General features: G+C 69.7%; 94 protein-coding genes and 4 tRNA genes (1 of these 98 only partly in view). 33 read left to right on the top strand and 65 right to left on the bottom strand.

Translation table 11 applies throughout. The annotated features are described in order from the left end of the window. Positions 1–411: 411 nt before the first annotated feature. From glgB to SPF06_RS17295, 3 genes are all read right to left on the bottom strand, one after another. Positions 412–4134, bottom strand: coding sequence for a 1,4-alpha-glucan branching protein GlgB (glgB, locus tag SPF06_RS17305; protein WP_323280378.1), 3723 nt, complete (start codon positions 4132–4134; stop codon positions 412–414). Next, complete coding sequence (gene treS, locus SPF06_RS17300; RefSeq protein ID WP_323280377.1) at positions 4131–5936, bottom strand: maltose alpha-D-glucosyltransferase; 1806 nt, start codon at positions 5934–5936, stop codon at positions 4131–4133. Before treS ends, glgB begins: the two co-directional genes overlap by 4 nt. Before the next feature lie 111 nt (positions 5937–6047). Further along, a complete protein-coding gene (locus tag SPF06_RS17295; protein ID WP_323280376.1) occupies positions 6048–8075 on the bottom strand; it encodes an alpha-1,4-glucan--maltose-1-phosphate maltosyltransferase in 2028 nt (675 codons plus the stop codon). 201 nt (positions 8076–8276) lie between these two features. On the opposite strand from SPF06_RS17295, the gene glgP reads away from it, so the two are divergent. Continuing rightward, a complete protein-coding gene (gene glgP / locus SPF06_RS17290; RefSeq protein WP_323280375.1) occupies positions 8277–10895 on the top strand; it encodes an alpha-glucan family phosphorylase in 2619 nt (872 codons plus the stop codon). 27 nt (positions 10896–10922) lie between these two features. Here the strand turns inward: glgP and glgX are convergent, their stop codons facing one another. The 8 genes from glgX to SPF06_RS17250 form a co-directional block, all read right to left on the bottom strand. Next, positions 10923–13109 carry a glycogen debranching protein GlgX gene (gene glgX / locus SPF06_RS17285; RefSeq protein ID WP_323280374.1) on the bottom strand — a complete coding sequence of 729 codons (2187 nt, stop codon included), beginning with the start codon at positions 13107–13109 and terminating at the stop codon, positions 10923–10925. Between the two features lie 39 nt (positions 13110–13148). Then, complete coding sequence (locus SPF06_RS17280; protein ID WP_323280373.1) at positions 13149–13985, bottom strand: carbon-nitrogen hydrolase family protein; 837 nt, start codon at positions 13983–13985, stop codon at positions 13149–13151. A 5-nt stretch (positions 13986–13990) separates the two neighbouring features. Further along, the gene (gene rlmB / locus SPF06_RS17275; protein WP_323280372.1) at positions 13991–14989 is read right to left on the bottom strand and encodes a 23S rRNA (guanosine(2251)-2'-O)-methyltransferase RlmB; all 999 of its coding nucleotides are present in this window, start codon (positions 14987–14989) and stop codon (positions 13991–13993) included. Next, positions 14990–16459, bottom strand: a complete 1470-nt coding sequence (gene cysS / locus SPF06_RS17270) for a cysteine--tRNA ligase (protein WP_323280371.1) — start codon at positions 16457–16459, stop codon at positions 14990–14992. A 63-nt stretch (positions 16460–16522) separates the two neighbouring features. Then, entirely contained in the window at positions 16523–16855 is a 333-nt protein-coding gene (locus tag SPF06_RS17265) for a hypothetical protein (RefSeq protein WP_323280370.1), read from the bottom strand. 42 nt (positions 16856–16897) lie between these two features. Then, positions 16898–17380 (bottom strand): 2-C-methyl-D-erythritol 2,4-cyclodiphosphate synthase, encoded by a 483-nt coding sequence (gene ispF / locus SPF06_RS17260; protein ID WP_323280367.1) that lies wholly within the window; start codon positions 17378–17380, stop codon positions 16898–16900. Beyond that, a complete protein-coding gene (ispD, locus tag SPF06_RS17255) occupies positions 17377–18216 on the bottom strand; it encodes a 2-C-methyl-D-erythritol 4-phosphate cytidylyltransferase (RefSeq protein WP_323280365.1) in 840 nt (279 codons plus the stop codon). Before ispD ends, ispF begins: the two co-directional genes overlap by 4 nt. A 309-nt stretch (positions 18217–18525) precedes the next feature. Further along, entirely contained in the window at positions 18526–19008 is a 483-nt protein-coding gene (locus tag SPF06_RS17250) for a CarD family transcriptional regulator (RefSeq protein ID WP_043124850.1), read from the bottom strand. 248 nt (positions 19009–19256) lie between these two features. Here SPF06_RS17250 and SPF06_RS17245 point away from each other — a divergent pair, with 248 nt between their 5' ends. Beyond that, positions 19257–19835, top strand: coding sequence for a hypothetical protein (locus SPF06_RS17245; RefSeq protein ID WP_323280364.1), 579 nt, complete (start codon positions 19257–19259; stop codon positions 19833–19835). Positions 19836–19928: 93 nt separating this feature from the next. On the opposite strand, the gene SPF06_RS17240 is transcribed toward SPF06_RS17245, so the two are convergent. After that, entirely contained in the window at positions 19929–20609 is a 681-nt protein-coding gene (locus SPF06_RS17240; RefSeq protein ID WP_307967155.1) for a winged helix-turn-helix domain-containing protein, read from the bottom strand. Then, positions 20606–21814, bottom strand: a complete 1209-nt coding sequence (locus SPF06_RS17235) for a sensor histidine kinase (RefSeq protein ID WP_323280363.1) — start codon at positions 21812–21814, stop codon at positions 20606–20608. The genes SPF06_RS17240 and SPF06_RS17235 overlap by 4 nt, the downstream gene beginning before the upstream one ends. A 205-nt stretch (positions 21815–22019) precedes the next feature. Here SPF06_RS17235 and phoU point away from each other — a divergent pair, with 205 nt between their 5' ends. Then, positions 22020–22679: a phosphate signaling complex protein PhoU gene (gene phoU / locus SPF06_RS17230; protein ID WP_323280362.1), complete on the top strand. Its 660-nt coding sequence runs from the start codon at positions 22020–22022 to the stop codon at positions 22677–22679. Here the strand turns inward: phoU and SPF06_RS17225 are convergent. The 8 genes from SPF06_RS17225 to SPF06_RS17190 form a co-directional block, all read right to left on the bottom strand. Next, a complete protein-coding gene (locus tag SPF06_RS17225) occupies positions 22642–23415 on the bottom strand; it encodes a phosphoglyceromutase (RefSeq protein WP_323280361.1) in 774 nt (257 codons plus the stop codon). The two genes, phoU and SPF06_RS17225, sit on opposite strands and share 38 nt — an antisense overlap. A 9-nt stretch (positions 23416–23424) precedes the next feature. After that, the gene (locus tag SPF06_RS17220; RefSeq protein WP_323280360.1) at positions 23425–24072 is read right to left on the bottom strand and encodes an ABC transporter ATP-binding protein; all 648 of its coding nucleotides are present in this window, start codon (positions 24070–24072) and stop codon (positions 23425–23427) included. A gap of 10 nt (positions 24073–24082) precedes the next feature. Continuing rightward, positions 24083–26095 (bottom strand): hypothetical protein, encoded by a 2013-nt coding sequence (locus SPF06_RS17215; RefSeq protein WP_323280359.1) that lies wholly within the window; start codon positions 26093–26095, stop codon positions 24083–24085. 82 nt (positions 26096–26177) lie between these two features. Beyond that, positions 26178–26471 carry a lactococcin 972 family bacteriocin gene (locus tag SPF06_RS17210; RefSeq protein WP_323280358.1) on the bottom strand — a complete coding sequence of 98 codons (294 nt, stop codon included), beginning with the start codon at positions 26469–26471 and terminating at the stop codon, positions 26178–26180. A gap of 185 nt (positions 26472–26656) precedes the next feature. Continuing rightward, positions 26657–27451 (bottom strand): hypothetical protein, encoded by a 795-nt coding sequence (locus SPF06_RS17205; protein WP_323280357.1) that lies wholly within the window; start codon positions 27449–27451, stop codon positions 26657–26659. Between the two features lie 191 nt (positions 27452–27642). Continuing rightward, positions 27643–28467 carry a class I SAM-dependent methyltransferase gene (locus tag SPF06_RS17200; protein ID WP_428985787.1) on the bottom strand — a complete coding sequence of 275 codons (825 nt, stop codon included), beginning with the start codon at positions 28465–28467 and terminating at the stop codon, positions 27643–27645. Between the two features lie 10 nt (positions 28468–28477). Beyond that, positions 28478–28786 carry a DUF2516 family protein gene (locus tag SPF06_RS17195; protein ID WP_323280355.1) on the bottom strand — a complete coding sequence of 103 codons (309 nt, stop codon included), beginning with the start codon at positions 28784–28786 and terminating at the stop codon, positions 28478–28480. A gap of 44 nt (positions 28787–28830) precedes the next feature. After that, entirely contained in the window at positions 28831–29994 is a 1164-nt protein-coding gene (locus tag SPF06_RS17190; protein WP_323280354.1) for a trans-sulfuration enzyme family protein, read from the bottom strand. 147 nt (positions 29995–30141) lie between these two features. On the opposite strand from SPF06_RS17190, the gene tmk reads away from it, so the two are divergent. From tmk to SPF06_RS17175, 3 genes are read left to right on the top strand one after another with little or no spacing between them, the layout of a single operon-like run. After that, a complete protein-coding gene (tmk, locus tag SPF06_RS17185; protein WP_323280381.1) occupies positions 30142–30822 on the top strand; it encodes a dTMP kinase in 681 nt (226 codons plus the stop codon). Then, positions 30819–31961: a DNA polymerase III subunit delta' gene (locus SPF06_RS17180; protein WP_323280353.1), complete on the top strand. Its 1143-nt coding sequence runs from the start codon at positions 30819–30821 to the stop codon at positions 31959–31961. The genes tmk and SPF06_RS17180 overlap by 4 nt, the downstream gene beginning before the upstream one ends. 13 nt (positions 31962–31974) lie before the next feature. Next, the gene (locus SPF06_RS17175; protein ID WP_323280352.1) at positions 31975–33573 is read left to right on the top strand and encodes an alpha/beta hydrolase; all 1599 of its coding nucleotides are present in this window, start codon (positions 31975–31977) and stop codon (positions 33571–33573) included. Positions 33574–33631: 58 nt separating this feature from the next. Here SPF06_RS17175 and SPF06_RS17170 read toward each other — a convergent pair whose 3' ends face one another. Then, complete coding sequence (locus SPF06_RS17170; protein ID WP_323280351.1) at positions 33632–34354, bottom strand: HAD family hydrolase; 723 nt, start codon at positions 34352–34354, stop codon at positions 33632–33634. A 249-nt stretch (positions 34355–34603) separates the two neighbouring features. Between SPF06_RS17170 and SPF06_RS17165 the strand changes: the two genes are divergently transcribed. Continuing rightward, positions 34604–34870 carry a hypothetical protein gene (locus SPF06_RS17165; RefSeq protein ID WP_323280350.1) on the top strand — a complete coding sequence of 89 codons (267 nt, stop codon included), beginning with the start codon at positions 34604–34606 and terminating at the stop codon, positions 34868–34870. A gap of 76 nt (positions 34871–34946) precedes the next feature. Continuing rightward, positions 34947–35019, top strand: a tRNA-Thr gene (locus SPF06_RS17160). Between the two features lie 60 nt (positions 35020–35079). On the opposite strand, the gene SPF06_RS17155 is transcribed toward SPF06_RS17160, so the two are convergent. The 4 genes from SPF06_RS17155 to SPF06_RS17140 all read right to left on the bottom strand — a co-directional run bounded on the left by SPF06_RS17155 (position 35080) and on the right by SPF06_RS17140 (position 40188). After that, positions 35080–37242 carry an elongation factor G-like protein EF-G2 gene (locus SPF06_RS17155; RefSeq protein WP_323280349.1) on the bottom strand — a complete coding sequence of 721 codons (2163 nt, stop codon included), beginning with the start codon at positions 37240–37242 and terminating at the stop codon, positions 35080–35082. Between the two features lie 49 nt (positions 37243–37291). Beyond that, positions 37292–37783 carry a DUF2087 domain-containing protein gene (locus tag SPF06_RS17150; RefSeq protein ID WP_323280348.1) on the bottom strand — a complete coding sequence of 164 codons (492 nt, stop codon included), beginning with the start codon at positions 37781–37783 and terminating at the stop codon, positions 37292–37294. Positions 37784–37872: 89 nt separating this feature from the next. Further along, positions 37873–38835 carry a hypothetical protein gene (locus tag SPF06_RS17145; protein ID WP_323280347.1) on the bottom strand — a complete coding sequence of 321 codons (963 nt, stop codon included), beginning with the start codon at positions 38833–38835 and terminating at the stop codon, positions 37873–37875. An 84-nt stretch (positions 38836–38919) separates the two neighbouring features. Next, positions 38920–40188: an HNH endonuclease gene (locus SPF06_RS17140; protein ID WP_323280346.1), complete on the bottom strand. Its 1269-nt coding sequence runs from the start codon at positions 40186–40188 to the stop codon at positions 38920–38922. Here SPF06_RS17140 and SPF06_RS17135 point away from each other — a divergent pair. After that, positions 40162–40452, top strand: a complete 291-nt coding sequence (locus SPF06_RS17135; protein WP_323280345.1) for a hypothetical protein — start codon at positions 40162–40164, stop codon at positions 40450–40452. The genes SPF06_RS17140 and SPF06_RS17135 overlap by 27 nt on opposite strands. 155 nt (positions 40453–40607) lie before the next feature. Next, positions 40608–41486 (top strand): SMP-30/gluconolactonase/LRE family protein, encoded by an 879-nt coding sequence (locus tag SPF06_RS17130; protein WP_323280344.1) that lies wholly within the window; start codon positions 40608–40610, stop codon positions 41484–41486. 127 nt (positions 41487–41613) lie between these two features. Here the strand turns inward: SPF06_RS17130 and SPF06_RS17125 are convergent, their stop codons facing one another. Together SPF06_RS17125 and SPF06_RS17120 are read right to left on the bottom strand one after the other, a co-directional pair. Then, positions 41614–41970, bottom strand: coding sequence for an SPW repeat protein (locus SPF06_RS17125; RefSeq protein ID WP_323280343.1), 357 nt, complete (start codon positions 41968–41970; stop codon positions 41614–41616). A 172-nt stretch (positions 41971–42142) separates the two neighbouring features. Further along, positions 42143–43075: an NAD-dependent epimerase/dehydratase family protein gene (locus tag SPF06_RS17120; RefSeq protein ID WP_323280342.1), complete on the bottom strand. Its 933-nt coding sequence runs from the start codon at positions 43073–43075 to the stop codon at positions 42143–42145. Between the two features lie 132 nt (positions 43076–43207). Here SPF06_RS17120 and SPF06_RS17115 point away from each other — a divergent pair, with 132 nt between their 5' ends. Next, positions 43208–43912, top strand: coding sequence for a TetR/AcrR family transcriptional regulator (locus SPF06_RS17115; RefSeq protein WP_323280341.1), 705 nt, complete (start codon positions 43208–43210; stop codon positions 43910–43912). A gap of 8 nt (positions 43913–43920) precedes the next feature. Next, positions 43921–44112 (top strand): hypothetical protein, encoded by a 192-nt coding sequence (locus SPF06_RS17110; RefSeq protein ID WP_323280340.1) that lies wholly within the window; start codon positions 43921–43923, stop codon positions 44110–44112. Positions 44113–44121: 9 nt separating this feature from the next. Here SPF06_RS17110 and SPF06_RS17105 read toward each other — a convergent pair whose 3' ends face one another. Further along, on the bottom strand, positions 44122–45438 hold the full coding sequence (locus SPF06_RS17105) for an Nramp family divalent metal transporter (protein WP_323280339.1): 1317 nt from the start codon (positions 45436–45438) through the stop codon (positions 44122–44124). Next, positions 45438–46130 carry an ANTAR domain-containing protein gene (locus tag SPF06_RS17100; RefSeq protein WP_323280338.1) on the bottom strand — a complete coding sequence of 231 codons (693 nt, stop codon included), beginning with the start codon at positions 46128–46130 and terminating at the stop codon, positions 45438–45440. The genes SPF06_RS17105 and SPF06_RS17100 overlap by 1 nt, the downstream gene beginning before the upstream one ends. 112 nt (positions 46131–46242) lie before the next feature. Here SPF06_RS17100 and SPF06_RS17095 point away from each other — a divergent pair, with 112 nt between their 5' ends. Then, positions 46243–46569 carry an ArsR/SmtB family transcription factor gene (locus SPF06_RS17095; RefSeq protein WP_323280337.1) on the top strand — a complete coding sequence of 109 codons (327 nt, stop codon included), beginning with the start codon at positions 46243–46245 and terminating at the stop codon, positions 46567–46569. Continuing rightward, positions 46566–47480, top strand: coding sequence for a cation diffusion facilitator family transporter (locus tag SPF06_RS17090; protein ID WP_323280336.1), 915 nt, complete (start codon positions 46566–46568; stop codon positions 47478–47480). Before SPF06_RS17095 ends, SPF06_RS17090 begins: the two co-directional genes overlap by 4 nt. 31 nt (positions 47481–47511) lie before the next feature. On the opposite strand, the gene SPF06_RS17085 is transcribed toward SPF06_RS17090, so the two are convergent. From SPF06_RS17085 to SPF06_RS17045, 8 genes are all read right to left on the bottom strand, one after another. Beyond that, positions 47512–48993: an aminotransferase class I/II-fold pyridoxal phosphate-dependent enzyme gene (locus tag SPF06_RS17085; RefSeq protein ID WP_323280335.1), complete on the bottom strand. Its 1482-nt coding sequence runs from the start codon at positions 48991–48993 to the stop codon at positions 47512–47514. After that, positions 48986–49603, bottom strand: coding sequence for a DUF6328 family protein (locus tag SPF06_RS17080; RefSeq protein ID WP_323280334.1), 618 nt, complete (start codon positions 49601–49603; stop codon positions 48986–48988). The genes SPF06_RS17085 and SPF06_RS17080 overlap by 8 nt, the downstream gene beginning before the upstream one ends. Next, entirely contained in the window at positions 49584–49853 is a 270-nt protein-coding gene (locus SPF06_RS17075) for a Rho termination factor N-terminal domain-containing protein (protein ID WP_323280333.1), read from the bottom strand. The genes SPF06_RS17080 and SPF06_RS17075 overlap by 20 nt, the downstream gene beginning before the upstream one ends. A gap of 36 nt (positions 49854–49889) precedes the next feature. Continuing rightward, positions 49890–50153 carry a hypothetical protein gene (locus SPF06_RS17070; RefSeq protein WP_323280383.1) on the bottom strand — a complete coding sequence of 88 codons (264 nt, stop codon included), beginning with the start codon at positions 50151–50153 and terminating at the stop codon, positions 49890–49892. Between the two features lie 73 nt (positions 50154–50226). Further along, on the bottom strand, positions 50227–50520 hold the full coding sequence (locus SPF06_RS17065) for a hypothetical protein (RefSeq protein WP_323280382.1): 294 nt from the start codon (positions 50518–50520) through the stop codon (positions 50227–50229). A gap of 150 nt (positions 50521–50670) precedes the next feature. After that, on the bottom strand, positions 50671–51240 hold the full coding sequence (locus SPF06_RS17055) for an SIS domain-containing protein (protein WP_323280332.1): 570 nt from the start codon (positions 51238–51240) through the stop codon (positions 50671–50673). Further along, positions 51237–52541: a glycosyltransferase gene (locus tag SPF06_RS17050; protein ID WP_323280331.1), complete on the bottom strand. Its 1305-nt coding sequence runs from the start codon at positions 52539–52541 to the stop codon at positions 51237–51239. Before SPF06_RS17050 ends, SPF06_RS17055 begins: the two co-directional genes overlap by 4 nt. Positions 52542–52589: 48 nt before the next feature. Beyond that, a complete protein-coding gene (locus SPF06_RS17045; protein ID WP_323280330.1) occupies positions 52590–53540 on the bottom strand; it encodes a glycosyltransferase family 9 protein in 951 nt (316 codons plus the stop codon). A 136-nt stretch (positions 53541–53676) separates the two neighbouring features. Between SPF06_RS17045 and SPF06_RS17040 the strand changes: the two genes are divergently transcribed. Genes SPF06_RS17040 through SPF06_RS17025 form a run of 4 tightly spaced genes read left to right on the top strand, consistent with a single transcriptional unit; the run spans position 53677 to position 56301 of the window. Further along, positions 53677–53805, top strand: a complete 129-nt coding sequence (locus SPF06_RS17040) for a hypothetical protein (RefSeq protein WP_323280329.1) — start codon at positions 53677–53679, stop codon at positions 53803–53805. Beyond that, positions 53802–54806 carry a zinc-dependent alcohol dehydrogenase gene (locus tag SPF06_RS17035; RefSeq protein ID WP_323280328.1) on the top strand — a complete coding sequence of 335 codons (1005 nt, stop codon included), beginning with the start codon at positions 53802–53804 and terminating at the stop codon, positions 54804–54806. Before SPF06_RS17040 ends, SPF06_RS17035 begins: the two co-directional genes overlap by 4 nt. Continuing rightward, on the top strand, positions 54794–55183 hold the full coding sequence (locus SPF06_RS17030) for a 6-pyruvoyl trahydropterin synthase family protein (protein WP_323280327.1): 390 nt from the start codon (positions 54794–54796) through the stop codon (positions 55181–55183). The genes SPF06_RS17035 and SPF06_RS17030 overlap by 13 nt, the downstream gene beginning before the upstream one ends. A gap of 5 nt (positions 55184–55188) precedes the next feature. Continuing rightward, positions 55189–56301, top strand: coding sequence for a glycosyltransferase family 4 protein (locus tag SPF06_RS17025; protein WP_323280326.1), 1113 nt, complete (start codon positions 55189–55191; stop codon positions 56299–56301). A gap of 242 nt (positions 56302–56543) precedes the next feature. On the opposite strand, the gene SPF06_RS17020 is transcribed toward SPF06_RS17025, so the two are convergent. Continuing rightward, positions 56544–57317 carry a sigma-70 family RNA polymerase sigma factor gene (locus SPF06_RS17020; protein ID WP_323280325.1) on the bottom strand — a complete coding sequence of 258 codons (774 nt, stop codon included), beginning with the start codon at positions 57315–57317 and terminating at the stop codon, positions 56544–56546. A 34-nt stretch (positions 57318–57351) separates the two neighbouring features. After that, positions 57352–58023, bottom strand: a complete 672-nt coding sequence (locus SPF06_RS17015) for an SDR family oxidoreductase (protein ID WP_323280324.1) — start codon at positions 58021–58023, stop codon at positions 57352–57354. 246 nt (positions 58024–58269) lie between these two features. On the opposite strand from SPF06_RS17015, the gene SPF06_RS17010 reads away from it, so the two are divergent. Continuing rightward, positions 58270–58533 (top strand): GlsB/YeaQ/YmgE family stress response membrane protein, encoded by a 264-nt coding sequence (locus SPF06_RS17010; RefSeq protein WP_323280323.1) that lies wholly within the window; start codon positions 58270–58272, stop codon positions 58531–58533. Between the two features lie 129 nt (positions 58534–58662). On the opposite strand, the gene SPF06_RS17005 is transcribed toward SPF06_RS17010, so the two are convergent. The 4 genes from SPF06_RS17005 to SPF06_RS16990 all read right to left on the bottom strand — a co-directional run bounded on the left by SPF06_RS17005 (position 58663) and on the right by SPF06_RS16990 (position 61008). Continuing rightward, entirely contained in the window at positions 58663–59619 is a 957-nt protein-coding gene (locus SPF06_RS17005; protein WP_323280322.1) for a DNA topoisomerase IB, read from the bottom strand. 68 nt (positions 59620–59687) lie between these two features. Further along, positions 59688–59963: a DUF2795 domain-containing protein gene (locus SPF06_RS17000; protein ID WP_323280321.1), complete on the bottom strand. Its 276-nt coding sequence runs from the start codon at positions 59961–59963 to the stop codon at positions 59688–59690. Next, on the bottom strand, positions 59960–60532 hold the full coding sequence (locus SPF06_RS16995; RefSeq protein ID WP_323280320.1) for a hypothetical protein: 573 nt from the start codon (positions 60530–60532) through the stop codon (positions 59960–59962). The genes SPF06_RS17000 and SPF06_RS16995 overlap by 4 nt, the downstream gene beginning before the upstream one ends. 32 nt (positions 60533–60564) lie before the next feature. Further along, positions 60565–61008 (bottom strand): very short patch repair endonuclease, encoded by a 444-nt coding sequence (locus SPF06_RS16990; protein ID WP_323280319.1) that lies wholly within the window; start codon positions 61006–61008, stop codon positions 60565–60567. A gap of 72 nt (positions 61009–61080) precedes the next feature. Between SPF06_RS16990 and SPF06_RS16985 the strand changes: the two genes are divergently transcribed. Next, on the top strand, positions 61081–62856 hold the full coding sequence (locus tag SPF06_RS16985) for a glycoside hydrolase family 15 protein (RefSeq protein WP_323280318.1): 1776 nt from the start codon (positions 61081–61083) through the stop codon (positions 62854–62856). A gap of 78 nt (positions 62857–62934) precedes the next feature. On the opposite strand, the gene SPF06_RS16980 is transcribed toward SPF06_RS16985, so the two are convergent. From SPF06_RS16980 to SPF06_RS16965, 4 genes are all read right to left on the bottom strand, one after another. Next, entirely contained in the window at positions 62935–63789 is an 855-nt protein-coding gene (locus SPF06_RS16980; protein WP_323280317.1) for an aldo/keto reductase, read from the bottom strand. A gap of 93 nt (positions 63790–63882) precedes the next feature. Then, positions 63883–64335 carry a hypothetical protein gene (locus tag SPF06_RS16975; RefSeq protein ID WP_323280316.1) on the bottom strand — a complete coding sequence of 151 codons (453 nt, stop codon included), beginning with the start codon at positions 64333–64335 and terminating at the stop codon, positions 63883–63885. A gap of 8 nt (positions 64336–64343) precedes the next feature. After that, entirely contained in the window at positions 64344–64970 is a 627-nt protein-coding gene (locus SPF06_RS16970; protein WP_323280315.1) for a bacterial proteasome activator family protein, read from the bottom strand. Between the two features lie 76 nt (positions 64971–65046). Further along, positions 65047–66030 carry an NAD(P)H-quinone oxidoreductase gene (locus SPF06_RS16965; RefSeq protein ID WP_323280314.1) on the bottom strand — a complete coding sequence of 328 codons (984 nt, stop codon included), beginning with the start codon at positions 66028–66030 and terminating at the stop codon, positions 65047–65049. Positions 66031–66118: 88 nt separating this feature from the next. Here SPF06_RS16965 and SPF06_RS16960 point away from each other — a divergent pair. Together SPF06_RS16960 and SPF06_RS16955 are read left to right on the top strand one after the other, a co-directional pair. Next, positions 66119–66206: transfer RNA gene (locus SPF06_RS16960), tRNA-Ser, on the top strand. A gap of 201 nt (positions 66207–66407) precedes the next feature. After that, the gene (locus SPF06_RS16955; protein ID WP_323280313.1) at positions 66408–67217 is read left to right on the top strand and encodes a VOC family protein; all 810 of its coding nucleotides are present in this window, start codon (positions 66408–66410) and stop codon (positions 67215–67217) included. 87 nt (positions 67218–67304) lie between these two features. Here SPF06_RS16955 and SPF06_RS16950 read toward each other — a convergent pair whose 3' ends face one another. After that, positions 67305–69236, bottom strand: coding sequence for an FAD/NAD(P)-binding protein (locus SPF06_RS16950; protein WP_323280312.1), 1932 nt, complete (start codon positions 69234–69236; stop codon positions 67305–67307). A gap of 58 nt (positions 69237–69294) precedes the next feature. Between SPF06_RS16950 and SPF06_RS16945 the strand changes: the two genes are divergently transcribed. Beyond that, positions 69295–71454 (top strand): prolyl oligopeptidase family serine peptidase, encoded by a 2160-nt coding sequence (locus SPF06_RS16945; protein WP_323280311.1) that lies wholly within the window; start codon positions 69295–69297, stop codon positions 71452–71454. 147 nt (positions 71455–71601) lie between these two features. Here the strand turns inward: SPF06_RS16945 and SPF06_RS16940 are convergent. After that, positions 71602–71690: transfer RNA gene (locus SPF06_RS16940), tRNA-Ser, on the bottom strand. A gap of 110 nt (positions 71691–71800) precedes the next feature. Then, on the bottom strand, positions 71801–73957 hold the full coding sequence (locus SPF06_RS16935; protein WP_323280310.1) for a DEAD/DEAH box helicase: 2157 nt from the start codon (positions 73955–73957) through the stop codon (positions 71801–71803). Between the two features lie 169 nt (positions 73958–74126). On the opposite strand from SPF06_RS16935, the gene SPF06_RS16930 reads away from it, so the two are divergent. Next, complete coding sequence (locus SPF06_RS16930) at positions 74127–75806, top strand: thiamine pyrophosphate-dependent enzyme (protein WP_323280380.1); 1680 nt, start codon at positions 74127–74129, stop codon at positions 75804–75806. Positions 75807–75906: 100 nt separating this feature from the next. Here the strand turns inward: SPF06_RS16930 and SPF06_RS16925 are convergent, their stop codons facing one another. Further along, on the bottom strand, positions 75907–76335 hold the full coding sequence (locus SPF06_RS16925) for a VOC family protein (protein WP_323280309.1): 429 nt from the start codon (positions 76333–76335) through the stop codon (positions 75907–75909). A 77-nt stretch (positions 76336–76412) separates the two neighbouring features. Here SPF06_RS16925 and SPF06_RS16920 point away from each other — a divergent pair, with 77 nt between their 5' ends. Both SPF06_RS16920 and SPF06_RS16915 read left to right on the top strand, forming a co-directional pair. Then, positions 76413–77846 (top strand): phosphomannomutase/phosphoglucomutase, encoded by a 1434-nt coding sequence (locus SPF06_RS16920; RefSeq protein ID WP_323280308.1) that lies wholly within the window; start codon positions 76413–76415, stop codon positions 77844–77846. Continuing rightward, positions 77843–78343, top strand: a complete 501-nt coding sequence (locus SPF06_RS16915; protein ID WP_323280307.1) for a hypothetical protein — start codon at positions 77843–77845, stop codon at positions 78341–78343. The genes SPF06_RS16920 and SPF06_RS16915 overlap by 4 nt, the downstream gene beginning before the upstream one ends. Here the strand turns inward: SPF06_RS16915 and SPF06_RS16910 are convergent. Continuing rightward, positions 78333–79235, bottom strand: a complete 903-nt coding sequence (locus tag SPF06_RS16910) for an EamA family transporter (protein WP_323280306.1) — start codon at positions 79233–79235, stop codon at positions 78333–78335. The genes SPF06_RS16915 and SPF06_RS16910 overlap by 11 nt on opposite strands. Positions 79236–79307: 72 nt before the next feature. On the opposite strand from SPF06_RS16910, the gene SPF06_RS16905 reads away from it, so the two are divergent. The 4 genes from SPF06_RS16905 to SPF06_RS16890 all read left to right on the top strand — a co-directional run bounded on the left by SPF06_RS16905 (position 79308) and on the right by SPF06_RS16890 (position 83802). Further along, entirely contained in the window at positions 79308–80201 is an 894-nt protein-coding gene (locus tag SPF06_RS16905) for a LysR family transcriptional regulator (protein ID WP_323280305.1), read from the top strand. A gap of 40 nt (positions 80202–80241) precedes the next feature. Further along, positions 80242–80700, top strand: a complete 459-nt coding sequence (locus tag SPF06_RS16900) for an RrF2 family transcriptional regulator (RefSeq protein ID WP_323280304.1) — start codon at positions 80242–80244, stop codon at positions 80698–80700. Between the two features lie 94 nt (positions 80701–80794). After that, positions 80795–81988 (top strand): globin domain-containing protein, encoded by a 1194-nt coding sequence (locus tag SPF06_RS16895; RefSeq protein WP_323280303.1) that lies wholly within the window; start codon positions 80795–80797, stop codon positions 81986–81988. Between the two features lie 140 nt (positions 81989–82128). Next, positions 82129–83802: an alkaline phosphatase family protein gene (locus SPF06_RS16890; RefSeq protein WP_323280302.1), complete on the top strand. Its 1674-nt coding sequence runs from the start codon at positions 82129–82131 to the stop codon at positions 83800–83802. 58 nt (positions 83803–83860) lie between these two features. On the opposite strand, the gene SPF06_RS16885 is transcribed toward SPF06_RS16890, so the two are convergent. Continuing rightward, positions 83861–84472: an NAD(P)-dependent oxidoreductase gene (locus SPF06_RS16885; protein WP_323280301.1), complete on the bottom strand. Its 612-nt coding sequence runs from the start codon at positions 84470–84472 to the stop codon at positions 83861–83863. 82 nt (positions 84473–84554) lie between these two features. On the opposite strand from SPF06_RS16885, the gene SPF06_RS16880 reads away from it, so the two are divergent. After that, positions 84555–84926 (top strand): winged helix-turn-helix transcriptional regulator, encoded by a 372-nt coding sequence (locus SPF06_RS16880; RefSeq protein WP_323280300.1) that lies wholly within the window; start codon positions 84555–84557, stop codon positions 84924–84926. A 67-nt stretch (positions 84927–84993) separates the two neighbouring features. Here the strand turns inward: SPF06_RS16880 and poxB are convergent, their stop codons facing one another. Further along, the gene (gene poxB, locus SPF06_RS16875; RefSeq protein ID WP_323280299.1) at positions 84994–86718 is read right to left on the bottom strand and encodes a ubiquinone-dependent pyruvate dehydrogenase; all 1725 of its coding nucleotides are present in this window, start codon (positions 86716–86718) and stop codon (positions 84994–84996) included. A gap of 106 nt (positions 86719–86824) precedes the next feature. On the opposite strand from poxB, the gene SPF06_RS16870 reads away from it, so the two are divergent. Continuing rightward, positions 86825–89461, top strand: coding sequence for an ATP-dependent Clp protease ATP-binding subunit (locus SPF06_RS16870; protein ID WP_323280298.1), 2637 nt, complete (start codon positions 86825–86827; stop codon positions 89459–89461). Positions 89462–89601: 140 nt separating this feature from the next. On the opposite strand, the gene lhgO is transcribed toward SPF06_RS16870, so the two are convergent. From lhgO to SPF06_RS16855, 3 genes are all read right to left on the bottom strand, one after another. Continuing rightward, positions 89602–90810, bottom strand: a complete 1209-nt coding sequence (lhgO, locus tag SPF06_RS16865) for an L-2-hydroxyglutarate oxidase (protein WP_323280297.1) — start codon at positions 90808–90810, stop codon at positions 89602–89604. Next, on the bottom strand, positions 90807–93233 hold the full coding sequence (locus tag SPF06_RS16860) for a PEP/pyruvate-binding domain-containing protein (protein ID WP_323280296.1): 2427 nt from the start codon (positions 93231–93233) through the stop codon (positions 90807–90809). Before SPF06_RS16860 ends, lhgO begins: the two co-directional genes overlap by 4 nt. A 187-nt stretch (positions 93234–93420) precedes the next feature. Beyond that, positions 93421–95259 carry a phosphoenolpyruvate carboxykinase (GTP) gene (locus SPF06_RS16855; protein WP_323280295.1) on the bottom strand — a complete coding sequence of 613 codons (1839 nt, stop codon included), beginning with the start codon at positions 95257–95259 and terminating at the stop codon, positions 93421–93423. A 286-nt stretch (positions 95260–95545) separates the two neighbouring features. On the opposite strand from SPF06_RS16855, the gene SPF06_RS16850 reads away from it, so the two are divergent. Next, a tRNA-Arg gene (locus SPF06_RS16850) sits at positions 95546–95619 on the top strand. Positions 95620–95787: 168 nt separating this feature from the next. Here the strand turns inward: SPF06_RS16850 and SPF06_RS16845 are convergent. From SPF06_RS16845 to SPF06_RS16815, 7 genes are all read right to left on the bottom strand, one after another. Beyond that, the gene (locus SPF06_RS16845; RefSeq protein ID WP_323280294.1) at positions 95788–96315 is read right to left on the bottom strand and encodes a variant leucine-rich repeat-containing protein; all 528 of its coding nucleotides are present in this window, start codon (positions 96313–96315) and stop codon (positions 95788–95790) included. Between the two features lie 6 nt (positions 96316–96321). Beyond that, positions 96322–97533, bottom strand: coding sequence for an FHA domain-containing protein (locus SPF06_RS16840; RefSeq protein WP_323280293.1), 1212 nt, complete (start codon positions 97531–97533; stop codon positions 96322–96324). 14 nt (positions 97534–97547) lie between these two features. Then, entirely contained in the window at positions 97548–98156 is a 609-nt protein-coding gene (locus tag SPF06_RS16835) for a hypothetical protein (RefSeq protein WP_323280292.1), read from the bottom strand. A 37-nt stretch (positions 98157–98193) separates the two neighbouring features. Further along, positions 98194–99267, bottom strand: a complete 1074-nt coding sequence (locus SPF06_RS16830; RefSeq protein ID WP_323280291.1) for a WXG100 family type VII secretion target — start codon at positions 99265–99267, stop codon at positions 98194–98196. 52 nt (positions 99268–99319) lie between these two features. Beyond that, positions 99320–99586: a WXG100 family type VII secretion target gene (locus SPF06_RS16825; RefSeq protein ID WP_323280290.1), complete on the bottom strand. Its 267-nt coding sequence runs from the start codon at positions 99584–99586 to the stop codon at positions 99320–99322. Positions 99587–99710: 124 nt separating this feature from the next. Next, positions 99711–104165, bottom strand: coding sequence for a type VII secretion EssC family protein (locus SPF06_RS16820; protein WP_323280289.1), 4455 nt, complete (start codon positions 104163–104165; stop codon positions 99711–99713). Beyond that, positions 104162–104837: the 3' portion of a hypothetical protein gene (locus tag SPF06_RS16815; protein WP_323280288.1), read on the bottom strand. The gene runs 29 nt beyond the window's last position; 676 of the gene's 705 nt are visible here — the last part of the coding sequence; its start codon lies beyond the right edge, outside the window; the stop codon is at positions 104162–104164. Before SPF06_RS16815 ends, SPF06_RS16820 begins: the two co-directional genes overlap by 4 nt.

The raw sequence follows: 104837 nt of genomic DNA, 5'->3' as shown, positions 1-104837 counted from the left end.
CAAAAAAATGGCGTCGATCAAACATGGCACGCTATTGAGTTCTCAAACAACAGGCCCCCCGAGTACATCCACCAGGCAAAACCCGGTATATCTCCCCGAAGCAACTTCTCAACCCTACCCACCCAGTCGGGCGGAGTCAAACCGGCCTGTCGGGCCGATGCGTCCGCACCAGTGAGCATGGGATTCTGTCGCGCCCCTCTCGGTGGCGCGGGATAACACTATACCACCGTCGCCGGACGAGTGCCAACGCCCTCGCAAGCCCGCTTGCCTCGCCTCGCGTACGTCGAAGACCCACCGCAGGAGGAGACCACCTAGGGGAGGGCGAAGGCCCGGAACCACGTGGGTTCCGGGCCTTCTCCAGCACCGGTGCCGGGCCGCCGGGCAGGGCCACTCCTCAGCACAAGCGGGTCGTCACTCCTGCGGCACGGGTTCGAGGTAGACGACTCCGAGCGGCGGGAGGGTGAGGGTCGCGACGGCCGGCTTGTCGTCCCACTCGCGGTCCTCAGCCATGACGAGGCCGCCGTTCGTCACGCCCGAGCCTCCGAATTCCGTCTCGTCCGTGTTGAGCACCTCGCGCCACGCGCCAGCCTGCGGCAGGCCCACGGCGTAGTCGAGATGCGGGTGCCCGGCGAAGTTGGCGAGGCACACGAGCGGTGCACCGTCCTTCGACCACCGCACGAAGGAGAGCACGTTGTGGTCCCCGTCGTCGCCGCGGATCCACTCGAATCCCGCGGGGTCGTTGTCCTGCGTGAACAGGGCGGGAGTCCTGCGGTAGATCGTGTTGAGCTCGGCGATGAGTCGCTGGAGCCCCTTGTGCGGCTCGGTGTCGGCGAGCCACCAGTCGAGTCCGTGCTCCTGGTTCCACTCCCCCTCCTGGCCGAACTCGCAGCCCATGAAGATGAGCTGCTTGCCGGGATGCGCCCACTGGAAGGCATAGAACGCCCGCAGGTTCGCGAGCTGCTTCCACCGATCGCCCGGCATCTTGCGCAGCATCGATCCCTTGCCGTGCACCACCTCGTCATGGCTGATCGGCAGGAGGAAGTTCTCGCTGAACGCGTACATGATCGAGAAGGTGATCTTGTTGTGGTGCCAGCGCCGGTTGACCGGATCCTCTTCCATGTACTGGAGCGAGTCGTGCATCCAGCCCATGTTCCACTTGAGACCGAAGCCGAGGCCGTTCATCGACGTCGGCTTCGTGACGCCGGGGAACGCCGTCGATTCCTCGGCGATCATGACGATCCCGGCGTTGCGCCGGTACGCGGTCGCGTTCGCCTCTTGGAGGAACGAGATCGCCTCGAGGTTCTCGCGGCCGCCGAATTGGTTCGGCCGCCACTGCCCCTCCTCGCGCGAGTAGTCGAGGTAGAGCATCGACGCCACGGCATCGACGCGGAGACCGTCGACGTGGAACTCCTCAAGCCAGTACAGGGCGTTCGCGACAAGGAAGTTGCGCACCTCGGTACGGCCGAAGTTGAAGATGTACGTGCCCCAGTCCGGATGCTCGCCCTGCTGTGGGTCGGCGTGCTCGTAGAGCGCCTCGCCGTCGAAGCGGGCGAGGGCCCATTCGTCCTTCGGGAAGTGGGCAGGAACCCAGTCGACGATCACGCCGATGCCGGCCTGATGGAGCTTGTCGACGAGGTAGCGGAAATCGTCCGGGTGGCCGAAGCGCGAGCTCGGCGCATAGTAGGACGTGACCTGGTAGCCCCACGAGCCGCCGAACGGGTGCTCGGCGACGGGCATGAACTCGACGTGGGTGAAGCCCATCTCGGTGACGTAGTCGACGAGCTCGGTCGCGAGCTCGCGGTAGCTGAGCCCCGGGCGCCACGAGCCCAAGTGCACCTCGTAGACGCTCATGGGCGAGTTGTGCGGATCCTTCGCGGCCCTCGCCGCCATCCACTCCTGGTCCTTGAACGCGTAGCGCGACTCGACGACGCGCGAGGCCGTGCGCGGCGGCACCTCGGTGCCGAACGCCATGGGGTCCGCGCGCTCGACCCAGTGGCCGTGCTTCGTGAGGATCCCGAACTTGTAGCACGCCCCTGCTACAACGCCGGGGATGAAGACCTCCCACACACCCGACGAGCCGAGGCTGCGCATCGCGTGCTCGCGGCCGTCCCAGCCGTTGAAGTCGCCCTTCACCTGCACCGCCTGGGCGCTCGGCGCCCACACCGTGAACGCCGTGCCCTCGACGTCGCCGAGCACCGAGTGGTAGCGCTGCACCCGCGCTCCGAGGGCCTTCCAGAGCTCCTCGTGCCGGCCTTCGCCGATGAGGTACAGATCGAGCTCGCCCACGGTCGGCAGGTAATGGTAGGGATCGTCGGCCTCGACCACGTGTCCCTCGCCGTACTCGATCTCAAGACGATAGTCGGGCACCCCGCCGTCGGACGTTGCGGGAAGCGTCACGACCCACACGCCGTGGGCCTCGTGCCGCATCGGCACCCGACCCTCCGGGGTGACGACGACGGCGCCCGTCGCCAGATGCTTGACGGTACGGATCGTCACCGACCCGTCCTCGGCGAGATGCGCGCCGAGCACGGCGTGCGGTGCATGGAACGCCCCGGCGGCGACGCGGCCCAGAACGTCGTGGGGAACGGGAATCGGGGCGGCGGAATCCGCGAGGCCCCCGGCGTGGGCACCCTGCTGTTCAGTGTGCTCTGTCACGTCATTCTCCTCTCCTGGGCGGCGGAACGCCGCCCCTTCTGCAGGTCCATCTGGCCCCGCGGTCTGGATGGGCTCCCCTTCGGGGACGTAGGCGCCGAGCGCCCTCCGCACAGCCCGGAGCGGAATCTCGGCCCACGCGGGGCGATTCCGCTCTTCGTACGCCACCTCATAGAGGGCCTTGTCGAGCCACAGGGCGGCAAAGAGGGGTCCATCGAGGGGCCCGGCCTGGGGAAGCACGTCGCTGTACCCCTCCCAGAAGGCCCCCGACGCGTCATCGACCCACCCCAACGGGACGCGCGCGGCAGGGACCGTGCGCTCCGCGGCTCCCGCGGCGTAGTCGAACGAACGGAGCATGCCGACGACGTCGCGCAGCGGCAGGTCGGGGCGGCTCCGCTCCGAGACAGGCCGGAGAGGCTCGCCCTCGAAGTCGAGGATCGCGTAGGGACGCTCGGCGTGGCCCGGGAAATGGAGGATCTGTCCGAGATGCAGGTCGCCGTGGACTCGCTGGACGCGCAGCCCCGAGGCCTGGCCCGCGAGGGTCTCGAGGAGGCGTTCGAGCGCCGCGTCGGGTAGCCCGACGCTCTCCCGAACCTCGTCCCAGGCCGCGCGCAGCCTCGATGCGAGCCCGCCCACGAACTCGGCGGCGGCGTCGTCGTCGAGCTCTGCGCTCCCAAGGCTCGCCTCGAGCGCCCCGTGGACGCGCGCCGTCGCGGCGCCGAGCCCACGCGCGTGCGCCGTGAAGTCCTCGCCCTCGGCGGCGGCGTCAAGCGAGAGCTGCCACAGGTCCTGGCCGCCGGGCAGGAATTCATGGACGACGGCGAGCTGGCCGCGCGCGCTTCCCTCGCCGCGGTGGCTCCACGCGCCGTCGACCCAGCCGAGGGTCGCGGGCACGTCTCCCGAGCCGGCGCGCGCGAGGGCGGCGCCGAGCTCGACCTCAGGGTTGAGGCCGTCGGCCGGCTGCCGCAGGACCTTGACCATCGCGGCCCCCGCATCCGAGCGGACGATGATCGAGCTGTTGGACTGTTCGCTTGAGAGCACGGTGCAGGACAGCTGGCCGGCGGGGAGCGTGCCCGCGCCGCTCGTACGCCCCCACGCGGGCCCCGACTTCGCCGGGCCGCCCGAGCCGATGAGGGCGAGGAGCGCGCCGAGGAAGGCAGGATCGTGCACGCCGTCGTAGATCCAGCGCGCCCCGAACGCCGAATGCTCGCTCCGGCCGATGAGCGCGTGCCCGGCGCCTGGGAGGGGCTCCGCGCGATACGTGAGCGGAACGTTGAGCGTGGCCTCGATGCGCCCCGCCCGGACCCGCACGAGGTAGATCTCGACCTCGGCGTGCCCGTCCGGATCCTCGAGCCGCACCCCTCCGGCCCGCGAGAACTCGGCCTGCCGGCCCTTTGCGGGGTACCAGCGCTGCGAGGGGAGCCATCGCTCGAGCAGTTCGGCGATGGGAGGCGTGAGCGTGGCCTCGGCTGCGTCCGTCATTCGATGAGCTCCCCGAGGTGCGGCCTCGGGCCCTCGCCCGGGGTGATGATGGGCATGGCCTGTGTGAAGGGGCTGCTCGGAACGCTTCCCGCGCTCCGGATGCGCAGCCAGTAGTAGCCGTGCGGGCCGAGCGTCACGTGGAACCGCCCGTCCGCCCCGATCTGCGAGAATGGCTCGCCGCCGAAGAGGTCGCGCAGACCGCGCCCCTCATAGCCATTGAGGTCGAGGAAGGCGGCCACGGGGTGGCCGGACAGGTTGAAGACGCACAGGACCGTCTCCTCCTGCTCGCCCGGAACGTCGCCCGCGCGGAGCTCCCGGACGAAGGCGAGGACCTGGTCCGCGTCCGCGTTGATGTTCCGATAGCCCCCGAGCCCGAAGACAGGATGCCCCCGGCGCACCCCCAGGATGTTCCGCGTCCACCGCAGGAGCGATCCGGAATGCGCCATTTCGGCTTCGACGTTGGCCATCGAATAGTGGTAGACGAGCGACTGAATGGTCGGGAGGTAGAGCTTGCCGGGATCGGCGACGGAGAAGCCCGCGTTGCGATCGGGATTCCATTGCATCGGCGTGCGCACGGCGTCGCGGTCCTGGAGCCAGATGTTGTCCCCCATACCGACTTCATCGCCGTAATAGAGGAACGGGCTTCCCGGGAGGGAGAGCAGCAGGGCGTTGATGAGCTCGAGCTCGTGGCGCGAATTGTCGAGAAGCGAGGCGAGGCGGCGGCGAATGCCGATATTCGCTCGCATTCGCGGATCGGACGCGTACCAGCCGAGCATGGCCTCGCGCTCTTCGATCGTCACCATTTCGAGCGTGAGCTCGTCATGGTTGCGCAGGAAGGTGCCCCACTGGGCGCCGCGCGGGATATTCGGCGTATCGATCATCGTGTCGATGATGGGCCTGGCCCGTTGGTCGCGCAGCGCGTAGTAGAGCCGCGGCATGATCGGGAAGTGGAACGCCATGTGGCACTCCGGGGCCTCCTCCGTGCCGAAATACTCCACGACCTCGTGCGGCGGCTGATTCGCCTCGGCGATGATGATGCGGCCCGGATACTTCTGGTCCATCATGGCGCGCAGCTTGACGAGGAACTCGTGGGTCGCCGGGAGATTCTCGCAATTCGTCCCGTCCTCCTCGAAGAGGTAGGGAATCGCGTCGGCCCGGATACCGTCGACGCCCTGGTCGAGCCAGAATTTGAAGACGTCGAAGACGGCCTCGACCACCGCCGGGTTCTCGAAGTTGAGGTCCGGCTGATGGCTGAAGAAGCGGTGCCAGAAGAACTGCCGCCGGATCGGATCGAACGTCCAGTTCGACTCTTCCGTGTCGATGAAGATGATGCGCGCGTCGGTGTATTTCTGATCCGTGTCGCTCCACACGTAGAAATCGCCGTACGGGCCCTCCGGATTCCGCCGGGACTCCTGGAACCAGCGGTGCTGGTCCGAGGTGTGGTTGAGCGGGAGGTCGATGATGATGCGGACGCCACGCGCGTGGGCCTCGGCCACGAGCCGCTGGAAATCGCTGATCGAGCCGAATTCCGGGAGAACCGACTCGTAGTCGGAGACGTCGTAGCCGCCGTCCCGCAGCGGGGACTCGAAGAACGGCGGCAGCCACAGGCAGTCCACGCCCAGCCACTGGAGGTAGTCGAGCTTGTCGATGAGCCCCTGCAGGTCTCCCGAGCCGTCGCCGTTGGCGTCGGCGAAGGCTCGCACAAGAACTTCGTAGAACACGGCCTTCCGATACCAGTAGGGATCGTGCTGGAGGCCTGGCGCGCTCACGAAAGTCTGTTTCGCCTGCTGGCCGAGATTCATCTCCGCGTGCTCCTTCCGACGGCTCTGGCTGACGGGACCGGGCAGTGAGGCTACCGTAACGCCCTCGATCCGATGCGGCTAGCATCGCCGGGCGCTTGCCTCCATTGCGGCCTAGCGGCGCACGTGCAGGATGTGGGCGGGCTCGACGTGGGCATCGAGCCGCACGTAGTTGTCCTCGCCCCATTGCCAGCTCTGGCCCGAAATGAGATCGTCCACGCGGAACTTCCCGTCGGCGTCGAGGAGCCACGGATCGATCTCGAGCGATTCGAGGTCGAGGTGGACGGAGCTCGTGCGCGTGCTGTGCGGGTCGACGTTGACGACGACGATGACCGTATCCTTCGAGCCGTCGTCGAGAACCTTGTGCTTCGAATAGACAACCGTCGCGTCGTCAGTGCTCGAATGCAGCGTGAGGTTCTGCAGGTCGCCGAGTGCGGGGTGGGCGCGACGGATCTCGTTGAGCCGCGTGAGGTACGGCGCGAGGGAGCGGCCCTCGGCCTCGGCCTGGCCCCATTTGCGATCCTTGTACTCGTACTTCTCGTTGTCGATGTACTCCTCGGCGCCCGGACGGGCGACGTGCTCGTACAGCTCGTACCCGGCGTACACGCCCCACGTCGGGGCCGCCGTCGCGGCAAGGACCGCACGGATCTTGAAGGCTGGCCGCCCGCCGAACTGAAGGTATTCGGTGAGGATGTCCGGCGTGTTCACGAAGAGGTTGGGGCGATAGAACGGCGCCCACTCCTTCGAGATCATCGTGAAGAACTCCTCGATCTCGGCGCGCGTGTTCCGCCACGTGAAGTACGTGTACGACTGCTGGAACCCGGCGCGGCCGAGGGCCTTCATCATGGCGGGGCGCGTGAAGGCCTCCGCGAGGAACACGACGTCCGGATCGGTCTCGTTGACCGCACCGATGAGCCACTCCCAGAACCACACGGGCTTCGTGTGCGGGTTGTCGACACGGAAGATCTTGACGCCGTGGTCGATCCACAGGTTGACGATCCGGAGGACCTCCTTGCACAGGCCCTCGGGATCGTTGTCGAAATTGATCGGGTAGATGTCCTGGTACTTCTTCGGCGGGTTTTCGGCGTACGCGATCGAGCCGTCGACGCGGGTCGTGAACCACTCGGGATGCGCCGCGACCCAGGGGTGGTCCGGGGACGCTTGGAGGGCAAGGTCGAGCGCGACCTCGAGGCCGAGCTCGTTCGCCCGCGCGACGAACGCGTCGAAGTCGTCGAACGTCCCAAGGTCGGGGTGGATCGCGTCGTGCCCGCCTTCGGGCGAGCCGATGGCCCACGGCGAGCCGGGATCGCCCGGGCCCGCGTGCAGGGTGTTGTTCGGGCCCTTGCGGAACGCGACGCCGATCGGGTGAATCGGCGGCATGTACAGGACGTCGAAGCCCATCGCCGCCACTGCCGGGAGGCGGTTCATGGCGCTGCGGAACGTGCCCGACGTCCACTGGCCCGTCTCGCGGTCGCGCCACGCGCCCTCCGAGCGCGGGAAGAACTCGTACCACGAGCCGCGGCCAGCCCGGTCCCGTTCGACAAGCAACGGGTACCGCTTCGTCGCCGTCACGAGCTCGAGGATCGGGAGGCGGTCCACCGCGGCGAGGACCTCGGGCGACTCGCCGGCCGCGAGGCGCTCCTCGACGGAGCGGGACGTGTCCGCGAGGGCCTGGGCGGCCGCGCGGAAGGTGGCACGGTCCTCCTCGGGGCGATCGCCGTCGTCGGCCGCCCCGCCCAGGAGCTTGGCACCCTCGGCGAGCATGAGCTCGATGTCGATGCCCGCCGCGATCTTGACGTCCGCATTGTGGTGCCACGTCCCGTAGCGGTCGTGCCACGCCTCGATCGCGAACGACCACTGCCCCGGCTTGCCCGGAGTCAGGACCCCGCTCCAGCGGTCGAGGCCCTGGCCGAGCGGCGCGAGGCGGACGCGCTGCTTCTCGCGGCCGCGCGGGCTGTAGAGGACGGCGGAGACGCCAAGAGCGTCGTGCCCTTCACGCGTCGCAGTCGCGGAGACGACGATTCCCTCCCCCGGAAGGGCCTTCGCCGGGAACAGCCCATCCTCGACCACGGGCGAGACATCCGTGATCGGGAACCGGCCGAAGCGGAGGTTGTCGGGAAGCGCGGGGTCGAGTCCAGGCACAGCGGAGTCCTTTCGCGGCGGTCACGACGCCGCGGCTCACCCGCCGCGGGCCGATTCATGCGCCACGATAGCCCCCGCACCGCTGTAATGCGAAGGACATGACGCGGTGACCCGCGCGTCACCAAGGCGTCCATGCGTCATTCACCCGCTCGTTACCCGAGGGCATGCAGCAACATGGTGGCCTCGGATAGGGTGGCGCTCGTGAAGGCCATCCGTCGGTTCACTGTCCGCACCGTCCTGCCCGAGCCGATTGCCGCGCTGGGGACCCTCGCGACCAACCTGCGCTGGTCGTGGCACCAGCCCACCCGGGAGCTCTTCGAAAGCCTCGATCCCGTGCTGTGGGAGGAGAGCCGCCACGATCCCGTGGGCTTCCTGGGTTCCGTCACGCGCGAGAAGTTTGCGGCACTCGCCGAGGACCCCGACGTCGTCGGGCGCATCGCCGCCGCCAGCGAGGACCTGCGCCGCTACCTCGAGGACCCGCGGTGGTACCAGTCGCTCGGCGAGGACGTGCCGCGCCGCATCGCCTACTTCTCCCCCGAGTTCGGCATCACCGAGGTCCTCCCCCAGTACTCGGGCGGTCTCGGGATCCTCGCGGGCGACCACCTCAAGGCGGCCTCGGACCTCGGCGTGCCGCTCGTCGGCGTCGGGCTTCTCTACCAGTCCGGCTACTTCAAGCAGGCCCTCTCGCGCGACGCCTGGCAGCAGGAGACCTACCCCGTCCTCGACCCGGACGCCCTCCCGCTCACGCTCCTGAAGGAGGAGGACGGCTCGCCCGCCGTCGTCACGCTCCCCCTGCCCAACGGCCGCAAGCTGCACGCACATATCTGGCGCGCCGACGTCGGCCGCGTCCCGCTCCTCCTGCTCGATTCGAACGTGCCCGCGAACGACGACGGCGCGCGCACCATCACGGACCGCCTCTACGGCGGCGGCGGCGACCACCGCCTCCAGCAGGAGCTCCTGCTCGGCATGGGCGGCGTCAAGGCGCTGCGCACATTCGAGCGCCTCACGGGAGGGCCCGCGCCGGAGGTGTTCCACACGAACGAAGGCCACGCGGGCTTCCTCGGGATCGAGCGCATCCAGGAGCTCATGTCCGGCGACGAGCCGCTCAGCTGGGACGAGGCGCTCGTCGCGGGCCGCGCGTCGACTGTGTTCACAACCCACACCCCGGTCGCGGCGGGCATCGACCGCTTCGACGCCGCCCAGATCAGGTACTTCTTCGACGCGGGCCTCGCGCCCGATGTGCCCACGGGCAAGATCCTCGAGCTCGGCCGCGAAAGCTACGACGGCGGGGACCCTGCGGTGTTCAACATGGCCGTCATGGGCCTGCGGCTGGCCCAGCGCGCGAATGGCGTCGCGAAGCTGCACGGCGAGGTCTCGCGCGAGATGTTCGCGGGGCTCTGGCCCGGATTCGACCATTCCGAAGTGCCCATCACGTCGGTCACGAACGGCGTGCACGTGCCGACGTGGGTCGACCCGTCCGTCACGGGGATGGCGGACATCATGGCCCCGGGTTCGGGGGTCGGCGGTCGTTGGGACCTCGTCTTCAACGTGGGCGACGAGGAGATCTGGGCCGTGCGCCGCAGGCTGCGCGAACGCCTGGTCGAGGACGTGCGACGGCGTCTGCGCGCGTCGTGGAAGAAGCGCGGCGCCGCGGACGCCGAGCTGGGCTGGACCGAATCCGTGCTCGACCCGGACGTGCTCACGATCGGCTTCGCGCGGCGCGTGCCCACGTACAAGCGCCTCACGCTCATGCTGCGCGACCCCGCGCGGCTCAAGCAGCTCCTGCTCGACCCCGAGCACCCGATCCAGATCGTCATCGCAGGCAAGTCCCACCCGGCCGACGACGCGGGGAAGAAGATGATCCAGGACCTCGTTCGCTTTACAGACGATCCGGACGTGCGGCACCGGATCGCGTTCCTGCCGAACTACGACATCGCCATGGCCCGTACTCTCTTCCCGGGCTGCGACGTGTGGCTCAACAACCCGCTCCGCCCGCTCGAGGCCTGCGGGACGTCCGGCATGAAGGCCGCGATCAACGGCTCGCTCAACCTCTCGGTGCTCGACGGCTGGTGGGACGAGATGTTCGACGGCTCGAACGGCTGGGCCATCCCGACCGCGAGCGACAAGGCGAGCCCGCACGAGCGCGACGACGTCGAGGCGGCCGCGCTGTACGACCTCATCGAGAACCAGGTCGCGCCGCGCTTCTACGGCTCCTCGGGCAAGGGCGCGGGGGCCGACTCTGCCGGCGCGGCGGGCCCGTCGACCGAGCGTGCCGACGGCGTGCCGACCCACTGGATCTCGATGATCAAGCACACGCTCTCCCACCTAGGCCCGGCCGTCTCGGCCGATCGCATGCTCGGCGACTACGTGCGCGCACTCTACACGCCCGCCGCGAAGTCTGGGCGGGCGGCCCGCGCGGACGGCTTCCGGCAGGCCCGCGAGCTCGCGGCGTGGACGAAGCACGTGCGCACGAACTGGTCGCAGGTGCACGTTGAGCACATCGAGTCGAGCGGGCTCTCGGAGGTCCCGCAGATCGGCGATCACCTGCGCGTCAACGCGTACCTCAACCTCGGCGTGCTCAACCCGGCCGACGTGCTCGTCGAGCTCGGCTACGGGCGGGTCGACGAGAGCGACGACCTCACCGACACGCGGATCGCCGAGCTCGACGCAGTGCAGAACCTCGGCAACGGGCGCTACCTCTACAGCGGGACGGTCACGATCGAGCACTCGGGGCCGTTCGGGTACACCGTGCGCGTACTGCCCAAGCACGAGGCGCTCGCGTCGAAGGCCGAGCTCGGGCTCGTGGTCAACGCGGGGTGAGCCCGCCCCGCAGAAGCGTGCGCTATTTCAGGGCGTCTTGCCGTACGGCGTCTTGAACCGGAGCGGACGCGCCTGCGCGGGGCCCCCAGCCGCCTCCTGGGGCCCCGGCCCCCCATACCGGGCCCGGTAGATCGAGACCGACCACGGCTCGGCGACGTCGGCCTGGCCGCTCGCGAACACCGTCCCGATACGCTGCTCGCCCCGTGGCGCGGTCGAGTAGCGGAGCTCGAACGCGAAATCGTGGTCGAACGCCTCCGGGAACACGAGATCCTCGGCCTCTGCCCCGCCGTTGACCACGACCAGCCCGTCGAGGTAGCCCTCGCGCGAGCCGAGCAGGAACTGGAGCACGCGGTGATGCGGGCTCTGCCACCGATCGGGGTCCATGGGCCGCCCGTCGGCGCCGAACCAGTGGAAGTAGTTGCTCTCCTCGCGTGCGGGGTAGCTCGCGGGCTGCCGCTCGAGGAAGTCGCGCCGGATCCGGATGAGCCAGCGCGTATGGTCGAGCATCTCGCGGCCCGCCGTGTCGAGGTTCCAGTTGAGCCACGTGAGCTCGTTGTCCTGGCAGTACGCGTTGTTGTTGCCCTGCTGCGTGCGGCCGAACTCGTCGCCCGCCGTGATCATCGGGACGCCGAGGGAGACCATGAGCGTCGCCATGACATTCTTCGCCGTCTGGGTGCGGGCCGCGATGATCGACTCGACCTCGGTGCGGCCCTCGAAGCCGTGGTTGTAGGAGCGGTTGTGCGTTGCACCGTCGCGGTTCTGCTCGCCGTTCGCCTCATTGTGCTTGCGGTGGTAGGACGTGAGGTCGGCTAGCGTGAAGCCGTCGTGGGCGGTCACGAAGTTGATCGACGCGATGGCCGTGCGGCCCGAGGCGGCGAAGAGGCCGTGCGAGCCCGAGAGGACGTCGGCGAGCCGCGCCGTCGAGCCGCCGAGCTCGCCCGCATCGATCGCGCCGTGGTCCGAGAGCCAGAAGTCGCGCACGGTGTCGCGGTAGTGGTCGTTCCAGTCAGCCCAGCCCTGCGGGAACCGGCCCGTCTGCCAGCCGCCCATGCCGACGTCCCACGGCTCGGAAATGAGCTTCGCGCGCGAGATCACGGGGTCCGCGGCCGCCGCGACGAGGAAGGGATGGAGGGGCGTGAACTGGTGCTGGGCGTCGCGGCACAGCGTCACGGCGAGGTCGAAGCGGAAGCCGTCGACCTGGAACTCCTCGATCCAGTACCGCAGCGAATCGAGCGCGAACTGCACAACGCGCGGGTTCCCGAAGTCGAGCGTGTTGCCGCAGCCAGTCGTGTCGATGTACCGCCCTTCCGGGTCGGTCCGGTAGTAGAAGCGCTCGCCGAGGCCGCGGAAGCTGAACGTCGGCCCGTCGGGGCCTTCCTCCGCCGTGTGGTTGTAGACGACGTCGAGGATCACCTCGATGCCGGCCGCGTGCAGGAGCTTGATCATGCCCTTGAACTCGTCCTGGACCCCCTGCGCGCCCGCCTCCCGCGCGGCCGCGGTCGCGTAGGCCGGATGCGGGGCGAAGAACGCGGCGGTGTTGTAGCCCCAGTAATTCGTAAGACCGAGGTTCTGGAGGTGCGTCTCATCGAGGTGGAAATGCACCGGGAGCAGTTCGATGGACGTGATGCCGAGCCGATTGAAGTGCTCGATCATGGCGGGGTGGGCCATGCCCGCGTACGTTCCGCGGAGGTCCTCGGGGATGTCCGGATGCCGCATGGTCTGACCGCGGACGTGGGCCTCGTAGAGGATCGTGTCGCGCCAGGGCACGCTCGGCTTCGCGACACCGCCCCAGTCGAAGTGCTCGTGGACGCGCACGCCCATGACCAATTCGCGGTCGTCCCCGGTGGGGTCGGGCAGTTCGACGACGTCGACCGCGCGCGCGTACGGGTCGAGCAGGAGCTCGGCCTCGCCCGGTCCCGGCACCACGCCGTCGCCCGTGGAGCGCGCCGCGAACGCGTACCGGGTGCCCTCGGGCATGCCAGCCACAAGACCGTGGTGGACCCCGTCCGTGTACTCGGGAAGAGGCTCCTTGCGCCATGCCCCCGCGCCGTCGAGGTAGTGCACGTCGACGGCGTCGAGCCCCGGCGCGTACACGGCCAGGTTGACCGTATGGGTCGCCTGCTGCTCGGCGCTGCGGGCAGGAGTCAGCCCGAGCGGGAACGGCTGCGATGGGGTGACCACGAAGGCCAGCGGCATCGTCATGTTGCTGCTCATTAGCGCTAATCCTACGGGCGCGTCATCCCGAGGCTGGGGTCAGCCTGGGATTCCGGACTCAATGAGTCGACGGTTCACGAGCACGGGGAGCGTGCGGCGGGCTTCCTCGACGGCCGCAAGATCGAGGTCCGCGTAGAGGATTTCGGGGCCGTCGCCCGCGCGCTCGACGAGGTTGCCGTAGGGGTCGACGACGGCGCTGCGGCCGATGCCCGTCGGCGCACCCGGGCGGGCCGCGGCTGCCGCCTCTGGTCCAGCGGCCGCGGGGTCCGACTGACCGCATGCGAGCACGTAGCTCGTCGTATCCACGGCGCGGGCACGCACGAGGAGATCCCACTGCTCGGCCTTGCCCGGGCCCGCGCCCCACGATGCGCACACTATCTGGACCTGCGCACCCGCCGCGGCGTTCGCCGTGAACAGCGCGGGGAAGCGCACGTCGTAGCACGTCGCGAGACCGAACGTCACGCCGTCGACCGTGAACCGCACGGCCTCGGTGCCCGGGGTGACCGTGTCCGACTCCTTGAAACCGAAGGCGTCATAGAGGTGGATCTTGTCGTAATGTGCGTCGGTCCCGCGGCCGTGGACGAGGAGCGTGTTGCGCACCGTGGTCGTCGCTGCGCCCTTGTCCCCCGGCGTGAACATGCCGGCCACGACGACGACGCCGGCCTCGTCCGCGGCGGCGCGCACCGCCGTCGCCCATGGACCGTCGAGCGGCTCGGCGATGTCCACGAGAGAATTGCCGAACGCGCGCATGCTCGCCTCGGGGAAGACGACCACCTCGGCACCACGCCCTGCCGCCTCGCGGATCCGTGCGCGGAGGAGCTCGAGGTTGGCCTCGAGGTCGCGGCCGGTCGTGAGCTGGACGAGGGCGACGCGCATCGGGGTCACCTCGTCCCGGCGCGCCGCGTCGAGACCTCGTAGAGCGAGATCGCGACGGCCATGCCCGCGTTGAGCGACTCCATGTGCGAATCGATCGGGATCGAGACGATCTGGTCGCACAGCTCGCGCGTGAGCCGCGAGAGCCCCTTGCCCTCCGAGCCGACGACGACGACGATCGGCTCGGTCGCGAGCGCGAGGCCCGGAAGCTGCACGTCGCCCTCGCCGTCGAGGCCGAGCACGAAGTAGCCCGCGTCCTTGGCCTGCCGGAGCACGGTGTTCAGATTCGCGGCCTTCGCGACCGGGACGCGCACCGCGGCGCCGGCGCTCGTCTTCCAGGCCGCGGCCGTCATGCCGACGCTGCGGCGCTCGGGCACGATGACACCCTGGCCCGAGAACGCCGAGACCGAGCGGATGATCGCGCCGAGGTTGCGGGGGTCCGTGATGCCGTCGAGCGCGACGAAGAGCGGGGTGGCCGCGACATGGCCCTTCTTCCACTTCTCCGACGTCTCTTCGAGGAGCTCGAACGCGTCCGGGTACTCGTACTGCGGGACCTGGAGCGCGAGGCCCTGGTGGATCGCGTCGCCCGTCATGCGGTCGAGCTCGGGCTTCTGGGCCTCCATGAGCGGGATGCCGGCCTCGGCCGCGAGCTTCATGGACTCGCGCACGCGATCATCCATCTCGATGCGCACCGCGACGTAGAGCGCCTTCGCCGGTACGCCCGCGCGGAGCGCCTCGACGACCGAGTTGCGGCCCGTGACCATCTCCTCAATGCCCTTGGGCCGCCCGGTGCCGCGGCCCTCCGCGAGCCGGCCGGCCTGGCCCTGGCGCTTGGCAGCCGAGCGTTCCGCGAGCTCCTTGGCGCGGTGCGCCTTGTGGTAGACGCGGTCCTCGGCCTTGGGTGTGGGCCCCTTGCCCTCGAGGGCCTTGCGGCCGTGGCCGCCCGTGCCGACGCTCGGGCCCTTCTTGTTGGTCTTGCGTGCGCCGGGGCGCCCGTTGGCGGCCATCTATGCTCCCGTTCCGGTCGTGGTGGTCTGTGGTTGGGCGAGGCTCCACGTGGCCCCGTCCGCCGAATCCTCGACTGCGATGCCCGCGGCCGCAAGCCCGTCGCGAATCGCGTCGGCGGCGGCCCAGTCCTTGGCCGCGCGAGCCTCCGCGCGGGCCTCGAGACGCGCCTCGACGAGCGCGCCCAGCGCGCGGAGGGCGGCGTCATCGTGCTCGGGGATGCCGCGGCCCGCGGCGTCGAGGCCGAGGACGGCGGTCATGGCGAGGACCTCGCCGAGCGCGCCGCCCGCCGCGACCAGATCCCCGTCCGCGAGGGCCGTGTTGCCCCGGCGCACCGTCTCGTGGAGGGCGGCGAGCGCCTGCGGGATGTTGAGGTCGTCGTCCATCGCGGCCCCGAACGAAGCCGGCACGAGGCCCATCGAGGCCTCGGGGACCTTCGCCGTCGCCTTCGCGATGAAGCCGTCGATGCGCTCGACGGCGGCCGCGGCCTCCTGGAGGGACGTCGGACGGTAGTCGAGTACCGAGCGGTAGTGAGCCTGGCCGAGGTAGTAGCGGACGACGCGCGGGCTAGCGAGGGCGAGCATCTCCGAGGGCGAGACGACGTTGCCGATGGACTTCGACATCTTCTCGCCCTCATACGTGACCATGCCGTTGTGCATCCAGAAGTTCGCGAAGCCGTCCCCGGCCGCCGCGGACTGGGCTAGCTCGTTCTCGTGGTGCGGGAAGCGCAGGTCGAGGCCGCCGCCGTGGATGTCGAAGCGGGTGCCGAGATACTTCGTGGCCATGGCGGAGCATTCGAGGTGCCAGCCCGGCCGGCCGCGGCCCCACGGGCTCGGCCAGCTCGCCGTCTCGGGCTCGCCCTCCTTGTAGCCCTTCCATAGCGCGAAGTCGCGCGGGTCCCGCTTCCCCCGGGGATCGGCATCCGTCGCCGCCTGCATGTCGTCGATGCTCTGACGGGTCAGCGAGCCGTACGCGGGCCACGAGCGGACGTCGAAGTACACATCGCCGGAACCGTCGGCAGCCGGGTACGCGTGGCCGCGCTCGATGAGCCGGGCGATGAGCTCGTGCATCTCGGTGATGTGGCCCGTCGCGCGGGGCTCGTAGGTGGGTCGCTGGACGCCGAGCGTCTCGTAGGCGTCCTCGAACTCCTGCTCATACCGGTACGCGAGGGCGAACCACTGCTCTCGCGGGATATACGAGTTCTCGGGGACGAAGCCCGGCGCGAATGAATCAGCGCTCTTCGCGAGGATCTTGTCGTCGATGTCCGTGACGTTGCGCACCACGACCGTCTCGTAGCCGCGGTACTGGAGCCAGCGCGTGAGCTGGTCGAAGACGATCGCGGAGCGCACGTGACCCACGTGCGGCGAGCCCTGCACGGTCGCGCCGCAGTAGTACACGGTCGCCTGACCGGGCACGAGCGGAACGAAGTCGCGGACTTCCTGGGTGGCGGAGTCGTAGAAGCGCAGGGTCACGGGATAAGCGTATCGGGGTGGGAGGGGCGGGTGAGCAGCGGCGCGGGTGGGCGGTAGCGAGCTCTAGCCGCCGCAGACCTTGCCGATGCTGTTGAGGGCGTCGCCCAGCTGCTTCTGCTGGTCCGCCCCGGCGACGCCCGTCGCGGAGTCGGCGACCTTCTTCTCGAGGTCCGCCATGGACTGGATGAAGCCGGCGATCGAGGGGTCCACCTTCTTCGCCAGGTCCGCGTAGTGGTCAGCGATCTGCTTGGCCTGCTGGAGCTGGGTTCCCGTCGGCTTGAACGTATCCCCCGTGAGGTACTTGCAGCTGTCCTGGACGTTCATGCGGCCGTCTCCGCCACATGCCGTGAGCAGCATCGTGGCCGCGACGACGGCGGCGAGCAGGCTTCTCTTCATGCGGGATCTCCTAGCGATGGGGCGGAACGGCCTACCAGTCTACTAGATCGGGTAGACCAAGGCTGTTGCGACGGCGGCCACGCCCTCGCGGCGACCCGTGAATCCGAGGTGGTCGCTCGTCGTCGCGGACACGCTTACGGGTGCGCCCGCCGCTTCGGTGAGAACGCGCTGCGCCTCGTCGCGGCGGGGCGCGAACACCGGTCGCTGCGCGATGAACTGAACCGCGATGTTCCCGATCTCGAACCCGGCCGCGCGGACGATCCGTGCAGCTTCCGCGAGCAGGCGCGTCCCCGAGGCTCCTGCATAGTCGGGGCGGTCCGTGCCGAAGTGCGTGCCGAGATCGCCGACTCCGGCCGCGGAGAACAGCGCATCCGCGGCTGCGTGGGCCACGGCGTCCCCGTCCGAGTGGCCCGAGAGTCCGCGCTCGCCCTCCCACAGGAGGCCGGCGAGCCATAGGGGCTGGGGGGCATCGTCGGGCGCGTAGGCGTGCACGTCGACGCCGATTCCGGTGCGGGGGACGATCATCGAATCTCCTCTTGTCGCGCCGCCTGCGTATTCTCCCGCTCGTCGCGGACAAGCGTCTCCGCGAGCTGGAGGTCGAGTGGCGTCGTGATCTTGAACGAACGCGGGTCTCCGGGAACCACGTAGACGGGGAGGCCGAGGGACTCGACGAGCATCGCGTCGTCCGTGACGGCCTCGGCCCGCTCGCTCGGCCAGCCGTCAGCGAGTTCGTGCGCGCGGCGGAGGGCCTCCGCGTCGAAGCCCTGCGGAGTCTGCACGGCCCGCAGCGCCTCGCGGGCCAAGGTTCCGGTGACAACCTCGCCGGCCCGCGCGTCGTCGTCCGTCGTCTTGGCGACGCTCTTGATCGTGTCGACGACCGGTACCGCGGGGATCACCGCCGCGGCGCCCGCTGCCAGCGCGGCGGCAACCCTGCGGAAGACGGCCGACGGCGTGAGGGGCCGGGCGGCGTCGTGCACGAGGACGCGTTCCGTTCCCGGGAGTAGCGCGGCGAGGGCGGCCCGAACCGAGTCGGCGCGGGCGGCGCCGCCGTGGACGACCGTGATCGCGGGCTCGCCGCGGCTTGCCTTGAGGTTCTCCCCGACGGCTCGGCACAGGCCGCTCAGCGCGATATCCCCTTGGGGGACGGCGACGATAATCTGCCGCGCGACGTCCGAGGCGAGCACTCCCCGCAGCGCGTGGCCGAGGAGCGGCTCACCCGCGAGCGGCACGAGCGCCTTGGGGATTCCGTGGCCGAGCCTGGTCCCCGCCCCGGCAGCGACGATGACGACGGCGACGGCGGGCTTCGCCGGTTCGGCTCGCTCGGCGTACTCGGGCGGGGCAACATCGGCGGCGGGAGTCACGGAGCCAGCCTAGCGCCCGGCCGAACTCCCCACCTTCTCCGCCAACCTCCCCACTGTCTGCCTCCCGGCCGTCCCTCGCGTTCTCGCGGGCCGCGGGATCGCGCGGCCCGGTGATCGGGGGTCGGCCGCGACGAGCTCAAACCGTGGGGAGGACGGCGCAGGACTTGGGGAGGTTGGCGGAGCGCCGACGCGACCCAAAGCCGCACCATGCGGCTGCTAACAGTGCGGCGACCGACAGGGCTGCAACAACAAGGCCCCCGCACTCCGTGGGGAGTGCGGGGGCCCTGCGACAACGCTGTCCGTGCTGCGCTAGGAGGCAAGAACCTCGTCGAGGACACTTGCCGCCTGCTCCTCGTCCGTCTTCTCGGCGAGCGCAAGCTCGGAGATGAGGATCTGGCGGGCCTTGGCCAGCATGCGCTTCTCGCCTGCCGAGAGGCCGCGGTCCTGATCGCGACGCCACAGATCACGCACAACCTCGGCAACCTTGATCACGTCACCCGACGCGAGCTTCTCGAGATTCGCCTTGTAGCGGCGCGACCAGTTCGTGGGCTCTTCCGTGAACTCAGCACGGAGGACATCGAATACGTGCTCGAGGCCTTCCTTGCCTACGACGTCACGGACTCCTACGAGGTCCACGTTCTCAGCTGGTACTTCAATCGTCAGGTCACCCTGGGCCACTTTGAGCTTGAGATACATCTTCTCTTCGCCCTTGATGGTGCGCATCTTGATCTCTTCGATCTTGGCTGCACCGTGGTGGGGGTAAACAACCGTCTCGCCAACCTCAAAAACCATGTGGACATTCCCCTTTCCCGCAAGCCAGTCTATCACGGCTTGGGATCCGACCCGGCCGGAGGATGCCCCGCGATCGGCGGAATGACGCGGGAGAGCGGTTACCCGCGGCCCCGCTTGGGGCTTGACGAATCATCAAGAAAGTGCTTCATAAGGACTTCACGGCCGTGGTGGAATCTACGCTTTGTCGAAAATCCCGCTACGCTTAGGCTCGACCAGACCTCTGACACCCATCGACACAGGAGCGAGCTGTGCGTTTCACTGCTTCGACCCCGGCCATGCGCGCTGCCCTTGCGGCCGCTCTCGGGGTGGGCCTGCTCACGGCCACCGGCTGCGGCTACATCAACCCCCAGCAGACGTCCATCCAGTACTCGGCGTCCGATGGAGTCCGCGCTGACGTCGGGACGGTCCAGCTCCGCAACGTGCTCATCGCTTCGTCCGGCAAGGCCGGCTCGGCTTCGACCCCGAGCGCCGACGCTCCCGGGCGCCTGCTCGGAAGCCTCTACAACACCTCGGGCCAGGACGCCTCCGTCGTGCTCTCGACGCCGTCGTCGGGCAGCGTTCGCGTCGACATCCCGAAGAACGGCACCCTGCACCTCGAGCAGAACCCCAACCCGGTCACCTTCTCGCACGTCGGCGGCCTCCCGGGCTCGCTCGTCGACGTCAAGGTCACGGTCGATGGCAAGACCCAGGAAGTCCAGATCCCCGTCCTCGACGGAACGCTCGACCAATACCGCCAGTACATCCCGACACCCACGCCGACTGCGACGTCGAGCGCTTCGGGCTCGGCGTCGAGCTCGGCCTCGGCGTCGGCGACGCCGAGCCACTGACGGCAAGACAGGCTTAGCGAACGAGCGGCCGCCCCCCACGCAAGGTGGGCGGCCGCCGTCGTCTGTTGCCCGAGAATGAAGCGGCGGGTCCTGTCAGGGCTCGAACTTGTAGCCGAGGCCGCGCACGGTGACGAGGTAGCGCGGGCTCGACGGGTCAGGCTCGATCTTGCTGCGGAGACGCTTGACGTGGACGTCGAGCGTCTTGGTGTCCCCGACGTAGTCCGAGCCCCACACGCGGTCGATGAGCTGCCCGCGCGTCAGCACACGGCCCGAATTGCGCAAGAGCATCTCGAGGAGCTCGAACTCCTTGAGCGGGAGCGCAACCTGCTCGCCGTCGACGCTCACCACGTGGCGCTCGACATCCATGCGCACGGGGCCCGCCTGGACGGTCGAGGAGATGAGCTCCTCGGGCTCGCCGTGGCGGCGCAGGACCGCGCGGACGCGCGCCACGAGCTCGCGGGACGAGTACGGCTTCGTGACGTAGTCGTCGGCGCCGAGCTCGAGCCCCACGACCTTGTCGATCTCCGAATCCTTCGCGGTGAGCATGATGACTGGGACGTTCGAGCGCTGCCGCAGCTGGCGGCACACCTCCGTTCCGGGGGTACCGGGAAGCTGGAGGTCGAGGAGCACGAGGTCCGCGCCGTTACGGTCGAACTCGACGAGGGCGTCGGTGCCGTTGTCGACGACCTCGACTTCATAGCCCTCCTTGCCGAGGAGGAAAGACAGCGGGTCGCTGAACGACTCCTCGTCCTCCACGATCAGGATCCTGCTCAAGCAATCGCTCCTTGCTCTGGGGGCCGCACAGCCCCGTCTTCGCGCTGATCCGCCGGCGGCGAACCCTCGGCCCCCTGGTCTTCTTCCATCTCGGGCAGTCGGACCGTGAAGGTCGAGCCCCGTCCGAGCTGAGACCAGACTGTCACCTCTCCGCCGTGATTCTCCACGACGTGCTTGACGATGCTCAAGCCGAGGCCCGTGCCGCCGGTCTGCCGCGACCTTGCGGCATCCACCCGATAGAAGCGCTCGAACACGCGCTCCTGGTCCTCCGGTTTGAGGCCTTCGCCCTGGTCGGCCACGGACACGGACACGAGACCGTCCCTGTCTCGGATCCCGATTCCCACCTTGGTGTTTCCGGGCGAGTAGCGGATCGCGTTGTCGATGAGGTTGCGGAAGGCGTTCACCAGCAGGTCCGGATCCCCGAAGACTTTGTGCGCGCTCGTGCCGCCCACGACGACGGAGATGTTCTTGGCCTCGGCCGCGAGGCGCGAGCGGTCTACTGCTTCGGCGACGACCTCGTTGACGTCGACGACCTTTCCCTGGTGGACGATGTCCGCGCCCTGGAGGCGCGAGAGCTCGATGATGTCCTGGACGAGGGCCGCGAGGCGGGACGACTCCTTGCGCATGCGCTGGGCGAAGCGGCGGACGGCGTCCTCGTCGTCCGGACTGGCCTCGAGCGCCTCCGCGAGGAGCGAGATGGCGCCGACGGGTGTCTTGAGCTCGTGCGAGACGTTCGCGACGAAGTCGTTGCGGATACGCTCGGTGCGGGTGATCTCGGTGCGGTCGTCGGCCAAGAGCAGGATGTACTCTTCGCCGAGGATGGCGGCGCGAACCTGCACAATGATGGTCCCCTGGCCGAGCGGTCCTCGCGGCAGCTCGAGCTGCTTCTCGATGACGACGCCGTTGCCGCGCACCTTCGCGGTCATCTCGAGGAGTTCGCGGTGCACGACCGTGTGGCCGCGGACGAGGCCGTACGCGTAGGCGGCGGGACTCGCCCGCACCACGCTGTCGATCGCGTCGACGACGACGAACGCCTTGCCGAGCACGGAGAGGACATCTGCGGCTCCCTCGGGGAAGGTCGCCTCCCCCGGGACGTTCTCGAGCAGGGCGCGCTGCCGTTCGCTCGCCCTGAACGCGAGGACGCCGAAGGCACCGAACGACAGGCCCAGAAGACCCGCGACAATGCCGACGACGAGAGGATCCACACCCCTAGCTTAGGGCCGCGCCGCGAACGGCCCCGGCCCGTTGCGAGGCGCTTGCAGGCCGGTTCACGTATCGTTCATTCAGTCGCAGACAAGTATTCATCTGCCGCTGCAAGTGTGACGAGTCGGAGCGCCCTGACGGCGCCGAACGGGACGGCTTCCTGCTCCCGTGCGAATCGACACGGAGCACCGAGGAAAGGACACCGCCGTGCGCAAGGTATTCCAAGAAGAACTCAAGTCGGTCCACGACGACCTCGTCGAGATCGCACGGCTCGTGGCGGCCGCGCTCGAGAAGGCCGTCGAGTCCTTCAAGAGCGCGGACGTCGACCTCGCCCAGGAGGTCATCGCGGAGGACGCGCGGATCGACTTCCGGCAGACCGCGCTCGACGAGCGCGCCATCGACATCCTGGCCCTCCAGGGCCCGGTCGCTAGCGACCTGCGGACCATCGTGGGCTCGCTGCGCATGAGCGCGTCCCTCGAGCGCATGGGCGACCTCGCGCGCCACATCGCGCAGCTCGCGCGGCTTCGCTACCCCGAGAGCGCGATCCCCGTGCAGCTCGAGCGCACCTTCGCCCGCATGGCCGAGCTCGACCAGCAGATCATCACGGACCTCACCACGCTCCTCGAGTCCCACGACCTCGCTCTCGTCGCGAAGATCCAGGGTGCCAACGCCGAGATCGACGACCTGCACGCGGGCGTCTTCCGCGCGATCGCCGACGCGTCCTGGACGGGCTCGCCGGCCCTCGCCGTCGACGCCGCCCTCGCGAGCCGCTACTTCGAGCGCTTCGCCGACCACGGCGTCTCCGTGAGCCGCAAGGTCTCCTACCTCGTCACGGGCGAGTGGGATGGGGACATGACGTCCAACTGACGTCGCTCCCAGATAGCAAGAACGACGCCGCGGCGGCCTCGGGGTCGAGGTACGTGCCGCCCGGGTTGGTCGGCTGGAAGTCCTCGTCGAGCTCGTAGACAAGCGGGATGCCGGTCGGGATGTTGAGGCCCGCGATGTCGTCGTCGCTGATCCCGTCGAGGTGCTTCACGAGGGCGCGGAGGGAGTTGCCGTGCGCCGTGACGAGCACGGTCTTGCCGGCCTTGAGGTCCTCCTTGATGTCCGACTCCCAGTACGGAAGCAGCCGGATGAGGACGTCCTTGAGGCACTCGGTGCGCGGGACGTCGTCGCCGAGGTCCGCGTAGCGCGGGTCGCCGACCTGGGAGAACTCCGAGTCGTCGGCGAGCGGGGGCGGCGGGGTGTCGTAGGACCGGCGCCACTCCATGAACTGCTCTTCGCCGAACTCGGCCAGCGTCTGGGCCTTGTCCTTGCCCTGGAGCGCACCGTAGTGGCGCTCGTTGAGGCGCCACGAGCGCTTCACGTCAATCCAGCCGCGGTCAGCCTCCGCGAGCGCGATGTTCGCCGTGTTGATGGCGCGCTTGAGGCGGGACGTGTAGAGGATGTCGGGGAGCAGGCCCTTCGCGGCGAGAAGCTCGCCACCGCGCCGAGCCTCTTCGCGGCCCTGGTCGTTGAGGTCAACATCAACCCAGCCCGTGAAGAGGTTCTTGGCGTTCCAGTCGCTGTGCCCGTGGCGCAGCAGGATGAGCGTGTAGGTCATGGAGACATGCTATCTGGCGGGGTTGTCGAGACTCATCCGAACGTCACAGGCCGCCATGAGGCTTTCGTCATGAGTCGCGACGACGACGGTGGCTCCCCGGGACGCCTCCCCCAAGAGGAAGTTCGTGACGAGATTCCGGTTCTCGAGATCGAGCGAAGCGGTGGGCTCGTCGGCGAAGATGACGTCGGCCGAACGGAACATGGCGCGGGCCAGGCCGACCCGCTGCTTCTCGCCCCCGCTCAAAGTCGAAACCTTGTCGGCGGACCGACCGCCCAGCCCGACCCGTTCGAGGACTTCCTCGACGGCCGCCTTGTGGCCGGCCCGGAGGCCGAAGAGGGGCAGCTTCGACAGCGCCACGTTGTAGGCGACCGATTCTTCGTCGATGAGCCCGTAGTCCTGGAAGACGAACGCCGCGTGACGCTGCCAGAACCCGCGACGACGGCGGTCGTTCCAGCGAGTGGCGTCCTCGCCGCCGACGAGGACTCTGCCGTCGTCGACGCGGCGCAAGAGGCCGAGCACGTTGAGCAGAGTGGTCTTGCCGGATCCGCTCGGGCCGACGAGGGCGAGCGTCTGTCCGGACTTGGCGGACACGCTCTGCCGAGCCACGACGTCGTGACGGTCGATCGTGACGGTCACGTTCTCTGCGGTGATTTCCATGGGTTCCCTTTCAGGCTCTGCGAGCCAGTACTTTCACGAAGACGCCCCTGGCGAAGACGAGATGCAGGGCTATCGACATGGCGAGATACAGCGGTATCCCGGCCAAGGTCCACAAGACCTCTGGTCTTTTCCCTCCGCCGAGCGCGAAGAACATCGCGATGGCTAGCGCCGCCGAGAGGGCCGCTTCCCACGCGATCCGGCGCGCAAGCGACTGCAGCCACGGCCATCCGGCTGTGCGTTGGGCGAAGAGACGCTTTGACCGAGAGATGGCGTAGACCATTGCCGAGACCGCGATGCTCATCGTGAGCGCGAGCAGAACGAGGGCGAACGAGAGGGTCTTGAGCCCGGCGGATTGGTTCTGGAGCTGACTGTTGTACAGCGCGGCATCAGAGATCCGGTCGACGGAAAGAACGACGGCGATGAGCGGCGACGACTGGAGATAGTCCCCGACCCACCCGGCGTCCGTGAAGGTGAGGTTCCCTGACGAGAGGAATGCCTCAATGTTGTCATCCGTAAACGCGTCCGCCGGATTGTCCGCGACGACGATGAGCGGATTTCGGAAATGAGCCATTTCGCCAGGGCCCGGTGGCAGGGCAGGGAAAGGCTCTCGACCGACATAGCGGTAGTATGTGAGACTCTCGGCGGCACCATTGAGGTTTATCCCTGCACGGTTCCACAAGCTGAACTGTTCCCCCCACGCCATGCGCACTTCTTCGGGAAGGCTCTCGAAGTCCACCCGCTCTCCGGCTGAGCCAAGTGCATTGGCACCCGTAGCATCCGAACCCACGAGCGGTGAAATTCTTCGGAGATAATCCGAGTTGACGAGAACGATGCAATCGAACCCCCCGACCTCAGCGCGATTCCTCCGTTCGGGATCGGTTCCACTCCGAGGCGCAAGGGCATAGGAGAAGCTCAAATTTCCCGCTTCCGACGCAGCGGCGACCATGTCCCGGAGAGGCTTGTCGTACGTACGACCGAACTCGTCCGGCGTCATGCCGCCAAGGCCAAACCGCAGTGACACGTTGTCCTTGAGCACCTGCCATTTCGCGTTCTGGTTCGAGAGATTCGTGGCCTCGGCGATGGAGGCTCCCAGTACGGGGAGCATGACGGCGACGAGCACGAGGGTAGCCGCCTTCAACACCTCGCTCGAGGCGCGGAAATGCCGCTCGGGAGGTTGCCGCGAGGCGATCCCGTCAACGCTCGGCCACGTCATAGAGCCGATCACGAGCGCGCACAGCATCATCCCTCCGACGGCGGCCGCGAGAAAGAGTCCGAGCACAGCGAGGAAGTCAGCGAGATGAGTGGCCTTGCCTTGGATGGCGACGGAGACAATCGAGACCAAAACTGCGGCGATCGCGGGCCCCGCAAACGAGGACACGAGCGAGACCAAGTCCTCGGCAACGATCCTCGCCGTTCGAGTCCCGTTCAGGACCTTGAGCGCCCGAGCCTTTGCCCGCAATACGTACCACGCGACAACCATCGTCCCGGCGAGAATCACACACGTGAGGAAGGTCAGCCACGCGCCCGTCTCAAGGAGCGCTTGAGCGAGTATGTCGCTTGTCTTTTTGGGCATGACATTTCGGTCGATCCCATGGGCGTCAACCCACGCGATAAATTCGGCAATCGCTTCCGGACTCCCCGAGTAGACGTGGGGGCCGTTGAGGGCGGCCGCACCGAGATCGCGCGCTGGGTGAAGCTGGCCGCGCATTCCCGGCTTGAACCAATCGATGTCCTGCGGTTCAGAGGGGCCGGCGCTTCCGAAGACATAGAGCGAGCGAGAGTTGAAGAAATCATTGGGATCAGGCACGACCTTGGCGATCCGCAGACCCGTCCGGTCGGCGAGAGAGCCGAACTCCGCGATGGCCTGATCTTTCGATACCTGGCTGTGCGTGAAGTCAAGGCTCGCGATGAATTCAGTTTTCCACGGAAACGCGCCCTCTTCGGTCGTGATCACGATCCCGGAAAGTGTCGATAGGAAGATGGCGATCCCGAAAGAGGTGATCCTGACAAGAGCTTTAAGCACGGACGTCCGCCCCCAAATCGAATGCTGACCTGCCTTGGCGCGCCAAACCACGCGCCAAGGCAAACGACGGTCGTTCGGCCGACTACCCGCAGATGTCGTAGTACCACCTGTTGTTCGTCCAGTACGTGGCCTTTAGCGACGCGTTCGACCACTCGCCAGGCGCCACCCGGATGCTGGAGTTGTAACCCCAGTCATTCTTGACGGATGACCGGTGGCACCGATCCACGAGATAGTCCGAGTAGATCCCCCAGTGGTAGCCGTAGTTCCACGTACCGCCCTCGTTGGGATACTGCGTCCAAGCATTCGCGGCCGCCGCGCCCGTCGTCGTCAGGAGGCCGGTCAAGGCAAGGCCGGCCATCACCTTCTTTGCATTCATGTCGTCCCACTTCCCTTGATGCGAAGGGAGACGAGTCCGACCGTGCAAAGGATCCAGTCCCCCTGATGGATGCCACGACCGCACGTGTCATGGTGGTCCGACTCTTCCTTGCAGATGAGGCGCGGTCAACACTGAATTGCCTGAGGCGATGAGGGCCTCCGTGGTGGGTCTGACGCGGCGGCGCGCTATCTTTCGGCATCGGGCGGGGCGACGACGAGCGCAAGCATGAGCGTTCCGATGAGCGAGGTCTTCCGCTCGTGGTCGACGAGCGGCTCGTCGAGGCCCGCGATCATGCGGAGCCCCATGCCCTCCATGGCCGACTGGACGATGATCGAGAACTCCTCGAGGCTCAGCCCCGCGCGCAGCTCCACCCCGAACCATTCGGCGAGCCCGACGCACTCGCGGAACCAGATGTCGGAGAGCGACGCGTAGAGCCGGGCGATCGACGCCGACGCGCTGGGATCCGCCGAGGCGGCGGCGATCGCGAACAGCTGGAGGCGATGCGCGGGCACGTCCAGCATGACGGTGGTCGCCTCATACGCGAAGCGGTGCAGAGCCCGCGAGAAGTCCTCGCCGGAGTCGCGCAGCTCCCGCGAGCACTCGGCAAGGGCCCTTTCGAACCGGATCTGCCGCACGCTCAGGGCATAGGAGACGAAGTCGGCCAGGAAGTCCTGCTGCCCCGCCCAACGGTCCCTGAACTTGGCCTCCGTCGGCACGAGCCCGGGATAGTCGCCGAGCGTCCGCGCCACGATCCGAGCGCGCGAGAGATAGCCCAGGGCGGGGCTCACGTCCTCCGATACGAACACGGACCGCGACCTGAAGGCCTCGTCGGCGAGCGCGAGCGCCGTGTCGAGGAACGCGCGGGTGAGCTCTGAGTTGGCGAGCCGCGCGCGGGTTCGGGCACGGACCCGGTTGAGCCGCGTGACGATCCCTTCGAGATTCACGTCATGAGAGACGACGTCATGATCGCCGTGTTCCATCCGAGCACCCCCACGAACTGGCGCCTCACGAGGCGCCCCGACAATTGGTGCAGACAGTCCACCACGGCCGCCCTCCACGGAGCTGCCGCCCCGACGAGACCTCTCAGTGGGGTGCTCCGAGAAAATACGTCCGGAGGCGGAGGTGGCCGGAACAAGGCCCGAAGGAAGATCCGTGGCGGGGAACGCAGGCCTCAGTGGCGCGGCGACGGCGCGACGGCGTGCCACGCGATCGTGAGCTCGCCGAGCCTCCAGCGCGACGGGCCGTCGACGAGGGGCCACCCGGCGTCCCCGACGGCACGTGCCATCGCGATCCAGCGCTGGCGGTTGCCGAAGGGGGCGAGGGACGCGGCGGCGAGCCACGCGCCGTCGAGCGCTCGCAGGAAGTCGTGCACGGGCTCGCCGGGGACGTTGCGGTGGATGAGCGCTTTCGGGAGCCGCTCGGCAACGTCGGACGGCCGCTCGAAGGACCCGAAGCGGACGGCGAGGGAGAGCGTGCGGGGGCCGTCGGCGTCGAGCGTCGCCCACGTGGCGCGCCGCCCGATCTCATCACACGTGCCCTCGACGAATAGGCCGCCCGGCGCGAGGCGCGAGGCGACGAGATCCCAGATGGCGCCGACGTCGTCCTCCTCGTACTGCCGGAGGACGTTGAAGGCCCGCACGAGCGCAGGCGGCTCGCCCACGGGAAGTTCGAAGCCGCCGAGCCGGAAGTCGAGCCCGTCCCGCTCGAGCGGCTTCGCGGCGGCGACGCGCGTCGGCTCGATCTCGACCCCCGTGAGGCGGAAGTCCGGGCGCACGGCACGGAGGCGGTCGAAGAGTTCGACCGCCGTGGCGGGCGATGCGCCGTAGCCGAGGTCGACGGCGAGCGGGGCCGCCGGGAACGACCTCAGCCGGCGCGCCTGCGCGCCAGTGATCCAGCGGTCGACCCGCCGCATGCGATTGGGGTTCGTCGTACCCCGGGTGACGTTGCCCACGGGCCCGCCACGGGTGGCCCGGATAGGGGCCGCCTTCTGCACCACGGGCGGCGCGTCAGCGAGACGACACTGCGGGACGCACGTCGGCGAGGTACACGCCCGCGGCCGTGACGGCGGCGATGTTGAAGAGGCTCATCCCGAAGAACGGATTCGGCACGGGAAGCACCGAGATGACGCCCACGAATGCGGCCGCGGCCGTGATCCCGAGCCAGAAGCCCTTCGTGCGCTTGGAGCCGGCCTCGAACGCGCGCGGCTTCCGCACCGCGCAGTCGACGAGGGCCCAAAGCGTGAGCGCAGCGCACAGGACCGAGACGAGGAAGGAGATCCCGAAGTCGGTGTAGAAGATGAGAACGTGGCCACTCACCCCTCCAGCCTACCGACTGCGCGGCGGGCCGAGGGAAACAGGGGTCAGTCCAGCGCGTCGAGGCCCTGGGCGAGGTCAGCCCAGAGATCATCGACGTTCTCGATCCCCACGCTGAGCCGCACGAGGCCCTCGGGCACGGTGAGGGGCTCAGCCGTGTGGCGCCGGCGCCGCTCGATCGTGGACTCGACGCCGCCGAGCGACGTCGCGGGGAGCCACAGCGCGAGGGACGCAACGAGCGCGTCCGCCGCCGCGGCGTCGTCGAGCTCGATGCTGATGATCGACCCGAAGCCGTCGAACTGGGCCGCCGCGCGCTCGTGCCCCGGATCCGAGACGAGCCCGGGGTAGCGCGTGCGGCGCACGGCCGGATGGCCCTCCAGCCGGCGCGCGAGCTCGCCCGCCGTCGCCTGCGAACGCTCGACGCGCAGCGCGAGCGTGCGAAGCCCGCGAAGGCCGAGCCACGCCTCCATGGGGCCGGCGATCGCGCCGTGCAGCGTGCGGTGCGCGAGGAGGCGCGCCCGCAGGACGTCGTCGGCGGTGACGGCGAGTCCGAGGAGCACATCGGAGTGCCCCGCGAGGTACTTCGTGGCCGAATGGACGACGACGTCGGCACCCACTGAGAGCGGCCGCTGCCCGAGAGGCGTGCTGAACGTGTTGTCGACGACGACAAGCGCCCCGACCGCGTGGGCGGCAGCGGCGAGCGCGGGGACGTCGGCGACCTCCATCATGGGGTTCGTGGGGCTCTCGATCCACAGGAGGTCCGCGCCGTCGAGCGCGGCGACAACAGCCTCGGTGTCAGCGATGTCCACGGAGCGCAGCTCGAGCTCGCCGCGCTCGCCCTTGCTCTGCGCGAGGCCGAGCGTGCCCGAATACGAGTGCGCGGGCGCCACGAGCACGCCGCCCACCGGGACGAGGCCCAGCGCCGCAGCGATCGCGCCCATGCCCGACGAGAAGAGGAGCGCGGGGACATCCGTGCCTTCGAGCCGCGCGACGGCCTCCTCGAACGGCTCCCACGTGGGGTTCGAGAACCGCGCATAGCCCCGCGCGCCCTCGCCGACCGAGCCGAGCCCCACAAAAGTCGACGAGAAGACGACGCTCGGGTTGACCGGGGTGTCGTGGCCGCGCTCGGGACGGCCCGCGGCCACCGCAAGCGTCTCGGGGGAAAGGGCCGCAAGGGCTTCGGTGTCGAGGTGGGGGTAGACGTCCGTCATGCCTCCTAGCGTAAGCCTGGTTCTCCGCCCACTTCTCCTCCACATCGGGCCCCCCGGCGAGCACTCTGAGCGCGCAATCGGTAGGCTGGGTGGGTGCCCTCGGACTCCCCGATCCCTCCCACCACGCCCGCGCTGCGCCCGCCCGTTCTGCCCCTCCCCGGCCTCTTCGTCGCGTTCGAGGGCGGCGACGGCGCCGGGAAGTCGACGCAGGCGCGGCTCCTCGCGGAGGCGCTCCGCGACGCGGGGCACGGCGTGCTGCTGACACGCGAGCCGGGCGGGACGCCGATCGGCGAGAAGCTGCGCTCCCTCGTGCTCGACCACGGCCACGGCGAGGTGGATCCGCGGACCGAGGCCCTCATCTTCGCGGCCGCCCGAGCCGCGCACGTCGCCCAGTCGATCCTGCCCGCGCTCGAGCGCGGCGAGATCGTGCTGACCGACCGCTACATCGGCTCGTCGATCGTGTACCAGGGCGTGGGCCGCGGGCTCGGCGCCGAGGCCGTCCGCGAGCTCAATGCGTGGGCGACCGGCGGGCTGTGGCCCGACCTCACTGTGCTGCTCGACGTCGACGAGGCCGAGGGCCGCACGCGGCGCACGGCCGGCGACGCAGCCGAGGACCGGCTCGAATCCGAGCCCGACGCGTTCCACCGCGACGTGCGGACCGCGTTCCTCGAGCTCGCCGCCGCCCAGCCGGGCGCGTACCTCGTGCTCGACGCGGGTCGCGATGCCGAGGGCCTCGCGCGCGAGATCCTCGCCGCGGTGCGGGACGCGCTCGCGGCGAGGGCCGCCGTCGTCCGGTCCGAGCCGAGCCCCCGGGAAGCGCGCCCATGACCGTGTGGGACCAGCTCGTGGGTCAGGCGCCGATCGTGGGGCAGCTGCGGCGGGCAGCCGCGGGCGAGGGGCTGACGCACGCGTGGCTCTTCACGGGGCCGCCGGGATCCGGGCGTTCGACGGCGGCCAAGGCGTTCGCGGCGGCGCTCAATTGCGAGGTCGACGACGTCACGGCGCGTGGCTGCGGCGAGTGCGCGGGGTGCCGCGCCGTGCTCGCGGAGTCGCATGGCGACGTGACATTCGTGCGGACCGAGAAGGTCACCATCACGATCGACGAGGCCCGCGAACTCGTCGCGAAGTCGGGCGACCGGCCGTCCACGGGGCGGTGGCGGATCATCGTAGTCGAGGACGCGGACCGCATGGCCGAACGCACCACGAACGTGCTCCTCAAGGCCATCGAGGAGCCGACGCCGCGGACCATCTGGATGCTGTGCGCTCCATCCCCCGCAGACGTGCTCGTCACGATCCGCTCCCGGTGCCGGCCCGTGGGCCTGCGCCTGCCGCCCGTCGCGGACGTCGCCGCGCTGCTCGTCGAGCGGGACGGCGCCGACCCGGCCCTCGCGCTCGAGGCGGCCCGTTCGGCCCAGAGCCACATCGGCATCGCGCGGCGGCTCGTGCACGACGCCGCGGCGCGCGAGCGCCGAGCCGCGACAGTGCGGCTCCCGCTCACGCTCTCGACCGTCTCGCAGGCCGTGAACCTCGCGGAGCGGCTCGTGAAGATCGCGACGGACGAAGCCTCGAGCTCGAACGAGGAACGCGACGCCCACGAGCGTGCGCGCCTCCTCGAGACGCTCGGCGTCGGCGCCGACGAGAAGCTCCCCCCGACCCTGCGCGCCCAGGTGCGGCAGCTCGAGGAGGACCAGAAGCGGCGCGCCAAGCGGTCCGTGACCGACTCGCTCGACCGCACGCTCACCGACCTGCTCTCGTTCTACCGCGATGTGCTCATGGTCCAGCTCGGCGGCGGCGTCGAGCCGGTCAACGCCGAACTCTCCGACGAGATCGCCGAATTCGCGGCGTCCTCGACGGCAGACGTAACCCTCGCGCGCATGGACGCGATCAATACGACGAGACAACGCATCACGACATCCAACGTGGCCCCGCTCCTCGCGGTCGAAGCCATGGCCGTCAGCCTGATCTGAGGAGAAGAACCACGTGACGACGCCCGCCCCGAGCCAGGGCCGCGCCCTGCCCGCCGCTGGCAACGCCCGCGCGCGGACACTCGCCGTCGTCCTCGTCGCCTGCCTCGCGGCCATCACACTCACCCTCACGGGATGCCTCCCGCTCCTCGCCCCGCCGTCGAAGCCGGGACCGAGCACGGACGCCTCCGCGACCGCCGGCGCGCCGGCCGAGCTCGCGCGGTTCTACCAGCAGCAGGTCCAGTGGTCCTCGTGCGAGACCGGAAGCGGCCGGGCCGGCTTCGAGTGCACGCAGGTCATGGTTCCCCTCGACTACGCGAAGCCCGACGGGGACACCATCAAGCTCGCGGTGATCCGGCTCAAGGGCTCGAACGCGAAGGCGAGCCTTCTCGTGAACCCCGGCGGACCCGGGGTCTCGGGGTACGACCTCGTCCGCGACGCGGGAACGTCGATGTTCTCGGACAAGCTCCGCGGCATGTACAGCCTCATCGGGTGGGACCCGCGCGGCGTCAAGCGCTCGGCTCCCGTCACGTGCCTCGACGCGGCGCAGCAGGACGCCCTCCGCCAGGAGAGCCCCGACGAATCGACGGACACGGGCCTGGCCGAGGCGTTCACGATGCAGGACAGGCTCATCGACGCGTGCAAGGCAAACACGGGGCCGGTCCTCGCGCACACGGACACGGTCAGCTCCGTCAAGGACATGGACATCCTCCGCGCGGTCGCAGCGGGGCAGTCGAAGCTCGACTACGCGGGCTTCTCCTACGGGACCCTCCTCGGCTCGACCTACGCCGGGCTCTTCCCGGACCGCGTGGGCCGGTTCGTGCTCGACGGCGCGCTCGACCCAAGCCTCGACAACCGCGAGCTCACCCTCGGGCAGGCGAAGGGCTTCGAGAACGAACTGCACGCCTACCTCCGCTCGTGCCTTGCGAAGTCCGGCTGCCCCTTCAAGGGGAGCGAGGACGACGCGATCGGCCAGGTCCAGGCGCTCTTCCAGTCCATCCAGAACCAGCCCCTGCACAGCAACGACGGGCGCCTCCTGCCCGTCACCGACTTCATCAACGGCGTCGTGTATGCGCTGTACACCGACGAGAGCTGGCCCGCGCTCACCCAGGCGTTGGCCGCCGCGCTCCGCGGCGACGGCTCCTCCATGATGCGCATCTCCGACATCTCGGCAGACCGCGCGCAAGACGGCACCTACTCCTCGAACGGGACGTTCGCCTTCGTCGCGTACAACTGCCTCGACTACACCATGGCGTCGGACCCCGCGAGCATGCGCGCCGAGGCGGACGAGCTCAAGCAGGCCGCCCCGGCCTTGGGCGGATTCTTCGCGTACGGCGGCGTCAACTGCCGCGACTGGCCCTACAAGCCGACCGGCAGCACCGTGCCCGCGCACTACACGGGCAGCAGCCCGATCCTCGTCGTCGGGACCACGGGAGATCCCGCGACCCCGTATCCGTGGGCGCAGGCCCTGCGCTCGCAGCTCGGCAACGCGTCCCTGCTCACGTGGAACGCCGAGGGGCACACCGCCTACGGGCGGGGGTCGACGTGCATCGACGACGCCGTCGACGGCTACCTCGTCGACGGGAAGCTCCCGCAGGACGGCAAACGCTGCTGATTCCGGCGGGACCTCTGCCTGGCGGCCGAGCCTAACCGCTGGGGCTAACCCGGCGGGCCTACCCCGCAGCGATGGCGCCGCGGCCCCACAGGAGCGCTGGGAGGTCCGCGACCGAGCGGACGACGGCGGTCGCGCCCGCGGCGCGGAGGTCGCCTGCGCCCTGGGCGCCCGTGAGGACGCCGACGGCCGCGCCCGCGCCCGCCCGGAGGCCGGACGTGATGTCCGCGGCGGTATCCCCCGCCACAAGGACCGTCCTGACATCCTCGATGTCGAGGGCAAGGACAGCCGTGAGAACCATGTCGGGGAACGGCCGGCCGCGGCCCGCATCCTCGGGGCACAGCGAGAGGTCCGCGAGGCCCATCCACCCGAGGGCCTCGAGGACGCTGTTCTGGGTGTGACGGCCGAACCCGGTCGCGAGCGCCACGAGCACGCCGTGCTCGCGCAGCGCGTGGACCGTCGCCTCGGCACCCGGGACGGCCCGGAGGCAGCCTTCGCCGATCATCCTGTCGTACTCCGTGGCGAAGGCGCGGGACGCGGCTCGGGCGGCCGCGCCGTCGTCCGGGAAGAGCCGCTCGAAGACTTGCGCGCGGTCGAGCCCGGCACTGCGCCGCGAGATCGCAAGCGCCGCCTCGAGCCGCTCGCCCGCAACCCCGGCCTCGCGGAGCGCCGTCGCAACGGCGCGCTCCGCCGCTCCCCCGTCGACGACGGTCGTGCCGTTCATGTCGAGCACGGCGAGGCGGATGCCGCTCGCGATGGCGGGCGACAGGTTCTGCGCAGTCACGCCAGGTTCCCCCGATTCTCTTGGGCGCCGGGCCATCCCGACGGCTGAGTCCCGAGAATGCCACCCGCGCACGACTCAGCCCTGAACTCGCCACGTACGGGGGATGAACTCCGTATTCGGCATCCGTGAAAAGAAAAACGACCGAAATCGCGTCATACGGCGAGCCGTGCTTGTTCTCCCCACTAGGTGGCCGCCACGCTGGGGGTGGCGGCCACCGCCCAAGCGCAACACAATCGGGAGCTAGTCGTGATGGGGACATCGACGCTGGAGAGACTTCAGGTCAGCAGGCAGCTGCGCGCCGCCTTGAAGGGGGACGGCGCCCGGCGCACGATGGGCACGATCTGCTCCGTGGACATCGTCGTCTATCCGCAACGGCCCGGCGGCAGGGAGAGCACCCTCGCATGCCTCCGTGGCCGTGGCGGGAGCGCCTACGTGGACTCGGCGCACTACCGGTCGTGGCGACTCTTCTCGGCGGCCGTCGTGTGCACGATCGACTACCTCGCGAAGCTCGCCTGAGCCTCGTTTTGACCCGGAGCGGCGTGCTCTACTAGAGTATTCACTCGGTGGTTCGCCGTGGCGGACACGCCGGATTGCCTCCCTAGCTCAGACGGTAGAGCGTCTCACTCGTAATGAGAAGGTCAGCGGTTCGATCCCGCTGGGAGGCTCGGACACCCCTCTCGGGCCTGCTTCACGGCGGGACCGGGAGGGGTTTTTTGTCAATGCGTCTAGCTCGCGCGGGCGGCGGGCTCGTGGCGCAGGTATTCGCGCCGGAAGCGCCCCGTCCCAGCGGTGAGGGCCCGGAGTTCGACGGCGTAGCGCAGGAGTTCGGCGTCCGGCACCTCGGCGCTGATCTCGGTCGTCTCGCCGCCGGACGACGTCGTGCCCGTGAGCCGCCCGCGCCGCGAGGAGAGGTCGCTCATGACGGAGCCGACATAATCGTCGGGAACGCTGATGGTCACGGCCGAGACAGGCTCGAGCAGCTGGATCTTCGTCGCGGCGGCGGCCTCGCGCAGGGCCAGGGCGCCGGCGGCTTGGAACGCGGCGTCGGAGGAGTCGACGCTGTGCGTCTTCCCGCCGACGAGGGTCACGCGGATGTCGACGACGGGGAAGCCCGCGGCCACGCCCTTCTGCATCTGCGAGCGAACGCCCTTCTCGACGGAGAGGACGTACGGCCCCGGGATCACGCCCCCGACGATCCGATCCACGAACTCGAACCCCCCACCGCGTTCGAGCGGCTCCACCTCGATGTCGCAGATCGCGTACTGGCCGTGCCCGCCCGACTGCTTGACGTAGCGCCCGTGCCCCGACGCGGGGGCGCCGAAGGTCTCGCGGAGCGGAGTGACGACGTCGACCGTCTGAAGCTTGACGCCCTGGTCCCGCAGCCTGTCCAGCACGACGTCCGCATGCGCCTCCCCCATGCACCACAGCACTAGCTGATGCGTCTCGGCGTTGCGCTCGACGCGGAGCGTCGGATCCCCTGCCGCGACCTTCGCGAGGCTCTTCGCGAGGGCGTCCTCGTCCCCATGCGACGCCGCCTCGACAGCGACCGGCATGAGCGGCTCGGGCATGTCCCACGGGTTGATGAGGAGCGGCGCGTCCCGCGACGACACGGTATCGCCCGTCTCGGCCGAGGCGAGCTTGGCGAGGGCGCAGATATCCCCCGCGACGACCCGTGGCACGGCGCGCAGGCTCGCCCCGAACGGGGCGTAGAGGTGGCCGACGCGCTCGTCGCTGTCGTGGTCCGGGTGGCCCCGGTCCGCGAGGCCGTGGCCGCCGACGTGCACGGGCGTATCCTCCGTAAGCGTCCCCGAGAAGAGCCGGACGAGGCACACGCGCCCGAGGAACGGATCCACGGTGGTGCGCACGACCTCGCCGACGAGTGGGCCGTCGGGATCGCACGACAGGGGGCGGGCCGGCTGCCCGTCGAGATCGGTCACGCGCGGCACAGCGTGCTCCGCCGGCGAGGGGAAACCGCGGACGAGCAGGTCGAGCACCTCGGCCGCGCCGATGCCCGCGGTCGCGGCCGTCGCGAGCACGGGGAAGAACGTTCCGCGCGCGACGGCGGTCTCGAGGTCGCTCACAATCGCGTCGAGCTCTATCTCCTCGGAGCCGAGGTACCGGTCCATGAGGGTCTCGTCCTCGCTCTCCGCGATGATGCCCTCCATGAGCTCGCCTCGCGCAACGGCGAGGCGCTCGAGCTGGTCCTCGCTGCCCGGATGGACCGTCGGCTGAAGAGTTCCGTCGGAGTAGTCCGAAACCTCCCCGGACAGCAGGTCGAGCACCCCGACAATGCTGCCGTCGCCCTGGACAGGCACGGACAGCGGGAGCACCGACTCGCCGAACGCCGCGCGGCACTCCGCTAGGACGGCGTCATAGTCGGCGCGCGGGTGGTCGAGTCGGCTGATGACGACGGCGCGCGGCATCCCCACGCGCTCGCACTCGCCCCACAGCGCGGTCGTCGCCGCGTCGACGCCGTCGACGGCCGAGACGACGAAGAGCGCCCCGTCCGCCGCGCGGAGCCCCGCGCGCAGCTCGCCGACGAAATCCGCGTAGCCCGGAGTGTCGAAGAGGTTCACCTTGACGTCGCCGACGACGACGGGGGCCACCGAGAGCGCGACCGACCGCTGCTGGTGGACGGCCACCGGATCGGCGTCCCCGACGGTCGTGCCGTCCGCGATCGACCCCATGCGCGTAATCATCCCGGTCGAGGCGAGGAGGGCTTCGAGCAGCATCGTCTTCCCCGCGCCCGAGTGGCCGACGAGCACGATGTTGCGCACGAGTTCGGGCCGGTCGACGGCGGTCGGCGCGCCGGAGGACTCGGCCCGCTTGGGCTCGACCCCGGCTCGGCCCGGGCCTTTCGACGTGCTGTTTGTGCCTTTGACCGACATGAGCACCTCCCGATCGAACGCCCGTGGGGCGGGGACGCAAATCCTCACCTCATGGTGTGCCCTGGGACCCGTCCGAGGGTAGGGGTGAGCGCCAGTAGGAGCTGCCGTCCCGCTCACGGGCGAGGACGCCGTCGTCGACCATCGCCCGGCGGACGCGCGGAACATCGGTGACGAACTCGCCCAGGCGCGCGTTGAGCTCGGGCTCGCGCACGCTCTCGTCGATCGCGAGGATGCGCTCGGCGAGATCGCGGAGCGCCGCAACACGCTGCCCGGCGTGCCGCGGGAGCTGCTCGAGCTTGGGCTCGGGCCTCGGCGGAAGCGACGAGCGGGCTTGATCGAGCAGAGCCCTCAGCCCGGCCTCGTCGACCCGGACCCGCCCGTCGGGAAGCTCCTCGATGACCCGCGCCGAGCCCAACAGCGAGTCCGCCGCCGGATCGGCCGCAACGCCCTCGTGGTGGCCGAGCGCAATCCGGGCGAAGCGCTCCCGGGCCCGGCCGTTGGACATCGCGGCCAAGAACTGGATCAGCTGCTGCTCCTGCATGGATCCACTGTCCCCCGTGCGTGGGAGGAATGCACCCCCGCGGCTGCTCCGCGGACGACGGCGCGCCGTGCCCTGGCCGAGTCGGGCGACTAGCCCGAGAGATCGTCCGCGCGATCGCGCGCCCGCTCGGCCGACTTGCGACGCCGGTCCGCGAGACGGGCGGCGAGCTTGCGCGAGCGTTCGGCATCGGCGGACTCCCGTTCGACGTCGGCTAGCTTCTCTTCGAGATCGGCAGCCTGGGCACGGAGGTCGCGGAGCCGCGCCGCGAGTTCACCCCGGCGCGACCGCGCGTCGGACGCAATGCGCTCCGCCTCGGCAAGATCGGCCTCGGCCCGATCGGCGGCGCGCTCGGCGTCGTCGGCCTCCGCCTGCGCCCGCTCGCGGGCCCGTTCACGTTCACGCTCGAGACTTCGCGCGCGCTCGGCCTCGTCGTGTCGCGGCGACTCCTCGGCGTCCTCCGGGGCAACCTCGCGCGAAGCCCCCGCGCCCGGAACGACGGCGCCAGGAACGACGGCGCCCGGAACGACGGCGCCCAGAACAGCCACAGCGCCCGGAACCGCTATGGCTCCCGAAAGATCCACCGGGTCGAAGCCGTTGGTCGACAGTGCTCGCACAAGCTGACGGCTCGCGAGGGCGAGACCGGCCTCGGGGTCGGCCATCGCGGCGCGCAGCGTTTGCTCGATGTCGGTCGCGGCGGCGTTGCTGATGGGCGCACCGAACTCCCCGGCGACGGCCCGGGCTTCCGCGACGGCTTCGGCCAGCATCTTCTGGCGCTCTTGGCCGAGCCGACGAAGAGCGTCGGGATCGCGTTCGTCCTGGGCCTTGCGGAGGGACCCGCCGAGGCCGAGCACACGCTCGAGAACCTCTCCGCGATGCCGGGCAAGCATGTTCACGGCCCACGCGGCCATGGACGGCTTGGGAAGCTTGGCCACCTGTTTCGCGAGAAGCAGGTTTCCTTCCGATCGCGCAGCCTTGGCCTGGTCGTTTCTCGCGGGCGTGAACTCCGCGAGAGGCAAGCCATACAGTTCCGCCGCGACGGCAGCCAGATCCATGCGACACATCATAGGCGGGCGTGCACGACGCCCACCGTGCCGCTTAGCGCCGCGCCTGCCGCCTCAACGCCCCTACCGTGCCGCCTAGAACGGCGGAGGATCGGAATCCGGGGGCTCCACGGGGTCGGCTTCCATGAGATCGACGCCCTCCGGACCCGCGACGGCGCGGCCTCCCAACGGCGAGACCCAGACGATGTCGGAGACGCCTCTCTCGGGGGCTTCGCCGTCGTCGTCCGATCCGCCCCGGATCCTCGCCGGGAGCCTCTGAGCGGTCCACCGCCCAAGGCTCTTGAGCGCGTGATGCTTCGTGCAGAGCGCCTGGAGGTTGTCCGCATCGGTGCGGCCGCCGTCCTGCCATTCGACCATGTGATCGATTTCCGCGGTTCGGGCAGACCGCGAGCACGCGGGGAACTGGCAGGTTCCGTCGCGGTACTCGATGAACCGGCGAAGGGCCTTCGGTGGCCGATACACCGATCGCCCGAGAGCGAGGGGTACACCGTCGATCCCCGTGATGAGCCGCTGCCACGTGGGGGCGGCGACGGCGAGCTCGCGAGCGGTGTCCGCGTCAATGACCCCAAAGCCTTCAAGCTGCGCGTGCTCGTCGCTCGCACCAAGCAGGGCTGCCGCCGAAATGTAAACCACCACCTCGGCTGTCGCCCGGGGCGTGCCCACGATCGGCGACGTCGCGGTGTCCGTGGCCCCGCTTATGCTGCCGGGGCCGGGGACGACGGCGCCGCCGACGCTACGTTCCGAGCCGACCGCGACCGGGACGCCACTGGGTACCGCGTTGGATTCGGTGAGCACGAGCGTGGCCAGCGCGTCGGCCCGCAGCTGCGGAAGAGTGCGCCCATCATCGGGGTCGGCGCCACGCTGGGCCCGGGCGAGGGAATCGAGCCGGTTGAATGCAGCGAGCCCCACCTCCGCGGGAAGGAACGCGCTGAGCGTGCACATTCCGTCGGGCTCTGGGCGGAACGTGACATGGCGCTCGGCCTTCGCGCGTGCCTTGCGCGAGCGCAAGGACTCGGGATGCAGCTTCTCGCGGAGGGCCCGAACGGCGCGGCGGAATTCGGCGGGCGTGCGCTTGCGGCCTGTGCGGGTCTCGAGCCGCCCGAGCGCCTTGATCCCGAATTCCTCGGCGCAGCTTTCGGGGAGCGTCGCCGTTTCATCTGTCACGACGCGGGCGTGCGCCTCGGAGAGATGACCGCCTTCGAGCAATTCGAGCACGGCGAACTGGGGGCCGCACAGCGACTCCGCCGATCGCATCAGGCGGGCGGCCGCCATCTCCGAGATGCACTCGGCGACCGCAATCTCCGACACGGCGAGCGCATGCGCGACGTCGCCATTGAACCGCACCGGCTGAGATCGCTCCTTGCCAGCCCATGTCTCGGCGGTTCGGCGGGCTTCCTCCTCGAACCCGACGCGGATGCGCTCGACGGCAAGGGCTTCAAGGGCGCCAAGGAAGGATCGGACCCGCCCGATGTCGAGAAGCGCTCGCCGGGCCTGCTCGGCCGAGAGGACCGTCGGATCGGGATGCCACAGGGATCCTTCGAGGAGCGAGCCTGGCCGTGCCTCGTGGATGACGGCACCGGAAAGATCCGCTGCGGCTATGCCCTGTGAACTACCATCACTGCGCATCGATGCCCCCCATCATCGAACTTATAACCAAGGACTCTAGCACAACTTTGACCTTCTATCGAATAGGTGTTCGAATAGAGATAGGCGCCGCGTACGCTGAGCCCCGTACCGCAACCCGAGCCTTCGGAAGGGAACCCATGCAGAGCGATCTGGTCAACGGCGAACTCGAGCTGCTCTTCACGGGAACGGAGTGGGCGGAGGGGCCCGTCTGGGTCCCGTCGTCTCAGACCGTACGGTGGAGCGACATCCCGAACAACCGCATCCTCGAGTTCGACCCCGCCACGCGTCAGACCCGCGAGTACGCGACCGCCGTCGAATTCACCAACGGGAGGACTCTCGACCGCGACGGAAGCGTCGTGCAGTGCAGCCACGGACGCCGACGGGTCGAACGCGAGCGCGACGGCTTGGTGACCTCGCTCGTCGACTCGTTCGAGGGGCGCCGGCTCAACTCGCCGAACGACGTCGTGGTCGCGCGGGACGGGACGATCTGGTTCACCGACCCTCCGTACGGGATTCTGCCCGGCACGAAGGAAGGGCACGAGGCAGAGCAGGAATACGGCGGATGCTACGTGTTCCGCTTCGATCCCGAGAGACGCACCCTCACGGCGGCGGTCACCGACATGGTCCACCCGAACGGGCTCGCGTTCTCGCCGGACGAGTCACTGCTCTACGTCGCAGACACGGCAGGGCCGAGTCGCGGCGTTCTGCTTCGGATCGCTGCCTACGACGTGCTTGGCGGCGAGTGCAGCGGCGGCCGAACCTTCGTCGAGTTCAACGACGGCGACGCCGCCGATGGCTTCCGGGTCGACGCCGCGGGCCGCATCTGGACGTCCGCGGGGCGCTCGGTGCGGGTCTTCTCTCCCGCCGCCGAGCTGCTTGCCCACATCGACGTGCCCGAGACCGTCGCGAACGTGTGCTTCGGCGGGCCGGACGGCCAAGACCTGTACATCACGGCGACCACAAGCCTCTATCGCGTCCGGACCACGACGACGGACGCGGTTCGGCTCACCGGCTGAGCCAGGGCGCCCGGGCGAGGAGAACAGCCGCGCGGCGCCCCCACGCCGTACACAGAGACACGCCGTACACAGAGAACGGCCGCGGCACCGGCGGCGCCGCGGCCGTTCCGTGAAACGGAATTCCCAATCAGTGCGAGGGCATCATCTTGTGACGCGTGTCCATAGCCGGCTTGATCGCGGCCGCGGTCACGCCCGCAGCAACGATTCCGGCGATCCAGGATGTCCAGGCCGCACCCGCGCTGCCGGTGTACGAGCCGATCCAGGGAGACACGAACAGCAGAATGCCGAAAGCAGCCTGAGCATACTCGAGCCACGGTGTGCCCGGCATGGACAGGTTCAGCACAGCTGAAGCGATCAACAGGATGCCGAAGACGATCATGAGAGACGTCGCCGCAGACGACGGCATGGTCACGATCACCGACAAGGCGGCAACCAGACCGCAGACCCCTGCGACATAGTCTTCCCAGCGCGTCCACTTCTTCATGAGGTAACTCCCTCCCAACTATCCGCACCCCCGGCCTCCCGGGGGAGCCGGTCAGTGGTGGTAGTCGGTGCTTTCGCGCCGGCACCCGAAGCCGCTGGCCTCTTCCAGTACACGACGTTGAACGCATGCTGTAAAGGGCACATAAGTCACGAGCGAAACACGGTTTTGGCGCTCACAGGCTCCGCGAGCGCCACCAGTCGACCGTTTCCGCGGCGGCGGCGGGCAGGGGCGTCGGCTCGATCCCGAGGCGCTTCTGGGTGTCTGCGGAATCCATGACGAAGGGCCTCTCGAACTGGTAGAGCATTTCCGCCACGGAGCGCATGAGGGGAATGCCGATACCGGCGAGCCGCACGAGCCATCCGGGCAGGGCGGTGACGCGCGGCTCGGGCAGTCCGGCGGCCGTCGCGAACGCGCGGGCCATCTCGCGCTGGGTGAGCGGCGGGAGCGTGGGCGCGTGCAGCATGCGGTTCCACTGCTCGCGATCGCGGGCGGCGGCGATCATCGCCGCGGCCATGTCCGGGACATACGTGAAGGAATGGGGCTGATCTGCGCTCCCCATGACCTGCACGGACTTCCGGGCGAGAATGCGCGGAATCATGCGGTCGCCGACGTGCGAGTTGAGGACGAGCGGCCCGAAGAAGTCCCCCGCGGCGACGCTCACCGTTTCGGCCGGGTGTGCTTCGCGCTCCCGGATGAGCTGGGTGCGGACTCCGCGTTTGCCGCCGACGGCGTCGCGCGGCGAGCCTTCGGCCATGGGTTCGTCGGGGCGCGAATAGGAGTACAGGTTCTCGGCGAAGACGACGACGGCGTCGGCGCCTCGGGTGGACCAAACCGCGTCGAGCACCGAGCGCTGGGCGCGAGGGAGTTCCTCGGCCCAGACCTTCGCGGAGTAGGGGGCGTTGACCGCGTAGAACACGGCCGCGGCGCCGTCGAACGCCTCGGCGAGCCGTGCGCCGTCGTTCGCGTCGACCGCACGGCGCTCGATGAGGGGGTGCCCGGGGCCGCCGCCCGAGCGCGTGAGCACGGCGACGCGTTCGCCTTCGCCGGCGAGCTGCTGGGCGATGGTCGAGCCGACAGGGCCCGCACCGATCACAACGTAGGACATCGGACTTCCTCCAGTTGAGTGAGCACTGCTCTCTCAGTGTGATGGGACAGCCGAGAAGAAGTCAAGAGCAGTGCTCACAAAAGAGAGCGTCGATCTGGACCCGCGGCCCCGATGGATGGCAGAGTGAAGCGCATGCCTGTTTCCCCCCGCGCGAAGGCCCGAGCGCAGACGATGGCGGACATTCTGCGGCTCGGGCGCGAGCACCTCGCGACGGACGGCGCGGCGGCCCTGAGCCTCCGCGCGATCGCGCGCGAGCTCGGCGTCGTCTCCTCCGCCGTCTACCGCTACGTCGCGAGCCGCGACGAACTCCTCACCCTGCTCGTCATCGACGCCTACGAAGATCTGGGCGACGCCGTCGACGCAGCCGTCGACGCCGCTGCGCACTCGGACCCCTCGGACTTCCGCGCGCAGCTCGCGGCCCTCGGGCTCGCCGTGCGCGAATGGGCCCTCCGCGAGCCTGCGCGCTACGGCCTCATCTTCGGAACCCCCGTCCCGGGGTACGCCGCGCCGGCCGAGCGCACAACGCAGCCGGGAACCCGCGTCGTCGTGCGGCTCGTCGGGATCCTCGACGCCGCATGGCGCGCGGGGTTCCGGCCGAACGACGGCGGGCGGCCCGTGAGCGGCAAGCTCGCCGAGGACCTCGCCCGGATCCGCGGCGAGGGAGGCCTCGCCGTCAGCGGCGAGGCCATCGCGACCGGCGTCCTCGTCTGGACCTCGCTCTTCGGAGCCGTGACGTTCGAGGTATTCGGCCAGTACGGGCCAGACACCTTCACGGACCCCGAGCAGCTCTTCCGCCGGAGCCTCGACCTCCTCGCGGACCTCGCCGGCCTCGGCTGACCGACGGCTTGAGGACTCGGCACTATCCCGGCGAGAGCGCGCCCGTCGCGATCGCCGTCGCCGATGCGGCGGTCGAGGCATTCCTCGCGCTCTCCCCCGACGAGATCGCCGATGGCTTTCACGCGGCGCACTGCTCCAACCCCCAGCTCGACGTCGACGACACGTGCGCCGTATCCCTGCGCATCACGAAGATCGCGTGACCGCGCGCCCTATCCCGCGAGCTGCGACCAGATCGCGGCGACCCCCGCGCACACCATGACCACCGCCGTCGCCCATCCGACGATCGCCGAGAGCGGCCGGTTGCGCCGCGGGCCCATGATCCGTCGGCTCCCCGCGATGATGAGGACCGTGATAAGGAACGGCGCGGCCGCGACCGCGTTGAGCATCGCGCTGAAGACGAGGAGCCCGATCGGGTCCGGGAAGACGACGGCGAGCACCGTCCCGGCGACGGTTCCGAGCAGGAGAAGCGAGTAGAAGACGGGGGCCTTGCGCGGACTGCGGTCGAAGCCCCATTCCTTGTGCAGGAGGGCGCTCAGGCCGATACAGGCCGACGATGCGAGCACCGGGACCGCGAGGAGCCCCGTGCCGATGAATCCCAGGGCGAAGACGAGGCCGGCCAAGGGCCCCGCGAGGGGCGAGAGCGCCTGGGCCGCCTCGGCCGCCGAATGGATCTCCTGGCCCTGCCGGCCGATCGTGGCGCCCGTGGCCACGATGACCGCGAACATCACGAGCACGGACAGGGTCATGCCGACGACGACGTCGATGCGCTGCTGCTCGCGCCGCCGCTGGGCCTGATGGGGCGGGATCTCGGGATCCGCAGGGGCATCGTCCCCGCCCTCGGGCGACTCGCGCAGCTCCTCGATGCGCTGCCCGCTCTCCCAGAAGAAGAGATACGGCGAGATGGACGTGCCGAAGACCGCCGCGATGAGCCCCCAATACGCGAGATCGGGGCGCAGCTGGAGGAAGCCGAGCCCCTGGACGACCTGCCCCCAGTCGACGCCCGCGAAGAACATCACGACGACGTACGCGAAGAGCGCGAAGCACAGGCCGGTGAACACGCGCGCGACGAGGCGGTACGAGCCCGTCACGAGGAGCACCGCGAGGCCGATTCCCGCGATCGGGCTCCAGAGCTGGGCGGGGCCCGCACCGAGCAGCTGCATGCCCTGCCCGACGGCCATGAGGTCCGCGGCGACATTGACCGTGTTCGCGAGCATGAGGAGCACGAGCAGGATGCCGACGACGATGCGGCCCGTGCGCTGGAAGCGGCGCCGGACGAGGGCGCCGAGGCTGTCCCCGGTCGCCGTGGCCGTCCGGTCGCACATCTCCTGGATGACGATCATCATCGGCAGGGAGACGAGCGCCGTCCAGAGCGACGAATAGCCGTAGACTGCGCCCGCCTGGGCGTAGGTCGCGATGCCGGAGGGATCGTCGTCGGACGCCCCCGTCACGAGGCCGGGGCCGAGGGCCGTGACGGCTCGCTTCCACCACGGCGCGTCGACGTCGGTCCGCGCCTTCTGGCTCGCCATCACTCGTCGAACTTCGTGCGGATCTCGGACGCGGTCACCCCGGCCACGACGCCCTGCGCGACGTGGCGGAGCTTGTCGTTGCGCGCGTTGGAGGCCCGCTTGAGGATCTCGAATGCATCCTCGGGCGCGCATCGGTTCTGCCCCATGATGACGCCGATCGCAATGTCGATCGCGGTGCGGTTCTCCATCGCCGCGGCACGCTGGTCCGCGAGATCGCACTGGCGCGCGTAGCGCGCGGCGAGGCGGAGCACCCACGCGACGTCGCGCCGGCAATGGCCGACGGCGCCGAGCAGCTTGTGCTCTTGGGGTCCCGCGGAGCAGCCACGCAGCACGAGCGCGGCGGCCGCGCCGTCCTCGAGCCGGATCGGCAGGGCCACGAGGGCCCGTTCGGGTGGGGTGCCCGCAGCGGCGATGAGCGAGATCGCGTCCCCGAGCACCGCCTCGAGGGGGCTCCCGCCGGCCCGCGCGAGCCACGAGGCGATGAGCCGATCGGTCGCGCGATCGCTTGCGGAGACGAGCGTCGGCCGCCTCGGCCGCTCGAGGACGATCCCGCACGCGATCCTGTGCTCGGAAAGGATCCCGCCCGCCCATATGGCCAAACCGTCCATGACCCCCTGGAGGGTCCGCCGCTCGAGGAGGAGCCGGTACAGCCGCGACCCTTCCGCGGCGCTCTCCCCCACGCGAGGAGCCACCGACACATGTTTCGTGAGGCGCGTTGACTCGTGCATGACTACGGAGTACCCGCGGCGCAGCGGGCTAAGCAGGATCCCGGAATTGTTACACGCATCCCTGTATCATTGAAGGGTGAAGACCCTGACCGCTCCCGCCGTGCTGGCCCGCTTCGGGAAGGCCCTCGCGGACCAGACGCGGGCATCGGTCCTCATGCGCCTGAAAGACGGCCCCGCGTACTCGGGAGAGCTCGCCGAGCTCATCGGCGTGAGCCGCCAGGTGCTCTCCAATCATCTCGCGTGCCTGCGCGACTGCGGGCTCGTGGTCGCCGAGCCCGAGGGCCGCCGCGTGCGCTACGAGCTCTCCGACGCCAGACTCGCCCACGCGCTCGAGGACCTTCTGAGTGCGATCCTCACGGTCGAGCCGGTCGGCTCGTGCGACGTCGCGGAGTATGCGCCATGAGCGGCCACAACCATTCCCATGCCGACGCGACGCTGGACCGGAAGCGCCTCATCGCCGCGCTCGGTGTGACGGTGGCGATCCTCGCGGCCGAGGTCGTCGGCGCGGCCCTCTCCGGCTCGCTCGCCCTGCTCGCCGACGCGGGGCACATGTTCACCGACGCCTCGGGCCTCGTCATCGCGCTCATTGCGGCCTCGTTGGCGCTCCGCCCGGCCACGCCCGAGCGGACATGGGGGTACAAGAGGGCGGAAGTCCTCGCAGCCGCGCTCCAAGCCGGGCTCCTGCTCGTCGTCGGCGCGTTCATCCTCGTCGAGGCGGTCCGACGCCTCATCGAGCCGCCCGCCGTGGGCTCGGGTGCGATGCTCTGGTTCGGCGTCATCGGCCTGGCCGGCAACGCCATCGCCCTCCTCGTCCTCGCCGCCGGACGGCACGCGAGCTTCAACCTGAGGGCCGCGTTCCTCGAGGTGCTCAACGACGCCCTGGGCTCCTCCGCGGTGATCATCGCCGCCGTCGTCATCGCCGTGACCGGCTGGACGCGTGCCGACGCGCTCGTCTCGCTGCTCATCGGTGTCCTCATCATTCCGCGGACCCTGCGCCTGCTCAAGGAGACGACGGACGTCCTCCTCGCCGCGACGCCGAAGGGCCTCGATCTGCGCACCGTGCGCGAGCACATGCTCGCCCTGCCCCACGTGCTCGACGTCCACGACCTGCACGCGACGCTCATCGGCACGGGCACCCCCGTCATCACAGGCCACGTGACGCTCAAGGACGAGTGCCTCTCCGACGGGCACTCCCAGGAGATCCTCGCGCAGCTGCAGGAATGCGTGGCCGAACACTTCGACGTGCCGGTCGAGCACTCGACCTTCCAGCTCGAATCAGCTGCCCATCGCGACCAGGAGCACCTCCACCACTGAGGGCACCTGGCCCCGGCCGAGGGGCTGCGGGTCACGCGAACGGCAGCCGCGTGTGGGCGACGACGCGGATCCGCTCGAGCGAGCCGTCCGTCGCATCGGGCACGACCATTCCCGCGTCGACCCCGCTCCGCAGATACGCGACGACGGGCTTGGTGATGTTCTCGCCCGGCACGACCACCGGGATGCCGGGCGGATAGGGCGTGAGCTGCTCGGCCGCGATGCGGCCCACGGCGTCGTCGGCGTCGACGAGCTCGGCGTCCGCGAAGAACGCCTCGCGCGGCGGCATCGCGGGTTCAAGCACGAGCTCGGCAGGGTCGGGGAACTCGATCGGGCGCGGCCGCGGGAGCTCGGGCGCGGCCGCGACAAGGCGGGACAGCGACGCGAGGAGACGCCCCGTCGTCGTGCGATCGTCGGCGAGCGAGAGCGAGGCGAGGAGATGGTCGTGGTCGAAGAGGCCCAAGTCGATGCCCTCGTGCGCGCGGAGCCAATCCCCGGCGTCGTACCCGCTCACCCCGAGCTCGGCGATGTCGGCGAGGATCTGGAGCCGGTCGAGACCGTGCGCGCTGCCGCCCGCGACGAGCTCGTCGTCGAGCACATGCACGCCCGGAAGCGCGTCGATCTCGCGGCGCACCGCGCCCGCGAGGCGGAGTGCCTCGCCGAGCACTCGCTCGCCGTCCTGGACCATGTTCCGGCGCCATCCGTCGATCGCGGCGAGGATGAGCGCATTGGGGCTCGTGGTCCCGAGGAGGTCGGTGCACGCGGCGAACTTGTGGGTGTCCACGAGATCGCCCTGGAGGTGGAAGACCGATCCCTGCTCGAAGCCCGCGCCCATCTTGTGGACGCTCACGACGCACAGGTCCGCCCCGGCGGACATCGCCCATTCGGGCAGATCCCGGTGGAACGGGAAGTGTGCGCCCCACGCCTCGTCGACGATGAGGGGCCGGCCCGCGCGGTGGCACACCGCGGCGATGCCCGCGATATCCGCGCACGTCCCGTACGGGGTCGGGCTCACGATGAGGCACCCGGCGGCCCGCGGATAGCGCGCGAAGCCCTCCGCGACCGCAGTGGCCGACGGCGGGTGGGCGAGGTGCCGCTCGCGATCCCACGTGGGCGGGATCCAGCGCGGCATGAGCCCCGCGAACACGAGCCCCGCGACGACCGACTTGTGCGCGTCCCGCGCGACGAGGATCTGCCCCTTGCCGCCCGCGACCGCGAGCATCGCGGCCTTGACGGACAGTGAGCTCCCGCACGTCGAGAAGAACGCCCGCTCGGCACCGACTGCCTCCGCCATGAGGTCCTCGGCGCGGCGCAGCACCCCGCGCGACGACTTGCGGTCGTCGAGGCCGCCCGTGACGAGAAGGTCGGAGCGGAACGCCGCGGCGCCGATGATGCTGAGCGTCCGGTCGTCGACCCCGCGCCCGCTGCGGTGCCCGGGAGGCGTGAAGCCGTAGCGGTCCGCCTTCCGGTACTCGTCGAGGGCCTCGAGGAGCGGGGCATCGCGCTGATCAGTCATCCTCGGGGCCCATTCCCGCCTCGATGACGATGCCGTCCCCCGGCTGGTCCGGGCCCCGGCGGATCGCCTCGGGCTCGGGCAGAAGAGCCGGCTCCGGCGTGTGGGAGACGACGGCGGGAACGGCGAGGAACATGATCGCGCACAGCGCCGCGAGGGCGCCCGCGACGACCCATGACTGCCAGCGGCCGACGACGACGTCGAAGATGAGCGACGCCGTCCCCACGAGGAGGGCGGCCGCGAGGCCGAGGCCCGTCTTGGCCGCCCACGCCCCGCTCGCGACGAGCCGGTTCTTCACCTGGCGGCGGAAGAGCCAGCGGTGCACGCTGAGCGGCATGAGGACGACCGCGAGCGCTACGGCGGCCGTCAGGACCGTGCCGAGGTACAGCCACCTCTGGTACTCGTCGAGCGACGAGAAGCGGGATTGGAACGGGAGCGTGAGGAGGAAGCCCGCGATGAGCTGGAGGCCGGTCTGGAGGATGCGGAGCTCCTGGAGGATCTCGCCCCAGTTCCGGTCGAGCTTCTCGGCGTACGTCTCGCGGCGGTGGTAGAGCACGTAGCGCGTGCCGCGGCCGCCGCTGACGGACGGGCGGTCAGTGGTTCCGGAGGGCATCGATGAGCTCGGACTTGCGGAGGGACGAATAGCCCTTGATCCCCAGTTCCTTGGCCCGGTGTTTCAGCTCGTCGACGGTCCTCTCCTCGTAGTCCTCCGCGCGTCCCCCGCGGCGGCCGACTGTGCTGCGTCCCTCCTTCGCAGCCGCGTTGGAGATCCTCGCGGCTTTCTCCTTCGACGCACCCTCCTCGCGGAGGTCCTCGTACATCTCGGGGTTCTTGAAGCTCGGCGGGGTCTTCCTGCCAGGCATGTCGTGTCTCCTTGGTCTCGGAATGTGAGCTTTCGGTCAGCGCGCTCGGGCGCCCGCGGCGTTCGGGCCGGCGGCGCCGAGCGGCGGGACGACCGGTTCGGGGCCCCACGGATCGGGCGGGATCGCCGGGTCCGGGTACTCCTTGTCGGGGTCCGGGTCCCGCGGCGGAGTGTCCGGCCCGCGATTCGGGTCGGGCTCGCGCGGCGGAAACCCCGGGATCGGGTCCGGGGACGGCTCGGGCCGCTCTTCGGGCGGGAGGGTCGCCACCCGGGTGTGGGGTCGCGTCATGAGCTCGGACATGGTCCTCCTTCTCACCCACCTCGGCCCTGCTGGGCTGGGTGGGCTGTTCTTCTCTTTCCCGCTGTCGCCGCTCCTACACGGATTCGGCGGCGGAATCGGCGGCGGATTCGGCGAAGGATACTGCGAAGGCCGGCGCGGCGATTTCCGCGTGGCCGCGCGCGCTCGTCGCGAGGGCGGACACGCCGCCCGCCGCGAGGAACGCCGTGGACACCGCGACGGCGGCCTCGGCGGCCGAGCCGAGCGACTCGCCCCGGGCGAGGCCGGCCGCGAGCGCCGAGGCGAACGGGTCCCCCGCGCCGAGGGGATCGGCGATGCGCAGCCCGGCAGACGGGACGGCGACGTGTGCGCGCGCCCGCCCGGGCCGCACACGAGCGCGGCGACGAGCCCCGCGCCGCCGGGACGCTCGACCCGCTGGGCGACGTCGACGATCGGCACCGGGGCGTCGGGGCTGAGCCGCGCCGCGTGGCCCGTCAGATCGATGTCGAGGAGCGTGTCCCCGACCACCGCGAGCTTCACGTCACCTCTCCTCGCGCTCCGCGACGCAGTCCTCGAAGCACTCGCGCAGGGCGTGGAGCCCCACGAGCTGGGCCTCCTCGACGTGGCAATTCCGGCCCTCGAGGGCCACGACTTCGTCGACGGCCGCCGCGAGGGGGTTCGGCGTGGGGCCCGTGAAGGCCCACGTGCGTGCGCCGAGCTCGTGCGCGGTCCGCGCGGCCGCGACGAGGCGCGGGCTGCGGCCGTTCGTGGAGAGCAGCAGGACGACGTCGCCGTGGCGCGCACGCGCCCGGACCTGGGCCTCAGCGCCTGGGGCCCCGTTGCCGGCAACGAGGAGCCGCGACCCCGACGCGAGCCGCCGCGCGAGCTCGCGCGCCCAGCCCGCGATGACGTACGACTGGCGCCGGAGCGAATGGAGGGACTCCTCGGCCTCGCCCACGTTGGCCTCGATCTCCTTCGCGAGCTCCTCGTCCGGGACCATGTGGGCACCGGCGAGGGCGGGCGGGACGGCGGAGCGGGAGGCGCCGAATGCGCCGGCGGGTTCGTGCGATCGGGTCGCCGCCCGCTCGCGGAAAGGGCGCGACGCCTTCATCGCGATCCCTCCTCGACTCGGCGGAGGCGGCTTCGCGACGACGCGACGTCCGCCTCGGGCTGTTCCCAGTGGTCGCGCATCGCGCGGTAGATCCGCTCGGTATCTGCCGCGACGCAATCCCACGTGTACCGCGTGCGCACGCGGTCGGTGCCCGCGGCGCCGAGCCTGAGCCTGAGCTGGGGGCTGCGCGCGAGAAGCCCGATCGCGTCCGCGAGGGCTATCGGGTCTCGCGGCTGGACGTGGATGCCGGTCACGCCGTCGATGACCGTCTCGGTGAGCCCGCCGACGGCCGAGGCGATCACGGGAACGCTGCACGCCATGGCCTCGAGCGGCACGATGCCGAAGGGCTCGTACCACGGCGGGCACACGACGACGTCGACGCTCCGCAGGACCTCGGGCATCTCGCCGCGCGGCACACGGCCCGTGAAGATGACCTGCGGGCCGACGCCGAGTGAATCGGCGAGGTCGCGGAGCCGCCGGGCCTCGGGATCCGCCGCGATGCTCTCCTTGGGCTGCGAGCCGCCGACGACGAGCAGCTCGAGGTCACGCTGCCCCATGGCGGCGAGAAGCGAGAGGGCCGAGACGGCCGTCTCAATCCCCTTGCGCGGCACGAGACGGCCGACGACGGCGAGCCGCACGCGCTGCCCGCGGGGCCGAGAGGGGCCGTCGGGCGTGAAGACGTCGACATCGACGCCGCACGGCGCGATCGAGATGCGCCGCCGGCTCACACCGAATCCGCGGAGCTCGAAAGCCTCGGCAGGGCTCATCGCGACGACACGATCGACGCTGCGCGCGACCCACGGCTCAAGGAACTCGCGCTCCGGCGGGCTCGTATGGTCGGCACCATGGTGCCGCCGCTTGACGACGCCAAGCGCATGGAACGTCTCGGCGACCGCGGGCGGCGGGAGCGCCCGCTTCTGAAGTCGCCCGACGGCCTCGATGCTCGCGATGCCGGACATCCAGAAGTGGCCATGCACCACGTGGGGCGGCTCCTCGCACCAATACTCGACGAGCTGCTCGGCGAAGCGCGGGATGTACGGCAGGAGCTGGCCTTTCGGGATGGGCTGCGGGGGGCCCGCGTCGACGTTGACGAGCCTCACGCCGTTGGGCAGCTCCTGCTCCCAGTGGAGCCGGTCGCTGTCGCGCCGCGTGAAGACGGTCACCGCGTGTCCGCGCCGCACGAGGGCGGCCGAGAGCTCTGCGACATAGACGTTCTGTCCGCCCGCGTCCTGGCCGGCCACGTTCTGGCCGTCGAGCAGCGCGAGCGGACTCGCGTGTTCAGAGACTAGGGAAATCCTCATGGCTGGATGCCTCCTCGGTTCGCAACCTGTCGCCGTCGGGCGCCGCCATCACGCGACCGCCTGGGAGCGGTCGCGGATGAGCCGCAGCGCGGCGTCGAACGCTTCGTCGGGATCACCCAGAGTCGCGACCGGGGCCCCGCGAGGGGTCCACACCGCCGGCGAGACGACGGGAGAGAGCAGCACGACAACGGGCGTCCGGACCGCGGCGGCGACGTGGGCCGGCCCCGCGTTGGCGGCGACGACGACGCGTGCGCCGCTCATGAGGTCCGCGAGCGCGCGCAGGCTCGTCCCGCCGCCGACGTCGATCCCGGCCGTCCCCGCGACGCGGCGCGTGAGGGCGCGTTCGTAGGCCGAGCCCGTGACGACGACGGCGAGGCCCGTTGCGGCGAGCTTCCCGACGAGTTCCGCGGCGTGCCCCGGCGGCCACGCGCGGGCCCGGTCGTCGGCGCCCGGATGAACGACGGCGTAATCGCCCACGGGCCGCAGCGACGTGCGGGCCTGGCGCACGAGCGCCGGCAGGCCGTCGTCGTCCGCGGGAAGCGGGAATCCGGCCGCGGCGGCGATGCCGAGTGCGCGGTTCGCCTCGTGGAGCTCCCCCGGGAGCTCGCGCTGGGTGAGCCGGACGTCGAGCAGGCTTCCCGGGTAGTCCTCGGAGAACGCGGTGATGCGCCGCACCCCGCACAGGCGCAGCTCGAATGCGAGCGGAAGGGCCGACTGGTGGATGGACGTGAGGATGACGGCCTCGTCGACCGCCATGCGGCTCATGACGCGCTCGAGGCGGCGCACCTCCGCGGACGTGAGCGGCGGCGCGGGCTGCGAGATCCACGGGCAGTCCCAGACGATGTGGCCGGACACTCCTGGCAGGAGCGGTGCCAGCTCGGCACCGCCGGGGCCCGTCATGAGGACAACCTCGGCCCGCGCCGCAACCGCCCGGATCGCGGGGCCCGACAGGACGAGGTCGCCCAGGCCGTCGAGCCGCGCTACGAGAACTCGCCTCACGGAGCTCTCCCGAGCCGGCCGAACGGCTCCCCGGCATCAGTCATGAACAAAAGTTGCCCGAGCGGGACTACAATAAACTTCTTCGCGCACTTGTCGCTTGACAACCGCTCAAGCAACGGGCACCTCGCATGTCACGATGGAGACTGCTGTGCAGGCCGATGCCAACCGTTCTTCCGACCGTGTCCACGAGCGCCTCGAGTCCGGGGCGCGCGGGGATGCCGGCCGCTGGCGGCGTGACGGAACGGCGGCGGCCGCACAGTCATGAGTCCGCTCTCGGCCCTCGCCTACTGGACCATCGGCCCGCACGCCGGGGAGCTCCGGCGCGAGCCCCTGCCAGAGCCGGCGCCGGGCGAGGCGCTCGTGCGCGCGCTCTATTCGGGCTACAGCCGAGGGACTGAACGGCTCGTCCACGCGAATCGCGTGCCGGAACGTGTCGCCGGGCTCATGGCGGCACCGCATCAGGCGGGCGCGTTCCCCTGCCCGGTCAAGTATGGGTACCTCTCGGTCGGCGTCGTCGAGGACGGGCCCGCGAGCGTCCTCGGGCGCACGGTCTTCTGCCTGTACCCGCATCAGGACCGCTACGTCGTGCGCGCGGACGAGCTCGCCGTCGTCCCCCGCGAAGTGCCAGCGCGCCGCGCGGTTCTCGCGGGCGCTGTCGAGACCGCCGTCAACGCGCTGTGGGACGCGGCACCCCGCTTCGGCGACCGCGTCGCCGTCGTCGGCTGCGGCCTCGTGGGATCCGCCCTGCTCACGCTCCTGCGGCGGTTCCCCCTCTCCCGGCTCGAGGCCGTGGACAGCGACCCGGCGCGGGCCGCGCTCGCCGGGCAGCTCGGCGTGGACTTCGCGCTTCCCGCCGACGCGCACGACGACTGCGACGTCGTCCTGCACTGCTCCGCGAGCCCCGAGGGCCTCGCCCGGAGCCTCGAGCTCGTGGGCGACGACGGCGAGGTGACCGAGCTCTCGTGGTACGGCGAGCCGCGCGTCGTCGTGCCTCTCGGGGCGGACTTCCACGCGCGGCGGCTCTCGCTCAGAGCCAGCCAGGTGGGCGAGGTCGCGCTCGCGCGGCGCCACCGCCGCACCCCATCGCAGCGCCTCGCCCTGGCCTTGGGCCTCCTCGTCGACCCCGTGTACGATGCGTTCCTCGGCGGTCCCACCGACTTCGCCCAGCTCCCGGCCGTCGCCGAGGAGCTCGCGACGGGCCGGCTCGACGGGCTCTGCCATGTGATCCGCTACCCCGGCGCGGAGGAGGATTCATGTACACCCTGACGGTCCGCGACCACTTCATGATCGCCCACAGCCTGAACCGGCCCGAATTCGGCCCGGCCCAATCCCTGCACGGGGCGACCTACGTCGTCGAACTCACCGTGCGGGCCCGCGAGCTGGACGCGAACGCGACCGTCATGGACCTCGGGGCCCTCGCCCAGCTCCTCTCGGACGTCCTCGCGGAGCTCCGCTACCGCAACCTCGACGAGCACCCCACGTTCGAGGGCCGGCTCACGACCACCGAGGCCCTCGCCCGGCACGTCGCCGAGGAGGCTGCGGTGCGCCTCGGCGACGGAGCCGGGGGCCGGCTCACTGGACTCGGCGTCGTGCTCCGCGAAAACCCCGACGCGTGGGCCGGGTACAGCCTCGAGCTTCCCTAGGGCGGTTGACGCCTGCCGTGCGCCTCGACCTCGTGGTTCCGGCGCCGCTCGCGTGGCGCTCGGGCGGGTCCGCGTACAACGAGCGGCTCGCCGACGCCCTCGCCGCCGCGGGCGTCGACGTCCGCACGCATCCGGCCGCGGGCGCGTGGCCCGTCGGGAGCTCCGCCGACCGCGCTCGCCTCCGCAGGGTCTTCCGCGAGATCGCGGACGACGGCGGGGCTCGCCTCCTCGTCGACGGCCTCGTCGGTCTGGGGTGCCCGGGCGAGATCGCGGAGGCCCAGCGCTGGGGGCTCGCCGTCTGGCTCCTCGTGCACATGCCGATCGGCGAGATGCCGGACGCAGCGGGGCCGGGCTCGGCCATCGAAGCCGCGGCCCTCGCGGCAGCGTCGGGGGCCATCACGCCGAGCCACACGACGGCCGCTGAGCTCGCCCGCCGCCATGGCGTCGAGGCCGCCGTCGCCCGTCCCGGCGTCGACCGGTCGCCGCTCTCACACGGATCGGACCCGCCGCGCATCCTGTGTGTGGCCGCGCTCCTGCACGGCAAGCGCCAGCTTGAGCTGTTCGAGGCGCTCGGCCGCCTCGCCGACCTCCCCTGGACCGCCGAGCTCGTCGGCTCCGACCGTCCCGACCCGGACTATGCGCGTGCCGTGCGCGACGCAGCGGCGGCCCCACCGCTCCGTGGGCGCGTCCGCGTCGCGGGCGAACTGCTCGGCGACGCACTCGAGGCCGCGTGGGGCGCCGCGGACCTGAGCGTCCTCGCGAGCGCGAGCGAGACGTTCGGCCTCGTCGTCGCGGAGTCCCTCGCGCGCGGTGTGCCTGCGATCGTGCCCGCCGGCACGGGGGCAGAGGAAGCGCTCGGGCTTTCCCGACGCGGCGCAGCGGGGTTGGCCGACACAGGGTCAGCCAGGGCCGAGTTGGCCGGGGCTGTGTGTCGTTTCGACGATACGAGCGGCAGAGACGCCCAGAGTGCGCCCGACGCCGTCGCCGTGCTGCGTTCGTGGCTCACCGATCCGGCTCTCCGGTCGCAATGGCGCGCGGCCGCGTGCGCCGCCAGACCGCGCCTCCCCGGATGGGGCGCGACGGCGCGGGCCGTGCTCACCGCGCTCGGGGATACGTGAGGCGCGGCGAGCTCACCAAGTTCTCGGCCATCCTCCCCAACGTTTCCGCCATCCTCCCCAACGTTTCCGCCATCCTCCCCAACGTTTCCGCCCTCAGCAGCGATCCTTGCCCCGGAATTCCGCGGCTCACGTCTGCCCGAGAGCGCTCAATGATGGGGAGGATGGCGTTGAAACCGGGGAAGTCGGCGGACCACAAGGCCGGCCAGCGCCGCGACGTCCGGCCCGACCTCACGTCGCGGGCCTCACGCCGCGAGGCGCCGCCGCAAGCGCGAAAGAACCCGCCGCAGGAGCCGCGACACCTGCATCTGGCTCACGCCGAGCTCACACGCGATCTCCTGCTGCGTCATCTCCTCGTCGAAACGCAGATGCAGAAGCTCTCGATCCTGGTCGGTCGCGTCGATGAGCGCGTCGACGAGCGACCGATGCAGGTCTACCCGCTCGAATCCCGGCTCCTCGCACGCCATGACGACCGTGAGGCGGCGCTCGCCCGAGTCCTCGGGCGTGTCGCCGTGTTCGATCGGGTCGGCGGCCATCGCCGCGTTCGCGAGCTGGGCCTCGGCGACATCGGCCAAGGGGAGGTCGAGCTGGACACTGAGCTCGCGCGTCGACGGCTCGTGCCCGAGGCTCTGGGTGAGGCCGGGGCGCAGGCGATTGACCTTGAGCCGCAGCTCCTGAACCGAACGCGGCGGCCGGACGACCCACGACTGGTCCCGCAGGTAGCGCTTGATCTCCCCCGTGATCGTCGGGACCGCGTAGGGAACGAAGCCGTGGCCCTGCCCTCTGCGATATCGATGCGCGGCCTTGAGGAGACCGAGACGTGCGACCTGCCGCAGGTCCTCGGGGTCGTGGCCCGGGCACCGGAATCGCCGGGCGAGGGCGTCGGCCACGCCAAGATACTCGACGGCGAGATCGCCGGCCGCCTGTGCCGCGGAGGGCACGGCCGAGGGCACCACCGAGGGCACCGCCGGCGCGGCGGGTGCCACCGTGGGCAGCGGCCAGGTGTTAACGGATGTCATCGCGCTCCCTTTCTTGCTGGGGGAGAAGTCGGTCTCAGCGCTCGGTAAAGGGCTCAACCTCCCGTCGAGTCAGTGCCCGTGCGACGGCGAGCACCGAGCCTGAGACGTGGTACGAACTCCGCGACGCGAGATACACGAAAGCGTCGAGCTCCTCGGCATCGTTCGGGCGCTTCCTGCGCCCGTTCCCATCGACCCTGCCCTCCATGAGGGGATCCCATCGCGGACCGCCCACGATGGCGTTCACCCTGATGTGGCGCGGCGCGAGCGATTGCGCCCAGCCTTGGGTCGTCTCGAGAACCGCGGTCGCGAGCGCCTCCTGGCCGCGCGTGAGGACGAGGCCCGGAGACGAGTAGGCGACCGAGTTGATGATGCTCGCCCCCGCGTGCATCGCGAGGAGTGCCGCCTCGGTGGTCGTCACGAGGAGCGTCATCGACCGGGCGAGTGCTCGTTCGACGTCGCGGCCGATCGCCAGCGGCTGCGCGCCCTCTTCCGGGGCCGTGGGAAGGCCCGTATTGACGAGGACGTCGATCCGGCCGAGTTCCTTCGCGGCAAGGCGGGCGATTCCTGTTCCGTCAGCCGTCTCAGCCGAGAGGACTTCCAGGACAGCCCCAAAGCTCAAGAACACCGCGCCCAGGCGATCGGCGAGGCGCCCGTCTTCCCCTGCGATGAGTACGCGCCGGCCCCAAAGCCGGTCGGTGACAGGCATGCTGTGTTGTGCTTGCCGTTAGGTGGCCAGCACGTTTTCCTTCCGCTGTCTCTGCTTCAACCCTAGGCCTGAGAATGACGGGCAACAAGGATTTCGCAACAAAATTTGCACGAAATCAATACAGCCTGAGATATTTTTGCGAATCAGATCCCACCAGCCCCGTGCGTTTCGCCTCGACTGTCTCCGGGTAAGGAAGGGAAAGCAGGGCCTTCCTGACCGGGAGGCCCGCGAGCGAAAGGGATTCCCATGGGAATACTCGCATTTCTCATTCTCGGGCTGATCGCAGGTGCCATCGCGAAAGCGATTTTGCCCGGCCGCCAGGGTGGCGGATGGCTCGTGACGCTGCTCTTGGGCGTCGTCGGGGCGATTCTCGGCGGCTGGCTCGGAAGCCTGCTTTTCGGAGTGGGCCTCGCGAACTTCTGGAGCCTCCAGACGTGGATCGTCGCGATCGTCGGCTCGGTCCTCGTGCTGCTCATCTACGGCGCCGTCGTGGGACGGTGGCGGGTCTGACCTCACCGCCGGAACACGCCCTGGGGGTCGCGCCGGGTGCAGAAGGAGCCCCGGCACCGTGCGCGGTTCCCCGGGCGCACGACGACGCGCGGGCGCCTGCCGTGAGCGGGGCCCTCTGCGCGAGCCTGTTCAACCGCGGTCGAGGAGCGCCGCAATGGCGCGATCCGTCGTCGCGGCCTCTCCGTGTCGGTACGCGTCGAGGAGCCGCGGATCGACGTACGACGAGCGTGCGACCGCCGGCGTGTTGTTGAGCCAGGCGGCCGCCGCCTCGACGGCTCGCTTCCACGCGACGTCGGCCGGGATCCCTGCCGACAGGCTTCGCGCAAGGGACTCAGCCGCGGCAGCCGTCCCGCGCCACGTGCGGAGATCCTTGACGCTCACGCCGATCCCCGCGATCTGGCGCACGTAGTCGTTGAGCGCCGCGGCGCCGATGCGCTGGAAGCCGGCGCCGTCGTCGTACCCGATGGCCGGACGGCGCGGGCCCCCGTCGGGAAGGGCAGCGAGATACCGCGCGAGGTCGGCGTCGCGAAGGTCCACGCCCCAGACCGCACCCGACTTGCCGGGGAACTTGAACGCGATCCGATCGCCGTCGAGCGTCACGTGCCGGCGCTGCACTGTGATGACGCCGAACGTCCCGTTCGTGCGCGCGTAGCGGCGCCCGCCCACGCGGATCCCGGTCCTGTCGACGAGGCGCACCGCCGCTGCGAGGGCTTGGTTTCGCGCGCCGCGGCGTCCGCGCAGATCCCGCGTCACGGCGCGGCGCATCTGGGGAAGGCGGTGCGCGAGCTCAAGCGCCCTGGTGAACTTTCGGGCTTCCTGCCGAGATCGCCACGCGGCGTTGTAGAGGTACTGCGTGCGGCCGGCCGCGTCGATCCCGGAAGCCTGGAGCCTCGCACGCGGCGACGCGGCGATCCGGACGTGCTGCCAGGCCGGCGGGATCGCGAGCGACCGAATCCGCTCGAGGTCGCCGGCCGCCCGGACGGGGCTGCCTGATTCGTCGGCGTAGGCGAAGCCCCTGCCCGCGCGACGGCGGGTCCAGGCAGCGCGCAGCGAGGGGTGAACGCGAGATCGGCGGGGGCGGGCCACGGACCGCAGTTACCCGCCGCTCGTGCGCCTAATCAGCGGCCGGGGCGCGCCGCAGGGCAAGGAAACGCTCAGCCAGCGTCGAAGCGCTCGCCGCCGCGCTCGGCGCTGTCCTCGTTTCCGGACGGATCGGCCCGCCTCTCAGGATGCCGGCCCGCGCCCATGATCGCCTCGCTCACCTCGGTGGGCTCCGCGTAGGTACGATCCGGGATGCCCTCGACGGCGCGCAGGACGTTCGAATCCGCGCGCTGCTCCCTCGCCGCGCGCACGAGCTCAGCCTTCTCCGCCGGATAGCCGACGCCGCCGAGGAACTCTTGGATCTGGATCGGGTTCACCGTATGAGTCATGGCTTTCCTTCGCTCGGCTGCCCTCCGGGCTGATCTTCGTCCGCGCGACGGCGAGCGTCGAGGCCCGCCTCGATATCCGGATCGCGGGTTTCCTGCGCGGCGTCGGGCGACGCGTCCGAGCCGTGCGCCGGGCGCGACGCAGTGGCGGTGCGCGACGGCGCGCTCTCCGCGTGCTGCGCAGTATCCCCACGCAGGGGCACGGCGCGCCGCGCGGGGTCGTGCCCGTCTCGCCGGTGCGTGTCGGGGTCGATGCGGTCCGCCTTGCGGAGCTGCTCCTCGAGCTTTGCGCGCCCCTCGTGCGCGGCGTTGCCCTCACGCTCGGCCTCGCGCATGAGGCGGGCCGCCGCGACTTCAGCGCGCTCGGCCTGGGCCCGGGCTTCGAGGCTCGCCGCCTCGCGCTCGCGCACGTCGAGCTCGTTGCGGGCGGCGTCCTCGCGCAGGTTCGCGGCGCGCTCCCGCCGCCGGTCGCGGCGGGCCCCGCTCCGACGCGTGAGCGTCAGGACGAGCACCAGAACGACGACGAACACGACAACGGCGACAATGAGCCACACGATCTGACTCGCGCTCATGGCAGTACCCTCCTCGGTTGGGTATTGCCTCACTACCCCTTCGCGGCCTCCCCAATCACGGCCGCGCGGATCGCCTCGGCCACCGCCGCGGGATCCTCGTGGCTCCAGAAGCGCAGCACGAGCCACCCGCGCGAGGCGAGTGCCGCCGTCGTCTGCTCGTCCCGCTCGCGGTTCCGCGCGATCTTGGGGCGCCAGTAGTCGACGTTGCGCTTCGGCTCGATGTAGTGCTCGGGGCATCCATGCCAGTAGCAGCCGTCAATGAAGACGGCGATGCGCGCCCGCGTGAACACGAGGTCCGCGGTGCGGCGCAAGTCCGGCTCGGGCCGGAACGCGACCCGATAGCGGAGCCCCATCGCGTGCACGGCGCGGCGCACGAGGAGTTCAGGGGCTGTGTCCCGCGAGCGGTTGCCCTGCATGGTCTTCCGGATGGCGGGAGTCGAGGCCCAGGAGAGGACGACGGCGGGCTCCTGGCTCATGCTGCCAGCGTACGCCGGCCGTCCGGACGGCACCGGGGGCCGCGGACCGCCCGGTGCGGTAGGGTGCGCTACATGTCGCGGATCGAAGACTACGCTCTGCTCGGCGACCTCGAAACCGCCGCGCTCGTGGGCCGAGACGGCTCGATCGACTGGCTCTGTCTCCCCCATTTCGACTCGCCCTCGTGCTTCGCCGCGCTACTCGGCACCGTCGAGAACGGGCGGTGGCTCCTCGCCCCCGCGGCCGGCGGCGAGTGCACGTCGCGCCGGTATCTTCCCGGAACGCTCGTGCTCGAGACTACGTGGGAGACGGACGAGGGCGCGGTCCGAGTCCTCGACTTCATGCCGCCGCGGGACGGCGTGGTCGACATCGTGCGGATCGTCGAGGGCATCCGCGGCACCGTCGAGATGCTCGGCGAGCTCGTGCTGCGCTTCGACTATGGGCACATCGTGCCGTGGGTGCGGCGGCGCCAGGGCGTGCTGCACGCCGTCGCCGGCCCCGACTCGATCTACCTCACGACGACGGCTCCCCTCGAAGGCCGCAAGCTGCGGACCGTGAGCGAGTTCACCGTCTCGGAGGGCGATCGCGTCCCGTTCGTCCTCACGTGGCAGCCGAGCCACGTCGACTACAAGCCGCAGACGGACGCCGACGTGTCGCTCAAGCGGACCACGTCCTTCTGGTCCGAATGGTCGGACCGCTGCTCGGTCAAGGGCCAGTACAAGGAGGAGGTTGCCCGCTCCCTCATCACGCTCAAGGCCATGACCTTCGAGCCGACCGGCGCAATCGTCGCGGCCCCCACGACCTCCCTCCCCGAATCGCTCGGCGGCCCCCGCAATTGGGACTACCGCTACTGCTGGCTCCGCGACGCCTCGCTCACGCTCCAGACCCTTATCGCCGCGGGCTACACCGACGAGGCGAAGGCCTGGCGCAACTGGCTGCTGCGCGCCGTCGCGGGCGATCCCGCCGATCTCCAGATCATGTACTCGATCACGGGCAAGCGGCGCCTCCCGGAGATCGAGCTCAGCTGGCTTGAGGGCTACGAATCCTCGCAGCCCGTGCGCGACGGCAACGCGGCCGCCGAGCAGCTCCAGCTCGACGTGTGGGGCGAAGTCATCGACGGCCTAGCGCTCACGAGGGCGAGCCTCGGGAAGCACACTGACACGGCGTGGGACGTCCAGTCCGCCCTCATGAAGCACCTGGAGAAGACGTGGCGGCGCAAGGACAACGGGCTGTGGGAGATGCGCGGGCCCAAGCGGCACTTCGTGTACTCGAAGGTCATGGCCTGGGTCGCCGCGGACCGCATGGTGCGGGCCATCGACGACTACGGCTTCGACGGGCCGCGCGACCGCTGGGCCGAACTCCGCGACGAGATCCGCGACGACGTGCTCCGGCGGGGCGTCCACCCCGACCACGGCTACTTCGTGCAGGCCTACGGCTGGGACGAGCTCGACGCGAGCCTCCTCCTCATCCCCCGCGTCGGATTCCTCCCCTACACCGATCCCCGGGTCGTCGCGACCGTCGAGGCGGTGCAGCGCGAGCTCGCCGCCGATGGCTTCGTGATGCGCTACCGCCCCGAAGCGAGCAACGACGGTCTGCCGGGCACCGAGGGCGTGTTCATCGCGTGCTCGTTCTGGCTCGTGACGGCGCTCGTCGGGATCGGGCGGCTCGACGAGGCCCGCGAGCTCTTCGAGCGCCTGCTCGGACTGCGCAACGACGTCGGACTGCTGAGCGAGGAATGGGACCCCGCCACCGGACGCCAGCTCGGCAACACGCCGCAGGCGTTCAGCCATCTGGGCCTCGTCAACGCGGCGATCGCCCTGCGCGAGGCCGAGGCCCCGACGACGGGGTAGCCTCCCGTCCACGACCCGCGGGTGCGACGCCGTCCAACGGTCACCACCCGCGGGTACATGTTGTGACGTGGCCGCGAGTCAGGCGAAGTCGCTCACCGCGGGGTCGGGGCCGATGCGGCCCTCGGCGCCATGGTCGAGCAGAGCGATCGCGGCAAGATCCTCGGTATCGAGGGAGACGCCGAGTGAGGCCCAGTTCTGGGCGATCCGCTCGGGCGTGACCGACTTCGGGATCACCACGTTGCCCAGGGCGAGATGCCACGCGAGCACGACCTGCGGAACCGAGACGCCGTGCTTCTCGGCGATCGCGATGAGGGCCGGATCCGCGAGGAGGTCCTTGCCCTGGCCGAGCGGCGACCACGACTCGTGCAGGATGCCGCTCGAGGACTCGAACGCGCGCAGCTCGGCCTGCGGGAAGTACGGGTGCGTCTCGACCTGGTTGATGACGGGCAGGACGCCCGTCTCGCGCTCGATCTCCTGGATCGCCTCGACCGTGAAGTTCGAGACGCCGATCGAGCGCACCCGGCCTGAGGCCTGAAGCTTGACGAGCTCCTGCCACGTCTCGACGTACAGGCCGCGCTTCGGCTGGAGCCAGTGGATGAGGTAGAGGTCAACGTACTCGAGGCCGAGCTTCTCGAGCGACGTCTCGAACGCGGGGCCGACCTTGCCCGCGCCGTGATCGGCGTTCCAGAGCTTGGTCGTGATGAAGAGGTCTTCGCGGGCGAGGCCCGAGGACGCGATCGCGCGGCCCACGCCCGCCTCGTTGCCGTAGATCGCGGCGGTGTCGATGTGGCGGTAGCCAGCCTCGAACGCCTCGCCGACCACGCGCTCCGCAACGGAGTCCTCGACCTGCCACACGCCGTAGCCGAGCTGCGGGATCTTGTGGCCGTCGTGGAAGGTGAGCACAGGGGAGGTCAGGGAATCGGTAGATGCCATGGCCTCATCCTGTCACCGCCGTGGACTCGGAGAAGCGCATTTGTCAGATATTTCCGTGGACTTCGCGGTGCGCGAAACACGGGAATAATCCCGTCACCTCGCGGCGGCGATGCCTGCGAGACGCTCGGAGAGCTCGACCTGCTCGAGCACCGTCGCGGCCCTCCGCTGCACGGAGAGGGCGCCCACGGGCACCGGGCCGACGGCGAGACTCAGCATCGCGGCCGCCTCCGCCGTCGTCGCGAGCGCGTTGCCCGCCTTGGAAAGGGCGCGGTGCACGTCCGCGAACTCGCCGGGAACGTCGAAGTCGTCACTCGGAGCGAGGCGTTGGCATTTCACGCAGACGGCCCGGACGCGCGGAAGCAGGGCCGAGAGCGCGTCCGCCATGACAACGAGCTCGGCGTACAGCGAATCGTCCTCGACGCCTTCGAGAACCTGGTGGTAGCGATCAAGGCCCCGCTGGAAGCGATCGTGGGCGCGCCGCCAAAGACCCTTCCCGAGGTCGGCGTCGTCGCGGCGCCCGCGCAGGACGTTGTCGAGAATCCCCACCCGCGGGCTCAGAGGTACTGGCCAGGGCCGTGGTCGCCGTCGTGCGTGCGGCCCCCTCGGACCGGCGCCCGCTGCGGCTCGCCGTTCTCGCCGATGACGACGCCCGGCGCGATGACCGTGCCCGGCGGGAGCTGACGCAGCTGGACCTGGGAAGCGGCGAGCTGATGGGCTGCCTGCTGGGCCGCGATGGCCGTCTGGATCCCGTGGAACAGGCCCTCGAGCCAGCCCACAAGCTGGGCCTGCGCGACGCGCAGCTCGGATTCGGACGGGACGGCGGAATCGGTGAACGGGAGCGAGATGCGATGCAGTTCGTCGACGAGCTCGGGCGCGAGGCCGTCCTCGAGCTCGGTGATCGAGCGCGCGTGGATCTCCGCGAGTCGATTGCGGGCCGCCTCATCGAGCGGGGCACCCTTGACCTCTTCGAGGAGCTGCCGAACCATCGTGCCGATCCGCATGACCTTCGCGGGCTCGTCGACGAGCTCTTGGAGGCTTGAGCGCCTGCGGGGAGCGGCGTCGTCGCCCGCTTGTGCGCGGCCCTCGGCGGGACCCGTGGCGGGCTGTTCGATCGTCATGCCCTCGAACGGCTCGTCGGCTTGCTCGCCGTCGTGCGCTTCGTTCTCCTGCGCTTCGCTCATGTGGCCCATCCTCTCACGGTGCCGCGGGGCGGCGATCCGGCATCCCGCATCCCGAGCGCGGCCCGGCGGCGGCCGATCACATCGTCAGGAGCACCTTGCCCACGTGTTCGCCCGAGTCAAAGTACTCGTGGGCCTTCTGCACGTCCGCGAGCGGGAACGTGCGGTCCACGAGCGGCTTGATCCGCCCCTCCGTGATGAGCGGCCACACGTGCTCGCGCAGCGCCGCCATGATGACGCCCTTCTCTTCGACGGGCCGCGGGCGCAGCGCCGTGCCGATGATCGCCGCGCGCTTGTTGAGCAGCAGGCCGATGTTGAGTTCGGCCTTCGCACCGCCCTGGAGGCCGATGACGACGAGGCGGCCGTACGGGGCGAGCGCCTCGACGTTGCGTTCGAGGTACTTCGCGCCGACGACGTCGAGGATCACGTCCGCGCCCCGGCCGCCCGTCGCGTTCCGCACGGCGTCGACGAAGTCCTGCTCGTTGTAGTTGATCGCGACGTCGACGCCGAGGAACGCGCGCGCCGTGCTCACCTTCTCTTCCGTGCCGGCGGTCGCGGCGACGCGGGCGCCGAACGCCTTGGCCATCTGCACCGCCATCGTCCCGATGCCGCCCGTCGCGCCGTGGATGAGCACGAGTTCGCCGGGCTGAAGCTGCGCCGTCATGATGAGGTTCGAGTAGACGGTCGCGGCCGTCTCGGGGAGGCTCGCCGCCGTCACGAGGTCCACGCCGCCGGGCACGCGCAGCACCTGCTCCGCGGGCACCGCAACCTTCTCCGCATAGCCGCCGCCCGCGAGCAGCGCGACCACCCGATCCCCGACCGAGAACGGCCGCGTCACGTCCGGGCCGAAGCCCGAGACGCGGCCCGAGACCTCGAGACCCAAGATCTCGGATGCGCCCGGCGGCGGCGGGTAGAAGCCCCGGCGCTGCTGCACGTCGGCGCGGTTGATGCCAGCGGCGACGACGTCGATGAGCACCTCGCCCGGGCCCGGCACCGGATCGCCGACCTCACGGAGGTCGAGGGCTTCGGGCCCGCCCGGTTCGGCGACAAACACGGCCTTCATGTTCCGCTCCTCCCGCCGCACGCCCCCTCGGCTGCGCTTCCATCGGTTTCGTCAGGGTCAGGTGCCTATGAAACACTACTAGTCACAAGGAAGGTTGTCCGAGCGGCCTATGGAGCTGGTCTTGAAAACCAGTGTGCGGTCACCCCGCACCAAGGGTTCAAATCCCTTACCTTCCGCTCATGCCGAGAGCGGCGTCGCCTGAGAGGACCTCGGGTGGCGCCGCTCTCGTTCGTTTTCCCGCGCCTGATGAAGTCAATTCGGCTGGCCGCCGTCCCAGTCAACTGACACCCCGCTCTTGGAAGTCCTTGAAAATGTCGGAGCCCCCGCATAGCGTCGGCAGCGTTGCACACCACGAACTTCCGCACGAAGGAGCAGCCATGCCCAAGCCCGAAATCACCCCCGGCGCACCCTGCTGGGCTGACCTCATGACGAGCGACATCGAAAAGGCCAAGGCCTTCTACGCCGAGCTCTTCGGCTGGACCTACGAGGTAGGAGACGAGGAGAAGTACGGCGGATACACCACAGCGTGGAAGGACGGCGAGCAGGTGGCCGGCCTCATGTCGAAGATGCCGGAGCAGGCCACGATGCCCGACGTGTGGACCCTGTACTTCAACTCGGCGGACATCAACGAGACGGCGCGCAAGGTCGAGGAAGCCGGCGGCCAGACCTTCGTCGCCCCGATGGAGGTCCCGGAGCAGGGACACATGGCCGTGTTCGCGGATCCGGACGGCGCCGTGTTCGGCGTGTGGGAGGGCACGGGCCACACTGGCTTCGAGAAGCTCGCCGAGCCGGGCTCGCCGGTGTGGTTCGAGAACTTCACTCGCGCTTACGAGCCGACCGTGAAGTTCTACCGGGACGCGCTCGGCTGGGAGACCTCGGTCATGGGCGACTCCCCCGAGTTCCGCTACACGACCCTCGGCTCGGGCGACGATTCGAAGGCCGGCATCATGGACGCGGCCGGCTTCCTTCCCGAGGGTGTGCCGGCGAACTGGCACATCTACTGGGGCGTCAAGGACGCGGACACCGCCATCGAGACAGTGACGCGTCTCGGCGCCCAGGTCATCCGGCCGATCGAGGACACTCCCTTCGGCCGCATGGCGACAGTCGCGGACCCGTTCGGGGCGGTCTTTCTCATCAACGAAGGCTTCCGCCAGGACGAGGAAGCCGGCGCACAGCCAGCCGAGTGAGGAAGGGGCGGTGACTGGGGAGGCGCCGTCCCTTCTCCCTCCCGTGCCCGAGCGGCACGGCCGACGGCGCGGTCTCGCCAGGCTGCCTCAGAGGCCCAGGATGTCGCGGGCCACGAGGTCCGCGTCGCGCAGGGTGCGCTGGCCGCTCGGGTACGGGGCGCCGTCGTTCGCTTCGCCCGGCGGGCCGAAAGGGTGGGCCTCGGCGGCGATCGCGGTGCCCCATTGGACCGCGGAGAGCTGGAGGCCGAGCACGTACAGGCCGGGCACCGCGTGGCCGTTGACGTCGAGGGGCCGGTAGGGCGGTGCCGTGACGTCGAGCCCGCTCGCGGGGCGCGGCACGCCGTCGGCCCCGGCCAGGTACTTGGGCCGCACGAGGCCGTCGGCGAGGAGGCCCGAGAGAAGGGGGGAATCTGCCGCGGCAACGACGTTTGCGGGCGCAAGCGCCTCGACCATCGCGGCCGCGTACACCGGCCGTCCGCCTACCCACGGGGATTCGGCGACGAAGCACCCGGCGCCGCGGTCCACCGAGAACCGTGGTTCGGGCCCGACCGTGCTCACGACGCCTGCCCGGATGAGCGCCGCGAGCTGCCGGATGCGCACCGAGGGCGGGCCGCTCGCGAGGCCCTCGACGAGCCCCTCGAACCAGCCACGCAGGCCCGCGACCCAGGATTCCTCGGTGATTCCGCCGTCGGCCACGACCTCTTTGAGGACGGCCCGGCCGCGGTGGAGCGCGGCGATGGCCATCTTGACCGGGTCGTCCTCGCCGCGCGCCGAGCCGGCGGCGTCGTCGTCGAGATGGGCGAGGACGCGCGCGTCGAGCTCGGAGCGGCTCGCGAAGTGCTGCCCGGCGAGCGGTGTGCCGAGCCCGCGGAGGTCGAGGCGGCTCCCCCGCACGACGCCGGCCACGACGGCGCCCTCCGCGCGGGCCTCCCAGCCAGCGCCGGGAGTCTCAAGCGCGGCCTCGAGCGCGTCGAGGAACCCCGGCCCGATGGCGTCGGGCTGCGTGCGGGCGAGCGTCGCGTAGTAGGCCCAGAGGGTGTCGCGATGCAGGAGGGGCCAGAAGTCGGTGTCGAACGACGGCGTGACCCCCGCCGCGCGTGGTGCGAGAGCGGCCTCGCGCGTGAACCAGCGGAGCCGGACGCTCGGCGCATAGTAGGCGCTGAGCTCGGCCTTGCCGCGGTAGGGCACGCCCCGCCGCGAAGCTGCCACGAGCCGGGGCTCACGGCCAGACGGGACGTACTCAAGCCCCTCGGGGCCGTCCTTGAAGCGCCCGCCGCGGCCCTCCGTGAGCCGGACCATGACGTCGAAGAAGTTGAGCCCCATTCCCCGCACGAGCACCGTGCGGCCCGCCGGCAGGACGTCCCAGTCGACGTCGGCCGGGGCAGCGGGCGGGAGGTACGTGAGGCCGAGCCGTGCGGCGGCGTCGACGAGGTCGCGCTGCGCCCGGTTGGGCTTCGTGGGGACGTGGCCGAGGGCGAGGACGACGGCGTCCGCCTCCCGCGCTCGCCCGTCCGCCGTCGTGACGGCCCAGCCGTGCGGCGTCCGGCCGAGCCGGACGACTTCGAGCGCAACGTGTGCGACTGACGCTCCTTCTGGGGCGGCGGCGACAATCGCGGCAAACGTGTCCGCAAGATAGCGGCCATAGAGCGCACGCGGCGGGTAGCTCGCGGGGGCGAGGGCCTCGGCCTCGTCCGGCGCTTCTGCGCCGCGTCCCGCCTGCCGCCCGAGCCACTCGCGGAAGCTCCCGCCGGCGAGCGGCGGCGCGACCCCCGGCTCGGACGGGATGACCGTCGGGTACAGGCATGGCGTGTTCATGAGGAACTCGCGCGGCTGCTCGGGGCGCCACACGCGGCCTGGGCCCGGCGCGAAGGGGTCGAAGACCGTGATCCGGAGCTCGCTCCTGCCCGTGTCGCGCGCCCCGGGCCAGTTCGCGAGAAGGCGTTCTACGGCGGAGGCGCCGCGGGGTCCTCCCCCGATCACGGCGACCCGCAGCGCCGCGCGCCCACCTCCCGAACTCATTCATTGAGCTTAACGTGCGCCTCTTGCGCTGTCGGAGGGCCGTGCGAGGATGAGCAGCATGACGGATCCCGCCGAGACTCCCGCAAACATCCTGGCCGAAGCGCAGACGCTGACGCACGCCCCCGGCGAGCCCGTCGACGAGAACCTCTGGCTCGAGGACGTCCGCGGCGAGGAGCAGCTCGCGTGGGTCCGCGAGCAGAACGCCCGCACCGAGGAGCTGCTCGAGACCGGCGACTACCCCGAGCTCGAGGCTCAGATCCTCGAAGTCATGGACTCGCAGGACCGCATCCCGATGGTCACGAAGCGAGGCGACTGGTACTACAACTTCTGGCGCGACGCCGCGAACCCCAAGGGACTGTGGCGGCGCACGCGCTGGGAGAGCTACGTGACCGACTCGCCCGAGTGGGACATCCTGCTCGACGTCGACGCCCTTGCCGCGTCCGAGGGAGTCGAGTGGGTCTGGGGCGGCGCGGGGTTCCTGCGACCCGAGGACGGAACGTCGTGGCGGCGCTGTATGGTGCGCCTCTCGCCCGACGGCGGGGACGCCGTGGCGGTTCGCGAGTACGACGTCGAGGACCGCACCTTCATCGCGCCCGAAGCAGGCGGGTTCATGCTCCCGGCGGCCAAGGGCGGAGTGGACTGGCTCGACGCCGACACGCTCATCGTGTCGTCGACGCTCGGCGAGGACGCCGTGACGACGTCGTCGTACCCGAGGATCGTCCGCAGGCTGCCCCGCGGCACGACCCTCGATGACGCCGAGGTCATCTTCGAGGTACCCGCGGATCATCTCATGGGCGGGGCGGGCTTCGACGACACCCCGGGCTTCGAGCGGCTCCTCGCGAGCGACCGGATCAGCTTCTTCGACGTGCGCCATTCGATCTGGCGGGACGGCGCGTGGCAGGAGATCCCCGTGCCCACCGACGTTGACATCGACCTGCACCGCGAGTGGATCCTGTTCCGGCCGCAGCGCGACTGGGATCTCGATGGCACCGTCCATGCGGCCGGTTCGCTGCTCGCCGCCGACTTCGAGTCGTTCCTGGCCGGTTCGCGGGAGCTGACACTCCTCTTCGCCCCGGACGGCCACACGTCGCTCCAGTCGTGGAGCTGGACGAAGAACCACCTGCTCGTGAATCTGCTCCGCGATGTCTCGTCGGAGATTCGCGTGCTGACCCCGCCTTCGGTCGGCGCGCCGTCCGCGGGAGCGGCCGTCTCGTTCGCCTCCGGCGAATGGGCCACCGAGGAGCTCGACGCGTGCCCGCCGCTTCACCTCGTCGAAAGCTACGCCGTCGACGACGAGGATCCGGACTCGGGCGACGACTACTGGCTCATCGCGACGGGCTTCCTCACTCCGACGACGCTCCTGCGCGGCACCATCGGCGGGGGCCACGCGGACGTCAAGCGCGCGCCGTCGTTCTTCGACGAAAGCCGCTTCGCCGTCGAGCAGCACTTCGCGACGTCCGCGGACGGCACTCAGGTTCCGTACTTCCAGGTCGGGCCCAAGGACCTCGAGCTGAACGGGACGGCGCCGACGCAGCTGAGCGGGTACGGCGGGTTCGAGATCTCGCGGACGCCCGCGTACAGCGGGGTCGTGGGCCGCGCGTGGCTCGAACGGGGCGGCGTGTACGTGGTCGCGAACATCCGCGGCGGAGGCGAATACGGGCCTGCGTGGCATCAGGCCGCGCTCAAGGAGAATCGGCACCGGGCCTACGAGGACTTCGCCGCCGTCGCGCTGGACCTCATCCGCCGCGACGTGACCTCGCCCGAGCACCTCGGCTGCACGGGCGGCTCGAACGGCGGGCTGCTCGTGGGCAACATGCTCGTGAACTTCCCGTCGCTGTTCGGGGCGATCTCGTGCGGCGTGCCCCTGTTGGACATGCGGCGGTACACGAAGCTCTCGGCGGGGACCTCGTGGATCGCCGAGTACGGCGACCCGGACGTGCCTGAGCAGTGGGAGTACCTCAAGACGTTCTCCCCGTACCATCTGCTGCGCGACGGCGTGAACTACCCGGACACCTTCATCTGGACCGCGACGTCGGACGACCGCGTCGGTCCCGTGCAGGCGCGCAAGATGGCCGCGCGCATGGAGGCCATGGGCATCCCCAACGTCTGGTACCACGAGGCGCTTGAGGGCGGCCACGCTGGAGCCTCGGACAACCGCCAGGCCGCGGCGCTGCAGGCCCGCAGCGCGGCGTTCCTGTGGAGGTCACTCGGTCGGTAGAGGCCGATCGCGCACCGCACGTCGCCACCGCCCGCGCCCGACGCACGTGCCCACTGCCGCAAGTCCGCGCCAACAGTGCTTGCACCCCCCGGTAACAGAGCCAAGAGCTGAGGCCCGGAATCTCGGCGATTCCGGGCCTCAGATGAGCGGAGACGGGGGGATTTGAACCCCCGGTCCAAGTTTCCCCGGACCCTTCATTAGCAGTGAAGTCCATTCGGCCACTCTGGCACGTCTCCTTGCTATTGCTAGCCCCCCAAGGGTACCCAGAAGGCACGGACGGACGCAAAGCGGCGGCCACACCCACCGAACGTGACCACAACCACCCCGATGTGGGGCGGTTGAACGGTCACCCCGCCTGGGCGAGTGCGAGCGGAAGCACGGGGCCGGCGCCCGCGAGCCGCAGGAGCCGTCCCGCGACGGTGAGCGACCACCGCGAGTCCACGAGATCGTCCACGAGCAGCACCGGCGCCCCACCCAAAGAGGCGAGCGCCGCCGCGAGCCCCGCGTCGACGTCGAACGCGGGCCACACACCCGCGAGACGGAACGCCGAGTTGCCGCCCGCCTGCCCCGCCCTCGCCGCAGGAGTCCGCGAAAGAGCCCCGAGGTACGGGAGCTGCCCCGCGGACGCGATTCCCCGAGCGAGGGAGTCCACGAGGCGCGGCCGAGTCGCCGAGGGCATCGCCACGACTCCGGCCGGGCGCCCTGCACCGCTCCACGGCCCGGCCGCGGAATCTCCCCGCGCCCACCCGGCGAGCAGCTGGACGACGGCGGGGCGCAGGCCGGGCGGGACATCGCCGTCGGGCGCGGAGGCCGCGAAGAGCTCGCGCAGCGCGCCGCCGTAGCCGAGGTCCGTGAGCCGCGCGAGCGCACGCCCCTCGGCGAGCAACTCGCCGGCCGCAATGCGCCCCTTGACCGGAATCCCGAGCTTGTCCATGCCGCTCGGCCACTGGGCGCGCGGCTCGATCGGGACGCCGGCGTGCCGCAGCTGCTCGCCAGCGCGCTCCAGCAGCCCCGGGTCCACGTCGCGCGGGAACCACGGCCCTGCGCAGTTGTCACAGCGACCGCACGGGGCGGCGGTGTCGTCGTCGAGCTGGGCCGTGACGAACTCCATGCGGCACCCGCGGGTCTCCTCGTACTCGACCATCGCCTCCTGTTCGGCGTCCCGGGCCGCGGCGATGCGGCGGTACCGCTCGTCGTCGTACGCCCATGGCGCCCCCGTGGCCTGCCAGCCGCCGCCGACGCGTTCCACTGCACCGTCGACGGCGAGCACCTTGAGGAGGAGGTCGAGCTGGGTACGCCGCAGCTCGACGAGCGATTCGAGCGCGACGGTCGAGAGCGGACCGCCCGCGAGCGCGTCGAGCACGGATCGCGCCTTGGCGCTGTCGGGCATCGACGCGGTCGCGAAGTACCGCCAGATGTCGCGGTCCTCGGCACCGGGCAGCAGGAGCACGTCAGCGTGCGCCGCGCCGCGGCCCGCACGGCCCACCTGCTGGTAGTACGCGACGGGCGACGATGGCGCCCCCAGATGCACCACAAACCCGAGGTCCGGCTTGTCGAAGCCCATCCCGAGCGCCGAGGTCGCGACGAGCGCCTTGACCTCGTTGCCCTTGAGGAGCCGCTCGGCCTCTTCGCGCTCAGCCGTGTCCGTCTTCCCGGTGTACGCGAGCACGCGATACCCGGCGTCGGCGAGGAGCCGCGCCGTGTCCTCCGCCGCGGACACGGTGAGGGTATAGATGATCCCGCTCCCCGGAAGGTCACCCAGATGCTGCAGCAGCCACGCGAGGCGCGAGCGCGAGTCCGGAAGCCGCAGCACGCCAAGCCGCAGGGAGTCGCGCCCGAGCGGGCCGCGCAGCGTGAGCACCCCCGCGCCGAGCTGCTCTTCGACGTCGGCGACGACGCGGGCGTTGGCCGTCGCCGTCGTCGCCAGCACGGGCACGGACGCCGGGAGCTCGCCGATGAGCGCGGCGATGCGGCGATAGTCGGGGCGGAAGTCGTGGCCCCAGTCGGAGATGCAGTGCGCCTCGTCGACCACGAGGAGGCCCGTCCGCGCGAGGAGCTCAGGCAGATGCTCGGCCCGGAAGGATGGATTCGTGAGCCGTTCGGGGGAGATGAGGACGACGTCGGCCGCGTCCGCCGCGAGGGCCGCGTGCACCTCGTCCCATTCGAGCCGGTTGGCCGAATTGATCGCGACGGCGCGCACCCCTGCCCGCGCCGCGGCCTCGACCTGGTCGCGCATGAGGGCGAGGAGCGGCGAGACGATGAGCGTGGGCCCGGCTCCCTGGGAACGCAGGAGGAGCGACGCGACGAAGTACACCGCGGATTTGCCCCACCCCGTGCGCTGGACGACGAGCGTTCGACGGCGGTGCGCGACGAGCGCTTCAATGGCCTCGAACTGCCCCGGATGGAAGGCGGCGTCGTCTCGCCCGACGAGCTTGCGCAGGACGTCGAGCGCCCGCTCACGCAGCCCGTCCTGGACCGTGACCTTGCCGTCAGAAAACGTCATGAACCGCCCTTACTGTTCGGTAGCCGGCGCCCGGTCTCGCACCCCGGACTCTGCGTCCAAGTATCCCCGTGACCTCCGACACTTCTCGCTGCGCGGAAACGTGAACGCCGGATACCGTGGGAAACGTCTCATGCTCAGTGCCACGAAGAAGGAAGTACCCATGACGGCAATGGCGCCGCCCGTTCCCGCACCGGATCTGCCCGGAAGCGATGCACCCACCCGCAAGTCCGCGGGCCACGTGATTGTCGATTCGCTCGTTGCGCATGGGGTGACGCGCACCTACGTCGTCCCAGGCGAATCCTTCCTCGACGTGCTCGACGGGCTGCACGATTCCCCGATCGAGACGGTCGTGTGCCGCCACGAGGGCGGCGCGGCGTACATGGCCGAGGCCGACGGGAAGATGAACCAGCTCCCCGGCATCGCGATGGTCACCCGTGGCCCCGGCGCCGCGAACGCACACGTCGGCCTGCACACGGCGTGGCAGGACTCGACTCCGATGGTCCTCTTCGTGGGCCTCATCCCGTTCGCCCACCGCGACCGCGAGGCGTTCCAGGAATTCGACATCAAGTCGTGGTTCGACACGGGTGCGAAGCGCGTCATGGTCCTCGACCACGCCGAGCGGGCCTCCGAGATCGTCGCCGAGGCCATGTTCGCGGCAATGAACGGCCGCCCGGGGCCCGTCGTCGTCGGCCTGCCGGAGGACATCATCCAGCAGGAGATCGACGCCGAGATCCACCCGAAGATCCCCGTCGCGACCGGCGGCATGACGGTCACGGACTGGAAGGCGCTCAAGGCCGCCCTCCAGGCGGCCGAGAAGCCGCTGTTCGTCGTCGGCGGCAACGACTGGACCCAGGAGGGCGCCACCGCGCTCACCAACTGGCTCGAGGAGCACAACATCCCCGCTGCGGCCGAGTGGCGCTGCGAGGGCACGATCCCGTTCGACTCCCCCTCGTACGTTGGGCCGATCGGCTACGGCCGCCCCAAGCCGACCTACAACCTGCTCGAGGAGACCGACCTCCTCATCTTCGTCGGCACCGTTCCGGGGGACGTCATCACGGACGGCTTCCTCGTGCGCCAGGATTGGACGAAGAAGAACTTCCTCGTCACGATCGACCCGTCCCTGCGCGGGCGTTCCGGCCCGGTTTCCTATCAGATCGTCGCGAAGCCGGACGTATTCGTCCGCGACCTCGTCATGATGCACCTCGCGGTCCGAGAGGAGTGGACGGCGTGGACCGAGCGCATGCGCGACCAGCAGGAGAAGTTTGCCGCCCTGCCCCCTGCGACCCCCTCTGAGGGCCCGGCCCGCATGGACACCCTCATGGCCAATCTCGTCCCGACCCTTCCCGAGGACGCCACGGTCACCCTCGGCGCGGGAGAGCACACGAACTGGGCCCACCGCTACTTCCCCACGCAGCGCTACGCGTCCATGATCAGCGCGCGCAACGGCTCCATGGGCTACTCCGTGCCGTCCGCGATCGCGGCCTCGCTCGCGAATCCGGGCCGGCGCGTCGTGACGATCGCGGGCGACGGTGAGTTCCTCATGAACGGCCAGGAGCTCGCGACCGCCGCGCAGTACGGAGCGACCCCGCTCGTGATCGTCATGGACAATCAGGAGTACGGCACGATCCGCTCGCATCAGGAGCGCCAATACCCGCAGCGCATCTCCGGCACCCAGCTGAAGAACCCGGACTTCGCGCTCATGGCGCGCGCGTTCGGCGGCTTCGGCGTGCGCGTCGAGCGCGACGCCGACGTCCCCGGCGCGGTCGAGGCTGCCCTGCGCGCGATCGACGAGGACGGAACCTTCGCGCTCATCCACCTCATCGTCGAGCAACGCGTCAAGGCCTACTAAGCCCCGCATCGAAAGGTGAGCTTTCGTCGGAATGGACAGGCCTTTCCGACGAAAGCTCACGTCTCGACCTGTCAGGAGCGGCGGGGTGGAACGCGTCAGGTTACGCTCCGAAGCGCCCCCGGTGCTCGACGGGGATGAGCGGCTTCTCGGCGCGGACCCTGAGCTGCTGCACGGCCCATGTGTTGCCGTCGGGGTCCGCGAAGCCGAAGAACGTGCCTCCGTCCTCGGGCGAGAACACCATGAGCTCCGAGCACTCGACGCCGCGGCCCAGAAGCTCGGCGCGCGCGGCTTCGGCGTCCGCGACGACGAGTTGGAGGCCCTTGAGCGAGCCCGGCTCCATCTCGCGCTGCGCCGGCAAGTCGCCGAACACGATCGAGCAGCCGGAGCCTTGAGGCGTGAGCTGGACGACGTGCATGTGCTCGTTCGTCGTGTTGTGGTCGAGGTGGAATCCGACTTTGTCCCGATAGAACTCCACGGAGCGATCGATGTCGGAGACAGGCAGGATGACAACTTCGAGAGTCCAGTCCATGCAGCCAACCTAAAGCCCACCGCCAGCCCTGGGAACCCCGCCGTGATTTGTTGGAGGCTCCAAGTAGAATCAGCGGCGTGACGAGCAACGTGAACAGCCTTGGCCAGACGCCGCAGATCGACCTTTCCGCCTCGTTCAAGGCGTACGACGTGCGAGGGATAGTCGGCGAGACGATCGACGTGGGGATTGTCGAGGCGGTGGGCGCTGCGTTCGTCGACGTGCTCGGCCTCGCGGGGCAGACCGTGCTCGTGGGCGGCGACATGCGGCCGTCCTCCCCCGAGTTCATCGACGCCTTCGCACGGGGCGCGGCGGCACGCGGCGGCCTCGTCCAGAAGATCGGCCTGATCTCGACCGACGAGCTCTACTACGCGTGCGGCGCCCTCGGCGCCGCAGGCGCGACGTTCACCGCGAGCCACAACCCCGCAAGGTACAACGGCATCAAGATGGCCAAGCCCGGGGCACTGCCCGTCTCGTCCGAGACAGGGCTCAAGGAGATCCAGGCTGCCACCGAGGCGTATCTTGCGTCCGGCGAGGTGCCCGCCGTCGACCGCCGGGGCTCAATTGCCGAGCGGGACGTCCTCGCGGACTACGCCGCGCACCTTCGCAGCCTCGTGGACCTCTCGGGCATCCGCCCGCTCAAGGTCGTGGTCGACGCGGGCAATGGCATGGCGGGCCTGACGACGCCGGCCGTCCTCGGCGACACGATTCTGCCGGCGCTTCCCCTTGAGATCATTCCTCTGTATTTCGAGCTCGACGGCACCTTCCCGAACCACCCCGCGAACCCGCTCGAGCCCGAGAACCTGCGCGATCTGCAGAAGGCCGTCGTCGATCACGGCGCGGACCTCGGGCTCGCCTTCGACGGCGACGCCGATCGCTGCTTCGTCATCGACGAAAAGGGCGAGCCGGTCTCGCCGTCGGCGATCACGGGCCTCGTGGCGCGGCGGGAGATCGCGCGCGCGAAGGCGACCGGCGAGGCCCAGCCGATCATCATCCACAACCTCATCACGTCCCGCGCCGTCCCAGAGCTCGTCGAGCACGACGGCGGGCGGCCCGTGCGCACGCGCGTGGGCCACTCGTTCATCAAGGCTGTCATGGCCGAGGTGGGCGCGGTGTTCGGGGGCGAGCACTCGGCCCACTACTACTTCCGCGATTTCTGGAACGCTGACACGGGCATGCTGGCGGCCATGCACGTCCTTGCGGCGCTCGGCGAGCAGGAGCTCCCGCTCTCGGAGCTCGGCGCCGAGTACGAGCCGTACGTCGCCTCGGGTGAGATCAACTCGGAGATCGAGGACAAGGCGGGCGCGGTCGCGCGCGTGCGCGAGGTGTACGAGGGGCCGGAGGTCGTCATCGACGAACTCGACGGCACGACGTTCTCCGCCGCCGACGGCTCGTGGTGGTTCAACCTCCGCCCGTCCAACACCGAGCCGTACCTCCGTTTCAATGGAGAGGCGAAGGACCGCGAGACGCTCGACTCGGTGCGCGACAACGTCCTCGCGATCGTGCGCTCATGAGCCCGCGCCCCGAAGCACCCGACGCCGGCGCACCGAAGGCCTCGCCTTCGGAGGACGACATGCTGCGTGAGCTCCATGACGTCCTCGGCACAGCGCTCGCCATGGCACAGGAGCAGCTCGAGAACAACGGCGGCTTCCTCCCTTATGGCGTGACGCTCGCGGACGACGGCGAACTGCGGCTCGTGCTCGTCGCCCCACCGGAGGGGGAGGCTGGATCAGGCGAAGATGACGATGAGCTCGACGGCGATCTCGACGCCGAGGCGATGCTTACCGACCTGGTCGAACTGCTGAGGCAAGGGCGCGGCGCGTACCGGGCCGTTGCGTTCGCGAGCGACGTGACCCTGCCGGACCACGGCACCGACGGGATCCACGCGGCCGCCGAGCACCGCGGCGGAGGGCTGCTCGCCGCGGTCCTGCCCTACGAGATGACCGCGAACGGCTACCTGTACGGGAGCGTCGAACCGGACGGGCACGAGGCCCGCGTCTTCACGGACTGACGTCCGCGAGCGCGGCCTCGGGCACACGTTTCCGCGACTCCCGCCGCCGCACGAGCGTCGTGCCGACACCCGTGAGGAGCACGGCCCCGCCCACGATCTCGAGCGGCTGCGGGACCTCCCCGAACGCGAGCCACGCCGCGAGCATCCCGACGGGCGGCACGAGGAGCGTGTACGGCACGACGGCGGCGGCCGGGTACTTCCCGAGCAGCGAGTTCCACGCCGTGTAGCCCACGAGCGAGGCGAGCACGACCGTGAAGAGCGTGCTCAGCAGGGCCGGCAGCGTGAGGTGCGCGAGCGATCCGACGACGGCGCCCGGCCTGTCGACGAACGCGGCGAGGGCGAGCATCGGCACGGGAACGACGGCGGCCGACCACACCACGATGCCGAGCCCCGAGGCGCCCTTCGCGGCGCGCGAGATCGTGTTCCCGATGCCCCATGAGAAGCCCGCGAGCACGACGAGAACGAGGGGGCCTATCGGGGCCACCGCACCGCGCCCCACGGCGACGAGCACGAGGCCCACGGCGCCGGCGCCCACTCCGGCGAGCTGCGCCGTCGTCGGCCGCTCCTTGAGCACCGCCCCGGCGAGCAGGATCGTGAAAAGCATCTGGCTCTGCAGGACGAGCGGGGCGAGCCCCGCGGGCATGCCCGAGTGCATCGCGAGGTAGACGAGGCCGAACTGGCCGGCGCTCATGAACAGGCCCACACCCGCGATGACGCGCCACGGGACCGCGGGCTTGGGCACGAACAGCATGGCCGGCACGGCCACGAGCGCGAAGCGGAGGGCCGCGAACACGAGGGGCGGCACATCGCGCAGGCCGAGTTCGATCGCGATGAAGTTGACTCCCCAGATGACGGCGACGAGGACGGCGAGGGCAGAGTGGCGCGGTTTCACCTCTCCATCCTGCGGGCACGGACCATGAAGCACCAGCGTTGATTTGTGCGGCTGACCATCTACGATTTCTTCATGATCGATCTCCAGGCGCTCCGCTCGCTCGCCGCCGTCGAACGCCACGGCTCGGTCGTCGCGGCGGCGGAGGCCCTCGGCTTCAGCCCCTCGGCAGTCTCGCAGCAGATCAAGAAGCTCGAGCGCCAATCGCGTGCGGCGCTCCTCGAGCGGCAGGGACGCGGCATCTTGCTCACGGAACGCGGGCGCGCCCTCGTGGAGCACGGCGTGCGCCTGCTCGCGGACATCGAACAGGTCGAGTCGATGCTCGCGGCCGACGACGCGCCCGAGGGAACGTTCACGGTCGCGTCCTTCTCGACGGCCGCGCGTGGGCTCCTCGGCCACGTCGCCAAGCGGGTCGCCGTCGAGGCACCCGGGATGCGGCTCGAGGTCGTCGCGATGGACCCGGCGGAGGCGGTCGCCCAGGTCGCCCACGGAGACGTTCAGCTCGCGGTGGTCCACAACTGGAACTCCGTCGCGCTCGAGGTGCCGGCGCATGTCGCGCTCGATCCGCTCTGCGAGGACGAGGCGGACATCATCCTGCCGCGCACCCACCGCCTCGCGGCCCTCGAGAAGGTCCCGCGCTCAGAGCTGCTCGAGGAAACGTGGTGCTCGCAGCCGCGCGGCGCGATCTGCCACGAGGCCCTCATGCGGCTGCTCGCGAACGAACGTGTCACTCCGCGCGTCGCATTTGTCGACCCGGATTTCGCGACGCACGTCGAGCTCGTGGCGCAGGGACTCGCGCTGGCGTTCATCCCAAGGCTCGGCCGCGGGACCCTTCCACCCGAGGTCGTCGCGCGCCCTCTCGCGGGAGAGCCGGCCAAGCGCGTTGTATCTGCCGCGTATCGGCGTACCATGTCAGCGAGCCCCGGGGTGCGGCTCCTCGTAAAACTGCTCCACGAATCAGCCGATTAATTGTACAAATGTTTGTCTACTCAGGGGTAGAATTCTTCCCATGCGCATGACGGCCTTCGAGGATGTGAGCCTTCGGGCGCTCATGCTGCTGAGTTCGACCGGCAACACCGAGCCGCTCGCGACCCGCGCGATCGCGGACGGCGTCGGGACGCCGTACAACCACGTCAGCAAGGCGGTCCTCAGGCTCCGCGAACTGGGCCTCGTCGAATCGACGCGCGGGCGCGCTGGAGGCGTGCAGCTCAGCGACGCCGGGCGTCGCGCGACTGTGGGCCAGGTGCTCCGGGCCCTCGACACGCGCGAAGACCTCACCGAATGCGAATCCGCCAACGGCGACTGCCCCTTGAACCTTCAATGCGGCCTGCGCTCGGCCTTGCGCGAGGCCCGCGAGGCGTTCTATCGCGCGCTCGACCATGTGATCATCAGCTCGCTCCCCCACCGCCGCCAGATGGAACCCGTGCTTCTCCAGCTCGGCCTGCGGCCGCCGGGCAGCGCCGTCTGACCTTCCCGATTTGCCTTCTTCTACGGAGCGTAGAAAACTTGGGTTCAATTCAGCATGAAAAATGCTGAATTACCTTCGAACCTGAGGAGTCTCCATGCTCTCGGACACCGCCCGTCCCGTCATCGAAGCCACCCTCCCCCTCGTGGGAAGCCGCATCGGCGAGATCACGCCGCTGTTCTACAAGAAGATGTTCGCGGCACATCCGGAGCTTCTGAACGGCGTCTTCAGCCGCGCGAACCAGGCCAACGGCGAGCAGCGCAAGGCCCTCGCCGGCGCGATCGCAGCCTTCGCGACCCACCTCGTCGCACATCCGGGAACGCTCCCCGAGGCCGTGCTGAGCCGGATCGCGCACAAGCACGCCTCGCTCGGGATCACGGAAGACCAGTACCCGATTGTGTACCAGCACCTGTTCGAGGCCATCGCCGAAGACCTCGGCGACGCCGTGACCCCCGAGGTCGCCGCGGCTTGGACCGAGGTGTACTGGCTCATGGCGGACGCCCTCATCAAGCTCGAGAAGGGGCTCTACGCGCGGCAGGCCAACAACGTCATGTGGGCGCCGTGGAAGGTCATCGAGAAGCTCGCATCGGGCGCGAGCACCGTCACGTTCGTCCTCGAGCCCGCCGACGCGACGCCCGTGACGCCGGGCCAGCCCGGCCAGTACGTGAGCGTGCGGATCCCGGTCGAGGACGGGCTGCTCCAGGCCCGCCAATACTCGCTGTCTGCGGATGCCGAGTCCACCGAGCGCCGCACGTTCACGACGAAGTACAACGACGGCGGCGAGGTCTCGCCGATCCTGCACGAGAAGATCCAGGTGGGCGACATCATCGAGCTCTCCAACCCCTACGGCGACGTCACGCTCGACGACGGCGACGGCCCCCTCATCCTTGCCTCGGCAGGCATCGGCTGCACGCCGAGCGCGTCGATCCTCCGCTCCCTCGCGGCCGCCGGGTCCGAGCGCGAAGTCCTCGTGCTGCACGCCGAGCGCAGCCTCGAGGCGTGGGCCCTGAGCGAGCAGATGCTCGGCGACGTCGAGAAGATCGACGACGCCGAACTCCACCTCTGGCTCGAGCAGCCCGCCGAGGCGCCGGTCGCAGGTGCTGCTGGCGCCCGCGAGGGCTTCATGAGCCTTGCCGATGTCTCGCTGCCCGAGGGGGCGAGCCTCTTCCTCTGCGGACCGCTCCCGTTCATGCGGAAGATCCGCTCCGAGGCCATCGCCCTCGGCGTCCCGGCACGGAAGATCCACTACGAGGTCTTCGGCCCCGATCTCTGGATCGCCTCCGCGAACTGACCCGTTCTGCCGGCTTTCCCGCATGGCAGCCTGCCCTGCGGGAACTGCCGGGTCGCGTCCAGCCTGCACCAAGCTCCGAAGACTAGCTTTCGCCTCATCCGGGAAACAAGCATTGAGGCAAGCATTGAAGGAGGAATGCCGTGGGCTTTCGCGCGTGGGTCCGACGACGCCGCGGGCGAGCCACGGTGGCGGGGATCGCCGTCGTACTCCTTCTCGTGGTGACCGGCGGGCTCTTCGCCATCGCCAACGGCCAGACGCCGTCGACCCCCACCCCCGCTTCCGAAGCTGCCTCCGACGCAGCCGCGGGCATCTCGAAGATCCAACACGTCGTCGTGATCATGCAGGAGAACCGATCCTTCGACAGCTATTTCGGCACGTTTCCCGGTGCCGACGGGATTCCCACGCTGCAGGGTGTCCCAACGGTGTGCGTCCCTGACCCAGCCAAGGGCTCGTGCGCGCAGCCCTACCACAACCCCGCGGACAGCAATGCCGGCGGGCCGCACTCCGCATCCAATGCCAGGGAAGACATCGACGGCGGGAAGATGGACGGCTTCGTAGCCCAGGCCGAACGCGCCCAATCCAACTGCGCACCCAACGACCCCGCGTGCGTGGGGGCGGGCAGCACGGACGTCATGGGCTACCACGACGGTCGTGACCTGCCCAACTATTGGGCGTACGCGAAAGACTTCGTGCTTCAGGACCATATGTTCGCTTCGAACGCATCCTGGAGCCTCCCGGCGCACCTGTACATGGTGTCGGAATGGTCGGCGAAGTGCACCACGGCCGGCGATCCCCAGTCGTGCGTCAACGCGCTGGAGAGTCCGGCCAACCCGCCCGACTTCGGCTCAGGCCTCCGCAACACGATCATCGGCCAGTGCCGCGGCGGATCGCAGACGCCCTCCTGCTTGGACGCGCTCGCGGCGGCGGGCATCAGTCCCGGCCTCGCGGACGAGCTGCATGCCTTCGTCGCCCAGCAGTGCAAGACCGGCGACACTTTCGACGGCTGCGTCTCGGCGATCGACCACGCGCAGCTTCCGGATAGCCTCAAGCAGCAACTGCTCACGGCGGCGAAGCAGATCCAGCCGCCGGACTATGCGTGGACGGACCTGACGTACCTGCTGCACAAGCAGAACGTCTCGTGGGGCTACTACGTGTTCAACGGCACGGAACCCGACTGCGAGAACGACTCGGCCATGACCTGCGCGCCGGTCCCGCAGAACGCCAAGACCTCGGGGATCTGGAACCCGCTTCCATACTTCGACACGGTCAAGCAGGATGGTCAGCTCGGCAACATCCAGTCTCTGACCAACTTCTATGCCGCGGCCAAGAACGGCACGCTTCCTTCAGTGAGCTGGATCACCCCGACGGCGGCGGTCAGCGAGCACCCGCCAGCGCTCATCAGCGCCGGGCAGGCTTACGTGACCGGGCTGATCAACGCGATCATGTCCGGACCCGACTGGGACAGCACCGCGATCTTCCTCTCGTGGGATGACTGGGGCGGCTTCTACGACCACGTGGCGCCGCCCACCGTTGACCAGAACGGCTACGGACTACGCGTACCTGGGATCGTCATCAGCCCGTACGCGAAGAAGGGGTACATCGACCACCAGACCCTGAGCCACGACGCGTACGTGAAGTTCATCGAGGACGATTTCCTCCACGGTCAGCGCCTCGACCCCGCGACGGACGGGCGGCCCGACCCCCGTCCCGACGTTCGCGAGAATAGCCCGGCTCTCGGCGACCTCGTCAATGATTTCGACTTCTCGCAGCCGCCGTCCAAGCCGGTCATCCTCCCGAACGCCGCGACGTACTGATGTCGCGCCGTCGCCCTTGCAGGGTGTGCACCGCAAGGGCGACGGCGCGCGGCCCGCGTCAGTTCGCGGCGGTGAAGAGCTCGCCGCGGAACTGCGGCTTCTCGAGCTCGTCGAGCGCGGCGACGGCGTAGTCCTGCGCGGAGATGAAGTTGCCAGCGGGGACGCCGACGGCCGTGCGGTACTCGCCCGTACGTTCGCCCGGCGCGATCACCGCGGCCGGCGCCTGGACGGTCACATCCAGGCCCGCCGAGGAGTCACGAAGCGCCTCATAGGCCTCGAACACGATGTCCGATTCGGCCTTGTACTCTGCCGGGAAGTCCGGCAGGTCCTTGATGCGCGTCCCGTCGGGCGACTGCAGCCCGCCGAAGCCGCCCACGAGGTACAGGCGCGCGTCGGTGGGAACGCCGGCGATCGCGCGGTGTGCGGCGAGGTACGGCGCGAGGGGCCCGCCCGAGCGGTCCGGCGATGTGGCGAGGACGACGACGTCGTTCGCCGCCGCGGCGGAACGGTACGTCTCGAGGTCGCTCAGATCAGCGGCGCGGACGACGGCGGCACCCTCCACCGCGGCGCCCTTCCGGCTGATGGCGGTCACCTCGTGCCCGCGGCGGGACGCTTCGGCGACAATCTGGCTTCCCACCATGCCGGTGGCTCCGTAGACGGCGATCTTCATGAGTGCTCCTTGTCTCGGTCCTGACGAATGACCCAACAGTATCCTAGAGATACTAAGTACTTCAAAGTGCTATGGTTACCTTATGGAAAGTCTCGAATTCGACGTCATGGATCCCGACTGCCCCTCGCGCGTCGTGCTCCAGCGGATCGGCGACAAATGGACGCCGCTCATCGTCGAATCCCTCAAAGACGGGCCGCTGCGCTTCGGCGAGGTGCGCACCGCCGTAGGCGGCGTGACCCCCAAGGTCCTGACCCAGACCCTGCGCACGCTCGAGCGTGATGGCCTCGTGTCCCGTGCCGTGTTCGCCGAGGTGCCCGTGCGCGTCGAATACCGCCTCACGCCCCTCGGAAAGAGCCTCCTCGGGCCCCTCGACGCCATCCGCGCATGGGCCGAGAGCCATGCCGGCAAGATCCTCGACGCGCGGGAGGCGTTCGACGACGCCGCGACCGGCTAGCGCGGCGGGATGTGGCCACACATCCCGCCCACGCGTGGCCACATCCCGCCCACGCGTGGCCAGATCCCTAGAAGACCCGGCGCCAGTTCGTCTTCGCGAGGTCGAGCACCTCGTCGCCGCGGCCAGAGAGCACGGTCCGGAGCGCATACAGCGTGAAGCCGCTGGCCTGCTGGGCGGTGATCGTCGGGGGCATTGCGAGCTCTTGCCGGATCGTCACCACGTCGACGAGAGCCGGGCCGTCGTGGTCAAAGGCCTCCTTGAGGCCGCGTTCGAGCTCGGAGGACTCGTTGACCCGCACCCCCTTGATGCCCAGGGCCTCGGCCACCGCAGCAAAGTTCGGATTGTCCAGCCCCGTCCCGTAGTTCACGAACCCGGCCGACTTCATCTCGAGCTCGATGAAGTTGAGCGAGGCGTTGTTGAACACCACGAGCTTGACCGGCAGTTTGTTCTGCACGAGCGTGATGAGCTCTCCCATGAGCATCGACAGCCCGCCATCGCCCGCAAGCGCCACGACCTGCCGCCCGGGGAACGCGGCCTGTGCGCCCATCGCATGAGGCAGGGCGTTCGCCATGGAACCGTGCGTGAATGAGCCAACCAGCCGCCGTAGTCCGTTCATGGTGAGATAACGCGCGGCCCAGATGACGGGCGTGCCGACGTCGGCCGTGAACACCGCGTCGTCGGCGGCGAGCTGGTCGAGGACGCGCGTGGTGTGCTGCGGATGGAGCGCCTGCCCCTTCTTCGTGGGCGTCGCGAGGTCGTCGAGTTTGGAGCGCGCCTTCGCGTAGTGCTTGAGCGACGCGTCGAGGTGCGCGCGGCGGTGCTTGCGTTCGAGGAGCGCCAGGAGGGCAGTTGCGGTGTCTTTGACGTCGCCGACGAGGCCGAGATCGAGCTTCGCGCGCCGGCCGAGCTGGTCGCCGCGGATGTCGACCTGGATGATCTTGGCGTTCTCCGGATAGAACTGCTGGTAGGGGAAGTCGGTGCCGAGCATCAGGAGCGCGTCGCAGGCCTCCATAGCCCGATAGCCCGAGCTGAAGCCGAGCAGGCCGGTCATGCCGACGTCGAACGGGTTGTCGTATTCGATGAACTCCTTGCCGCGGAACGCGTGCACGATCGGCGCGCCGAGCGCGTCCGCGAGCGCCACCACCTCGTCGTGGGCACCTTCGACGCCGGCCCCGGCGAGGATCGTCACCTTGTCCGCGGCATTGAGGAGGCCCGCGGCCTCGCGCAGCTCATCGTCGCTCGGGACAATGTGCGGCCGAGCCCGCCGCACCACGGCAACCCGCTCCTTCTCGACTTGGGTGAGGGCGACGTCGCCAGAAACGACGACGACGGCGACGCCCCGCTTCTCGACGGCGGTGCGGAGCGCGATCTCGAGGATGCGCGGCATCTGCGCGGGATCGGTGACCTGCTCGGCATAGACGCTGCACTCGCGGAACACCTCCTGCGGGTGCGTCTCCTGGAAATAGTTCGAGCCGATCTCGGCGCTCGGGATGTGCGCGGCGATGGCGAGGACAGGCACGCGCGAACGGTTCGCGTCGTACAGGCCGTTGATGAGGTGCAGGTTTCCCGGCCCGGCGGAGCCCGCGCACACGGCAACCTCCCCCGTGAGCGCCGCCTCGGCGGCCGCGGCGAACGCGGCGGCCTCCTCGTGGCGGACGTGGACCCATTCGATGCTCGGGGTCTCCCGGAGGGCATCCGTGAAGCCGTTGAGCGAGTCTCCCGGGAGGCCGTAGACGCGGCGGATTCCGTTGGCGGCGAGGGTGTCGACGATGTTCTTCGCGATGGTCGTCATGCGGCCCACGCTAGCCCGGCCCGGGTAGGAGCCGGTACCCCTCGGGAATATCCCGTCGGCCACATGGTTGAACATGAGCGACATTGACTCAAGTCTAGGAGGACGCATGCCGATCTACTTCGGCCCTACCGCCGGGAACGGCTCGTTCGACGACTTCCTGGCCCGCTACCTGCAGGGCCAGGGAGCACGCCGTCCCAACCGGTCTATCGACATCACGCGGCTCGTGAGCCGCGGAACACAACAGGTCCTGAACGCCGCCGGGCGCTTCGCGATCGAGCACGGGCACCGCGAGGTCGACGCCCTCCACGTGCTCCGTGCCCTCTCGGAGACCGAGTCCGTCGCAGGCCTCATCGCCTACGCGGGGGCGAACCCCGCCGAGGTCATCGCGGCTGTCGAGGAGCGGCTTCCCGAAGCCTCGATGTGGCCGGACCCCGAGGCCAAGCCAGCCGCGCCGACGTTCACGCAGTCGGCGCAGCACGCTCTCCTCGACGCATACAAGGTGGCCCGCTCGTTCGGCTCGACGTACATCGACCCCGAGCACGTCTTCCTCGCACTAGTCCTGAGCACGGACGCACCCGCAGGCCAGATTCTCGGCGCCTTCGGGATCACGCCGCAGGCGCTCCAGGCGCGGGACGGCGAGCCGTCCGACGGTGCTTCCGGCGCCACAGACGACGGCGGCACTGCGCCGCGCGCGGCTCGCCCCATCCCGCGTCGGGGTGCTCGCGGGCCCGCCGCCGCCGGAGGTCGCGGCGCCAGCAAGAGCCCGATGCTCGACCAATTCGGCACCGATCTCACGGCCCTCGCGAGCGAGGGCAAGCTGGACCCCGTGATCGGCCGCGCCTCGGAGATCGAGCAATCAATCGAGATCCTTGCCCGCCGCACGAAGAACAACCCCGTGCTCATCGGCGAGGCCGGCGTGGGCAAGACCGCGATCGTCGAGGGCCTCGCCCAGGCGATTGCATCCGGCAATGTCCCGGCGCAGCTGCACGGCAAGACCGTCGTCTCGCTCGACCTCCCCGCGATGCTCGCTGGCACGCGGTATCGCGGAGACTTCGAGGAGCGTCTCACGAAGACCATGGACGAGATCGCGGAGGACGGCAACGTCATCGCGTTCGTCGACGAGCTCCACACCGTGGTCGGCGCGGGCGGTGGCGGCGAGGGCGGCATGGACGCGAGCAACATCCTCAAGCCGAGGCTCGCCCGCGGCGAGCTGCACCTCATCGGCGCGACCACACTCGACGAGTACCGCAGGATCGAGAAGGACCCCGCCCTCGAGCGGCGTTTCCAGCCCGTCATTGTCGGCGAGCCGAGCATCGAGGACGCGGTCGCAATCCTCGACGGGCTCAAGTCCCGCTATGAGGAGCACCACGGCATCACGTACACCGATGCCGCGATCCGCGCCGCCGTCGAACTCTCCCACCGGTACATCACCGACCGGTACCTGCCCGACAAGGCGATCGACCTCATCGACCAGGCCGGCGCGCGGCTGAGCCTGGCCCGGGGGCCGCGCGCGGACCTTGAGGCCCTGCTCGCGGAGGCCGCCGAGCTCGAGGAGCGGAAGTCGGCCGCCGTGGCCGCCGAGGACTACGAGGAGGCCTCGCGCCTGCGTGACGGGATCGACGCCGTCTCGGCCAAGATCGAGGCCACGGCGGAGGCACCTGAAGCCAACCCGGCGGACGCGACGGGTTCCGTCGACGAAGCCGACATCGCCGCCGTCGTCGCCCGCGCCACGGGAATCCCGGCTGCGCGCATCACGGAAGGCGAGCGCGAGCGGCTCGCGCGCCTTGAGGACGAGCTCCACGAGCGCATCGTGGGGCAGGAGGATGCCGTGAGGGCGATCGCGAAATCGGTGCGGCGCAACCGCACCGGGCTTGGCGACGCGAGCCGTCCTGTGGGCAGCTTCCTGTTCCTCGGCCCGACCGGCGTGGGCAAGACCGAGCTCGCGAAGGCCCTCGCGGCGTCGTTGTTCGGCGACGAGTCCGCGATGGTGCGCTTCGACATGAGCGAGTTCGGCGAGCGCCATACCGTGAGCCGGCTGGTCGGGGCGCCTCCCGGATACGTCGGCTACTCGGAGGCAGGCCAGCTCACGGAGCGCGTGCGGCGGCGCCCGTACTCGGTCGTTCTTCTCGATGAAGTCGAGAAGGCGCACCCAGACGTCTTCAACCTGCTCCTGCAGGTGCTCGACGACGGTCGACTCACCGACGGCCAGGGTCACACCGTGGACTTCCGCAACTCCGTGGTGATCATGACGAGCAACCTCGGGTCCGAGTTCCTCGCGACGCGCGGGGCGGCGCTCGGCTTCGCCGCCGGCGGGGCGGATGCCGCTCCCGCGGACACGGAGCTGCGGGCCCGGATCATGGGGCGGCTCCGCGAGACGATGCGGCCCGAGTTCCTCAACCGCATCGACGAGATCGTGCTGTTCAGGAAGCTCACCCGCGAGCAGCTGCATGACATCGTGCGGCTCCAGCTCCGCGGCACGGAAGCTCGGCTCGCGGCGCAGGGCATCGCGCTCGACGTCGACGACGCCGCCGTCGACTGGATCGCCGAGCGCGGCTACGAGCCCGAGTTCGGGGCCCGGCCGCTCCGCCGCGTGATCCAGCGCGAGCTCGAGGATCGCGTGGCGGACCTGCTCGTCGCGGGATCGGTGGGCCAGGGCGGGCGAGTGGCCGTCAGCGTCGAGGAGACCGGCGACGGCGGCGAGCTCGCCGTCCGCACAGACGAGCCCGCCGTGTCGGCAGCCTAACCAAGCGCCATGCGGGACGTGGCCACCCGTCAGGCGGGACGTGGCCACGCGCCATGCGAGATGTGGCCACCCGTCAGGCGAGATGTGGCCACGCGTCCGTCCGGGACGCGCGGCCACCTCCGCCCAACGCGTGGCCACGCTTACCCTTCGCGCGCCGGCACCCCGAGGTATTCGCGCAGCACGTGCTCGGCGATCGCCATCGAGGACGTCGCCGCGGGCGAGGGCGCGTTGCGCAGCAGCGTGACGGACCCGACTTGGTCGACGGCGAAGTCGTCGAGGAGCGAGCCGTCGGCGCTCCACGCCTGCGCCCGCACGCCAGAGTCGGCCTTCGCCGCGAGGTCGGACGGCCGCAGCGCCGGCACAAACTCGCGCGCCTGCCGGTAATACAGCGGCTTCAGCAGTGACGCGGAGATCTCCCGCAGGCCCATCCGCCAGTGCTTCCGAAACAGCGCGGGCGCCCCAGGCCACGCCAAGGACCCGAGCGTGTCCCGGAGCGACACGTTCCCCCAGCCGTACCCCTCGCGCGCGAGTGCGGGAACGGCGTTGGGGCCCACGTGCACGTCGTCGTACACGCCTCGCGTGAAATGCACGCCGAGGAAGGGAAAGCGGGGGTCCGGAACCGGGTAGATCATGCCGCGCACGAGCTCGGCCCGCGGCGGCACGAGCGTCCAGTATTCGCCTCGGAACGGCAGGATCCGGGGCGACGGCGACGCGCCGACCATGCGCGCGATGAGGTCCGACTGGAGCCCCGCGCACACGACGAGTCGATCGAAGGTGTGGGTCCCACCCGCAGTCGCGACCGCCGTCGTCGGCTCCCCCGCGCGCACCCCGATCACCTCGGTGCCCAGGAGGACGCGCCCGCCCGCGCGCCGCACGTCGTCGGCCATCGCCTCGGTGATCGCCGCGAAGTCGACGACGGCGGTGTGCGGTGAGTGCACCGCCGCCACCCCCGCGACGTGCGGCTCGAGCTCCCGCATCCGCTCGTGCCCGATCCGCGCGAGGTCGGGCACGCCGTTGGCCCGAGCGCGCCGCTCGATCTCGTCGAGCCGAGGGACCTCGTCAGGGGTGACCGCGACGACGAGCTTGCCGAGCTCGCGGTACGGCAGGCCGCGGTCCTGGCACAACTCGCGCGTGAGCTCGCGGCCCCGCGCACACAAGAGGGCCTTGAGCGATCCCGGCTGGTAGTAGAGCCCCGCGTGCACGACCCCCGAATTGTGCCCCGTCTGATGCGCCGCGACACGACGCTCCTTCTCGAGGACGACGACGTCGAACGCACCCGTGAGCGCAAGGGCCCGCGCGATCGCCATCCCGACGATCCCGCCGCCGACAATCCCGACGCGCTGCGTCATGCCGTCTCCACCCTCCCCCGGCTCCCGTCGACCCGCACGCGCTGCCCATCCTCGAGCAGCGCGGTCCCCCGCCCCGTCCCCATGACGGCCGGGGCGCCGTACTCGCGCGCGACGATCGCCGCGTGTGAGCCGAGCCCGCCCGTGTCGACGACGACGGCGGCCGCGCGCGCGAAGAGCGGTGTCCACGAAGGATTCGTGTTGGGACATACGAGCACGTCCCCCGCGCGGAGCTCCCCGAACTCGGCCGGGCCGCGGATGATGCGCACCGGGCCCTCGGCGACGCCGCCGCTCGCCGCGGTTCCGGTCAGGAGCGCGCCGCTGCCGCCGTCGTCCTCGCGGGGGACGACGACCGCAAGATCCAGCATCGGCACGCCCGCGTACTCGCGGCGCAAGGCGGCGCGGCGCGCGGCGAGGTTCCGCACTCGGGCGCGCTCGCCGTCGTCCATGGCATCCGGCGAGCCGATCGAGCGGAGCTCGTCGAGGCGGAGGTGGAAGACATCCTCGGCCGCGGGCAGCACGCCCGCCGCGACGAGCCGGCGTCCGAGCTCGACGAACGTCGCGCGCGTCGGCGTCAGGAGGCGCGCGGCCAAGACGTGCGTGTCCTCGCGGAACGCCATGCCACGCCGCGCGGCGTCGACGAGGCCGGTCGCGAGGCACTGGCCCCGGGACGTGCGGAGCAGCGGGTGCGCGAGGAGCTCGCTGAGGGCCGCTGCTCCCGGATCATGATCTCGCTCCGGCGCCGGCGCGGCGGCCAGGGCCTGGATGATGCCGATCGCCGGGGTCGGATCGGCTCGCCAGGTCGGCGCCGTCGCCATGATGATGCTCACGGATTCCCGGCTCCCGTACTCGGCAAGGAACGCTTCGAAGGCCTCGCGGAACGCGCCGAACTCGGGGCGCGTGCGGATCGCGTCGAGGAAGGCGGGTGTTGCGAGGTCTCTCGCCGCCGCTCGGAGCGTGCCGTCGGCCCGAACCTCGCCCGCAAGCCGCTCGAGCGCGTCGTTGCCCTCTCGGGTCTTCGTGTGGGCGCCCGCCACGAGGGCGGACGCGAGCTCGCTCAGGCCGAGCACCGCGAGCATGATCCGCAGCGGCGCGACCGGCAGGAAGGAACTGGGCAGATACTTGACCCGGAGCTTGGCGACGGGCGCGAGCGCGTTCGCGCACCGATCGGCCCGGGCGAGCAGCGCGTGCCATGAGAGCGCGGCCAGGTCTTCGGCGTCGAGGGCCGCGACCTCGGCCTCGAACTCGGCGACGAGAGGGTCTGCGGTCCACTCCGGCGTCCGGTACCGTCGCGCACGGCGCACGATCGAGAGCGGTGCACCGAGCACGCGGACGCTCGGCCGCGGGAGCGGAGGTGCCAGCTGGAGCGCCACGCCGTCCCGTTCCGGCAGCAGCTCGCGAACCGTCGGGAACCGCACGCCGACGCTCCCCGCCATGAGGCTGAGCATCCGCTCGATCGCGGGCCCGAGCCACGCCGTGACGTCCAGCGGATACGGCCGCACCGGGAACATCTCGACGAAGAACGGCGCCATCGTGCGTTGGAACCGGTTGAGTTCCGGGGGCTCGACGGGGAGCGCCGTCATGGGGCGCGCCTGCAGGAGCAGGATCCTCCCGCCGTCGAGCGCCCACTCGATGTCCTGCGGGACGCCGAAGTGCTGCTCGGCGCGGACGGCGAGCTCGGCGAGCTCGCGGGCAGCGCTGTCCGACAGCACGAGCGCCGCGCCTGGCCCAAGCGTCCGCTCACGCACCGTGCCGTCGCGCCCGAGGACGAGATGCTCCGGCGTCACCTCCCCCGAGACGACCGCCTCGCCGAGCCCGGGCGCCGCGTCGACGACGAGTTCGGCGTGCCGTCCCGTAAGTGGGTTGGCCGTGAAGAGGACCCCAGCCGCCGCGGCGTCCGCCATGCGCTGGACGACGACGGCGATCGCCACGTCCGCGGGCGCGATCCCCTGCCGCTCGCGGTACTGGACCGCCCGGTCGGTCCACAGGGAGGCCCAGCAGCGGCGAACCGCGTCGGCGACGGCGTCGGGGCCTTCGACGTCGAGGAAAGTGTCCTGCTGGCCGGCGAACGCGGCACCGGGGAGGTCTTCGGCCGTCGCGCTCGAGCGCACGGCGACGCGCGTGCCCGCGGGGCCGAGCTCGGCGAGCGCCGCAGCAATCTGCTGCACGAGATCGGGATCCAGAGGCGCGCCCTCGAGCGTGGCGCGGGCGGCCGCGGGGTCCGCTGCCGCCCGGTCGGGGTCGAGGGCAGCGGCCCGGGCGTGGGCGCGGTAGGCCGCCGTCGTCACGACGAAGCCGGGCGGGACGGGGAGCCCGGCCGCGATGAGTTCGCCGAGGTTCGCGCCCTTGCCGCCCGCGGCGGGGAGATCGGCCGCCCGAAGCGCCGCGAGGGGCTTGAGCAGCGAGGAGGAGGCGCCGTCGTCCATGGCCCACAGGCTACCCGGGCGCGGGGGCGCCGAACACCATCCAACCGTCACATCCCGCGGGTGCGGACCCACCGAACGTGGCCACCGGACGAAGCCCGACGGCAGAAGGGCCGCCCCGTGTGCAGCGGGGCGGCCCTTCTCGTCATCCGGCGCCGTTCAGCTCGCCGGAATTCTGTTGGACCGAGCGTCAGGCGAGGCGCGCCTTGAGGCCCTTGAGCTCAGCCGTGATGCTGTCCGGGAGCGACCCGCCGAAGCGCGCGAACCACTCCTCGAGGCCCACGAGCTCGGTCTGCCACTCGTCGGCGTCGAAGCGCACGGCTTCCTCGATCTCGGCCGGCGTCATGTCGAGGCCCGTGACGTCGAGGCTCTCGGCAGTCGGCACAAAGCCGATCGGCGTCTCGAGTGCATCCGCCGTTCCCTCGATGCGCTCGATCGCCCATTTGAGGACGCGCGAGTTGTCGCCGAAGCCCGGCCACGCGAAGCCGCCGTCCTTCGTGCGGCGGAACCAGTTCACGAGGAAGATCTTCGGGAGCTTGGCCGGGTTGGCCTTCGCCGAGAGCCGGACCCAGTGGTTGAGGTAGTCGCCCGCGTCGTAGCCGATGAAGGGGAGCATCGCCATGGGGTCGCGGCGCACGACCCCGACGGCGCCAGCTGCGGCCGCCGTCGTCTCCGAAGAGAGCGTCGCGCCCATGAAGATGCCGTTGGCCCAGTCGCGGGACTGCGTCACGAGCGGGATGGTCGTCTTGCGGCGACCTCCGAAGAGGATCGCGTTGAGCTCGACACCGTCGGGCGCGAAGTACTCGGGCGCGAGCATGTCGATCTGGTCGATCGGCGTGCAGAAGCGGGAGTTCGGGTGGGCGGCGGGGCGGCCGCCGTTGGCCGCGGAGATCTCCGGCGTCCACTCGTTGCCCTGCCAGTCGGTGAGGTGCGCGGGGACTTCCTGGGTCATGCCCTCCCACCACACGCCGCCGTCGTCCGTGAGCGCGACGTTCGTGAAGATGCTGTTGCCCTTCGCGATGGCGCGCATCGCGTTCGGGTTTGTGCCCCAGCCCGTGCCGGGGGCGACGCCGAAGAGGCCCGCCTCGGGGTTGACGGCGCGGAGCTCGCCCTCCTTGCCGAAGCGCATCCACGTGATGTCGTCGCCCAGCGTCTCGACCTTCCAGCCCTCGACCGTGGGGTCGAGGAGCGCGAGGTTCGTCTTGCCGCACGCGGACGGGAACGCCGCCGCGATGTTGTAGACCTTGTTCTCGGGGCTCGTGAGCTTGAGGATGAGCATGTGCTCGGCAAGCCAGCCTTCGTCGCGAGCCATGACGGACGCGATGCGCAGGGCGTAGCACTTCTTGCCGAGCAGCGCGTTGCCACCATAGCCCGAGCCGTACGACCAGATGGAGCGCTCCTCGGGGAAGTGCACAATCCACTTCTCCGGGTTGCACGGCCACGGCACGTCCTTCTGGCCCGGAGCGAGCGGGGCGCCCACGGAGTGCAGCGCCGGGACGAAGAAGGCACCCGTCTGCTCGATCTTCTTGAGGACGTCCGTGCCGATGCGCGCCATGATGCGCATCGAGGCGACGACGTACGCGGAGTCTGTGATCTCGACGCCGAACTTGGGGTCTTCCGCGTCGAGGTGGCCCATGACGAAGGGGATCACGTACATCGTGCGGCCGCGCATGGCGCCGGCAAAGAGGCCCTTGAGCTTCGTCTTCATCTCGTTCGGGTCCATCCAGTTATTGGTGAACCCTGCGTCGCGCTTGGTGCGCGAGCAGATGAAGGTCTGTTCCTCGACGCGGGCGACGTCCGCGGGGTCCGAGAAGGCCGCAAAGGAGTTCGGGAAGATCTCCGGGTTGAGCCGCGTGAGGGTGCCCGCAGCGACGAGCTCATCGGTCAGTTGGCGGTACTCCGCCTCGGAACCGTCCACCCAGTGGATACGTTCAGGCTGAGTCAGTTCCGCGACTTCCTCAACCCAGGACAGCAAGGGCTCGTAAGTAGTGGGGGCTCCTTCGAGAAGCCGAACGCTTGTTGCGCCCATGTCTTCCTCCTTCGCTGGGTCGGCGTGTTTTTCAATGGTAGGGAAGGTGGTCTGTACCACCGGACCGCGTTACACACTGGAAACGAGAGTGAAACACTCAAAACTGCAGATTCTCGGGGATTTACCCTCCGAGGGACCCAAAATGTGTGATCAAGGTCACATAGACCGGTCTAGTCATGCAGGTCTCATCACACAAATTTGGAAGTCCGTTCGTCTTCGCGTAAAGTTATTCGAGGCCAAGGCGCGAGGGACGCGGTGCGAACCGCTCGACGTCGTGAATTGGAATGCGCCCATAGCTCAGCTGGATAGAGCGTCTGTCTACGGAACAGAAGGTCAGGGGTTCGAATCCCTTTGGGCGCACGAAACGACGGGAACCCCGCTCCATCGGAGCGGGGTTCCCGTCGTTTTGCCCTACGCGACCACTCTCGGCAAGTCCCCTTCCGGCGCGAGAAGTTCCCCGGTAGGTGACTTCTCGCGCCGGAAGGGGACTTGCGTCGTCGCCCGGGCCGACGCTAAGGCGGCCCGCGACTAGCCTTCGGTAAGACCCGATCGTCGGGCAAGCACGGCGTCTCGGACCCCCTCGTCTCCATGGGTAGCGAGCCATTCTAGAAGACCGTCGTAGGCCGCCGGATGTCGTGCTATTTCGATCCAGCTGCCCCTGTCCTGAATGGCCAGGCGCATCAAGTCTTCGGACGAGAGGTCGCGGGGAAGAGAACCCACTTCGGGCGGCTCCGTTCCTCGCACCGGCCCAACTCGACTCACGGACGGATGCTCGTGGCCCGGTTCCCCTGCCTGCATTGATGTGGGCCTGCGAACGGCCTTGCCGATCACGGCGACGACGCCGAGGATCGCCACCACGGGAGCGACGATGACCGCCGCCGGATACCTAAAGAAAGGGACGCTCGCCAGCACCATGGAAACGATCACAAGACCGCCCCCTATCCCACCGGCCGCCATTCTTGTGCGCGCCGGAATTCCCCGCACCGGCACAACCACGATCACAAGGGTGATGATCCCCGACAGCAGCATGAGGAAGTCGTAGATGCTCCAGTACAAGATCTATCAACCCTCTCGAAGCTGCACGACGAAGTCGCCGAAGGCTATCCGCCATGCGTTGCCGGCGGGGAGCGCCTGTCCGGGCAGGCATTCGCTCCTCTCGCCCGTCGGGTTCATGAGTGCGGTGCCGTTGGTCGAGTGCAAATCCGTGATCCAGACCAGGCCGTCGCGCACCTCCAACGCCGCGTGAGTCTTCGACACCGACTGGGTGTGGTCAGCCAGCTGGACGGGAAGCGCTTCGGGCATGAACGACGGTGCGACGGGGTTTCGACCGATTACCGAACTGGAATCGAGTGTCACGGTCGTCGAATCTGGCAGCACGAGTTTCCACAGCCGAGGAGCACCCCGGCTGGTCCGGCGCGTTGCCTCGAGGTCATCGTCGTCGTCAACATCATCTACGACTGGATACCGCAGCGGGCCGGAAAGCGATGACTCAGCCACTCCCGGACCTGCGGGTTCCGCGGGTCGGGAGAATCCGGGAACGGCGGTCACGAGGCCACCGGCCTCGGAGTCATCAGGGAGTTGGCGCTCCCGCGCGAAACCCAGCGAGGAGTCTGACAGCTGGCGTGCCGGGTCAGACGACCCCGGGTCAGGAGACATCGAGCGCCCAGCCGCCGTCGGTGGACGCTGGGGCATCGCCGGCACTCTGCTCTGCGACGGCGAAATTGGCGATGCGGGCGGTGGAGGCGGAGGCAACGGGAGCGAAGTCGATGGAAGTGGGGGCGGTGCGATGATCGACAAGCTCTCCCCGCCGCTCGGCGTCGTGGGCGGCGCGGTCGACGGCGCAGTCTCCGCGCCTTCTCGAACAGTCACCCTGGCCGTCGGATCAGCCGCGCGGACCTGGTCGGCCAGATTCCGCCCGAACTGCATGTAGGTGTGATGGGCAACCATCTTCTTGGGAGACACAGGGACGAAACCCGCAACGGTCTGTTGCGTGGTCAGGTACCACTCGATCCGTGTGGAGGCGAAGCTGCGCCCCGCACGTTCTTCGAGGTCGAGGAAGAACACCATGAGCTTGTTGAACGAGATCAGAAAGTCGTTGACCCTGAACTCGATCTGGCGGTCGGAAGAGCGGGTCGCCACGACCCGCTGCTTTCCGTTCCAGAGATCCCCCGTGCTTTCCTGAGCCGCTCTCTGAGACATGTTGGCAATCTGCTCGATCGAAAGCGATGTCTCTATCTCGACGCCGTTCCAAGCAAATTTGTGCGGCTTGGCCATGTCTCTAGGGCTCCTTAGCAATCACCAGCGAGGACGAAAGCAGGGACTTCCGGCGTCGGCGCACCCGAGGCGAGGTCAAGTGAGGAAAGCGGTCCGGAACCGGATGTCGTCCCCTCGGATGTCACGACGGCGAACTGTGTCGAATCCTCAGTCTTGGGCGACACCAAGACGACGGCTGGACTTCCGGCGCCCACCTTGCCCGGGCCAGCCGCGAACGTCGAGATGAAATCCTGCGCGTCGGCGGGCGATACGCGGCTTATTTCGTTGATGCCGTTCGGCAGTGTGACGACGAGCACCTTTTCGCCTGCATCAGTGCTGAAAAGCGCGAAACGCAGCCCAGTAGCTGCCCGAAGATCCTCGGAATTCGCGGCGTATCCGATGAGTTCAGGCAGGGTTCCCACGGCAGAGCCCAGTGCCTGCTCGACCTGATTCGACAATTCCTCGTTATTGGGCCCGCCAAGCAGGCCTCTCACGAAAAGGCTTCGGTGCCCGCGGGCCGACGCACGAATCAGCTCCGCGTCGTCATCCAGTGCGAGCGTCGGCAGGGAAGCCTTCCAGTCCCTCCCCCATCGCATAGCAACCGCAACAATCTCATCATCAGTCAGCAGAAGCCCTTGAGTCACTTCGCGTCCCTCCTTCGATTCGTTTCTCAGCGCCGGTCTACTTGAACCAGTTCCAGTTCAGCGCTTCCTTGCCGACGGTCAGAACAGACTCGCCAACAGTCTGCAACGTCTCGGCGGGATGCTGAACCACATAGTCGGCCACCATTGCCCGAGTCCCCGGGGAAAGGTCCGCCTTCGCACCCTGCTGAACCGCGTACGACGTCGCATCCATGGCAGCGCCGAGGAACGGGATGTCCTTGGCTTTCTGCAGTTCGGGCAGAGCAAATTCTTTTCCGAACTTCAGCAACCCGTCGCCCACGCCTTGGAGAGCATCAAGAGGATGGTTCGCGATGAAACTGGCGTTTGAGGCGAAGGTCGCGGCTGAGAAGTCAGTCTGCGTGGCCTGCTGGGCGGCATACGACGTTGCGTCGATCGCCAGCGCCCCAAGCTCACCGACCTTCGCAGGAACCATCCTGAGGACAGTCGACGCCATGTCCGCTGTCTCGAACACGTTCAGGTGCCCCTGGCGAACCCGGTCCGCGATGGAGAACAGTTCCATGGCGTTGTCAGCCTTGCCCATGAAGGGCATTTCGATGCCGATCATCTTCGCGCCCTTCGTCAGAGCCATCGATGCATCCCAGGCACTCGCGACACCCAAGATCTTTTCGTCCTGTACGGCGTGCATGAGCCCCTCGGCCGCCCCGAAGGCACCTTTGACGAACCCCTCGGCCGCGCCGAAAGCGCGGTTGGCGAGTCCGGCCACGATATTCGCCGGCGTATGTGCTCCGCTGGCGCCAAGGGCTGCACTCAGGGATGACCCGACGGAAGCACTCACCCACGGTCCGCCGGAGGCACCACCCGACACCGCGCTCGCCTGCTCCTGCTGGTCGGCGTTGCGTCGCAGGGTCGCTGCGCCCTCGCGGAGTGTCCGCGCCGCCGTGGCAAGGCGCGGGCCGTGCTCGGCATGCCACTCCCCTCGGAACCGGTCGGCATTCGGCCCCGCCCAAGGGCTCCCTTGCACCGCCGCGCCAAGGCGGGTCCGCTGCGCATCGAGTTGTTGCGCTGAATGCTCGAAGTGCGAGGCGAGAGCCCTCAAGTGGGCTACATCGGCTCCATACATCCCCATCTTCATCGACCTCCGGTCTCGACGTGCGGGGCGGCGCAGGCGCCGCCCCGCACCCACATCACGAGTTGGACGCGTTTTCCTGCTGTGTCGCGTTGAATGCCGCCTTCTGCGACGCATCATGGAGGGCCTGGATAACGTTTCTCAGGGAAGCGCTATGAGTACCGGACCATTCATTGCGGAACGCCGTGGCATCGGGCCCGAGCCATTCGGTGCCGTTGAGTGCGGAGGTAAGCGAGCCGAGAATCGACTGAATTTCGTTTGCCCCCTGGTTGAGCTGGGCGCTGAGCTGACGAACTTGCTGGGTGTCCTGACCCCAAACGGCCATTTCGGTTATCCTTTCGATTTCATGGTCCGGCGCCTTTCGACGCCTCTTTGCAAATCGCTTTAACGATGCTGCAAATCTATACTGCCGGGCTTCTTTCGGTCGATGGGGATCATTCACCATCCGCTCACGGTTCGGCTACGTGGAGCCGCGTTGCGCGGCCTTTGGCGATAAGGAATCCACGACCGGGCGGGAAATCACTGCGACGCAGCCGGCCCAGCGGCGCACCCAAGAGTTCGCCGTCCAAATCTCCCGGCGCAAGAAGCAGCCCGCGGCGACCCGCTTTGAAGGGACCTGCAATGCTCCATGCTTGCGACCACGTCGAAATCTCAGCCTCACCCACCACGAAGTGGCCGCCCCGGACTGCCGCCTTGACGAGGCGGTTGAGCGCCGGCTCCGCCTCCCCACCCTGAAATTCGGTGACGTTCTCAATGAAGATCGCGGTGCGGGGCCCGTTCTCGCCGAGAAGTTCAAGGCGGTCGGCCAGCTGTGCGGACAGCTCGGCGACTCCACGCGCACCGTCAGCCGAGGCTGTCCATGGTCCGAGCTGGACGAGCGACGACGGCCTGGGGCTGAGCAATACCGTCACCGCTGCGGGATCGCTCCGACGAGCCGCCTTAGCAAGCGTAGCGAGCGCCGTGGTCCGCCCGCTCGACGGAGGGCCGGACAGCATGAACGGTCCGCGCAGCTCTAGCGAGGCGGGCCCGAGGCTCACGTCGTCGACGCCAATCACGGCCCTGCCGTCGATGGCTTCAGGCAAGAGGTCCAGGGCGATTTGCTCAGGCAGCTTTCCGATCGGCTCAGGGCGATGCACTCCCCCGCGCCCAAGACTCGCCGCGAGACGTTGCAGCTCCCGTGATTGCAGCGCGAGGTTGGCGCTCTCGCCCAGCACGGCCAGCTGGAGCTCGTTGCCATCGAGCACGCCCCGTCCGGGCGGCGAGGAGGCGCCGAGGATGTCCTTGGGAACCCCCAGAAGGAGATATTCATCCTCGCTCGCAAGCCTCAGCACGATTCGCCGCTGCACCGTCGTCGCGATCGACGTCGGGACTGCATTGGCCCTGTCAGCGGTCATCACCACGTGGACTCCCAGCTGGCGTCCGTCGGCGGCGATCTGGGTGAACGCCGCAAACCACCCCGAGTTCTGGGAACTGCCGAACTCGTATTGTTCGCGGAAAGCTCCGATTCCGTCGATGAGGAGGAAGATGCGCGGTTCGTCCGGTGCGCCGGCAAGCTTGCGGTAGTCGACAATCGTGCCGGCCCGAACGGCCGCATAGCGTGCGGCCCTTTCGTCGACGACGTCGCGCAGCCGGCGCAACACTCGAACCACGCGTTCGTCGTCGTCGCCCGAGACGATAGCAGCCACGTGGGGCAGCGACTCGAGCATCCGGAGCCCGCCGGCCCCGAAGTCGAGCCCATAGACGTGAGCTGGGCCTCCCCGGGTCGTCACCGCCGCGGCGGCCGCAATGGTCCGCAGCGCGGTGCTCTTGCCCGAGCCGCCCGTACCGAAGATGGCCATGTTGCCATCAATATCGGGCTCGTAGAAGACGGACGGTTGATCCTGCGCCTCGGGATCGTCCATGACACCCAACGGAATCCGCTCGTCCGTGCGGGGATTGGGGAGTCGCTTGAGGTCGTAGACCGGCGCGAGCGTGTCGAGCCACGGCCTTCTGGGCGACGGCACGCCCGCGCCGGCCGCCGCCGTCGAAATCGTTCTGACAATGCGGGCAATGTCGGTCGGCCCGCTTTCGCTCGCTTCTTCGGCCTGGTCCATTTCCGGCGTCTCCCACACCGAGGCCGCGCCGAAGGCCAGCTCGCGCACATCGATGCGCGGCGGGGGGGCGATCACGGTGGTTCGCCCTCCCGCGTAGCCCGATTGGAAACTCCGGAGGCGCCCGGGCCCAGTCCTCACGGCGCCGCGCCCCGGAATGGCGGGGTCGAAATGAGCCGCGAGGGGCGCCCCGAGGATGTCGGTCGAATCGTCGGCGTCTGACATCCTCAACGCGATCCTGAGATTCGTGTTCGCGCGCAGGTTGTCCTTGATAACCCCGGCGGGGCGCTGCGTGGCAAGGATGAGATGCAATCCGAGCGAACGCCCCCGCTGGGCGACATCGACAACACCGTCCACGAATTCAGGCACTTCCTGCACGAGGGCCGCGAACTCGTCGACAACAATGACGAGACTCGGAGGGCATTCGGAATCGCCCTTGCGTTCGAGTTCGACGAGGTCCTTCACGCGTTTGCGTTGGAAGAGCCGCTCCCGGTAGCGAAGCTCTGCGCGCAATGATGCAAGCGCGCGCCGGACGAGGTGAGGCGAAAGATCCGTGACCAGGCCGACGAAATGGGGCAGTTTCACGCAGTCGGCGAACGCCGATCCGCCCTTGTAGTCGACGAAGAGGAAGGTGAGGCGATCCGGGCTGTTCGCTGCCGCCATCCCGAGGACCCATGACTGCAGGAACTCGGATTTCCCGGAACCTGTCGTCCCGCCGACCAGTGCGTGCGGCCCATCACGGCGCAGGTCGAGATAGAATGGCTCGGCCCCGGCATGTCCCACGAGCGCCCGGAGATTGCCTTCTTTCCCTGCCCGCGCGGGTGAGCCATCGCGCACGATGAGCGAGCTGTTCTCCCGCCACCGTTCCACGACGTGCTCGCTCTGATCGAGCAGCTCCAACCCAGCAAGCGCGGCGTAGGAGATCTCGCGGGGAAGATCGGAATCATCGTCGATGGGAGCACCGACATCCGACACCGGGGAAAGCCCCCTCGCGAGCCGTTCGGTCTCACGGGGGTCCAGACGTTCGGACTCGACAGGCATCGTGCGCACACCGAGCCGAACCTGACCGACTATCGCGCCGGACTCCGTGTGATCGACGGCGAGATGGCTTCGGCATACCCCTGGAAGGCGCTCCACACTGGGCGCGCACCACACGACGTGCACACTCGCGTCCGCCCCGCGTTCCGCCAGGCGCGTCAGACGTCCACGGTCGACTTGGGCATCATGCTCGACGACGAGCAGCACAGCCGGGATTCCGGGGTGGGCGAGCTCTTCCGGCTTGCGCGGATCCACAGGGCCTCGAGGCGCGGGCACGGGCCGCGAGGCCCCTTCGAGGCGCGCTTCCACGAGCCCCTCGAGGTCGGTGAGGAGTGCCGCGGCCGTGCCGGGGCTGTCCGTGAGCAGCTGGACCTCGATCGGGCTATGGGCCGACGTCGCGTGCGGCATCCACTTGAGCCAATTCCACGCGGACCGCGAGGTCGGTGCAACCATCGCCGCGACCACGAGCTCTGCCGGCGAGTGGCGGGCCAGCAGCTGGAAGACCGCGCCGCACGCAATCGCATCTCTCGCCTCTCGGGGACCCGCGAATCCGAGCGCCCCAGAGCTCCGCAATTGCGCGACGATCGGCACCTGATCGATCGTCGCGAATTCGGCGCGGAGCTGAAGCAGCTGATCCCACGACTCCGGACTGGTCTCGTTGCTCTGCGGGAGGACCACCCGGTTGCGGGAAGCCGCTCGCCCGAGGCCGAGATTCACCGCGAGGAAATTCGGGCTCTCAGGCCGTTCGCACCACAGGAGCGGGCCTAGACGGTGGGCGGCGTTGGCCATATCGCCAGTTCCCGGAACTTCGAGCCTGCGGGCCCGCCGTTCCTCGTCGCGCGCCTGTTCGAGCCGCTCTTGGAGTTTGAGCATCGCCGCATCGAAGCGCCGACGCTCCGACTTGGCCGTCTGCCGTGCCCCGAGCTGAAAGTCGATGTAGCCGCCGATCAGGAGCACCGGGCTCATCGCCATCATGATGACGCTCAGCAGCTGCCCCGTGAGGGCGAACATGACTCCGCCGAGAATGAGCGGTGAGATGAGCGCGAGATAGGGGAACCGCTGCCGCTGCGGTCCGCGAGGCGGCGTCGGCGCCGGAAAATCCTCGCCGGGATACTGTGGCACCACGCGCGGCGATCTAATGTGGTCGACAACGGCGGCTCCGGCGGGCGCGGGAGGTGTGGTCTGGAGGGGGATGACGCAGATCGAGGATTCCCCAAGCACCACGTGATCCGCGGAGGTCAGTGCCGCGCGAGCGACCTGCACGCCGCCGATTACGACACCATTCGCCGAATTGAGATCGATGATCTCAATCGACTCCCCGACATTGATGCGCGCATGCCGCTTGGAGACAAGTCCATCCGCAAGGCGCACATCGACGTGACGATCCCGCCCGATGATGCTCGCGCCGAAGGGCAGCGGAAATTCCTGTCCGGCTTGGGGACCTTCAAGCACACGGAGCACGGCGGCCGCTGGCCCGCGATCGGATCCGGGAGCCTCAAAATGGCCACTGCGGGCCGCGATGTCGACGACCGCACCGGACCGGAGTCCCGCCTCGCCGATTGCCACCTCGGGATCCAGCTCGCGCATCTGGCTTCCACCGGCGTCGGCCACGCGAAGCGAGTACTGCTGCGCATCTGGGGCGCCCGCAGTCTCCACCCTCGCGGGATCTGCGCTGACCAGTGTGGTCGCGACGTCGCCGATGGTAGCCGTGGCGTCCGCCGTGATCATGAGATCGGTTGTGGTGCCGCCGCGGCGCACCGAGAGTTTGAGCCTCATCGAACCTCCTGGTCCAAGAGCGGAATGTCGGAACGAGTCACGAGCCGCGCCGCAATGGCGTACTCGACGAGCCGGATGCGGCGATTTGTCGCGTACGACCGAGCGCCGCCGCGCATCCCCTGGACGCCAATTCGGTCGAGCTTGTCGCACACGTTGTCGAGCTTGCGATTGAACCGCGTGAGGGTCCAGCCAAGGCGTTCGGCCGCTTTGGCGTTGGTCGGTATCGCTCCACGGCCGGTTCCGTCCCGCACGAGCATCGACTCGGCGAGAGCCAAAATGAGCAGTCTCTGCGAGTCCGTCAGGCTGAGGTCGCCCACCGTGGTCGCGCCGTCGTAGGGCGTCGGATCGGTGTAGGCGAACGCCGGTTCGGCCGCATGAACCGCCAGCTCGTACGTCGTAGGGCCCGCTGTGAAGACCACGGTCGTGCGTCCGAAAACCAGCGGGAGCCGGCCGCCGGGTGCCAACCATGACTGGAGTCGCCCGGCGCCGTCGGTCACCGTGACGGCTAAGCGCGTGCCGACGTTGGTGAGCAGCCAGAGCCCTTCGAACCATGAGATCTCGAGCAGCCGGCGATGCAAGAACGGATTCTCGTCGACCACGAGATTTGCGTCGCGGCCGATGCTGAACGGACGGTCCTGGCTCACCGGATACCACTCGCCGCAGAACTCAATC

This window comes from Sinomonas terricola (genome assembly GCF_034931225.1).
Taxonomy (GTDB): Bacteria; Actinomycetota; Actinomycetes; order Actinomycetales; family Micrococcaceae; genus Sinomonas; species Sinomonas terricola.
This window is presented reverse-complemented; position numbering and strand designations above follow the sequence as displayed.

Bases quoted from the DNA above. Each gene is read 5' to 3' on its own strand.
- glgB (WP_323280378.1), bottom strand. From the start codon at position 4,134: ATGACGGACGCAGCCGAGGCCACGCTCACGCCTCCCATCGCCGAACTG.
- treS (WP_323280377.1), bottom strand. From the start codon at position 5,936: ATGAATCTCGGCCAGCAGGCGAAACAGACTTTCGTGAGCGCGCCAGGC.
- glgX (WP_323280374.1), bottom strand. From the start codon at position 13,109: ATGAGCAGCAACATGACGATGCCGCTGGCCTTCGTGGTCACCCCATCG.
- SPF06_RS17280 (WP_323280373.1), bottom strand. From the start codon at position 13,985: ATGCGCGTCGCCCTCGTCCAGCTCACGACCGGCCGCGACCTCGAGGCC.
- rlmB (WP_323280372.1), bottom strand. From the start codon at position 14,989: ATGGCCGCCAACGGGCGCCCCGGCGCACGCAAGACCAACAAGAAGGGC.
- SPF06_RS17265 (WP_323280370.1), bottom strand. From the start codon at position 16,855: ATGAAGAGAAGCCTGCTCGCCGCCGTCGTCGCGGCCACGATGCTGCTC.
- ispF (WP_323280367.1), bottom strand. From the start codon at position 17,380: ATGATCGTCCCCCGCACCGGAATCGGCGTCGACGTGCACGCCTACGCG.
- SPF06_RS17250 (WP_043124850.1), bottom strand. From the start codon at position 19,008: ATGGTTTTTGAGGTTGGCGAGACGGTTGTTTACCCCCACCACGGTGCA.
- SPF06_RS17225 (WP_323280361.1), bottom strand. From the start codon at position 23,415: ATGACCTACACGCTCATCCTGCTGCGCCACGGGCACAGCGACTGGAAC.
- SPF06_RS17220 (WP_323280360.1), bottom strand. From the start codon at position 24,072: ATGGAAATCACCGCAGAGAACGTGACCGTCACGATCGACCGTCACGAC.
- SPF06_RS17210 (WP_323280358.1), bottom strand. From the start codon at position 26,471: ATGAATGCAAAGAAGGTGATGGCCGGCCTTGCCTTGACCGGCCTCCTG.
- SPF06_RS17205 (WP_323280357.1), bottom strand. From the start codon at position 27,451: ATGGAACACGGCGATCATGACGTCGTCTCTCATGACGTGAATCTCGAA.
- SPF06_RS17190 (WP_323280354.1), bottom strand. From the start codon at position 29,994: ATGACGGACGTCTACCCCCACCTCGACACCGAAGCCCTTGCGGCCCTT.
- SPF06_RS17180 (WP_323280353.1), top strand. From the start codon at position 30,819: ATGACCGTGTGGGACCAGCTCGTGGGTCAGGCGCCGATCGTGGGGCAG.
- SPF06_RS17165 (WP_323280350.1), top strand. From the start codon at position 34,604: ATGGGGACATCGACGCTGGAGAGACTTCAGGTCAGCAGGCAGCTGCGC.
- SPF06_RS17155 (WP_323280349.1), bottom strand. From the start codon at position 37,242: ATGTCGGTCAAAGGCACAAACAGCACGTCGAAAGGCCCGGGCCGAGCC.
- SPF06_RS17150 (WP_323280348.1), bottom strand. From the start codon at position 37,783: ATGCAGGAGCAGCAGCTGATCCAGTTCTTGGCCGCGATGTCCAACGGC.
- SPF06_RS17145 (WP_323280347.1), bottom strand. From the start codon at position 38,835: ATGGATCTGGCTGCCGTCGCGGCGGAACTGTATGGCTTGCCTCTCGCG.
- SPF06_RS17135 (WP_323280345.1), top strand. From the start codon at position 40,162: ATGCGCGACGTCGCCATTGAACCGCACCGGCTGAGATCGCTCCTTGCC.
- SPF06_RS17130 (WP_323280344.1), top strand. From the start codon at position 40,608: ATGCAGAGCGATCTGGTCAACGGCGAACTCGAGCTGCTCTTCACGGGA.
- SPF06_RS17125 (WP_323280343.1), bottom strand. From the start codon at position 41,970: ATGAAGAAGTGGACGCGCTGGGAAGACTATGTCGCAGGGGTCTGCGGT.
- SPF06_RS17120 (WP_323280342.1), bottom strand. From the start codon at position 43,075: ATGTCCTACGTTGTGATCGGTGCGGGCCCTGTCGGCTCGACCATCGCC.
- SPF06_RS17115 (WP_323280341.1), top strand. From the start codon at position 43,208: ATGCCTGTTTCCCCCCGCGCGAAGGCCCGAGCGCAGACGATGGCGGAC.
- SPF06_RS17105 (WP_323280339.1), bottom strand. From the start codon at position 45,438: ATGGCGAGCCAGAAGGCGCGGACCGACGTCGACGCGCCGTGGTGGAAG.
- SPF06_RS17090 (WP_323280336.1), top strand. From the start codon at position 46,566: ATGAGCGGCCACAACCATTCCCATGCCGACGCGACGCTGGACCGGAAG.
- SPF06_RS17085 (WP_323280335.1), bottom strand. From the start codon at position 48,993: ATGACTGATCAGCGCGATGCCCCGCTCCTCGAGGCCCTCGACGAGTAC.
- SPF06_RS17080 (WP_323280334.1), bottom strand. From the start codon at position 49,603: ATGCCCTCCGGAACCACTGACCGCCCGTCCGTCAGCGGCGGCCGCGGC.
- SPF06_RS17075 (WP_323280333.1), bottom strand. From the start codon at position 49,853: ATGCCTGGCAGGAAGACCCCGCCGAGCTTCAAGAACCCCGAGATGTAC.
- SPF06_RS17070 (WP_323280383.1), bottom strand. From the start codon at position 50,153: ATGTCCGAGCTCATGACGCGACCCCACACCCGGGTGGCGACCCTCCCG.
- SPF06_RS17055 (WP_323280332.1), bottom strand. From the start codon at position 51,240: ATGAAGGCGTCGCGCCCTTTCCGCGAGCGGGCGGCGACCCGATCGCAC.
- SPF06_RS17050 (WP_323280331.1), bottom strand. From the start codon at position 52,541: ATGAGGATTTCCCTAGTCTCTGAACACGCGAGTCCGCTCGCGCTGCTC.
- SPF06_RS17040 (WP_323280329.1), top strand. From the start codon at position 53,677: ATGGAGACTGCTGTGCAGGCCGATGCCAACCGTTCTTCCGACCGTGTC.
- SPF06_RS17035 (WP_323280328.1), top strand. From the start codon at position 53,802: ATGAGTCCGCTCTCGGCCCTCGCCTACTGGACCATCGGCCCGCACGCC.
- SPF06_RS17030 (WP_323280327.1), top strand. From the start codon at position 54,794: ATGTACACCCTGACGGTCCGCGACCACTTCATGATCGCCCACAGCCTG.
- SPF06_RS17020 (WP_323280325.1), bottom strand. From the start codon at position 57,317: ATGACATCCGTTAACACCTGGCCGCTGCCCACGGTGGCACCCGCCGCG.
- SPF06_RS17015 (WP_323280324.1), bottom strand. From the start codon at position 58,023: ATGCCTGTCACCGACCGGCTTTGGGGCCGGCGCGTACTCATCGCAGGG.
- SPF06_RS17010 (WP_323280323.1), top strand. From the start codon at position 58,270: ATGGGAATACTCGCATTTCTCATTCTCGGGCTGATCGCAGGTGCCATC.
- SPF06_RS17000 (WP_323280321.1), bottom strand. From the start codon at position 59,963: ATGACTCATACGGTGAACCCGATCCAGATCCAAGAGTTCCTCGGCGGC.
- SPF06_RS16995 (WP_323280320.1), bottom strand. From the start codon at position 60,532: ATGAGCGCGAGTCAGATCGTGTGGCTCATTGTCGCCGTTGTCGTGTTC.
- SPF06_RS16990 (WP_323280319.1), bottom strand. From the start codon at position 61,008: ATGAGCCAGGAGCCCGCCGTCGTCCTCTCCTGGGCCTCGACTCCCGCC.
- SPF06_RS16985 (WP_323280318.1), top strand. From the start codon at position 61,081: ATGTCGCGGATCGAAGACTACGCTCTGCTCGGCGACCTCGAAACCGCC.
- SPF06_RS16980 (WP_323280317.1), bottom strand. From the start codon at position 63,789: ATGGCATCTACCGATTCCCTGACCTCCCCTGTGCTCACCTTCCACGAC.
- SPF06_RS16970 (WP_323280315.1), bottom strand. From the start codon at position 64,970: ATGAGCGAAGCGCAGGAGAACGAAGCGCACGACGGCGAGCAAGCCGAC.
- SPF06_RS16965 (WP_323280314.1), bottom strand. From the start codon at position 66,030: ATGAAGGCCGTGTTTGTCGCCGAACCGGGCGGGCCCGAAGCCCTCGAC.
- SPF06_RS16955 (WP_323280313.1), top strand. From the start codon at position 66,408: ATGCCCAAGCCCGAAATCACCCCCGGCGCACCCTGCTGGGCTGACCTC.
- SPF06_RS16950 (WP_323280312.1), bottom strand. From the start codon at position 69,236: ATGAGTTCGGGAGGTGGGCGCGCGGCGCTGCGGGTCGCCGTGATCGGG.
- SPF06_RS16945 (WP_323280311.1), top strand. From the start codon at position 69,295: ATGACGGATCCCGCCGAGACTCCCGCAAACATCCTGGCCGAAGCGCAG.
- SPF06_RS16935 (WP_323280310.1), bottom strand. From the start codon at position 73,957: ATGACGTTTTCTGACGGCAAGGTCACGGTCCAGGACGGGCTGCGTGAG.
- SPF06_RS16930 (WP_323280380.1), top strand. From the start codon at position 74,127: ATGGCGCCGCCCGTTCCCGCACCGGATCTGCCCGGAAGCGATGCACCC.
- SPF06_RS16925 (WP_323280309.1), bottom strand. From the start codon at position 76,335: ATGGACTGGACTCTCGAAGTTGTCATCCTGCCTGTCTCCGACATCGAT.
- SPF06_RS16915 (WP_323280307.1), top strand. From the start codon at position 77,843: ATGAGCCCGCGCCCCGAAGCACCCGACGCCGGCGCACCGAAGGCCTCG.
- SPF06_RS16905 (WP_323280305.1), top strand. From the start codon at position 79,308: ATGATCGATCTCCAGGCGCTCCGCTCGCTCGCCGCCGTCGAACGCCAC.
- SPF06_RS16900 (WP_323280304.1), top strand. From the start codon at position 80,242: ATGCGCATGACGGCCTTCGAGGATGTGAGCCTTCGGGCGCTCATGCTG.
- SPF06_RS16895 (WP_323280303.1), top strand. From the start codon at position 80,795: ATGCTCTCGGACACCGCCCGTCCCGTCATCGAAGCCACCCTCCCCCTC.
- SPF06_RS16885 (WP_323280301.1), bottom strand. From the start codon at position 84,472: ATGAAGATCGCCGTCTACGGAGCCACCGGCATGGTGGGAAGCCAGATT.
- SPF06_RS16880 (WP_323280300.1), top strand. From the start codon at position 84,555: ATGGAAAGTCTCGAATTCGACGTCATGGATCCCGACTGCCCCTCGCGC.
- poxB (WP_323280299.1), bottom strand. From the start codon at position 86,718: ATGACGACCATCGCGAAGAACATCGTCGACACCCTCGCCGCCAACGGA.
- SPF06_RS16870 (WP_323280298.1), top strand. From the start codon at position 86,825: ATGCCGATCTACTTCGGCCCTACCGCCGGGAACGGCTCGTTCGACGAC.
- lhgO (WP_323280297.1), bottom strand. From the start codon at position 90,810: ATGACGCAGCGCGTCGGGATTGTCGGCGGCGGGATCGTCGGGATGGCG.
- SPF06_RS16860 (WP_323280296.1), bottom strand. From the start codon at position 93,233: ATGGACGACGGCGCCTCCTCCTCGCTGCTCAAGCCCCTCGCGGCGCTT.
- SPF06_RS16855 (WP_323280295.1), bottom strand. From the start codon at position 95,259: ATGGGCGCAACAAGCGTTCGGCTTCTCGAAGGAGCCCCCACTACTTAC.
- SPF06_RS16840 (WP_323280293.1), bottom strand. From the start codon at position 97,533: ATGGCCAAGCCGCACAAATTTGCTTGGAACGGCGTCGAGATAGAGACA.
- SPF06_RS16830 (WP_323280291.1), bottom strand. From the start codon at position 99,267: ATGAAGATGGGGATGTATGGAGCCGATGTAGCCCACTTGAGGGCTCTC.
- SPF06_RS16825 (WP_323280290.1), bottom strand. From the start codon at position 99,586: ATGGCCGTTTGGGGTCAGGACACCCAGCAAGTTCGTCAGCTCAGCGCC.
- SPF06_RS16820 (WP_323280289.1), bottom strand. From the start codon at position 104,165: ATGAGGCTCAAACTCTCGGTGCGCCGCGGCGGCACCACAACCGATCTC.